The organism is Pseudomonas sp. S2_E02 (assembly GCF_054668355.1).
Genome location: NZ_CP162761.1, coordinates 1,086,051 through 1,201,393 on the forward strand (window position 1 = coordinate 1,086,051; position 115,343 = coordinate 1,201,393).

The 115,343-nt window shown below is 58.4% G+C and carries 101 protein-coding genes and 1 pseudogene (2 of these 102 cut by a window edge); 44 read left to right on the forward strand and 58 right to left on the reverse strand.

The features are described 5' to 3' along the window. A protein-coding gene (sfnG, locus tag AB4O01_RS04820; protein WP_460090832.1) for a dimethylsulfone monooxygenase SfnG crosses the window boundary here: on the forward strand, nt 1–44 show its end. The gene continues 1,039 nt to the left of window position 1, outside the view; the window shows 44 of its 1,083 coding nt (coding positions 1,040–1,083); its start codon lies beyond the left edge, outside the window; its stop codon occupies nt 42–44. Between the two features lie 120 nt (nt 45–164). Here sfnG and AB4O01_RS04825 read toward each other — a convergent pair whose 3' ends face one another. Then, on the reverse strand, nt 165–644 hold the full coding sequence (locus tag AB4O01_RS04825) for a nuclear transport factor 2 family protein (RefSeq protein WP_038361256.1): 480 nt from the start codon (nt 642–644) through the stop codon (nt 165–167). A 54-nt stretch (nt 645–698) separates the two neighbouring features. Beyond that, nucleotides 699–1,262, reverse strand: a complete 564-nt coding sequence (locus AB4O01_RS04830) for a TetR/AcrR family transcriptional regulator (protein ID WP_320336818.1) — start codon at nt 1,260–1,262, stop codon at nt 699–701. A 216-nt stretch (nt 1,263–1,478) separates the two neighbouring features. Between AB4O01_RS04830 and pssA the strand changes: the two genes are divergently transcribed. Continuing rightward, complete coding sequence (pssA, locus tag AB4O01_RS04835) at nt 1,479–2,822, forward strand: CDP-diacylglycerol--serine O-phosphatidyltransferase (protein ID WP_257355079.1); 1,344 nt, start codon at nt 1,479–1,481, stop codon at nt 2,820–2,822. Between the two features lie 123 nt (nt 2,823–2,945). On the opposite strand, the gene efeO (AB4O01_RS04840) is transcribed toward pssA, so the two are convergent. Genes efeO (AB4O01_RS04840) through efeU form a run of 4 tightly spaced genes read right to left on the reverse strand, consistent with a single transcriptional unit; the run spans nt 2,946 to nt 7,169 of the window. Beyond that, entirely contained in the window at nt 2,946–3,770 is an 825-nt protein-coding gene (gene efeO / locus AB4O01_RS04840) for an iron uptake system protein EfeO (protein ID WP_460090834.1), read from the reverse strand. Between the two features lie 28 nt (nt 3,771–3,798). Then, nucleotides 3,799–5,097 (reverse strand): iron uptake transporter deferrochelatase/peroxidase subunit, encoded by a 1,299-nt coding sequence (gene efeB / locus AB4O01_RS04845; protein WP_460090835.1) that lies wholly within the window; start codon nt 5,095–5,097, stop codon nt 3,799–3,801. Between the two features lie 18 nt (nt 5,098–5,115). After that, nucleotides 5,116–6,315, reverse strand: a complete 1,200-nt coding sequence (gene efeO / locus AB4O01_RS04850) for an iron uptake system protein EfeO (RefSeq protein WP_460090836.1) — start codon at nt 6,313–6,315, stop codon at nt 5,116–5,118. 8 nt (nt 6,316–6,323) lie between these two features. Next, complete coding sequence (gene efeU / locus AB4O01_RS04855) at nt 6,324–7,169, reverse strand: iron uptake transporter permease EfeU (protein WP_460090838.1); 846 nt, start codon at nt 7,167–7,169, stop codon at nt 6,324–6,326. A 291-nt stretch (nt 7,170–7,460) separates the two neighbouring features. Here efeU and AB4O01_RS04860 point away from each other — a divergent pair, with 291 nt between their 5' ends. The 6 genes from AB4O01_RS04860 (at nt 7,461) to AB4O01_RS04885 (ending at nt 14,453) form a co-directional block, all read left to right on the forward strand. Beyond that, nucleotides 7,461–8,477, forward strand: a complete 1,017-nt coding sequence (locus tag AB4O01_RS04860) for an AraC family transcriptional regulator (RefSeq protein ID WP_427120116.1) — start codon at nt 7,461–7,463, stop codon at nt 8,475–8,477. Nucleotides 8,478–8,743: 266 nt separating this feature from the next. Beyond that, the gene (locus tag AB4O01_RS04865; RefSeq protein WP_460090840.1) at nt 8,744–10,408 is read left to right on the forward strand and encodes an AMP-binding protein; all 1,665 of its coding nucleotides are present in this window, start codon (nt 8,744–8,746) and stop codon (nt 10,406–10,408) included. Between the two features lie 16 nt (nt 10,409–10,424). Further along, nucleotides 10,425–11,186 (forward strand): SDR family NAD(P)-dependent oxidoreductase, encoded by a 762-nt coding sequence (locus tag AB4O01_RS04870; protein WP_460090842.1) that lies wholly within the window; start codon nt 10,425–10,427, stop codon nt 11,184–11,186. A 12-nt stretch (nt 11,187–11,198) separates the two neighbouring features. Next, a complete protein-coding gene (locus AB4O01_RS04875) occupies nt 11,199–12,392 on the forward strand; it encodes an acetyl-CoA C-acyltransferase (protein ID WP_460090844.1) in 1,194 nt (397 codons plus the stop codon). A gap of 143 nt (nt 12,393–12,535) precedes the next feature. Continuing rightward, nucleotides 12,536–13,663, forward strand: coding sequence for an acyl-CoA dehydrogenase (locus AB4O01_RS04880; RefSeq protein ID WP_460090845.1), 1,128 nt, complete (start codon nt 12,536–12,538; stop codon nt 13,661–13,663). Nucleotides 13,664–13,679: 16 nt separating this feature from the next. Then, the gene (locus AB4O01_RS04885; protein ID WP_460090846.1) at nt 13,680–14,453 is read left to right on the forward strand and encodes an enoyl-CoA hydratase; all 774 of its coding nucleotides are present in this window, start codon (nt 13,680–13,682) and stop codon (nt 14,451–14,453) included. Nucleotides 14,454–14,834: 381 nt separating this feature from the next. On the opposite strand, the gene AB4O01_RS04890 is transcribed toward AB4O01_RS04885, so the two are convergent. From AB4O01_RS04890 to arnB, 14 genes are all read right to left on the reverse strand, one after another. Next, a complete protein-coding gene (locus AB4O01_RS04890) occupies nt 14,835–15,986 on the reverse strand; it encodes an acyl-CoA dehydrogenase family protein (RefSeq protein WP_093432721.1) in 1,152 nt (383 codons plus the stop codon). Between the two features lie 3 nt (nt 15,987–15,989). After that, complete coding sequence (locus AB4O01_RS04895; protein ID WP_460090849.1) at nt 15,990–17,096, reverse strand: enoyl-CoA hydratase/isomerase family protein; 1,107 nt, start codon at nt 17,094–17,096, stop codon at nt 15,990–15,992. 180 nt (nt 17,097–17,276) lie between these two features. Beyond that, on the reverse strand, nt 17,277–17,963 hold the full coding sequence (locus AB4O01_RS04900; protein WP_460090850.1) for an HPP family protein: 687 nt from the start codon (nt 17,961–17,963) through the stop codon (nt 17,277–17,279). Nucleotides 17,964–18,119: 156 nt separating this feature from the next. Continuing rightward, on the reverse strand, nt 18,120–19,298 hold the full coding sequence (locus tag AB4O01_RS04905; RefSeq protein ID WP_093432712.1) for an MFS transporter: 1,179 nt from the start codon (nt 19,296–19,298) through the stop codon (nt 18,120–18,122). A gap of 197 nt (nt 19,299–19,495) precedes the next feature. Next, nucleotides 19,496–20,014: a GNAT family N-acetyltransferase gene (locus tag AB4O01_RS04910; protein WP_460090851.1), complete on the reverse strand. Its 519-nt coding sequence runs from the start codon at nt 20,012–20,014 to the stop codon at nt 19,496–19,498. A 36-nt stretch (nt 20,015–20,050) separates the two neighbouring features. Then, nucleotides 20,051–21,670, reverse strand: a complete 1,620-nt coding sequence (locus AB4O01_RS04915) for an ArnT family glycosyltransferase (RefSeq protein WP_460090852.1) — start codon at nt 21,668–21,670, stop codon at nt 20,051–20,053. Continuing rightward, complete coding sequence (locus AB4O01_RS04920) at nt 21,643–23,022, reverse strand: UDP-glucose dehydrogenase family protein (RefSeq protein ID WP_034153972.1); 1,380 nt, start codon at nt 23,020–23,022, stop codon at nt 21,643–21,645. The genes AB4O01_RS04915 and AB4O01_RS04920 overlap by 28 nt, the downstream gene beginning before the upstream one ends. Further along, nucleotides 23,019–23,423 carry a 4-amino-4-deoxy-L-arabinose-phosphoundecaprenol flippase subunit ArnF gene (arnF, locus tag AB4O01_RS04925; protein ID WP_016986767.1) on the reverse strand — a complete coding sequence of 135 codons (405 nt, stop codon included), beginning with the start codon at nt 23,421–23,423 and terminating at the stop codon, nt 23,019–23,021. The genes AB4O01_RS04920 and arnF overlap by 4 nt, the downstream gene beginning before the upstream one ends. Next, nucleotides 23,420–23,764: a 4-amino-4-deoxy-L-arabinose-phosphoundecaprenol flippase subunit ArnE gene (gene arnE / locus AB4O01_RS04930; RefSeq protein ID WP_460090855.1), complete on the reverse strand. Its 345-nt coding sequence runs from the start codon at nt 23,762–23,764 to the stop codon at nt 23,420–23,422. The genes arnF and arnE overlap by 4 nt, the downstream gene beginning before the upstream one ends. Further along, nucleotides 23,761–25,413, reverse strand: coding sequence for a lipid IV(A) 4-amino-4-deoxy-L-arabinosyltransferase (arnT, locus tag AB4O01_RS04935; RefSeq protein WP_257355100.1), 1,653 nt, complete (start codon nt 25,411–25,413; stop codon nt 23,761–23,763). The genes arnE and arnT (AB4O01_RS04935) overlap by 4 nt, the downstream gene beginning before the upstream one ends. Continuing rightward, nucleotides 25,410–26,294, reverse strand: a complete 885-nt coding sequence (gene arnD / locus AB4O01_RS04940) for a 4-deoxy-4-formamido-L-arabinose-phosphoundecaprenol deformylase (protein WP_099759110.1) — start codon at nt 26,292–26,294, stop codon at nt 25,410–25,412. The genes arnT (AB4O01_RS04935) and arnD overlap by 4 nt, the downstream gene beginning before the upstream one ends. Next, nucleotides 26,294–28,285: a bifunctional UDP-4-amino-4-deoxy-L-arabinose formyltransferase/UDP-glucuronic acid oxidase ArnA gene (gene arnA / locus AB4O01_RS04945; RefSeq protein ID WP_414925983.1), complete on the reverse strand. Its 1,992-nt coding sequence runs from the start codon at nt 28,283–28,285 to the stop codon at nt 26,294–26,296. The genes arnD and arnA overlap by 1 nt, the downstream gene beginning before the upstream one ends. Further along, a complete protein-coding gene (gene arnC / locus AB4O01_RS04950) occupies nt 28,282–29,307 on the reverse strand; it encodes an undecaprenyl-phosphate 4-deoxy-4-formamido-L-arabinose transferase (RefSeq protein ID WP_099759112.1) in 1,026 nt (341 codons plus the stop codon). Before arnC ends, arnA begins: the two co-directional genes overlap by 4 nt. Beyond that, the gene (gene arnB, locus AB4O01_RS04955) at nt 29,304–30,452 is read right to left on the reverse strand and encodes a UDP-4-amino-4-deoxy-L-arabinose aminotransferase (protein ID WP_320336807.1); all 1,149 of its coding nucleotides are present in this window, start codon (nt 30,450–30,452) and stop codon (nt 29,304–29,306) included. Before arnB ends, arnC begins: the two co-directional genes overlap by 4 nt. Nucleotides 30,453–30,885: 433 nt before the next feature. Here arnB and AB4O01_RS04960 point away from each other — a divergent pair, with 433 nt between their 5' ends. Beyond that, entirely contained in the window at nt 30,886–31,776 is an 891-nt protein-coding gene (locus AB4O01_RS04960) for a site-specific integrase (RefSeq protein WP_049802099.1), read from the forward strand. On the opposite strand, the gene AB4O01_RS04965 is transcribed toward AB4O01_RS04960, so the two are convergent. The 6 genes from AB4O01_RS04965 to pmrG form a co-directional block, all read right to left on the reverse strand. Further along, on the reverse strand, nt 31,777–32,835 hold the full coding sequence (locus AB4O01_RS04965; protein WP_093432691.1) for an ABC transporter ATP-binding protein: 1,059 nt from the start codon (nt 32,833–32,835) through the stop codon (nt 31,777–31,779). Then, nucleotides 32,832–34,430 (reverse strand): ABC transporter permease, encoded by a 1,599-nt coding sequence (locus AB4O01_RS04970; RefSeq protein WP_407047299.1) that lies wholly within the window; start codon nt 34,428–34,430, stop codon nt 32,832–32,834. Before AB4O01_RS04970 ends, AB4O01_RS04965 begins: the two co-directional genes overlap by 4 nt. Further along, nucleotides 34,431–35,444, reverse strand: coding sequence for an iron ABC transporter substrate-binding protein (locus tag AB4O01_RS04975; RefSeq protein ID WP_460090856.1), 1,014 nt, complete (start codon nt 35,442–35,444; stop codon nt 34,431–34,433). A 210-nt stretch (nt 35,445–35,654) separates the two neighbouring features. Beyond that, on the reverse strand, nt 35,655–37,172 hold the full coding sequence (locus AB4O01_RS04980) for an ArnT family glycosyltransferase (RefSeq protein WP_460090858.1): 1,518 nt from the start codon (nt 37,170–37,172) through the stop codon (nt 35,655–35,657). Continuing rightward, a complete protein-coding gene (gene arnT, locus AB4O01_RS04985) occupies nt 37,169–38,884 on the reverse strand; it encodes a lipid IV(A) 4-amino-4-deoxy-L-arabinosyltransferase (RefSeq protein ID WP_460090859.1) in 1,716 nt (571 codons plus the stop codon). The genes AB4O01_RS04980 and arnT (AB4O01_RS04985) overlap by 4 nt, the downstream gene beginning before the upstream one ends. Before the next feature lie 63 nt (nt 38,885–38,947). Then, nucleotides 38,948–39,538, reverse strand: coding sequence for a lipopolysaccharide core heptose(II)-phosphate phosphatase PmrG (gene pmrG, locus AB4O01_RS04990; protein WP_460090860.1), 591 nt, complete (start codon nt 39,536–39,538; stop codon nt 38,948–38,950). 402 nt (nt 39,539–39,940) lie between these two features. Here pmrG and AB4O01_RS04995 point away from each other — a divergent pair, with 402 nt between their 5' ends. After that, nucleotides 39,941–41,245 (forward strand): sensor histidine kinase, encoded by a 1,305-nt coding sequence (locus AB4O01_RS04995; RefSeq protein WP_460090861.1) that lies wholly within the window; start codon nt 39,941–39,943, stop codon nt 41,243–41,245. Here the strand turns inward: AB4O01_RS04995 and AB4O01_RS05000 are convergent. The 5 genes from AB4O01_RS05000 to AB4O01_RS05020 form a co-directional block, all read right to left on the reverse strand. After that, entirely contained in the window at nt 41,203–41,754 is a 552-nt protein-coding gene (locus AB4O01_RS05000) for a PqiC family protein (protein ID WP_460090863.1), read from the reverse strand. The two genes, AB4O01_RS04995 and AB4O01_RS05000, sit on opposite strands and share 43 nt — an antisense overlap. Before the next feature lie 17 nt (nt 41,755–41,771). Further along, nucleotides 41,772–43,427, reverse strand: a complete 1,656-nt coding sequence (locus tag AB4O01_RS05005; protein WP_460090864.1) for a PqiB family protein — start codon at nt 43,425–43,427, stop codon at nt 41,772–41,774. Between the two features lie 256 nt (nt 43,428–43,683). Beyond that, nucleotides 43,684–44,985, reverse strand: coding sequence for an NAD(P)/FAD-dependent oxidoreductase (locus AB4O01_RS05010; RefSeq protein WP_460090865.1), 1,302 nt, complete (start codon nt 44,983–44,985; stop codon nt 43,684–43,686). Continuing rightward, on the reverse strand, nt 44,982–46,070 hold the full coding sequence (locus tag AB4O01_RS05015) for a polyamine ABC transporter substrate-binding protein (RefSeq protein ID WP_093432666.1): 1,089 nt from the start codon (nt 46,068–46,070) through the stop codon (nt 44,982–44,984). The genes AB4O01_RS05010 and AB4O01_RS05015 overlap by 4 nt, the downstream gene beginning before the upstream one ends. 157 nt (nt 46,071–46,227) lie before the next feature. Further along, entirely contained in the window at nt 46,228–47,586 is a 1,359-nt protein-coding gene (locus AB4O01_RS05020) for a glutamine synthetase family protein (RefSeq protein ID WP_460090867.1), read from the reverse strand. A gap of 162 nt (nt 47,587–47,748) precedes the next feature. Here AB4O01_RS05020 and AB4O01_RS05025 point away from each other — a divergent pair, with 162 nt between their 5' ends. The 4 genes from AB4O01_RS05025 (at nt 47,749) to AB4O01_RS05040 (ending at nt 52,660) form a co-directional block, all read left to right on the forward strand. Continuing rightward, nucleotides 47,749–48,648 (forward strand): helix-turn-helix domain-containing protein, encoded by a 900-nt coding sequence (locus AB4O01_RS05025; RefSeq protein ID WP_116256184.1) that lies wholly within the window; start codon nt 47,749–47,751, stop codon nt 48,646–48,648. A gap of 90 nt (nt 48,649–48,738) precedes the next feature. Beyond that, nucleotides 48,739–49,248: a sigma-70 family RNA polymerase sigma factor gene (locus AB4O01_RS05030; protein ID WP_460090868.1), complete on the forward strand. Its 510-nt coding sequence runs from the start codon at nt 48,739–48,741 to the stop codon at nt 49,246–49,248. Next, the gene (locus AB4O01_RS05035; RefSeq protein WP_460090869.1) at nt 49,245–50,306 is read left to right on the forward strand and encodes a FecR domain-containing protein; all 1,062 of its coding nucleotides are present in this window, start codon (nt 49,245–49,247) and stop codon (nt 50,304–50,306) included. The genes AB4O01_RS05030 and AB4O01_RS05035 overlap by 4 nt, the downstream gene beginning before the upstream one ends. Next, nucleotides 50,261–52,660 (forward strand): TonB-dependent siderophore receptor, encoded by a 2,400-nt coding sequence (locus AB4O01_RS05040; RefSeq protein ID WP_460090870.1) that lies wholly within the window; start codon nt 50,261–50,263, stop codon nt 52,658–52,660. The genes AB4O01_RS05035 and AB4O01_RS05040 overlap by 46 nt, the downstream gene beginning before the upstream one ends. Before the next feature lie 47 nt (nt 52,661–52,707). Here the strand turns inward: AB4O01_RS05040 and AB4O01_RS05045 are convergent, their stop codons facing one another. The 6 genes and pseudogenes from AB4O01_RS05045 to AB4O01_RS05070 all read right to left on the reverse strand — a co-directional run bounded on the left by AB4O01_RS05045 (nt 52,708) and on the right by AB4O01_RS05070 (nt 59,546). Further along, a complete protein-coding gene (locus tag AB4O01_RS05045) occupies nt 52,708–53,700 on the reverse strand; it encodes a LacI family DNA-binding transcriptional regulator (RefSeq protein ID WP_460090871.1) in 993 nt (330 codons plus the stop codon). A gap of 75 nt (nt 53,701–53,775) precedes the next feature. Beyond that, a complete protein-coding gene (locus tag AB4O01_RS05050) occupies nt 53,776–55,245 on the reverse strand; it encodes a glycoside hydrolase family 32 protein (RefSeq protein ID WP_460090873.1) in 1,470 nt (489 codons plus the stop codon). A 29-nt stretch (nt 55,246–55,274) separates the two neighbouring features. Then, nucleotides 55,275–56,420, reverse strand: coding sequence for an ABC transporter ATP-binding protein (locus AB4O01_RS05055; RefSeq protein WP_460090875.1), 1,146 nt, complete (start codon nt 56,418–56,420; stop codon nt 55,275–55,277). Nucleotides 56,421–56,447: 27 nt separating this feature from the next. Next, nucleotides 56,448–57,290, reverse strand: coding sequence for a carbohydrate ABC transporter permease (locus tag AB4O01_RS05060; RefSeq protein WP_007910217.1), 843 nt, complete (start codon nt 57,288–57,290; stop codon nt 56,448–56,450). Further along, nucleotides 57,287–58,249, reverse strand: a complete 963-nt coding sequence (locus tag AB4O01_RS05065) for a carbohydrate ABC transporter permease (RefSeq protein ID WP_093432644.1) — start codon at nt 58,247–58,249, stop codon at nt 57,287–57,289. The genes AB4O01_RS05060 and AB4O01_RS05065 overlap by 4 nt, the downstream gene beginning before the upstream one ends. A gap of 21 nt (nt 58,250–58,270) precedes the next feature. Next, nucleotides 58,271–59,546: pseudogene (locus tag AB4O01_RS05070) on the reverse strand (ABC transporter substrate-binding protein). Between the two features lie 168 nt (nt 59,547–59,714). Here AB4O01_RS05070 and AB4O01_RS05075 point away from each other — a divergent pair. The 5 genes from AB4O01_RS05075 to AB4O01_RS05095 all read left to right on the forward strand — a co-directional run bounded on the left by AB4O01_RS05075 (nt 59,715) and on the right by AB4O01_RS05095 (nt 64,555). Next, the gene (locus AB4O01_RS05075) at nt 59,715–61,280 is read left to right on the forward strand and encodes a carbohydrate porin (RefSeq protein WP_460090876.1); all 1,566 of its coding nucleotides are present in this window, start codon (nt 59,715–59,717) and stop codon (nt 61,278–61,280) included. Between the two features lie 93 nt (nt 61,281–61,373). Beyond that, nucleotides 61,374–62,123 (forward strand): hydroxypyruvate isomerase family protein, encoded by a 750-nt coding sequence (locus tag AB4O01_RS05080; RefSeq protein WP_093433556.1) that lies wholly within the window; start codon nt 61,374–61,376, stop codon nt 62,121–62,123. 128 nt (nt 62,124–62,251) lie between these two features. After that, a complete protein-coding gene (locus tag AB4O01_RS05085) occupies nt 62,252–62,656 on the forward strand; it encodes an acyl-CoA thioesterase (protein ID WP_460092210.1) in 405 nt (134 codons plus the stop codon). Nucleotides 62,657–62,753: 97 nt separating this feature from the next. Beyond that, nucleotides 62,754–63,287 carry a DinB family protein gene (locus AB4O01_RS05090; RefSeq protein ID WP_427120137.1) on the forward strand — a complete coding sequence of 178 codons (534 nt, stop codon included), beginning with the start codon at nt 62,754–62,756 and terminating at the stop codon, nt 63,285–63,287. 332 nt (nt 63,288–63,619) lie between these two features. Further along, nucleotides 63,620–64,555 carry a LysR family transcriptional regulator gene (locus AB4O01_RS05095; protein ID WP_460090877.1) on the forward strand — a complete coding sequence of 312 codons (936 nt, stop codon included), beginning with the start codon at nt 63,620–63,622 and terminating at the stop codon, nt 64,553–64,555. Here the strand turns inward: AB4O01_RS05095 and AB4O01_RS05100 are convergent. The 4 genes from AB4O01_RS05100 to AB4O01_RS05115 form a co-directional block, all read right to left on the reverse strand. Then, entirely contained in the window at nt 64,540–64,986 is a 447-nt protein-coding gene (locus AB4O01_RS05100; protein WP_460090879.1) for a GlcG/HbpS family heme-binding protein, read from the reverse strand. The two genes, AB4O01_RS05095 and AB4O01_RS05100, sit on opposite strands and share 16 nt — an antisense overlap. Nucleotides 64,987–64,997: 11 nt before the next feature. Further along, nucleotides 64,998–66,347: a metal-dependent hydrolase family protein gene (locus tag AB4O01_RS05105; protein ID WP_320414477.1), complete on the reverse strand. Its 1,350-nt coding sequence runs from the start codon at nt 66,345–66,347 to the stop codon at nt 64,998–65,000. Nucleotides 66,348–66,535: 188 nt separating this feature from the next. Further along, complete coding sequence (locus AB4O01_RS05110) at nt 66,536–67,693, reverse strand: alpha/beta hydrolase family protein (protein ID WP_460090881.1); 1,158 nt, start codon at nt 67,691–67,693, stop codon at nt 66,536–66,538. 59 nt (nt 67,694–67,752) lie between these two features. After that, entirely contained in the window at nt 67,753–68,715 is a 963-nt protein-coding gene (locus AB4O01_RS05115; RefSeq protein ID WP_460090882.1) for a LysR family transcriptional regulator, read from the reverse strand. A 257-nt stretch (nt 68,716–68,972) separates the two neighbouring features. Between AB4O01_RS05115 and AB4O01_RS05120 the strand changes: the two genes are divergently transcribed. The 12 genes from AB4O01_RS05120 (at nt 68,973) to AB4O01_RS05175 (ending at nt 82,956) form a co-directional block, all read left to right on the forward strand. After that, nucleotides 68,973–69,914, forward strand: a complete 942-nt coding sequence (locus AB4O01_RS05120) for a VOC family protein (protein WP_460090883.1) — start codon at nt 68,973–68,975, stop codon at nt 69,912–69,914. Between the two features lie 14 nt (nt 69,915–69,928). Further along, nucleotides 69,929–70,291, forward strand: coding sequence for a Rieske (2Fe-2S) protein (locus tag AB4O01_RS05125; RefSeq protein ID WP_460090884.1), 363 nt, complete (start codon nt 69,929–69,931; stop codon nt 70,289–70,291). 134 nt (nt 70,292–70,425) lie between these two features. Then, nucleotides 70,426–71,562: an FAD-dependent oxidoreductase gene (locus tag AB4O01_RS05130; protein WP_116256170.1), complete on the forward strand. Its 1,137-nt coding sequence runs from the start codon at nt 70,426–70,428 to the stop codon at nt 71,560–71,562. A gap of 57 nt (nt 71,563–71,619) precedes the next feature. Continuing rightward, nucleotides 71,620–73,317 (forward strand): DUF1302 domain-containing protein, encoded by a 1,698-nt coding sequence (locus tag AB4O01_RS05135; RefSeq protein WP_116256169.1) that lies wholly within the window; start codon nt 71,620–71,622, stop codon nt 73,315–73,317. Between the two features lie 12 nt (nt 73,318–73,329). After that, nucleotides 73,330–74,718 carry a DUF1329 domain-containing protein gene (locus AB4O01_RS05140; RefSeq protein WP_460090885.1) on the forward strand — a complete coding sequence of 463 codons (1,389 nt, stop codon included), beginning with the start codon at nt 73,330–73,332 and terminating at the stop codon, nt 74,716–74,718. Between the two features lie 60 nt (nt 74,719–74,778). Then, entirely contained in the window at nt 74,779–75,882 is a 1,104-nt protein-coding gene (locus tag AB4O01_RS05145) for a WD40/YVTN/BNR-like repeat-containing protein (protein ID WP_460090886.1), read from the forward strand. Nucleotides 75,883–75,886: 4 nt separating this feature from the next. After that, a complete protein-coding gene (locus AB4O01_RS05150; protein WP_460090888.1) occupies nt 75,887–78,361 on the forward strand; it encodes an efflux RND transporter permease subunit in 2,475 nt (824 codons plus the stop codon). Beyond that, nucleotides 78,351–79,598, forward strand: coding sequence for an MFS transporter (locus AB4O01_RS05155; RefSeq protein WP_460090889.1), 1,248 nt, complete (start codon nt 78,351–78,353; stop codon nt 79,596–79,598). Before AB4O01_RS05150 ends, AB4O01_RS05155 begins: the two co-directional genes overlap by 11 nt. A gap of 13 nt (nt 79,599–79,611) precedes the next feature. After that, nucleotides 79,612–80,193: a cupin domain-containing protein gene (locus tag AB4O01_RS05160; protein ID WP_460090890.1), complete on the forward strand. Its 582-nt coding sequence runs from the start codon at nt 79,612–79,614 to the stop codon at nt 80,191–80,193. Next, on the forward strand, nt 80,190–81,173 hold the full coding sequence (locus AB4O01_RS05165; protein WP_460090891.1) for a fumarylacetoacetate hydrolase family protein: 984 nt from the start codon (nt 80,190–80,192) through the stop codon (nt 81,171–81,173). Before AB4O01_RS05160 ends, AB4O01_RS05165 begins: the two co-directional genes overlap by 4 nt. Nucleotides 81,174–81,182: 9 nt before the next feature. Beyond that, nucleotides 81,183–82,184: an NAD-dependent epimerase/dehydratase family protein gene (locus AB4O01_RS05170; RefSeq protein ID WP_460090892.1), complete on the forward strand. Its 1,002-nt coding sequence runs from the start codon at nt 81,183–81,185 to the stop codon at nt 82,182–82,184. Then, nucleotides 82,162–82,956: a cyclase family protein gene (locus AB4O01_RS05175; RefSeq protein WP_460090893.1), complete on the forward strand. Its 795-nt coding sequence runs from the start codon at nt 82,162–82,164 to the stop codon at nt 82,954–82,956. The genes AB4O01_RS05170 and AB4O01_RS05175 overlap by 23 nt, the downstream gene beginning before the upstream one ends. Nucleotides 82,957–83,051: 95 nt before the next feature. Here the strand turns inward: AB4O01_RS05175 and AB4O01_RS05180 are convergent, their stop codons facing one another. Beyond that, a complete protein-coding gene (locus AB4O01_RS05180; protein ID WP_460090894.1) occupies nt 83,052–84,125 on the reverse strand; it encodes a Rieske 2Fe-2S domain-containing protein in 1,074 nt (357 codons plus the stop codon). A 36-nt stretch (nt 84,126–84,161) separates the two neighbouring features. Next, nucleotides 84,162–85,115, reverse strand: coding sequence for a PDR/VanB family oxidoreductase (locus tag AB4O01_RS05185; RefSeq protein ID WP_460090895.1), 954 nt, complete (start codon nt 85,113–85,115; stop codon nt 84,162–84,164). A 284-nt stretch (nt 85,116–85,399) separates the two neighbouring features. On the opposite strand from AB4O01_RS05185, the gene AB4O01_RS05190 reads away from it, so the two are divergent. The 3 genes from AB4O01_RS05190 to AB4O01_RS05200 all read left to right on the forward strand — a co-directional run bounded on the left by AB4O01_RS05190 (nt 85,400) and on the right by AB4O01_RS05200 (nt 88,035). Continuing rightward, on the forward strand, nt 85,400–85,870 hold the full coding sequence (locus AB4O01_RS05190) for a MarR family winged helix-turn-helix transcriptional regulator (RefSeq protein WP_007910265.1): 471 nt from the start codon (nt 85,400–85,402) through the stop codon (nt 85,868–85,870). Between the two features lie 122 nt (nt 85,871–85,992). Then, nucleotides 85,993–86,508 (forward strand): cupin domain-containing protein, encoded by a 516-nt coding sequence (locus AB4O01_RS05195; protein WP_093432626.1) that lies wholly within the window; start codon nt 85,993–85,995, stop codon nt 86,506–86,508. Nucleotides 86,509–86,907: 399 nt separating this feature from the next. Beyond that, complete coding sequence (locus tag AB4O01_RS05200) at nt 86,908–88,035, forward strand: hypothetical protein (RefSeq protein WP_150792738.1); 1,128 nt, start codon at nt 86,908–86,910, stop codon at nt 88,033–88,035. 458 nt (nt 88,036–88,493) lie between these two features. Here the strand turns inward: AB4O01_RS05200 and AB4O01_RS05205 are convergent, their stop codons facing one another. Further along, entirely contained in the window at nt 88,494–89,489 is a 996-nt protein-coding gene (locus AB4O01_RS05205; RefSeq protein ID WP_460092211.1) for a UvrD-helicase domain-containing protein, read from the reverse strand. Between the two features lie 125 nt (nt 89,490–89,614). Here AB4O01_RS05205 and AB4O01_RS05210 point away from each other — a divergent pair, with 125 nt between their 5' ends. Genes AB4O01_RS05210 through AB4O01_RS05220 form a run of 3 tightly spaced genes read left to right on the forward strand, consistent with a single transcriptional unit; the run spans nt 89,615 to nt 91,321 of the window. Further along, on the forward strand, nt 89,615–89,836 hold the full coding sequence (locus AB4O01_RS05210; RefSeq protein ID WP_460090896.1) for a hypothetical protein: 222 nt from the start codon (nt 89,615–89,617) through the stop codon (nt 89,834–89,836). Continuing rightward, a complete protein-coding gene (locus tag AB4O01_RS05215) occupies nt 89,833–90,612 on the forward strand; it encodes an amino acid ABC transporter ATP-binding protein (protein WP_460090897.1) in 780 nt (259 codons plus the stop codon). Before AB4O01_RS05210 ends, AB4O01_RS05215 begins: the two co-directional genes overlap by 4 nt. Before the next feature lie 10 nt (nt 90,613–90,622). Further along, nucleotides 90,623–91,321 (forward strand): RraA family protein, encoded by a 699-nt coding sequence (locus AB4O01_RS05220; RefSeq protein ID WP_460090899.1) that lies wholly within the window; start codon nt 90,623–90,625, stop codon nt 91,319–91,321. Nucleotides 91,322–91,686: 365 nt separating this feature from the next. Here AB4O01_RS05220 and AB4O01_RS05225 read toward each other — a convergent pair whose 3' ends face one another. From AB4O01_RS05225 to AB4O01_RS05235, 3 genes are all read right to left on the reverse strand, one after another. Next, nucleotides 91,687–93,633: a methyl-accepting chemotaxis protein gene (locus AB4O01_RS05225; protein WP_460090901.1), complete on the reverse strand. Its 1,947-nt coding sequence runs from the start codon at nt 93,631–93,633 to the stop codon at nt 91,687–91,689. Nucleotides 93,634–93,841: 208 nt separating this feature from the next. Then, the gene (locus AB4O01_RS05230) at nt 93,842–95,077 is read right to left on the reverse strand and encodes an NAD(P)/FAD-dependent oxidoreductase (RefSeq protein WP_460090902.1); all 1,236 of its coding nucleotides are present in this window, start codon (nt 95,075–95,077) and stop codon (nt 93,842–93,844) included. A gap of 12 nt (nt 95,078–95,089) precedes the next feature. Beyond that, complete coding sequence (locus AB4O01_RS05235; RefSeq protein ID WP_137201191.1) at nt 95,090–95,437, reverse strand: RidA family protein; 348 nt, start codon at nt 95,435–95,437, stop codon at nt 95,090–95,092. A 740-nt stretch (nt 95,438–96,177) separates the two neighbouring features. Here AB4O01_RS05235 and hisC point away from each other — a divergent pair. The 3 genes from hisC to AB4O01_RS05250 all read left to right on the forward strand — a co-directional run bounded on the left by hisC (nt 96,178) and on the right by AB4O01_RS05250 (nt 98,817). Beyond that, nucleotides 96,178–97,314: a histidinol-phosphate transaminase gene (gene hisC / locus AB4O01_RS05240; protein WP_137201190.1), complete on the forward strand. Its 1,137-nt coding sequence runs from the start codon at nt 96,178–96,180 to the stop codon at nt 97,312–97,314. Then, the gene (gene hutC / locus AB4O01_RS05245; protein WP_191951332.1) at nt 97,314–98,051 is read left to right on the forward strand and encodes a histidine utilization repressor; all 738 of its coding nucleotides are present in this window, start codon (nt 97,314–97,316) and stop codon (nt 98,049–98,051) included. The genes hisC and hutC (AB4O01_RS05245) overlap by 1 nt, the downstream gene beginning before the upstream one ends. A 532-nt stretch (nt 98,052–98,583) precedes the next feature. Further along, complete coding sequence (locus AB4O01_RS05250) at nt 98,584–98,817, forward strand: hypothetical protein (protein ID WP_244653397.1); 234 nt, start codon at nt 98,584–98,586, stop codon at nt 98,815–98,817. Nucleotides 98,818–99,259: 442 nt separating this feature from the next. Here AB4O01_RS05250 and hutH read toward each other — a convergent pair whose 3' ends face one another. The 10 genes from hutH to AB4O01_RS05300 form a co-directional block, all read right to left on the reverse strand. Beyond that, nucleotides 99,260–100,792 (reverse strand): histidine ammonia-lyase, encoded by a 1,533-nt coding sequence (hutH, locus tag AB4O01_RS05255; protein ID WP_192097912.1) that lies wholly within the window; start codon nt 100,790–100,792, stop codon nt 99,260–99,262. Next, on the reverse strand, nt 100,789–102,480 hold the full coding sequence (gene hutU, locus AB4O01_RS05260; RefSeq protein ID WP_191950679.1) for a urocanate hydratase: 1,692 nt from the start codon (nt 102,478–102,480) through the stop codon (nt 100,789–100,791). The genes hutH and hutU overlap by 4 nt, the downstream gene beginning before the upstream one ends. Before the next feature lie 303 nt (nt 102,481–102,783). Next, nucleotides 102,784–103,452 carry a histidine utilization repressor gene (gene hutC / locus AB4O01_RS05265; RefSeq protein ID WP_194733394.1) on the reverse strand — a complete coding sequence of 223 codons (669 nt, stop codon included), beginning with the start codon at nt 103,450–103,452 and terminating at the stop codon, nt 102,784–102,786. Nucleotides 103,453–103,654: 202 nt separating this feature from the next. Next, nucleotides 103,655–104,419 carry an ABC transporter ATP-binding protein gene (locus tag AB4O01_RS05270; protein ID WP_460090903.1) on the reverse strand — a complete coding sequence of 255 codons (765 nt, stop codon included), beginning with the start codon at nt 104,417–104,419 and terminating at the stop codon, nt 103,655–103,657. Between the two features lie 16 nt (nt 104,420–104,435). After that, entirely contained in the window at nt 104,436–105,146 is a 711-nt protein-coding gene (locus AB4O01_RS05275; RefSeq protein ID WP_460090904.1) for an ABC transporter permease, read from the reverse strand. Continuing rightward, complete coding sequence (locus AB4O01_RS05280) at nt 105,143–105,871, reverse strand: ABC transporter permease (protein WP_460090905.1); 729 nt, start codon at nt 105,869–105,871, stop codon at nt 105,143–105,145. Before AB4O01_RS05280 ends, AB4O01_RS05275 begins: the two co-directional genes overlap by 4 nt. Nucleotides 105,872–105,926: 55 nt before the next feature. Next, nucleotides 105,927–106,709, reverse strand: a complete 783-nt coding sequence (locus tag AB4O01_RS05285; RefSeq protein ID WP_460090906.1) for a transporter substrate-binding domain-containing protein — start codon at nt 106,707–106,709, stop codon at nt 105,927–105,929. Nucleotides 106,710–107,256: 547 nt separating this feature from the next. Beyond that, a complete protein-coding gene (locus tag AB4O01_RS05290; RefSeq protein ID WP_460090907.1) occupies nt 107,257–108,189 on the reverse strand; it encodes an AEC family transporter in 933 nt (310 codons plus the stop codon). Next, a complete protein-coding gene (locus AB4O01_RS05295; protein ID WP_137201184.1) occupies nt 108,186–109,352 on the reverse strand; it encodes a pyridoxal phosphate-dependent aminotransferase in 1,167 nt (388 codons plus the stop codon). Before AB4O01_RS05295 ends, AB4O01_RS05290 begins: the two co-directional genes overlap by 4 nt. A 94-nt stretch (nt 109,353–109,446) precedes the next feature. Continuing rightward, a complete protein-coding gene (locus AB4O01_RS05300) occupies nt 109,447–110,331 on the reverse strand; it encodes a LysR family transcriptional regulator (protein WP_122461172.1) in 885 nt (294 codons plus the stop codon). Nucleotides 110,332–110,507: 176 nt separating this feature from the next. Between AB4O01_RS05300 and AB4O01_RS05305 the strand changes: the two genes are divergently transcribed. From AB4O01_RS05305 to AB4O01_RS05320, 4 genes are all read left to right on the forward strand, one after another. Then, nucleotides 110,508–110,897, forward strand: coding sequence for a DUF2946 domain-containing protein (locus AB4O01_RS05305; protein ID WP_122461174.1), 390 nt, complete (start codon nt 110,508–110,510; stop codon nt 110,895–110,897). A gap of 109 nt (nt 110,898–111,006) precedes the next feature. Beyond that, nucleotides 111,007–113,088: a TonB-dependent receptor gene (locus tag AB4O01_RS05310; RefSeq protein WP_122461176.1), complete on the forward strand. Its 2,082-nt coding sequence runs from the start codon at nt 111,007–111,009 to the stop codon at nt 113,086–113,088. 665 nt (nt 113,089–113,753) lie between these two features. Beyond that, nucleotides 113,754–114,311 carry an AraC family transcriptional regulator gene (locus AB4O01_RS05315; RefSeq protein ID WP_460090908.1) on the forward strand — a complete coding sequence of 186 codons (558 nt, stop codon included), beginning with the start codon at nt 113,754–113,756 and terminating at the stop codon, nt 114,309–114,311. A 140-nt stretch (nt 114,312–114,451) separates the two neighbouring features. Continuing rightward, entirely contained in the window at nt 114,452–114,691 is a 240-nt protein-coding gene (locus AB4O01_RS05320) for a helix-turn-helix domain-containing protein (protein WP_460092213.1), read from the forward strand. A 49-nt stretch (nt 114,692–114,740) separates the two neighbouring features. On the opposite strand, the gene AB4O01_RS05325 is transcribed toward AB4O01_RS05320, so the two are convergent. Further along, nucleotides 114,741–115,343 carry the 3' portion of a GlxA family transcriptional regulator gene (locus AB4O01_RS05325; RefSeq protein ID WP_012723713.1) on the reverse strand. It continues 426 nt past the right edge of the window, so the window shows 603 of its 1,029 coding nt (coding positions 427–1,029); its start codon lies off the right edge, out of view — the gene reads right to left on this strand; it ends in the stop codon at nt 114,741–114,743.

Consider the following 115,343-nt stretch of genomic DNA (forward strand, 5'->3'; position numbering starts at 1 on the left):
TGGTGCGCGAACTGGAGGCAGAAAAGACTGCCGCTGTTGCCTGAACCCTATGCAAAACCTGTGGGAGCGAGCTTGCTCGCGAAGGCGTCCTTTCAGTAAATACTGTGATTACTGATAAACCGCATTCGCGAGCAAGCTCGCTCCCACATTGGATCTTTGTGAATCTACAGACCGAGGTCAGACAGGCTCGGATGATCATCCGGGCGGCGGCCCAGCGGCCAGTGGAACTTGCGTTCGCTTTCCTTGATCGGCATGTCGTTGATGCACGCGTAACGCTGGAACATCAGGCCTTGCTCGTCGAACTCCCAGTTTTCGTTGCCGTAGGAGCGGAACCAGTTGCCCGAATCATCGTGCCATTCATAGGCGTAACGCACGGCGATGCGGGTGTCGGAGTAGGCCCACAGTTCCTTGATCAAACGGTAATCCAGTTCCTTCGCCCATTTACGGGTCAGGAAGGCCTTGGCTTCTTCGCGATTGTTGGCGAATTCGGCGCGGTTGCGCCATTTGGTGTCGAGGGTGTAAGCCAGCGATACCCGTTCCGGGTCGCGGGAGTTCCAGCCATCCTCGGCCAGGCGAACTTTCTCGATGGCCGATTCACGGTTGAAGGGCGGCAATGGCGGACGTACCTGGGCTGCAGTAGACATATCAGTCTCCCGATCTAATTAATAATTGAACAACAAGTCCGGCTTATTAAGGCGTTACAGGTCCAATAACTTTCGCGCCATGCATTGCGCATTATCGGCGGCACTGTGATCACCCATCACAAGCGCTACGGTAATGGCACCGTCAATCAGGATCAGCAGCTGTTTGGCCAGCAGTTGCGGATCCTCGGCGCCATGTTCGGTACACAGCTCGCACACGTAGTCGAGCAGCTTCTGTTTGTGTTCTTTCGCCACCAGCCGCACCGGGTCTTGCGGGTCACCGGTTTCGCCGCTGGTGTTGATGAACGCGCAGCCGCGAAAGCCTTCGGAGGCAAACCAGCTCTTGAGCACGGTAAACAGGTTGAGCAGGCGATCGGCCGGGGTTTCGGCCTGATTGACAGCGCTTCTGTACCAGTGCATCCAGCGCACGTCGCGACGTTGCAGGGCGGCGACGGTCAGCGCGTCCTTGTCGGCAAAGTAACGGTAGATGCTTTTTCTGGAGACGCCGGCGGTTTTCACCAGAAGATCCATGCTGGTGGCAGCGATGCCACTTTTGTAGATCAACTTTTCGGTGACATCCAGAATGATGTCGCGTGTGTCATTGCTAGTGATTTCGTTCATGCAGTGAACAGTAGAACGATTGTTCTCCTTGGTCAAGCGGGTATTTTTGTCGACTGTGAAATCGTCTTCGCGAGCAGGCGCGCTCCCACAGGGGAATGCGTTTCAAAGGTGGGAGCGAGCCTGCTCGCGAAGAGGCCATTACAGACACTAACAAGACCCGAAGGATGCGATGGTGTAAGCTCTCGGGTTCTTCGGATTCGACCCATTGCGAGCCCTATGCCGTTGCTTTTCAAACGTTCCTTGCTGCCCAAATTGCGCAGCTTTCCGCTGACCGCCGAGGCCGTGACCATTCTGTCCGGCGCCGCCGAGTTTCGTCGTTGCCTGCTGGAGAAAATCGCCACGGCGACCCAGCGCATCTACATCGTTGCGCTGTATCTGCAGCAAGACGAAGCCGGTCAGGAAATCCTCGATGCCTTGCACGCCGCCAAGCTCAAGCGCCCCGAGCTGGAAATCGCCGTGGTCGTCGATTGGCTGCGCGCCCAGCGCGGGCTGATCGGTGCCGGCAAGCAGCCGGGCAATTCGGCGTGGTATCAGGAAATGACCCGCACGCACCAGAGCGAAGTGCCGGTGTACGGCGTGCCGGTGCAGACCCGCGAGTTGTTCGGTGTGCTGCATTTGAAGGGCTTTGTGATCGACGACTGCGTGGTCTACAGCGGTGCGAGCCTGAATAACGTTTATCTGCACAAGTTCGACAAGTACCGTTTCGACCGTTATCACGTGCTGCACAGCGCTGAGCTGGCCGACTCGATGCATCACCTGGTCAAACATGGCCTGATCGAATCGAAAGCCGTGCATCGCCTCGATCTGCCGAACCTGCCGACCACACGCAGCCTGCGCAACGACATCGGCGATCTGCGCAGCCGTCTCAAATACGCGACGTACGACACCGCCAATGGCAGCACCGCCAGAGACGGCCTGTCGGTCAGCCCGCTGCTCGGCGTCGGCAAGAACAACCCGTTGAACCGGGCGATTCTCGAACTGATCGCCAGCGCGCAAAAACAGCTGACCATCTGCACGCCGTACTTCAACCTGCCGCTCGGTGTGATTCGTGAGATCAACCGAGCGCTGGCCCGTGGCGTGAAGATCGATATCGTGGTCGGCGACAAGACGGCCAACGACTTTTATATCCCGCCGAGCGAGCCGTTCAAGGTGATCGCGGCATTGCCGTATCTGTACGAAATCAGCCTGCGCCGCTTTGCCAAGCGCCATCAGCGCAACATCGACAGCGGGCAGTTGAACCTGCACCTGTGGCGTGACGGCGACAACACCTATCACCTCAAGGGCATGTGGATTGATCAGCGTTATACGTTGCTGACCGGCAACAACCTCAATCCACGAGCATTTCGCCTGGATCTGGAAAACGCCTTGTTGATCGATGATCCGAAAGGGGAATGGCTGGAGCCGCGGGCGAAAGAGCTTGAAGAGATTTTCCGCCATACCACACGGATCGACAGCTTTCAGAGCCTGGAGACGCTGCCCGAATACCCGGCCGCGGTGGCCAAGTTTCTCAAGCGCGTGAGTCGGGTGCGGATTGAGCGGTTGCTCTACCGGATTTTGTAAGGCTTTAAATTTGTAGCGGTCATACAACCGCTATCGCGAGCAGGCTCACGCCTACATTTGGAATGCGTTCCCCTTGTAGGAGTGAGCCTGCTCGCGATAGGGCCTTAACAGACGCTAAAAAACTTAGTTCAGCCCCAACTTGCCACGCAACGTGGACAGATCTTCCGCCAGTGTATTCACCGGCCCAACCAGCGCTTTACGGTCGTTATCCTTCACCTTGTCATACGTCTCGAAACCACCGTCCTGGGTCTTGTACTTGGCCAGAATCTTGTCGACCGTGGCAAAGTTCTTGTCGACCTTCGCAGCAAAAGCCTTGTCCTGTTGCTCGATCTGCGGACGGAACAGATCAACGATTTTCTTCGCGCCGTCGATGTTGCCCTGGAAGTCATACAGGTCGGTGTGGCTGTAGCGATCTTCTTCGCCGGAGATCTTGGTCGCGGCGACTTCTTCCAGCAGCGCGGCGGCACCGCCGACGACTTTTTCCGGCGGGAAAGTCAGGCCGGCGACGCGGGTCTGCAGATCTTTTACGTCGCTGTTGAGCTTGTCCGCCAACTCGTTAAGGCCCTGGGTGCTTTTTTCCGAGAACAGCGAGTACTCGATGCGGTGGAAGCCGGTGAAGTCGTCAGCCCCTACGCCTTTCTCGTGGTCGTCGACACGGGAGTCGATGGACGCATCGAGGTCACTGAACAGCTCGGCAATCGGCTCGATCGACTCGTAGTAAACGCGGGTCGGTGCGTAGAGCTTTTGCGCGGTGGCCAAATCGCCTTTCTTCACGGCATCGGTGAATTGTTGGGTGTGGCTGCCCAGCTCATCCAGTTGCTCGGTGACGTAAATCTTGTAGTCCGAAACCGGCCCCACCAGATCCAGCGGTGCAGTGGCGGCGAATGCCGACAGCGGGGTGTTGAGCAAACCAAGGGTCAGCAATAACGCGAGTGGCGTCTTTTTCATCGGGGGCGGCTCCAGTGTCGAGATTGTTTTATGCGGCTGTTTTCGGTTGTGTGGCGTTGAGCAGCGAGCGACCGATAAAGTCCTTGTCGCCCGTGACACCCGGCAGGGTAAAGAAATAGCCGCCGCCGACCGGTTTGAGGTATTCCTCCAGCGGCTCGCCGTTGAGACGGGTCTGCACGGTGATAAAGCCTTTTTCCAGATCGGCCTGGTAGCAGATGAACAGCAGGCCCATGTCGAGCTGGCCGTTCTTGTTCACGCCATTCGAATAGTTGAACGGCCGGCGCAGGATCAGATTGGCCTGGCTCGCGGCGGTGCGCGGGTTGGCCAGGCGAATGTGCGCGTCGAGCTTGGTCAGCTTGCCGGCCGGGTCTTTGCTGTAATCCGGGACTTCAGTCTCATGCTGCGCACCCATCGGCGCGCCGGTGGTTTTGACCCGGCCGATGATGCTTTCCTGTTCCTGCAATGGCGTACGGTCCCAGCGTTCGACAAAGTTGCGGATGATCCGCACCGCTTGATAGCTGCCGTGAGCGGCCCAGGCCGGTTCGTCACTGCCCGGTTGCACCCAGACCAGGCGATCCATGGCTTTAGCGTCGTTGGAATCGGGGTTGGCCGAGCCATCGCGGAACCCCAGGAAGTTACGCGCCGATTGCGCCGGCACACCAGGTTTTGCCGGGGCTTGCGGCGGTACGCTGCCTTCCTGCTTCCAGCGCACCAGCAGCAGGTCGGGAAGGTTTTTGACGATATCGCGCAGGGCGTGAATGTTGGTGTCGGCGGTGTTCGAGCAGAACTGCAGGCTCAGGTCGCCGTGGCAGCAATCGGCGTCCAGCGCATCGTTGGGAAACCCGACCATGCGCATCAGGCGTTTGGGCTTGGCCTCGGCCAGACCGAAGCGCTCGTCGAACAGCGACTCGCCGACCGAAACGGTGATGGTCAGGTTGTCCGGGGTTACATTCGGGCCAAGGATGCCGGAGTCCGGCGGCGGCAGTTTCGGATCGATCTGCGCCACCGCGCCGCCCTTCATCAGGAACGCGATGCGCTCGTTGAGGGTGCGGAACAGCCGCTCCAGATCTTCACGATCACTGGCCAACACGTCGAACGAGACGAGCATGCCCGACGCCGGGCGCGGGGTGACGATGCCGGTCTGGTGGATGCCGTGGAAATCGTGACGGTCTTCGGTCTTGTCACTGCTCGGTGCTTCGGTGACTTGTGCCGGCGCGGCGGCCATGGCCGGACAGCTCAGGGCCGAGCCGGCGAGGGCGACACCGGCGGCGCCCATGCCCATCAGGACACGGCGACGTTGCAGGTTGAGTGGTTCGCTATCTTTCATCGTCAAATCGTCTTCTGCTTACAGGCCGGAGAGGCCGAGGGCGGGATCGATGCCATCCAGAGCGTCGGCCAGAGCCTGGGCCTTGTCGGCAATCTGCTTGCGTTGTTCGCCGCTGATGGCGTCGTAACTGGCGTAGCCGTCCTTGATCTTGTAGGTATCGAGTTCGCTGTCGAAGTCCGCCAGTGCCTGGTCGATGTTCGGCAACAGCTCGGCCGCCGACTTGGTCAGCATTGGCCGCAGCAGATCGACGACTTTGTGCGCGGTTTGCACGTTGGCAGCGAAACCGTTGAGGTCGCTGTGGCTGTAGCGTTCTTCTTCACCGCTGGCAGCACGGACGTCGGCCAAGGTGTTGAGGTTGCGCACGATGATGCTGACCAGTTGCTCCGGTGGCAGGCTTTGCGCGAGCAATTGCTGTTTGAGCGTGGTGACATCGCTGAGCAGGCGCTGGGCAACGGGCGTCAGTTGGTCGAGATTGTGTTGCTGGAACAGTGCGTATTCGATGCGGTGGAAACCGACGAAGGCCGGATCCTGTTCGCGCTTTTCGAAGTAGTCGGCGCGGGCGTTGATGCTGTTGTCCAGTTCCGCCAGGCGTTGCGCGGCAGGGGCCAGACGTTGATAAGCCGCGCGCGCCGGTAAGTACAGCGCTTGAGCCTGACTCAAGTCGCCGCTTTCAATCGCTTGATCGAGCGCGGTCACGGCTTTGATCAATGCGTTGCTCTGGCTGGCCAGGTACACGCGAAATTCCGACAGCGGCCCGACGAAGGCGACCATCGACGGCTTGGCTTTGGCCGCAGCCTCAGAGGCGGCAGTTGGCGTCACGTGCAGGGTGCCGCGCGGGTTGCTCAGCAGGCCGCAGGTGATCGCGTAATCGCCCGGTTGCAGGTTGGCGTTGATCACTTGGCTGAGGCCCGGCGCAATGTTTTCCCGCTCCTCGACAACGAGCACGCCGTCGAGGATTTCCCATTCCACCGCGCGGTCGGAGCGGTTGACGATGCGGAAACTGGCGCGACCGGCCGGCACCGTCAGCGCGTTGGGTTCACAACTGCCGGGATGAATGTTCACCACCACTTCATCGTGGTTGTGCTGACGCTTGGCCGCAGCCATTTTCGAGGCGTAATAAAACAGACCACCGGCGGCGATCATCACCACCACCGAGCCGGCCACCGCCCAACGCAAGGCGCGAGGAGGGGAGGCCTGAGGAGTATTAGGCTTTGACATGAATGCCCTTATTGGCTGGAAACGGAAGACGATTGTGCGGAGGGCGTCGGCGCGGGAGCCGGGTAAAAGAACATCATCAGCGCCACCAGCAGATAAAGCAGATACGCACCGAGGGTGCTGACGGTCGGCGCATCCTGATAACCGAACATGCCGGCCAGCACCGACCCCAACGGGCCATCCATCGGCAGCGTCGCGCTGAAGTCGAACAGCACGGTTTGCAGGTGATTCCACAACCCGGCTTCATGCAACGCCTGCACCGAGTTGGCGAGAATCCCGGCGGCCACCACCAGAATGAACAGGCCGGTCCACTTGAAGAACGCCGAAAGATTGAGGCGCATGCTGCCGCTGTAGATCAGGAAACCGACGATGATCGCCAGAATCAGCCCGAGCAGGGCACCGATCGGCGCGCCGGGGCCTTCGCTCTGCTGGAACACGGCGAGCAGGAAGAACACCGTTTCCAGGCCTTCGCGAGCGACCGCGAAAAAGACCATGGCGATCAGTGCGATCACCTGATGTTTAGAGGAAGTCAGCGCGTGATCCAGCGAGGCTTGCAGCGAATGCTTGATCGAGCGCGCGACCTTGCGCATCCAGAACACCATGGAGCTGAGAATGCCTACGGCCACCAGCCCGACCACGCCTTCGAACAGCTCCTGCTGCTTTTGCGGGAATTCAGCGCTGACCAGTTCCAGACCACCGCCGACCAGCAGGGCGAGGGCAGCGGCGAGAAATACGCCGATCCACACGGCAGGCAGCCATTGACCACGGCCAGTCTGTTGCAGGTAGCTGGCGATAATGCCAACGATCAGCGCGGCTTCAATGCCTTCGCGCAGCATGATCAGGAAGGGAACGAGCATTCGGTGTCCAGTAAGTCATTCGAAGAGGTTACAAGTTGTAACATAATGACAAGCATTCTCACATGACAATGATTGGCATAAACCTGAACACAAGCTGAACAACCTGTTTTTTGCCCCGGCACAAAACCCTGTGGGAGCGAGCCTGCTCGCGAACGCGGCGGCTCAGAAAAATCAATGTTGACTGACACGACGCTATCGCGAGCGGGCTCACTCCTACAGGGGATTCGTGTTGAATTCGTGTCCTGCGGTAAGATGCCCACCACTCAAAAACAACAAGGTTTACCGCGCTCCATGTCGGAAAAAGACACCATCGCCGTGCAACTGGTGCGTGAAGCGCTGCTGCAAAGTTGTGCCCCGGGCGCAGCCACCGAAGAGGTGTTGAACAAGGTCGGGATTGCTCCGCTGCTGCTGCAATCCGAACACGGCCGGGTGCCGGCCTCGCAGTACGCGAAACTCTGGCGCTTGTTGGCCCGACGCGGGGATGACGAGTTCTTTGGCATGGACCCGCGCAAGCTCAAGTCTGGCAGCCTCGAATTCCTCTGTCGCAGCGCGATGGCGCAACCGACGCTGGCAGCGGGTTTGAACACGGGGCTGAGCTTTCTGTCGCTGATGCTGGAGCGCATGCCAGCGCAATTGGTGCATCAGCAAAGTCTGGCGGAGATCGTCCTGCTGGAGGATGACCACGAGCCACGCCGCGCTTTCACCTATTTCACCTACTGGATGATCGTCCACGGTGTGGCCTGCTGGCTGGCGGGGCGGCGGATTCCGATTCTGGCGATCGAACTGCGCTGTGCGGCGCCGGCGTTCACCGATGACTATCGAGTGATGTTCTCGGAAAACCTGCGTTTCGAGCGTCCACGCACGCGGATGATCTTCTCTGCCGATTGCCTCGATCTACCGATCAAGCGCACCGCCGAAGAACTGAAACGCTTTCTCGCCCACGCCCCGGCCAACATTCTGGTCAAGTATCGCGACCCGGAAAGCCTTGCCAGTCGGATCAAGCACGATCTGCGGGAGTTGCCGGCCGAGCAGTGGCCGGAAACCGAGGCCTTGGCCCAACAGTTGTGCATGTCGGCTTCGACGTTGCGCCGGCGCTTGGCGGAAGAAGGGCAGACCTACCAAGGGCTCAAGGACAGCGTGCGCAAAGAACTGGCGATTATCTGGCTGGCGGAGCCTTCGATCAGTTTTGTCGAGATTGCCAGCCGCTTGGGATTTGCCGATGCGAGTTCGTTCTACAAGGCGTTTCGCAAATGGTCGGGGTCGAATCCGGGCCACTATCGCCAACTGATCCTGAATGAGGTTGTCTGACCCAACACATTCCGCCGCTTGATCGTTCCCACGCTCCGCGTGGGAATGCCTCAAGGGACGCGCCGCGTTCCAGCTCTGGCGCGGACGCAGAGCGTCCGAGGCTGCATTCCCACGCAGAGCGTGGGAACGATCAGTGTGGTAGCGGTCTTGGCCAAACCAGTCAGCCACATTGATGGCTTTGACCATTGCCGCCGCCGCCCTACAGCGCGACTATCCCCCTGTTGTTTACGCTTCCCAGCCTAATAAAAAACAGAGGGATTCTGGCAATGCGCGATTACTTGTCTGCCACTGAACAGTTCAACTATCAGCACACCGTGGATGCCGCGCTCAGCGGTACGCTTGCGGCGCTCAACGCCTGCGTCGAATGTTGCGACCGTCATGCCTTGCCCGGGCGCATTGCGCTGTTCTGGGAAGGCCGCGACGGCGCCAGTGCGACGTACACCTTCAGCGACCTGCAGGACAAAGCCGCGCGTTTCGCCAACTTCCTCCTCGCTCAGGGCGTGCAGAAGGGCGACAAGGTCGCCGGCCTGCTGCCGCGCAACATCGAATTGCTCATCACCGTGCTCGCCACCTGGCGCATCGGCGCGGTGTATCAACCGCTGTTCACCGCGTTCGGCCCCAAAGCCCTCGAACATCGCCTGAACAGCTCCGGCGCCAAAGTCGTGGTCACCGATGCGGTCAACCGGCCGAAACTCGCCGAAGTCGCTGACTGCCCGACCCTCGTGACCGTAGGCGGCGCCAAAGGCCAGGGCATCGTCCGTGGCGACTTCAGCTTCTGGGCCGAGTTGGCCAATTATTCCAATGTCTGCGAACCGGTCCTGTTGACCGGCGAAGACCCGTTCCTGCTGATGTTCACCTCCGGCACCACCGGCCCTTCGAAAGCGCTGTCGGTACCGCTCAAAGCCATCGTCGCGTTCCAGAGTTACACCCGCGATGCGGTAGACCTGCGTCCCGAAGACGCCTTCTGGAACGTCGCCGATCCGGGTTGGGCCTACGGCATCTATTTCGGCGTCACCGGGCCATTGTCGATGGGCCATCCGATCACTTTCTACGATGGGCCGTTCACCCTCGAAAGCACTTGCCGGGTGATCAACAAGTACGGCATCACCAACCTCACCGGTTCGCCCACCGCTTATCGCTTGCTGATCGCCGGTGGCGACGAATTCGCCAAGTCGATCAAGGGCAAGTTGCGCATCGTCAGCAGCGCCGGTGAGCCGCTGAACCCGGAAGTCATCCGCTGGTTCGCCGACAACCTCGGCGTGGTCATCCACGACCATTACGGCCAGACCGAACTGGGCATGGTCCTGTGCAACCACCACGGCCTTGATCACGCGGTGCACGTTGGTGCCGCCGGTTTCGCCTCACCGGGTCATCGCATCGTGGTGCTCGACGATCAGTACAACGAACTTGGTGTCGGCCAGCCGGGCATTCTCGCCATCGACCGACCGCAATCGCCGATGTGCTGGTTCGGCGGTTACGAAGGCGCGCCGACCAAGGCTTTCGTCGGCGATTACTACCTCAGCGGCGACACCGTGGAATGGAACCCGGACGGCAGCATCAGTTTTGTCGGCCGCAGCGATGACGTAATCACCACATCGGGCTACCGCGTAGGCCCGTTCGATGTCGAAAGTGCGCTGATTGAGCACCCGGCGGTGGTCGAAGCGGCCGTCGTCGGCAAGCCGGACCCGGAGCGCACCGAACTGGTCAAAGCCTTCGTCGTGCTGAGTGCGCAATACCGCGCCGCGCCGGAGCTGGCCGAAGAATTGCGCCAACACGTACGCAAACGTCTGGCCGCACACTCATACCCGCGTGAAATCGAATTTGTCAGCGAATTGCCCAAGACCCCAAGTGGCAAATTGCAGCGCTTTATCTTGCGCAACCAGGAAATCGCCAAGGCTCAAGAGGCTGCGGCGCATAACGTTTCAGCTTGAATCAGGAAGTCCAGTCATGCAGATCGAAAACAAGGTTTTTATCGTCACCGGCGGCGCGTCCGGCCTGGGTGCCGCCACCGCTGAATTGCTGATCAGTACCGGCGCCAAAGTGATGCTGGTGGACATGAATGCCGAAGCTGTCGCCGCACAGGCGCAGCGTTTGGGCGCGCAAAGCGTCGTTGCCGATATCAGCAACGAAGCCGCCGCTGAAGCTGCCGTGCAGGCTACCGTCAAAGCCTTTGGCAGCCTCAACGGTCTGGTCAACTGCGCCGGTATCGTCCGTGGCGAGAAGATCCTCGGCAAGAACGGCCCACATGCACTGAGCAGTTTCGCCCAAGTGATCAACGTCAACCTGATCGGCAGCTTCAATATGTTGCGCCTGGCCGCTGCGGCCATCGCCGAAGCCGAGGCCAATGCCGACGGCGAACGCGGCGTGATCATCAACACCGCCTCGGTCGCAGCGTTCGACGGCCAGATCGGCCAAGCGGCGTATTCCGCTTCGAAAGGCGCGATCGCCAGCCTGACCCTGCCGGCCGCCCGTGAGCTGGCGCGCTTCGGCATCCGCGTGATGACCATCGCCCCGGGCATTTTCGAAACGCCGATGATGGCCGGCATGACCCCGGAAGTCCGCGATTCGCTGGCCGCCGGCGTACCGTTCCCGCCGCGTCTGGGCAAGCCTGCCGAGTACGCCGCGCTGGTTCGGCATATCATCGAAAACAGCATGCTCAACGGCGAGGTGATCCGTCTCGACGGTGCCTTGCGCATGGCCGCCAAGTAAGGAGGATTTGTCATGACTATTTCCAACGATCCGATTGTCATCGTCAGCGCCGTGCGCACGCCGATGGGCGGCTTTCAGGGCGAACTGAAAAGCCTCACCGCGCCGCAACTCGGTGCTGCTGCGATCAAGGCTGCGGTTGAACGTGCCGGTGTTGCCAGCGACGCGGTCGATGAAGTGCTGTTCGGTTGCGTACTGCCTGCGGGCCTCGGTCAGGCGCCTGCACGTCAAGCGGCACTGGGCGCCGGGCTGGATAAATCGACCCGCTGCACCACGGTCAACAAGATGTGCGGTTCGGGCATGGAAACCACCATTCTCGCCCATGACATGCTTATAGCTGGCAGCGCTGATGTGGTGATCGCCGGTGGCATGGAAAGCATGTCCAACTCGCCGTATCTGCTGGATCGTGCTCGCGCCGGTTATCGCATGGGCCATGGCCGCGTGCTCGACTCGATGTTCCTCGACGGTCTCGAAGACGCCTACGACAAGGGGCGCCTGATGGGCTCCTTCGCCGAGGATTGCGCCGAGACCAACCACTTCAGTCGTGAAGCGCAGGACGCCTTTGCTATCGCCTCGACCACCCGCGCGCAGCACGCGATCAAGGACGGCAGCTTCAAGGATGAAATCGTTCCGCTGACCGTGACCGTCGGCAAAGAACAGGTGCTGATCAGCCACGACGAGCAGCCACCGAAAGCCAAACTGGACAAGATTGCCTCGCTGAAACCGGCGTTCCGCGAAGGCGGCACGGTGACGGCGGCGAACTCCAGTTCGATCTCTGACGGCGCGGCGGCACTGGTGCTGATGCGTCAGTCGCAGGCGCAGAACCTCGGCCTGAAACCGTTGGCGGTGATCCATGGCCACGCTGCGTTCGCCGACACCCCGGGTCTGTTCCCGGTGGCGCCGATTGGGGCGATCAAGAAGCTGATCAAGAAAACCGGTTGGTCGCTGGGTGATGTCGATCTGTTCGAAGTCAACGAAGCGTTTGCCGTGGTTGGCATGGCGGCGATGACGCACCTGGAAATCCCCCATGACAAGTTGAATGTGCATGGTGGCGCCTGTGCGCTGGGTCATCCGATCGGTGCTTCGGGTGCGCGGATTCTGGTGACGTTGCTCTCGGCGCTACGCCAGAGAAAGCAGAAACGCGGCATCGCGGCGATCTGCATCGGCGGCGGCGAAGCCACGGCCATGGCTGTGGAATGCGTGTATTGATCGCTAAAATAGCCCATGTGGGAGCGAGCTTGCTCGCGAAGGCGTCCTGTCAGCCAGCATTGGAGTTGAATGACACACCGCATTCGCGAGCAAGCTCGCTCCCACAGGGGTTCTGTGTGGTAACCAGGATTTAAGGATTCACCATGATTCCCAACGAAGACCAAACCCAGATCCGTGATATGGCCCGGCAATTTGCCGAGGAACGCTTGAAGCCGTTCGCCGCCGAGTGGGATCGCGAGCACCGTTTCCCCAAGGAAGCCATCGGCCAGATGGCCGAACTGGGCTTCTTCGGCATGCTCGTGCCGGAGCAGTGGGGCGGTTGCGACACCGGTTACCTGGCGTACGCCATGGCTCTGGAAGAAATCGCCGCCGGCGACGGCGCCTGTTCGACGATCATGAGCGTGCACAACTCGGTCGGCTGCGTGCCGATCCTCAAGTTCGGCAATGACGATCAGCGTGAACGCTTCCTCAAACCGTTGGCCAGCGGCGCCATGCTCGGTGCCTTTGCATTGACCGAACCACAGGCCGGTTCCGACGCCAGCAGCCTGAAAACCCGTGCACGGCTGGACGGCGATCACTACGTGCTGAACGGTTGCAAACAGTTCATCACCTCCGGGCAAAACGCCGGGATCGTGATTGTGTTTGCGGTGACCGATCCGAGTGCCGGCAAACGCGGTATCAGCGCGTTTATCGTGCCGACCGATTCACCGGGCTATAAAGTCGCTCGCGTCGAAGACAAGCTCGGCCAACACGCCTCCGATACCTGCCAGATCCTCTTTGAAGATGTGAAAGTGCCGGTGGCCAACCGCCTGGGTGAAGAGGGCGAGGGCTACAAGATTGCTCTGGCCAACCTTGAAGGCGGTCGCGTCGGCATCGCTTCGCAAGCGGTGGGCATGGCCCGCGCGGCGTTTGAAGCGGCGCGTGATTACGCCCGTGAACGCGACACCTTCGGCAAGCCGATCATCGAACATCAGGCCGTAGCTTTCCGCCTCGCCGACATGGCCACGCAGATCGCCGTCGCCCGGCAGATGGTGCATTACGCGGCGGCCCTGCGTGACAGTGGGCAACCGGCACTGGTCGAGGCGTCGATGGCCAAACTGTTCGCCTCGGAGATGGCCGAGAAGGTCTGCTCAATGGCGTTGCAAACACTCGGCGGTTACGGTTACCTCAACGACTTCCCGCTGGAGCGCATCTACCGCGACGTCCGCGTGTGCCAGATCTACGAAGGCACCAGCGATATTCAGCGCATGGTTATTTCGCGCAATCTTTAAGAAGGAATTTTGATTCATGACGTACGAAACCATTCTGCTGGAAACCCATGGCCGCGTTGGCCTGATCACCCTCAACCGTCCGCAGGCGTTGAATGCGCTGAATGCGCAACTGGTCAGCGAAGTGAACCAGGCCCTGGATGCGCTGGAAGCCGATTCGAACATTGGCTGCATCGTTCTCACCGGTTCGAAAAAGGCCTTTGCCGCCGGTGCCGACATCAAGGAAATGGCCGAGCTGACCTACCCGCAGATCTACATGGACGATCTGTTCAGCGACAGCGATCGCGTGGCCAACCGGCGCAAGCCGATCATTGCCGCCGTCAACGGCTTCGCCCTTGGCGGTGGTTGTGAACTGGCGTTGATGTGCGACTTCATTCTGGCCGGTGACAACGCCAGATTCGGTCAGCCGGAAATCAACCTCGGCGTGTTGCCCGGCATGGGTGGCACCCAGCGCCTGACCCGCGCCGTCGGCAAGGCGAAAGCCATGGAAATGTGCCTGAGCGGACGCATGATCGATGCGGTGGAGGCCGAGCGTTGCGGCATCGTTGCGCGGATCGTGCCGAGCGATGAGTTGTTGGATGAAGCGTTGAAGGTTGCTGCGGTGATTGCCAGCAAGTCGTTGCCGATTGCGATGATGGTCAAGGAAAGTGTCAACCGAGCCTTTGAGGTCAATCTGACTGAGGGCGTGCGCTTTGAGCGCCGGGTGTTCCATGCCGCGTTCGCGACGCAGGATCAGAAGGAAGGGATGGCGGCGTTTATTGCCAAGCGTGAGGCTGAGTTCAAAGGCAAGTAATGCGTCTAAAGCGAAAAGCCCCTCACCCTAACCCTCTCCCGGAGGGAGAGGGGACTGATTGGGGGATATTTCAGATTTACGCCGACCTGGAAGAGCTTTAGCGAATCCTTAATCGACTCAATCTTCCAGGTCGATGCATGACGCCAGACACCTCGGTCAGCTCTCTCTGCCTCTGGGAGAGGAGACTGATTGGGGGATGTTTGGGAGGTACGCCGACCTGAAAGAACTTACTGAATCCCTGATCGACCTGGTTTATCCAATCGATAATCGACTCGGTATTTCAGGTCGATGCATAGCGCCAGACACCTCGGTCGGCTCCCTCTCCCTCTGGGCGGTCCGACGTTTCGGGAGGGCTGGGGTGAGGGAAAGGGGCCAACACCGTTACAACTGATAGTTCTTCAGCTCCCGCGCAATCACCATCCGCTGAATCTCGCTCGACCCTTCATAGATCTGGGTAATCCGCGCATCGCGGTAATACTTCTCGACCGGATAATCCTCCAGATACCCATACCCGCCATGAATCTGAATCGCTGACGAACAGACCTTCTCGGCCATTTCCGACGCAAACAGTTTGGCCTGTGACGCCTGCGACAAACACGGTTTGCCCGCCGTGCGCAGTCGCGCCGCATGCAGGATCATCAGGCGTGCCGCGTTGATTTGCATGTGCATGTCGGCCAACAGATTGGCGATGCTCTGGTGCTCGTTGATCGGTTTGCCGAACTGGATGCGATCGCGCGAATACACCAGCGCCGCTTCAAACGCAGCACGGGCGATGCCCAATGCTTGCGCAGCGATGCCGATGCGACCACCTTCAAGGTTGGACAGGGCGATCGCCAGACCTTTACCGCGTTCACCGAGCAGATTGGCCTCGGGAATGCTGCAGTTGTTCAACGTCACCGCGCAGGTGTCGGAGGCGCGAATGCCCATTTTGTGCTCGGTGCGATCAACGATAAACCCCGCTGTATCGGTCGGCACCAGAAACGCCGAAATACCTTTCTTGCCCAGATCCGGATCGGTCACGGCAAAGACGATTGCCAGTTTCGCCCGTTTGCCGTTACTGACAAATTGCTTGGCGCCGTTGATCACCCACTGGCCGTCACGCAGCTCGGCGCGGGTGCGCAGGTTGTGCGCCTCGGAACCGGCCTGCGGTTCGGTCAGGCAGAAGCAGCCGATGGTTTGCCCGCTGGCCAGATCCGCCAGCCACGTTTGCTTCTGTGCTTCGCTGCCGTAATTGAGCACCGGACCGCAGCCCACCGAGTTATGGATACTCATGAAGGCGCCGGTTGCGCCGTCACCGGCAGAGATCTCTTCCACGGCCAAGGCATAGGCGACGTAATCGACGTAGGTGCCACCCCATTCTTCGGGCACCACCATGCCGAGCAAACCGAGTTCACCCATCTTCGCGACGAGCGCGTCATCGATCCAGCCAGCCTTTTCCCACGCCTGCGCATGGGGCGCGATTTCGCCACGGGCAAAGTCCCGGGCCATGTCGCGGATCATCACTTGTTCTTCAGTCAGTTCGAGATCGTGCATGGCTCAGCTCCCGCTCTCAGCAAACCCGTGGAAGAAACTCGCGACATGCTCTGCGTCCAGCGCAGCGAGGGTCGGCGGGTTCCAGCGAGGTGTCTTGTCTTTATCGATCAGCAGGGCGCGGACGCCTTCGATCAGGTCGCCGCGGGCGAACCACTGGCGATCCAGATGCAGCTCCAGCGCGAAGCACTGTTCCAGGCTCAAGTGCCGGCCGCGACGCAGCATCTCCAGGGTCACCGCCATGGCCAACGGCGAGCGGGTTTCCAGCAGGTCAGCCGTTGTGGTCGCCCATTCGTGGCTGTTGGCAACCGTCACTGCGCGTAACTGCTCGATCATGCTCGGTACGTCCGGCAGGGCGAAAAAATGGTCGATGGCCGGGCGCAAAGCCTCAAGTGGCGCATCGGGCAAGGTTTGCACCGCGTGCTTGGCGAGCAGGTTTTGCAGGGCCTTGAGCGGTGTGTCCTGCCATTCCATCTGATCGAGTCTTTCGTCGAGCAGCGCCAGTTTGCTGCTGTCCAGATACCAGTCGGCCAAGCCGCAATACAGCGCGTCGGCGGCACGGATCTGCACGCCGCTGACCCCCAGATAGATGCCCAGCTCACCGGGAATGCGCGGCAGGAAATAACTGCCACCGACATCGGGGAAATAACCGATGGCCACTTCTGGCATGGCCAGACGGCTCTTCTCGGTGACCACACGCAGATCGGCGCCTTGCACCAGGCCCATGCCGCCGCCGAGAACGAAACCGTCCATCAGCGCCAATACCGGTTTGCGGTAGTGATGAATCGTCAGGTCGAGGGCGTATTCCTCGACGAAGAAATCTTCGTGCAGCGTGTCGCCGCTTTTGAAACTGTCGTAAAGGGACCGAATGTCGCCACCGGCACAGAAGGCTTTTTCACCGGCACCGCGCAGGACCACGGCGTGAACATCGGCGTCAGTCGCCCAGGCGTCGAGCTGCTGTTGCAGCAAGCGCACCATGTCGAGGGTAATGGCATTGAGACCGGCGGGGCGGTTGAGGGTCAGGTGACCGATATGATTGCGAACCTCGGCCAGCACTTCGTTTTGCGTGGCATCCATGGACGGGGTCCGCGGGGATGAAGCCTGAGCTGTCATCAGTAACTCCCTGCTTTTATTGTCTTTATTCGAGAAGCTCGCGCGCGAGCGTTAGCCGATCGTAACAGTGCAAATTTGCCCTGTACAACCGGGATATTCGCAGGGGGAGTTTGCGTTTTTACATCACCCGAATCGCCGCGTTCCTGTGTAGGAGCAGCCTGCGGCAGCGCCTACCCGGGGTCAGCGGAATGTTTCGGTAATGCTGCGCCGTTTGGCGTGCAGTTCGCTGGCGTGGATCAGTTGTTCGAGGTCTTCGGGGGTGACGTCGATAAACGCTTCCATCTCGGCCAAGGCAAGTTTCAGGTCTTCGGCGGTGATCGCCTGACTGTCGACCGGCCCATGCACCGGAGCCGGTTCTGCCGGGCGTTTCGGGTAACGGATCCGTGTCAGGTTGTTATAGGCAAGCGCGCTGAGCAGCATGCACGCCGCGCCGAGCATCACCGGCTCCATGGCTTTCCAGTCCATGGCGATGGTCGCCGGATCGGCCAGCACCAGCGTCAGGGCCAACGCGCCAGCGGGCGGATGCAGGCAACGCAGCCAGCACATCAGGATCAGCGCCACACCCGCCGCCAGACAGGCGCTGCCAAGGGTTCGGCCAAGCACATGCGCCACCAGCAACGCGACCACGCCAGCACATAAATAGCCACCGACAATCGACCACGGCTGGGCGAGGGCGCCGGAGGACACGGCGAACAGCAACACCGCCGATGCGCCCAGCGGGCCGATCAGGTGATAGGCGACCTCATGGCCGAATACCTGCGCGCACAACCACACACTGAACAACGTGCCCAACGCCATGCCGATGGCGGCGCGGCTCCATTCGGTGGGACGGGTGTTGATGGCGGCGGGCAACCAGCGAGCGAGCATGTGAATCCGATCCTTGCAGCAAATTCGAGGCAAAAAAAGGACTTGTCCGGCATATCCGGAAAGCCCTCGAAGTGTTCCAACATTGGGGGAGGAACGCGCACAGTGTGCCGGGCAAACTCGATGCTGACAAATTCATATTAATGCAGATTTAGTGCATTAATTTTGAATTGAAGCGGCGCGACGGCCACTGACGAAACACAAATAGCCGCCCACAGCCGCCAGTGCGCTCAAGGCATAGAACATGCTCGGTGCCGGTGTGTGCATCAGCAGAAACCCGCACATGACCGGACTGAACGCACCGCCAAGCGCGGCCAGGTTCTGCGCGCCGTAATAGCTACCGCGCAATTCTTCCGGGGCGAGGGTGTCGACAAACAGAAAGTCGGCCGGGTAAATGATCATCTCGCCCAAGGTGAAGATGAACATCGCCACGCACCAGCCGACCAGGCTGTCAGCCAGACTGAAGCCGATCAGCCCGACGATGAACAACGCGGTGCCGCCGGCAATCCAGTGGCGCAGGTGCTCGCGGGTGAGTAATCGGCCGATCTGGTACTGCAACACAATCACTGTGATCGCGTTGCAGGCAAGGAGGGCGGCCATGGTATCCAGCGTCTGTTGCTGGGTGTGGGTGACCAGCAGGTATTGCGACAGGTACAGGGTGAAACGCCCGTGCACCAGCGTGCTGAGCAGGCAGCCCAGGGTAAACAGGATCATCGTGCGGTCGTTCTTCAGGATGATCAGGGTTTTCAGAAAGCTGGGGGGCGCAGCGATTGCCGAGACCGGGTTCACTTCACGCGTGGCACCGAGCAGCAGAAAGATGCTCCCGATGGCAATCGCGCCCGCGACGATAAACGGCGCTGACGGCTGAACGCCGGCAATCACCACGCCGATCATCGGGCCGACGGCGTAACCGATGTTGGTCAGCGTGTAGTTCAGGGAAAACGCCTTGACTCGCTGGCCCACTGGCAGGTTTTCACTGAGGATGGCTTTGGAGCAGATCAGGAACAGCGCCGACGCGGTTTCGCTGATGATCAGCACCAGGGTGACCAGGTACAGATTCTGCGCGAAGGTCAGCAGGATCAGACCGATACCGCTGGAAAGCATGGTCAGGATCAGCAACTGGCGCTTGTCCAGCCGATCAATGATGTAGCCGCCATAGAGCGACAACAACGTGGCGCTGAACACCGCGATCCCCAGCAGCAGGCCGACGTCTTGCGGATTGAGGTCGAGCTTGTTGCTGAGGAACAGCGTCAGTAGCGGGCTGATCAGAGCGCGGCTGATGACGACGGTCAGCGAACTGATCATCAACCGGCGGATGAGGCGCGAGTAGGTAGCCACGAAGGGTCAATGTCCTTATTTCAAATGCCTGGCGGGCGTACGTCATCCTTACCGGCCAGTCACCACAGGTCAAGCTGCCATAACACCATCCCTGTGGGAGCGAGCCTGCTCGCGAATGCGTCGGGTCAGATACATCAATGTTGACTGACACTCCGCCTTCGCGAGCAGGCTCGCTCCCACAAGGACCTTCATTGCTTTCAAATCAGGGGCAGGCGCATCGCGCAGCGGCGCTCTGCGGGAAAGCCGAAGAGGACTTCGGCTTGCAGCGCATCGCGCAAATGGCGGTCGGTGTGTGCAGGCGTCAACTCGACAAATCCCATCCGTTGATAAAACGGTGCATTCCACGGCAGATCGCGGAAGGTGGTCAGCGTCACTGAGTTCAACTGCATCACGCGCGCTTGTTCAATGACTGCCGCAACCAGTGCGCGACCCATGCCTTGTCCTTGAAAAGCCTGACTGACGGATAGCTCCTCAATGTGCATGTGCTGATCAATGTCTACAGCACGAACAAATCCAGTCAGTTGCCCATCGCTATTTTCAGCAACCCACACGTACGCCTGTTCGATGGCCTGCAGATGTTGGCCAGCATCGGGCACCTCGGCATTAGCCAGCCACGCCAACGGCGGTTCAAGACGAAACAATTGCGCGGCCGAACGCTCGATCGCGGGGAGGGCAACCGCGTCAGCAGGGCTGGCGCGGCGTACGTCGAAGGTCATATTGAGGCGAATCCTACCGATCAAGAGGTCGACAGGTTACGGTTTCAGCCACAGCAATACATAGTCGTTTTTATCAAAACGCCCGTTCAACACCGGCTGCGCGCTTTCCAGCGGCGTGCCCTTGAGAGATGGCAGATCACTGCGATCCATCATCAGCCACGCCGGACCTTTGAGCGCCTCCAGTTGCTGGATCGAGTCGCTGAACTGCGGTTGCAGATCCTGCTCGATATTGACCATGAACTTGATCGCTTTCGCATCCTTGCCCATGCCGTGCAGCACCAGCGGCGCCGGGTTTTGTTGAACCTGGGCAAACACCGCGTGACTGAATGCCTGGGTGTCGTACAAACGCCGCTCCACCGGCTCGAACACTGCCGCGTACACCGTCCACAACGCCAACACCGCGGACAACGCCAATACCTCGACACGCCAACGTGGGAGCAACAATCGCGACAACGCCAAGAGTTGCAGCAGGCCCAGCGCGATCAACACCCAAGACACGTCACTCAATTGCTCGGGAAAGCGCCGTTGAGCGACCAGCAAAACCACCAGCAGCAAGCCCGGCGTGACCAGCCACAAGCCCATGATCAAGCCGCGCAAATAGCGGAACACTCGCCCATGCGCAACCTGAAACGGATACGCCGCAATGATCGCCGCCATCGGCAGCATCGGCAGCAGATACCGCGCTTTCTTCGCTTGAGGAATCGACAGGCCGACCATCACAATCAGTCCCGCCGCCGCGCAGTACTGCACCAGACGCAGCGCCGGGCCACGTTGCTGCGGCTTGCTCAGCCAGGCCGCCACCAGTACCAGCAATGCCAGCGGATAGGCCAGCGCGTAGTTGCCGAACGAACTGGTGAAGTAATACAGCGAACCGCTGACGCCTTCGCTGCCGTCCATGCGCCCCATGAACTGCATGCGGATCACGTCCTGCAAGAAGACCGGGCCACCGCTGAGTTTCGCCAGCCACAACAGCAGGCCGACACAGGCTGCGAGCAGCAGCGAAGCCAGTACGCCGAACACCAGCAGTCGCGACCACTCACGGTTGAGCAGGTAATAGCTGCACAGCATGCCGGTCGGCACCACCAGCCCAATCGGCCCGCGAATGCCGAAGCCGAGCAGCAGCAACGCGAAGATCAACGGCCAGTGACGCCTGCCGGCAAAATGCTCATGGGCATAACCCAGATAGAACACCGCGAAGGCCACCGCCGCGAGCATCAAGTCCTGCGACACCGCGCGCACTTCAGTGACGAAACCGCTGGTGAGCATCAGCAACGCAATACTGATCAACGCCCAACACCGCGAGTACGGCGCCAGCAGTCGATACATCAGCGTCACGATCAGCGCACCGGCGACGGCACTTGGCGCCCACGCCGTAAACGCGTTCACAGTGCCGAACGGCAGCGACAGCAGCCAGATGAACAGCGTCGAAACCGCTGAATAATCCGCATACGGTTGACCATAGGTGGTCGGAAACACCGTCGGCCCATGGCGCAGCATTTCTTGCGCGAACAACACGAACCGCGAATCGAAACCGATCGGGGCCTGCCCGTAGACCCCGGCCATGAACACTAAAAACGCCAGCAGCCCTGCGATCAGGGACTGCCGGCGAATCTCAGGCGATAAGCTGATCAAGCGACGTCGGACGCGTGTGGCCATTGTTGCAGCGGGATCGGCAACTTACGCGATTCGCCACGGCCCATCGGGAAGTAATGGAAACCGTTACGTGCCAGACGCTCGGCGTCGTAGAGGTTACGGCCGTCGAAGATCACCGGACTGTTGAGGCGCTGTTTGATCAGATCGAAATCCGGCGCCTTGAACTGCTGCCATTCGGTGCAGATGATCAGTGCGTCGGCGCCGGGCAGTACCGATTCCGGCGTGCCCATTAGCATCAGCTTCGACTCGTCCGGATAAAGGTTCTGGGTTTCCTGCATGGCTTCCGGGTCGAAGGCGCGCACGCTGGCACCGGCGGCCCACAGTTCTTCGAGCAGGACACGGCTTGGCGCATCGCGCATGTCATCGGTGTTGGGTTTGAACGCCAGGCCCCACAGGGCGAAAGTCTTGCCGCGCAGGTCACCCTTGTAGAACGCGTTGATGCGCTCGAACAACTTGTGTTTCTGCCGCTGGTTGATCGCCTCGACCGCTTGCAGCAAATCGCTGGAGCAGTGCGCTTCTTCGGCGCTGTGGATCAACGCGCGCATGTCTTTGGGGAAGCACGAGCCGCCATAACCGCAGCCCGGATAGATAAAGTGGTAACCGATGCGCGTGTCGGCGCCGATGCCCTGGCGCACCGATTCAATGTCGGCGCCCAGGTGCTCGGCGAGTTCGGCGATCTGGTTGATGAAACTGATCTTGGTCGCCAGCATGCAGTTGGCGGCGTATTTGGTCAGCTCGGCGCTGCGCAGGTCCATGAACATGATGCGGTCATGGTTGCGGTTGAATGGCGAGTACAGATCGCGCATCACATCGCGCACTTCATCGCCTTCGCAGCCGATGACGATACGGTCCGGGCGGCGGCAGTCAGCAACGGCCGAGCCTTCCTTGAGGAATTCCGGGTTGGAAACGATATCGAATTGCAGCAGGCGGCCGGTTTTGATCAAGGCTTTTTCGATGTGCTTGCGCAAGGTGTCGCCGGTGCCCACCGGTACCGTGGATTTTTCCACCAGAATCAGCGGCTGCTCACGATGGCGGGCAATCGCGTCACCCACCGACAGCACGTAGCGCAGATCCGCCGAGCCATCCTCACGCGACGGCGTACCCACGGCGATAAACGCGACTCGACCGTGCTGCACGGCAAGTTGCTCATCAGTGGTGAATTGCAGGCGTTTCGAGTCGAGACCTTCGCGCACCAGGCTGGCCAGCCCAGGCTCAAAAATGCTGACATGACCCTGGCGCAACAGGTCGACCTTCTTCTGGTCGACGTCCATGCACACGACATCATGGCCGACCTCGGCCAACACAGCCGCTTGCACCAGACCGACGTAACCGCTGCCAAATACTGTGATTTTCATGGAGCACTCCTGAATTCGGGCGCACGAGCCGGACGAGTGTTGATGGTGATGACCCCGAGCATGACCAGCGCCACGCCGAGTGATTTAGTGAAACTGAAGGATTCGTTGAACAGCGGCAGACTGGCCGCCAGCAGATACACCAGCGCATAGCTGATGCTCAGCAGCGAGTAAGCCCGGCCCAGCGGCAGATCGCGCAGGGCGGCGAGCCAGCAAAGCATCGATAGGGCGTAGGCAAAAACCGCCGCAATGACCACGGCCAGCGCTCGCCAATCGAGGCTGTCGATGTGCAGCCATTGTTCCGGCACGGGCAGGCGGGTCATGCTCCAGCGCATGCCCAGTTGCGCAGCGCTGACGAGGAACACGCTGCCCAGCGCGAAGGTGATGCCGCGACGTTGATTCATGACTGTTGCCCCAGCAAAACCACGCCGCCGATCACCAACGCCACGCCAAGCCAATGCTGGCGGTCGATGGGTTCACGGAAGACGAAGCGCGCAATCAGGGTGATCAGCACGAAGTTGAGGCTGAGCATCGGGTAGGCGATGCCGACTTCCAGACGCTGCAACACCAGCAACCAGACCAACAGACCTGAGCCGAGGGCGAGCAGGGCCAACCACAACCACGGCGTACGCAGCTTTTCGGCCCAGCCCGACTCGACGCCGCGCCAGCTCTCCACGGCGTACTTCTGCGCCACCTGGCCGAGGCAGGTCAGCAGGCACGCGGCCAACAGCAGCAACAGGCTCATGACGCTTCCTTGGGCAGGATCATGATCACCAGGTTGCCCTGTTCGTAACGGAGGCCGTCCTTGGGCAACTTGTCGATTTCGTCCAGTTCGTCCTGCCCCTTGACGCGCATCACCACGCCGACCGAACCGCTGCGGCGCGCCTCACGCATCCACTGTTGCACGTCTTTGGTGTCAACCCGCTGTTGAATGCCGTCAGGATAGGCAAGGCCATATTTCAGTTCGCCTATCGTGTTGTACAACGCCACTTGCGGCGTTTTCAGGCGCCAGGCCAGCGCCGAAGCAGCCCCCAGATCGTTGCTCAGCAAGTGGGTGGTCTGCGCCAGTTCCGTGACGTGATGCTTGATGAACTGATCCGGCATCTTGTTGGCGACCACCGATTTCGGCAGCGCCGCCGGCAACACCGCAATCAGCAACAGGCTGCCGAGTGCCGGTGCTGCCCAGCATTGCAGCGGCAGAAAGGCTTGCAGCAGGTTGGCGATGATCCAGCCGATCAGTGCGATAAACACCAGCACCATGCTGTGCAGTTCGTGGTCGTAAACCGGTTTGGTCAGTTGCAGATAAACCAGCGCGATCAGCAACACAATGCCCAGCGCCAGATTGAGCAGGCCATTGATGCTCAGCGCACGTCCTTGCTCCAGGCGCAAACGGTCGGCGAGCGCATTGCCCAGCAACAACGCTATCGGCAGCAGGCACGGCAGGATGTAGGTCGGCAGTTTGCCGTTGGCCAGGCTGAAAAACCCCAGCGGCATCGCCAGCCAGAGCAGCACAAAGACCACTTTCGGCTGAGCACGGCTTTGCCAGGCTTGTTTGAACGCGGTCGGCAGCAGCCCCACCCACGGCAGACTGAACGCCACCAGCAGTGGCAGGTAGAACCACCAGGGCGCATCGTGTTGCGCATCGTCACCGGCAAAGCGGCGGATGTGCTCGTGCCAGAAGAAGAACCGCCAGTAGTCCGGCTCCTGCGCATGCACTGCGAGCACCCACGGCAGGCTGACGAGGATCGCCACGGCAATCGCCACCGGGCCGAACATCAGCAGTTCACGCCAGCGTTTTTGCCAGAGCATCCACGGCAGGGCGATCAGCACCGGCAGCAGCCAGGCGAGAAAGCCTTTGGTCATGAAACCCATGCCACAGGCCAGCCCCATTACCGCCCAGGCTGCCATGCGCTTGCCGCCGGTTTGACTGTCGAGGGCAAACCACAGCGCCACCAGACTCAGATTGACCCAGAAGGTGAATTGCGGATCGAGGTTGGCGTAACCGGCCTGACCGGCGACGATAGTGAAACTCATGTAGAGCAGGGCGCAGACGAAGCTTTTGCGCGGCTCGTTCCACAAGCGCCGAGCGACCAGATAGCACAGCAGCACGCTCAACCCGGTGCTGAGCGCCGACGCAAAGCGCACGCCGAACAGGTTCTGCCCGAACAACTCCTGACCCAGCGCGATCATCCAGTAACCGGCAATCGGCTTCTCGAAATAACGCAGGCTCATGAAGTGCGGCGACACCCAGTTGCCACTGAGCAGCATGTCCTGGCTGATCTGTGCGTAACGGGTCTCATCAGGAATCCACAAACCGTGCGTGCCTAGCGGCAGCAGATAGGCCAGCAAGCAAATACCCAGCAACAGCAGTGGCAGCGTCCAGCGTTTAATCATGCGCCTTGCACTCCCAGCCAGCCTTCACGGCCGTCGAGGGCGCCGCGTTGCACGCGACCCACGGGCAAGGTGTTGAAGAACTCGGGCAGCAAGTCGCCCAGTGGTTTGAAGTCGATGTTGCGTTGGCGCGCATCGGCCAACAATTGACGAAAATCCTCAGCCATCAGAATCCCTTCTACTTCGGCGTGAATGGTGTAGACGTTGAGTTGTTGCGGGCGAAAGTGATCAAGGATGAAACCGTTGAAATCCCGCGCCGCGACGATCGGGCCGACGACTTCGTCGAAGGTCGGCAGGTCCACCGGAATCTGCGGGGTGCCCGGCGTACCGTCCGCCAGCAAAGGGCGAAACAGGTGTTGCCCACGACAATCGCTGTTGTAGCGAAAGCCGAAGGCTTGCTTGGCCTCGATCACGCGTTCGTCCGCACGCCAACCGGCGGCGGCCGAGCACTCGACTTTCTCGCCGAGAATGTCGCTCAAAGTGTCGACGCCCTGACGGATCTGCTCGATCAGTTGCGCATTGCTCCAGCGCCCGGCATTGGCCTGCCAGCCGTGGTGATCCCACGCATGCAGGCCCACTTCATGACCGGCGTCGCGGGCCTGACGCATCAGGTGCCCGAGATCGCGGCCGATCGGCTTGCCCGGCCACGCGGTGCCGGCGAGCAGAATGTCCCAGCCGTACAGGCCGGCAGCATTGGAGCGGAGCATTTTCCAGAGAAACTGCGGGCGGATCAGGCGCCACAGATGCCGGCCCATGTTGTCCGGGCCGACACTGAAGAAGAACGTTGCCTTGATCTGCGCCTCGTCGAGCATTTCCAGCAGCCGCGGCACACCTTCACGGGTGCCGCGGTAGGTGTCGACGTCGATACGAAGTCCTGCCTGCATTACTTCTTGTCCGCGATTTCGAGCATGGCCTCGCGCAAGAAGAAATCGAGCGTATTGCCGATGGTCTCGCGCATTTCCACGGTCGGTGTCCAGTCGAGCAGACGCTTGGCGTTGGCAATGCTGGGTTTACGGTGCTCAACATCCTGGTAACCGGCACCGTAGAACGCCTTGCTTTCCACGTCGCGGAAACCGGCGAACGGCGGGAAGTTGTCACGCAGCGGGTGCGCTTCGAACTGACGCAGTAGCTCTTCGCCTAACTGACGGATGCTGGCTTCGTTGTCCGGGTTGCCGATGTTGATGATCTGGCCGTTGCAGACGTCGTTGTCGTTATCGATGATCCGCGCGAGTGCCTCGACGCCGTCAGCGATGTCGGTGAAGCAGCGTTTCTGCTCGCCACCGTCGAACAGGCGAATCGGCGTGCCTTCGACCAGGTTGAGGATCAACTGGGTGATGGCGCGGGAGCTGCCGATGCGGGCCGAATCCAGACGGTCAAGGCGCGGGCCCATCCAGTTGAACGGGCGGAACAGGGTGAAATTCAAGCCCTTGGCGCCGTAGGCCCAGATCACCCGGTCCAGCAGTTGCTTGGACACGGAGTAGATCCAGCGCTGCTTGTTGATCGGGCCGACCACCAGGTTGGAAGTGTCTTCATCGAAGTGTTTGTCCTGGCACATGCCATAGACTTCCGAGGTCGACGGGAAGATCACGCGCTTGTTGTACTTGACGCAGTAGCGCACCAGTTTCAGGTTTTCTTCGAAGTCGAGTTCGAACACACGCAGCGGGTTGCGGGTGTATTCGATCGGCGTGGCGATGGCCACCAGCGGCAGGACCACGTCGCACTTCTTGATGTGGTACTCGATCCACTCGGAGTGAATGCTGATGTCGCCTTCGACGTAGTGGAAGTGCGGATGGCTGCGCAGACGGTCGATGGCGTCGGAACCGATATCCAGACCATAGACTTCATAGCGGTCATCGCGCAGCAGGCGCTCGGACAAGTGATTGCCGATAAAACCGTTGACGCCGAGGATCAGCACGCGCGTGCGACGTGGCGCACGGCCGGATTCGGCACCGCGCAACAGCGAGCCGTCGACCAGGCCGAGTTCGTTGGCCAGTTGTGGGCCACTGAGGAACAGGCCGTTGTCGTTGCGCTGGCCGGAGAGGATCACCAGCGAGTCTTCGCCACAGGCAATGCGCAGCGGGTCGACACTGATCACCCGGCCCGGCGCCTGACCGTCGTTGCCTTTGACGACTTCGGCGCTCCAGACGATGAGTTTGTGTTCGCCGACCGCGCAGAACGCGCCCGGATACGGTTGGGTCACCGCCCGCACCAGGTTGAACAGTTGCTCGGCCGGTTTCGCCCAGACCAGTTTGCCGTCCGCAGCGGTGCGACGCCCGAATACGCTGGCTTTCGATTCGTCCTGCGGGGTTTCGCTGATCTTGCCTTGCAGCATGGCTGGCAGGGTGTCACGCAACAGATCGCTGGCCGCAGCGCGCAATTTGCCGTGCAGGCTCAACGCGGTATCGCTGCGTTCGATGGCGACACGTTGCTGAGCAACGATGGCGCCGGCATCGGCACGCTTGACCATGCGGTGCAAAGTGACGCCGGTTTCGCTTTCACCGTTGACCAGTACCCAGTTGGCTGGGGCGCGGCCACGGTAGCTTGGCAGCAGCGAACCGTGCAGGTTGAACGCACCTTTTTTGGCCACGGCCAGCAACGACTCGCTCAGCAGGTTGCGGTAGTAGAACGAGAAGATGTACTCAGGGGCGAGCTTGGCAATCCGCTCGATCCACAACGGGTGGTTGACGTCTTCCGGCGCATGCACCGGGATGCCTTTGTTGGCGCACAGTTGCGCAACCGATCCGTAGAACGCGTTCTCTTTCGGGTCATCGGCGTGAGTGAACACCGCCGCGATGTCGTAGCCGCTGTCGAGCAGGGCTTGAATGCCGGCACAGCCAATATCGTGGTAAGCGAAGACAACAGTTTTTGCACTCATGAGAGAACCTGACCGGTAGTAGAAGTAGTAGTGGAGAGACCATCAACGGTGACTGCAGGCGCCGGCTCGGCGGCGTGGCTGCGCAAGACTTTTTCAATGAAGAAACGCGGGCGGGCGCGCACGTCGCTGTACATGCGTCCCAGGTATTCGCCGAGCAGGCCCATGCCGATGAACTGGCCACCGGTGAACACGAAGAGCACGGCGAACAGCACGAACATGCCGTCACCGGCCCAGCCGGAACCGAAGGCCAGACGCATGACGATCAACGCAAAAGCAAACAGCAATCCAAGCCCGGCCATGGTGAAACCGACGATGCTCAGCAGGCGCAACGGCGTGGTGGTCATGCAGGTGACCAGGTCGAACATCAGGTTGATCAGACGCATCGGGCTGTACTTCGAATCGCCGTGCTCACGTTCGGCGTGGGCCACGACGATTTCGGTGGTGTGGCGGGCGAAGCTGTTGGCCAGAATCGGGATGAAGGTGCTGCGTTCACGGCAGGCGAGCATTGCGTCGATGATCGTCCGGCGGTAAGCGCGGAGCATGCAGCCGTAGTCGCTCATGGCGACGCCGGTGGAGCGTTGCACGGCGAGGTTGATCAGCTTCGACGGATAGCGGCGCAGGGCCGAATCCTGGCGGTTGCCGCGCACGGTGCCGACCACGTCGTAACCCTTTTCCGCTTCGGCGACCAAGCGCGGGATTTCTTCCGGCGGGTTCTGCAGGTCGGCGTCGAGGGTGATCACGACATCACCTTTGCATTGTTCGAAACCGGCCATGATTGCTGCGTGCTGGCCGTAGTTACGGTTGAGGATGACCGCCACGAACGGGCTGTCTTCACGGGTCGCGGCTTCTTCCAGAAGGTTGGCGGACTCGTCACGGCTGCCGTCGTCGACGAGGACGATTTCAAAGTCGTGACGCAGCATCTGGCAGGCGGCTTCAGTACGGCGCAGCAGTTCCGGCAGGCTGTCCTGTTCGTTGTAGACCGGGATAACGATCGACACACAGCGGATCGGATAAGGTTTCACGGGCGTTTGTCCATAAGAGTGGCGATGGCACCGACCACGCGATCAAGGTCTTGATCGCTCATGTCGGGAAACAACGGAATCGAGCACAGCCGCGCCGAGTTCCATTCGGTGTTGGGCAGATACAGATCGGGGTCACGCTGGCGATACCAGGTGTGCAGGTGAGTGGCGATGAAATGGATACCGGTACCGATGCCCTGGTCCTGCAAGCCTTTCATGAAGGCTTCGCGGTCCATGCCGCAGCGCTCGCTGTCGATGCGCAGGATGAACAGGTGCCAGGCGTGGGTTTGTGCGTAGGCGGGCAAAGCCAGTGGTTGCACCGGCAGGCCTTCGAGTTTTTGCCGGTAGGCGGCGGCCAGTTCAGTGCGGCGCGCGTTGATCGCGTCGAGACGCTCCAGTTGCACCAGGGCAATCGCCGCATTGATGTCGGCGAGGTTGTATTTGAAACCCGGCTCCATCACTTGCGCCTGCGGCTTGCGGCCACCGGTCAGGCGATCGTAGGCGTCGACACCCAGACCATGGAACTTGAGCATGCGCACACGGCTGGCCAGGGCTTCGTTGTCGGTGACGAACATCGCGCCTTCGGCACAGGTCATGTTCTTGATCGCGTGGAAGGAGAAAATCGCCGTGCCTTGCGAGCCGACGTGGCGCCCCTTGTAACGGGTGCCGGCAGCGTGGGCGGCGTCTTCGATAACGGCGATGCCGTGTTTGTCGGCCAGCGCATACAGCGGATCAAGATCAAATGCGGCGCCGGCGTAATGCACCGGAATGATTGCTTTGGTGCGTGGGGTGATGGCGGCTTCGATGCGTGCGGCATCGGTCATCAAGGTGTCGCGATCAACGTCGACGAACACCGGCGTGGCGCCGAGCAGGGAAATCATGTTGGCGGTCGAGACCCAGGTCTGCGACGGGGTGATGACTTCGTCACCCGGGCCAATGCCCAGCGCCAGCAAGGTAATGTGCATGCCGCCGGTGGCGGACGAAAGTGCCACCGCGTGGCGACAGCCAACGTATTGCGCGAATTGTTCTTCGAGTGCCTGATTTTTCGGTCCGGTGGTGATCCAGCCGGAACGCAATACTTGCTCAACGGCTGCAATTTCTTCATCGCCGATACTCGGGCGAGAGAAGGGGAGAAACGCCTGACTCATGAACACCTCATCACAAACAATCAGAAGAAAACCAATTCACCGGGTAGGATCCAATCTCAGCGTAGACGCAAAAATTACCTTTGCATCAATAAGTTGCTGAAAAGACTTACCGTCGGGGTTCGGTTGACTTTTGTGGCTTCGCGCGGCAGTTTGAACGGCGCCGACACGGGATCTGTTGGAATTAAGGTTATGCCCGTTTTTGTGAAAGGAACATGAAAAACCGGTCGGCGAATCGTTTATCTGAACCCCATACAGCCACTGTTCAGACTTCTGCCGCTTATCGTCATTTTTAGTAGAAAAGTCCTACAGAAGTGTTCCCCTTACACTGGGAATGTTGCAGTTATTAGTTGGTGTGTTGAATTGTTTTTACTCAAGGCCTTTACGTTTGACTGACTTGTCCGTTGTACCGCTGCAAACCCGCCAAACCAATCCGATGACCCTGTATCTGGCGCGCCTGGCCCCCTCCAGCCAGCTGACCATGCGCTATGTTTTGCAGGATGCGGCCGACCGCCTCGGCTTTGAAGACATGAATGTCGAGGATATTCCCTGGCACGCATTACAACCTGAAGATGTTGTTGCGCTGGTCGCCGCTTTGCGCGAAGACAACTATGCGCCCAACACTTCTTCGCTTTATGTGAATGCCGTGCGCGGTGTGATGAATGAAGCCTGGCGCATGAGCCTGATCTCTCAGGATCATTTGTTGAAAATGCGTTCGGTCAAAGCCATTGCCGGCACGCGCTTGTCCCAGGGGCGCAACTTGAAGCGCACCTTGATCCACGAATTGATGGAAGTCTGCGCCGCCGATCCGCGTCCGCAAGGGCTGCGCGACGCAGCGGTGATTGCGTTGTTGTACGGCACCGGCATGCGCAAATCGGAGTCGGTGGACCTGGACTTGAATCAGGTCGACTTCACTGAGCGCAGCCTGACCGTCACCGGCAAAGGCAACAAACAACTGATCAAGTACGCGCCGGCCTGGGCATTCGCCAAACTTGATGCGTGGCTGGAACTGCGGCGCTCGCAGCTCAAGGAAGGCGAGCGCGACGATGCCTTTCTGTTCAACCGCATCCGTCGCGGCAGCCACATCACCCGCGAGCGTATCACCAAACACGCGATCTACTACATCGCCCGTCAGCGTGGCACGCAGGTCGGGGTGAAGATCATGCCGCACGACTTCCGTCGCTCGTTTATCACGCGGGTCATCGAGGAACATGATCTGTCGATCGCGCAGAAACTCGCGCACCACAGCAACATCCAGACCACCGCCAACTACGATGTGCGTGATGACAACGAGCGGCGGCGTGCGGTGGATCGCTTCGATCTGTAATCAGGACGCGGCGAACAGATGCGCCGCACCGAGCACCGATAACTGCACGTCGCTGCCAGCAGGCGGCGCGTGCATGCCGGAGCTGCGCACCAGCAGCGACCGCCCGGGATCCTGAGTGATCGGCGAGCGCAGTTCGACGGTGAGGGTGCAGGTGTTGCCGGCAAAATCGCGCTCAGTGACCACGGCGGGGCAGCCTTGTGTGCCGACTACGGCGCCAGACAACTGCAACTGCTCGGGCCTGAGCATGATCTGCGCGTCGCCAATGAAACCGTTGCTGTTCACCGGCACCTGACCGAGATCGCAGTGGGCCAGACCGGATTCGATCCGTGCCGGCATCACTACGGCTTCGCCGAGAAAATGTGCGGTCTGCTCGTCGCGGGGAAAGCGGTAAAGGTCCATCGGATGCCCGGACTGCACCAGCCGCCCGCCGCGCATCACTGCCAACTGATCGGCAAAGGACAGCGCTTCGCCCTGATCGTGGGTCACCAGAATCGTGGTGACGCCGGCGTCCTCAAGCAAACGCGCGACCATTTTGCGCATGGCGCTGCGCAGGCCGGTGTCGAGGGCGGAAAACGGTTCATCCAGCAGCATCAGCCGTGGCTGCTGCGCGAGGGCCCGAGCGAGGGACACCCGTTGCTGCTGGCCGCCCGACAGTTCATGGGGCCAACGCTCGGCCATGTTGGCGTCCAGCGCGACGCTGTCCATCAGCTCCTTGATCCGCTCGTGTCTGGCTGCGCCGGTCAGTGCCAGGCCGAACCCGATATTGGCGGCGACGGTCATGTGCGGAAACAACGCGCCGTCCTGCGGAACATAGCCGATCTGCCGTTGGTAGGCGGGCACCGCATGGGTGCTGTCGACCAGCACCTGACCGTTGAGGGTCAGGCTGCCGGCGTCGGGGAATTCAAACCCGGCAATTATCCGCAGCAGCGTGGTTTTGCCGGAGCCGGACGGGCCGACAATCACCGTGCGGCTGCCGGTCGGCACTGACAGGCAAATGTCATCCAGCGCTTTCTGGGCGCCAAAGGACTTGTTCAGGGAGATCAGTTCGAGTGCGTTCATCGGCCAGCGGTGCGCCTGGATTGGTGATAGAGGAGGGCCGTCAGCGGCAGCGAAAGCAGCACCATCAACAGTGCGTAAGGCGCGGCGGCGGCGTAATCGATTTCGCTGGTCATCGCCCAGAAGCCGGTGGCCAGCGTACGGGTGCCGTTGGGGGCGAGCAGCAAGGTCGCGGTCAGTTCATTGGTGATCGCCAGAAACACCAGCGCGGCTCCGGCGGCAGCGCCCGGTGCCGCGAGGCGCAAGGTGATCAGCCACAAGGCGCGCAGGGGCGATCGGCCGAGGCTTTGCGCAATGTTCTCCAGTTCTACTGGCGCCTGGGCAAAACCGGCACGCAGGCTGACCAGTGCGCGTGGCAGGAACATCAGCAGATAGGCGAGCAGCACGGTGATGGTGGTCTGGTAGATCGGCCGGGCGAAATGGATGGTCACGGTGACCAGTGCCAGCGCCACGACAATCCCCGGCAGGGAACTGGTGATGTAGTTGCAGCCTTCGAGCAGACGCTGCAATTTGCCCGGCGCGCGGATCGACAGCCAGGCAATCGGAATCGCCGCCAGACTGGTCAACAGCGCACCGGCGACGCCAAACGACAGGGTTTGCAGCAGCGCAGGCAACAGTTCGTCGCCGCCCCACACGTCCCAGCCACCGGCGATCAACCAGCGACTCAATGTCAGCAGCGGCACGCCGAGGGCGAGCAGGCAGGTCAGCACTTGCAGACCGAGCCCGAGGATCACGCTGCCACGACCGAGCCGAACCGTGCGTTGTTCGCGGGCACTGCCGGAACCCACGCGCGCATAGCGCGCCTTGCCCCGGGCGGCGGATTCGGCGGTGAGCATCGCCAGACAGCACAACGCCAGAACGCCCGCCAGCATGTTCGCTGCCGGGCCGTTGAAGGTCGATTTGAACTGATCGAAAATCGCCGTGGTGAACGTGTCGAAACGAATCATCGCGTACAGGCCATATTCGGCCAGCAAATGCAGCCCGACCAGCAACGCACCGCCACAGATCGCCAGGCGCAACTGCGGCAACACCACCCGGAAAAACACCGCCCAGGGCTTGAGACCGAGGGATTCGGCGACGTCTTCGATCGCCGGATCAAGTCGGCGCAAGGTTGCGGCAATCGGCAAGTAGAGAAACGGAAAATAGGCGATCACCGACACCAGCACGCCGGCCGATAAACCGTGAATCGATGGAATCAGGCTGACCCACGCATAGCTATGCACGAACGCCGGTATCGCCAGTGGCGCCACGGCCAGCAATGACCATAGGCGTCGACCGGGCAGATCGGTGCGTTCGGTCAGCCATGCCAGTGCAGTGCCGAGCAGAATGCACAGCGGCAAGGTGATCAACACCAGCAACACGGTGTTGATCAGCAGTTCCGCCACCCGTGGACGAAACACCAAGGCTTCGATGGTTGCCCAACCGGTGGCCCACGACACGCCGAGGACAAACGCGATCGGCAGCAGCGACAGTAATGAAACACCGATCGCCAGCGCAACCACCCACGAGCCCCCGCGACCGGTGAGGGCGCGGGGTTTAAGTCTAAGGCTCGCGGAGGCGGTCACTGCAACCTGCGCGGGTAGGGTTTCGGGGAGCACTTACAGGATTCCCGCCTGGGTCATCAGCTCGACGGCTTTCTTGCTGTCGAGTTTCGACGCGTCGACTGTAGGCGCGTCGAGATCCTTCAACGGCGTCAGTTTCGGGTTGGACGGCGCGTCTTTGCCGACCGCGTACTCAAACGAGGTGCCGCTGTGGAGAATCTCCTGGCCTTCTTTGCCGGTGATGTATTTGACGAACTTCTGCGCCTCTTCCTGATGTTTGCTGGAGGCCAGTACGCCCGCGCCGGAAGTGCTGACAAACGCGCCCGGATCCTGGTGCTTGAAGTAGTAGAGCTTGGTGTTCTGGCTGTTTTCGCGGGTCTTGGACTGATCGACGAAGCTGTAATAGTGGTAGATCACGCCGCTGTCGATCTGCCCGGCGTTCACCGCTTTGAGCACGGCGCTGTTGCCGCGGTACACGCTAGCGTTGGCTTTCATGCCTTTGAGCCAGTCGAGGGTAGCCGTTTCGCCTTTCTGTTCCAGCACGGCCGCGACGATGGCCTGGAAGTCCGCACCAGCGGGTGAAGCAGCCCAGCGGCCTTTCCACTCCGGTTTAGCCAGGTCGAGCAGGGATTTCGGCAGGTCTTTTTCCGCGAGTTTCGCCGGGTTGTAGACGAACACCGTCGAACGCGCGGCGATGCCGATCCATTGGCCATGAGCCGGGCGGTACGCCGCGTCCACTTGTTGCTGCGTGGCGGGTGCAATCGGGGCGAGCAGTTTGGCGTTATCGACCAACACCATCGCCGGTGAGTTTTCGGTGAGGAACACGTCTGCCGGCGAGGCCGCGCCTTCCTGCACGATCTGGTTGCCCATTTCGGTGTCATCGCCATTGCGAATCGTCACCGGAATCCCGGTCTCTTCAGTAAAACCGGCGACCCAGGCTTTGGTCAGGCTTTCATGCTGGGCGTTGTAGACCAGCAGGCCAACGCTGTCAGCGGCAAACGCCTGACCGGCACTGAGCAGGGCGCTGACCAGCAATGCGCGTTTCAGAAAGGACGGGACCTTTGGATTCATAACGGTAACGCTCCAGATTTTTTAGACGTTATGGGCAGGCATTCGCGGGCAGACTGCAATGCGAATGATTTGCAGATATTCAGCCGCAGGCAATGTAGAGAGGCAAATGAGAAAAAAACGTCAAACAAACCGTTAATACATGTCATTGCCATTCAGATTAGCAGCGACTCGGTGACGCACGGTTGCCGTGCGTCATTCCGCGTCAGCTATTCAGGAGGGATTGGGGATGTAGGCGACGCTCTGGTCGGTGCGGCCATGGAACACCTGTTCGCCGCGGGTTGGCGTGGTGCTGATGGCCCGGTGATCGGCGCTCAGGTAGTCGAGTGGCAGCGGATCACCACTGCGGTATTGGGCAACAATGATGGTGTGTTGCGCGTCCCAGTGCTGACCGCTGCTGCGCTCCAGCCAGGCTAATAACGCCGCGCTGTTGCCGGTACGCGGAAAGTCCGCAGTTTCCGGCACGTAGTAGAAGGGCGCACCGCCGGTTTGCAGGTACATCGGGACTTTGTTGTCGACCTCGATCATGACCATACGCCACTGACTCAACGGTGCCTGCTGGCTGGCCTGTTCGCGTACCGTTTCACCGAAGCGGATCACGCCGCCTCCGCTGTTGGTCCACGGATACAACACACCGAGCACGCCGACCATGACCGCCGTGGCGATCGCAAAGCCGACGTGCAAGCCACGCCCTTGAAGGTTGCGCGCGGCCATCCGGCGGGTAATCCACCACGCACCGAGCAGTTGCGCGAACGGCACCAGAGGCAACACGTAATAGCTGCGTCGGCTGCCGCTGGCGGTGAAAAACAGCAGCAACAGGCCGAGACCCTGAATCAGCCAGCGGGTGTCCGGCTCAATGTTTCGCCAGTTTCGCAGCGCCACCCACAGGGCGATGATCCAGCACGGCGCCCACGGCAGGGTGTAGACCGGCAAGTACAACAAATAGGTGTAGATCGGGCCGATGTTGTCGAACGGCTGGAAAAACCGCACGACGTTTTCCCGCAACACCAGTTCCAGACCGCTTTGCCGGTAGTCGGGGGATCCATAAATATGCGAGAGCAGGAACGGCAACCCATAGAACGCCCCGGCGATCAGCAGCGCGGCGCACAGGCGCCGATTGAGATGGCGTTTCCAGCGTCCGTCTTGCAGCAGATGCGGCAACAGCAGCAGCCCCGGCAGGATGAAACCGATCAGGCCCTTGAACAGTGATGTCAGCGCCAACAGGCAAAAAAACACCCCATAGCGCCAGAGCCGGGTGTCATCCGGCCCACGCCAATACCACCACACCGCCGCGAGAACACCGCAGACTGTGAGGATGTCGGCCGTCGCGACCCGCGCCCAGAAGACGAAATAGAATGTGGTCGCCAACATCCATCCGGCAATCAGCCCGGTGCCTTTGCGAAACAATTGCTCGCCCAAGAGGTACACCAGCCATACGCTGATCCACGCCGAAATAACCGACGACAAGCGCAATGACCACGGCCCCAGGCCTCCGGTCAGCCAGGACGTCGCGGTGATCAGCCAGTACGACAGCAATGGTTTGTCGTAGTACGGATCGCCCTTGAGATACGGGTCGAAGTAATCACCACTTTGCAGCATCTGCAACGCGATATTGGCCCAGCGGGTTTCCGCGCCCCAGAGTTCGCGGCTGCCCAGCCCAAGCAGCAACATCAGCGCAGTCGCTGCGAGAAGAATCCATAACGCCCTGCGTTCTTTGGCCGTTGCGGTCATGGCTGGCGCTTGGCGAAAATGTAGATCTGCAGATTGCCGCGCTGGTAATGCTTGCCGTCAGCCGGCAACAGCTCGATTTCCTGCGCTTCCTGGGTGCTGTTGACGCGCATCACCACCGCCACCGAGCCTTTTTTGCGCGCTTCGGTCATCCATTGGCCGACATCATCCAGACCGACCTTGCGGGCAGCCATGGCCGGATCGTCGAGGCCGTATTTCAGTTCACCGACGGTATTGAACAGATCCACTTGCGGCCGCTTCAGACGCCAGGCCAAGGCCGACGCGGCGCCAAGGTCATTACTCAACAGCGAGGACGCTTCGCTCAAGGCCTGTTGATGCTCGGCAATAAACTGGTCGGGCATCTTGCTGTCGACGATTTGCGCCGGCATTGCGGCGGGCAGCAAGGCGATCAGCAGACCGATGCCGAGCGCCGGCATGGCCCACATCGTCAGCGGCCGCATGACTTGCAGGGCATTGGCGATGATCCAGCCGATCAGCACGATATACACCAGCGACAGGCTGAACATGTCGGTGTTTTCGTAGAGTTCCTTGCTCGCTTGCAGGTAGATCAGCGCAATCAGGGCAACGCTGCCCATTACGGTATTGATCACGCCGTTCAGGCGCAGAACCTGCGTGTTGCGCTGCTCCAGCCAGTTGACCACGGTGTAGCCCATCAGCAGGGCCAGAGGAAACAGGCACGGCATGATGTAGGTCGGCAGCTTGCCGCTGCTCAGACTGAAAAAGATCAGCGGCAGCACAAACCACAGCGCCAGAAACGCGGTTTTTGCCTCGCGTTTTTCACGCCAGGTACGAATCAGCGTCGACGGCAACAACAGCGCCCATGGCAACGTCGAAGCAAACAGCAACGGCAGATAGAACCACCACGGCCGTGCATGCTGGGCATCATCGCCAGCGGCGAAACGGCGGATGTGTTCATGCCAGAAGAAAAACCGCCAGAAGTCCGGCTCGCGCACGTGTACCGCCAGTGCCCACGGCACGCTGACCAATGCGGCCACCAGTATCGCCACCGGGCCGTAGCGCAGCAGTTCGCTGAAACGGCGTTGCCAGATCATGTAGGGCAGGGCGATCAGCACCGGCAGCAGCAGGGCCAGAAAGCCTTTGGTCATCAGGCCCATTCCACAAGCGGCGCCGAGCAATGCCCAACTGCCGAGACGGGCCTTGGGGGTGGTGCTGTCGATGGCAAACCACACCGCCACCAGACTGAGGTTGACCCACAAGGTGAACTGCGGATCAAGGTTGGCGTAGCCTGCCTGACCGGCGATCAGGCCAAAACTCATGTACAGCAAGGCACATGCCGCGCTGATCCGCGGGTTGTTCCAGAGCCTGCGTGCCAACAGATAGGCGAGCCAGACGCTGACGCCCGTACTCACCGCCGAAGCGATGCGCACACCGAACAGGTTGTCGCCGAAAATCGCCTGGCCGATGGCGATCATCCAGTATCCGGCAATCGGTTTCTCGAAATAGCGAATGCCCATGAAATGCGGCGCGACCCAGTTGCCGCTCAGCAGCATTTCCTGGCTGATCTGGCCGTAACGGGTTTCGTCGGGAATCCACAAACCGTGGCTCATCAGCGGCAACAGATAAAACAGCACAAACGCCAGGATCAACCCAGGGATCGCCCAGCGTTCGATCAGCGAGGGAGGTTGCATCAAATGACGGGCAGCGTGGCGCAACGGAGGGGTATCGGACGTCATGACTGAGCCTTGGGGCGAATAAATAGTATCTGGCTTAAAACACTAGAAGCCGTGGCGGTTTTTTCATTGTTTATGTGTAACGTCTAATATCTGCCAGAACGGTGTATTGATAATGCCCAGCACTGTAAGTTGTTTCCGATCATCAATTCGTACAAGTAAGGTACTTCCATACTCGGCGGCAATCGCGTGAGGAAAACCGGTCTGTTTTTCAAAATCACTGATACAGCCGCTGTGCGTGACCAGTACAAGATTCTGCTGCGCCACTTTGCGCGCGACGATGTCATCGCGAAGTGTCGGGCCACAGGTGGCCAGCCAGTCTTCGGCGCTGGCGTCGTGGCCGAACATGTAGTGCGCGGTTTGCGCCGTGCGGGTCAGCGGGCTGCTCAACACCACGGCCTGCTGCATGCCCAGTCTGACGAAGCCTTGGCCGACCGCTTGCGCCGCACGGCTGCCCACTTCGGTGATGCCGTCCGCCGGGCCCAGGCAGGTATTGCTCGAACGATCGCAGCGTTCGGTGTGTCGCACCAGCGCAACGACTTCACCGGCCCGCCAGGCTTTTATCCATTCAGCGGTGGTGCTGTGCCCGGCATGATCGAGGTCGGTCGGTGAGCGTGGCCACCAGACAAACCCGCTGACCAGAATGGCCACAAGCACGACGCAGACCAGTGCAACCCATAGCCGAAAGCGCGGCGTACGCCGGTACCGAAATAAATGTTTCAACTGAAATAATTGCGCCACAATGTTGCCTCTTTAAACGCCAGATAGTTCATTCAGTGCAACGCAAGGCTTGGGCAGCGAGCAACTTTACGACTGTTTACTTGAATGCTGGCTGAACACTACGTTCAAGGTCGTCGGGGCGCGGTGAAGAACATGTGAAAAAATTGCCAGAAGTTACTTCGGACAAACTAAAGCGCCTATTTGATAAACAAACTCAATTGTTGTTTTTGTTTATCGAGGGGCCTTAACAAGTCTCCATCGTTGCGGTGAAGCTCAGGCTGTCACGCAACGGCATAGCGCCGGGCTAGCCGGATAAACACTCAGGAGTCGTTCGAACGCATGGATCTCAAGCAAAGCCTGACAAAACGGATCGTGATCGTGTTCGCCCTGATGAGTGCTCTTGTGGCCGGTGTGTTTGCGTTGGGGATCGTCGCCAGCGTGCACGTGGTCGAGCGCAAGTTGACCACCACCACGCTAAGCGGAGGTCTACGCCGTTTATTGGCAATGGATGACATCAGTCACTGGAGCCACGCCCCGGAAAAGGGCGAATTGTTTTTTTTCGAGGGTGGCCAGGGGCCGTTGGCACTGACCCGGCAACTGGCGGCGCTGCCCTTGGGCTTTCAGGAAATCACTTTTCACGGTGACGCTTTCTACGCCATGGTCGAAGCCGTTGGCGGGCGCAAATACGTGTTGCTGCGGGATCAGGAAAGCCTCGAACAACGTGAGCATCTGCTGTTTATTGTGGTGATTGTCGGGTTCATCCTCAGCGTGATTCTGGCGATTATTCTGGGCCGCTTGCTGGCGCGACGGGTCATGGCGCCGGTGATTCGTCTGGCCCGCCAGGTGCGCCACCGCGATCAGCTCATCGAGGTGGCGCCGCCGTTGCATCCCGATTACGCCGCTGATGAGGTCGGCGAGCTGGCGCTGTCGTTCGATCAGACGTTGGGACGTCTGCGCGCCACCTTGAGCCGGGAAAAACTGTTCACCAGCGATGTCAGCCATGAACTGCGCACGCCGTTGATGGTGCTGAGCACGTCCTGTGAGTTGCTGCTGGCGAATCCGTCGCTTGATGCCCGCTCGACGGCGCAAGTCAGCCGGATTGCCCGGGCCAGCCACGAGATGCGCCAATTGGTCGAAACCTTTCTGATGCTGGCGCGCAAACCCGAAGAAGTCCGCGTGCAGTCCACCTGCACACTGAAGGAGATTGCCGATGCGCAGACAGAGGTGTGGGGCCGCTTGATCCGCGAAAAAGGCCTGGAGTTTGTCTACGATCCGCAGCACGCCGGCGCCGGACGCTTCAACTTGACCTTTCTGCAATCAGTGATGGGCAACCTGTTGCGCAACGCCTGGCATTACACCGACCACGGTTTTGTGCGACTGACCTTGCAGGAAAACAGCTTCGTGGTGGAAGACAGCGGCATCGGTATCCCGGAAGAACAGCGCCATGCGATGTTCCAGCCCTTCGTGCGCGGTGACGAACAGCGCGGCGAAGGGCTCGGCTTGGGGCTTTCACTGGTGCAGCGGATCTGCAGCCAGCAACAATGGCAGGTGAAACTCACCACCCGTGAGCCGAATGGCTGTCGCTTTACTGTGACGCTGATTCAGGACGCGGGCGGGCAGCCGCGCGGATTGCCGGCAGCCTGACTGATCGCCGCAGCCAGGCGTTTGACGTTGTTCTGCTGGGCCGTCACCAGCTCATCGATGCTCGGGCCTGAAGGTGTTTGCAAGGTCGAGCGGCAGGTCAGCAGTCCACTGTCGGTCGCCCCTGATGGACGCAGACGCCATTTGGCGTCGATCAAGGCGTACTGCCCCGGGATCGAATCGAAGCGCTGCACTTCGATGCGTACCGAGGCAGCGCCCTGGCCGCCGGTATTGCTCAATTGATCGCTCAGCGCACCGCGCAGCTCATCGGCAAGTGTCGCGCCCCACCAATCGGTTTCCAGAATCGCCAGGCCGCTGTTGCCTTGGCGGATAACGATTTGCGCGCGGTCGACCTGTGGCGGAACGCTGAGGGCTTCGATCGGAATCTGCGTGCCGCCGCCCTTGTTACTCAGTTGCACCGGGGTCAGGGTGTGAAAGCTGATCGGGTCGCTGCGGCAGGCGCCCAACAGCAACACGGCAGCGAGCACGGTGATCTTCAGCGGTAAAGCCATTGTGGTAGCTCCTGTGCTCAATTGCGTGGTGGCCCTTTCAGATCCAGCGGCGCGGCGTTATCGGGACGACCGCGAATCAGCGATTCCGGATGTCGGCCCAGGTAATCCGACAGCTCACGCAGCGAGCGCGACATGCGCCCGAGTTCGTCGAGGGTTTCCGTGAGTTTCTCGCGTTGTGGCGAATCTTCGGCCAGGGTCGAGCTAGCGGACTGCAAGGTCTTGCTGACGTCGGCAAGGGTGCTCTGCACGCCCGGCAGGGTCTTGGCGTTGAACTGGCTCAGGCCTTTGCGCAGCTCGACCAGATTGCTGTCGAGGTTACCGGCAATCCGTTCAACCGGCAGTTTGTTGAGCTTGTCGACCATCGCTTCGAGTTTTTCCTGCAACTGTTCGAGGCTGCCCGGAACGGTCGGTAGAACGACCGGACGAGCGCTTGGATCGAACGCGACTTTCTCCGCTTTCGGAAAGAAGTCCAGTGCCACGTACAACTGGCCGGTCAGCAGGTTGCCACTGCGGGCCTGGGCACGCAGGCCATTATCGACGAAAGTGCCCAGCAGGCGGATGCCAGCGGCTTCGTCGTTAGGGTCGTGCTTGAATTCGGTGAGCATCTTTTTGTAGGCCTGACCGAGACGCTGCGGGTAAATGACGATGCCGACATTAAGCGGGAAGGTGCGTTTTTTTGCGTCGAAATCGAGGTTGATGCCCACGACCCGGCCGATTTCCATACCGAGGAACTCGACCGGCGCATCGACCTTGAGTCCGCGCAGCGACTGGTCGAATCGCAGCACCATGTATTGCGCCTTGCCGTTCGGCGGCGCGAGGGCACTCTGCTGGTCGGCGAACAGTTCGAAATCCTTGTCGTCAGCGGCGGCCACATCGTTGGGACTGTAATCCGGAGCGCGGAACGCAATACCGCCCACCAGCATCGTCGACAGCGATTCGGTCTTCACGGCAAAGCCGTTGGCACCGACATTGATGTCGATGCCGCTGGCATTCCAGAAGCGGGTATTTTCAGTGACGAACGCGTCGTTCGGCGCGTGAATGAACACCTCGATGTCCACCCCTTTGCCTTCGGGATTGAGGGCGTAGGTGACGACCTGACCGACCGGAATCTTGCGGTAATAAACCGGAGAACCGATGTCCAGCGAACCGAGGTCCGGTGCATGCAGCATGAAGCGCTTGCCGGGTTCGCCGTAGGTGATCGGCGGCGGGTTTTCCAGACCTTTGAAGTGTTTGGCGCGGTTGTCGGCCTGACCGATGTCGGCACCGATGTAGTCACCGGAAAGCAGGGTGTCGATACCCGAAACGCCACCGGCGCCAATGCGCGGGCGAACCACCCAGAACTGTGAGTCTTCGCGCGTGAAGGTTTCCGCCTGTTTGGACAGTTTGATGGTGGCGTCGACACTTTTCTGGTCGTTACTCAACTCGACGTCTGTCACCTGACCGATGACCACGTTGCGGTATTTGACCTCGGTCTTGTTGGCCGTCAGGCCGCTGCCGGTCTTGAAGTTGACGATGATCGTCGGCCCTTCCTGCATCACGTTGTGCACCACCAGCGAGATGCCCACGAGAACCGCCACTATCGGCACGATCCAGACGAGTGAAATGCTGAAACGGCGGGTTTTGACTAGGGCTTGGCCTGGTGCTCGCGGCTCGTCGGTGGCTGACGACTTCATCCATGTCCTCCTCGATTGATTGGGCACTGAGCGTCAGGAACGCCAAAGCACCTCATCAATATAGAAGTGCTTGGCGATAGAGCAAATGTGTATAGCTCACCTGCCGCGACCTGATCGTTCCCACGCTCTGCGTGGGAATGCAGCCCGTGACGCTCCGCGTCACTGGACGCAGAGCGTCCCTTGAGGCATTCCCACGCAGAGCGTGGGAACGATCAAAGCCGGGAACGATTAGATCGTGTCAGCGCGGTTTGTGCTGTCAGCCGAGCATTTCCCGCAGGCGATACCAGAACATCCCCAGTGCCAGCAGCGGCGAGCGCAGGGCCGGGCCGCCGGGGAAGGTCATGTGCGGCACGCCGCTGAACACGTCCATGCCTTGGCTGTGACCGGCATGAATTGCCTCGCCGAGCAGTTTCGCGCACCAGTGCGTGACGTTCAGGCCATGGCCGGAATAACCCTGCGCATAGAACACGTTCGGGTGCTGCTTGAGCCGGCCGACCTGCGGAAAGCGGTTGGCGGTGATGCCAATCTTCCCACCCCACTGGTAATCGATGCGCACGTCGGCCAGTTGCGGGAAGACCTTGAGCATCTTCGGGCGCATGTAAGCGGCGATGTCCGCCGGATCGCGCCCGGAATAGTGGCAGGCACCGCCGAACAGCAGGCGCCGGTCCGCCGAGAGCCGGTAGTAATCGAGGCCGACTTTCTGGTCGCACACCGCCAGATTGTGCGGGATCAGTTGCGCGGCGCGTTCTTCGGACAATGGCTCAGTGGCGATGATGTAACTGCCGGCGGGCAGGACTTTGCCACTGAGTTGTTGTTCGAGGTCGTCCAGATGCGCGTTGCAGCCGAGCACCAGACTGCCGGCACGCACTGAGCCCTTGGCGCAACGCACCTGCACGGTCGGGCCGTGGATGATTTCCAGCACTTCACTCTGCTCGAAAATTCGCACGCCGAGTGACGCCGCCAGTCGCGCTTCGCCCTGCACCAGATCCAGCGGGTGCAGGTGCCCGGAACCCATGTCGACCAGTCCGCCGGCATAGATGTCGGAATTCACCACTTGCTGGCGGATCTGCTCCGGGCCGATCAGACGGGTTTCGTGGGCATAACCGAGTTCGGCGAGGTCGACCAGCTCATCCTTGAAGGCCGCGAACTGCGCCGGGGTATTGGCCAGATCGCAGAAGCCCCAGCGCAGATCACATTCGATGCCGTTGTCGCCGATGCGCTGACGCACCAGTTCCACCGAATCGATGCCGGCGCGCTGCAAATAACGCACGCCTTCCTGGCCGACATATTTGGCGAAGCCTTCAACTTCATGACCGATCCCGCGAATCAACTGACCGCCGTTGCGCCCGCTGGCGCCCCAGCCGATGCGCCGGGCTTCGATCAACACCACCGACAATCCGCGCTGAGCCAGTTCTATGGCGGTGTTGACCCCGGTGAACCCGCCGCCGATCACGCAGACATCGGCTGTCAGGTCAGCGTCCAATACCGGATAAGGTGTGGTCGCCCGCGCCGAAGCAGCGTAGTAGGAGCGAGCGTGTTCTTGGGTGTACTGATTCATTTGTTCGACTTCACTTTGCTCCAGGACCGAGTCATCAGACGCATGATCGCTTGAGGCGGGGTGGTAGAGATGTAGAGCTTGTCGAGGACTTCTTGAGGCGGATACACCTCAGGATTGTTGACCAGCGCCTGATCCATATATTGCTTGGCGGCCGGGTTCGGGTTGGCGTAACCCACCGAAGCGCTGACTTTGGCGATCACTTGCGGATCGAGCAGGTAATTGATGAAGGCGTGGGCTTCTTTGGTGTTGCTCGCATCGGCGGGGATGGCCAACAGATCAAACCAGAGGTTGGCGCCTTCCTTCGGAATGGCGTAAGCGATGTTCACGCCGTTCTTGGCTTCCTTGGCGCGGTTGGCGGCCTGGAATACGTCGCCGGAGTAACCGAAGGCCACGCAGATGTCACCGTTGGCCAGATCCGACACGTATTTCGAGGAATGGAAATAGGTGATGTACGGACGGATGCTGAGCAGTTTCGCTTCAGCCTTTTTATAGTCTTCCGGGTTTTCGCTGCGCGGGTCCAGGCCCATGTAATTGAGCATCGCCGGGAAGACTTCGTCGGCGGAGTCCATCATCGACACGCCGCACTGGGTGAGTTTTTTCAGGTTCTCGGGTTCGAACAGCACGGCCCAGGAATCGATGTGGTCGATGCCCAGCACTTGCTTGACCTTGTCGACGTTGTAGCCGATGCCATTGGTGCCCCACAGGTACGGCACCGAATGCTGGTTGCCCGGGTCGTTTTTCTCCAACAGCTCGAGCAGTTTCGGGTCGAGGTTTTTCCAGTTCGGCAGTTGCGAACGGTCGAGTTTGAGGAACGCGCCAGCCTTCACCTGACGCGCGAGGAAGTGGTTGGACGGCACTACTACGTCATAGCCGGTGCGACCGGCGAGCAGTTTGCCTTCGAGGGTTTCGTTGGAGTCGAAAACGTCGTAGATCACCTTGATCCCGGATTTGCTCTGGAAGTCGGCGAGGGTGGTTTCGCCGATGTAATCGGTCCAGTTGTAGACGCTGACCGTCGGCTGGGCGTGAGCTACAGCGCTAAACAGCACGCTCAGGGCAACCGGGAGTACGGATTTCAACAGACGCATTTCGACACCTCTTCTTATAATGATCGTTCCCACGCTCTGCGTGGGAATGCCTCAACGGACGCTCCGCGTTCGGCTTTGGATGGGACGCGGAGCGTCCCGGGCTGCATTCCCACGCAGAGCGTGGGAACGATCGACACAGGGGATCTTTTGGCTTTGCTCAGACGCTCAGCATCAGAAACTCACGCTCCCACGAACTGATCACGCGCTTGAAGTTTTCATGCTCGGCACGTTTCACCGCGACGTAGCCACGGACAAACTTGTCGCCCAGGTACTGCGCAACGATCTCGCACTCTTCCATTTGCGTCAGCGCTTCCTCGATGGTGATCGGCAGGCGCAGGTTGCGGCGCTCGTAAGCACGGCCATGGACCGCAGCGCTCGGTTCGATGCCTTCAACCATGCCGATGTAACCGCAGAGCAAACTCGCGGCAATCGCCAGGTACGGGTTGGCATCGGCGCCCGGCAGACGGTTTTCCACGCGCATGGCTTCCGGGCTAGACGTTGGCACACGCAGGCCGACGGTGCGGTTTTCTTCGCCCCATTCGACGTTGACCGGCGCCGAGGTGTCCGGCAGGAAGCGGCGGAACGAGTTGACGTTCGGCGCGAACATCGGCAGCACTTTCGGGATGTATTTCTGCAAACCGCCGATGTAGTGCAGAAACAGTTCGCTCATCTGCCCGTCAGCGTTAGCAAAGATCGGTTTGCCCGTGGCAATGTCCACCACGCTCTGGTGAATGTGCATGGCGCTGCCAGGCTCGTCGCCGATCGGCTTGGCCATGAACGTCGCCGCAACGTTGTGCTTGAGCGCTGCCTCACGCATGGTGCGCTTGAACACGGTGATCTGGTCGGCCAGATCCAGTGCGTCGCCATGACGGAAGTTGATTTCCATCTGCGCCGGGCCGTCTTCGTGGATCAGCGTGTCGAGGTCCAGGCCTTGCAGTTCGCACCAGTCGTAGACGTCTTCGAATAAGGGATCGAATTCGTTGGCGGCGTCGATGGAGAACGACTGACGACCGCTTTCAGCACGGCCCGAGCGGCCGAGCGGTGCCTTCAGCGGCAAGTCCGGGTCTTCGCAGCGTTGGGTCAGGTAGAACTCCATTTCCGGCGCCACAATCGGCTTCCAGCCTTTGTCGGTGTACAGCTGCAAGACTTTCTTCAACACGTTGCGCGGCGACAGTTCGATCGGGTTGCCGAACTTGTCGAAGGTGTCGTGGATGACGATGGCGGTCGGCTCGATCGCCCATGGAATCACGTAGACCGCGTCAGCCACTGGCTTGCAGACCATGTCGATATCGGCAGGATCGAGCAGGTCGTAGTAGATGTCGTCGTCGACAAAATCCCCGGTTACCGTTTGCAGCAGCACACTTTCCGGCAGGCGCATGCCTCGCTCATGCAGGAACTTGTTGGTCGGTGCGATCTTGCCGCGGGCAATGCCGGTCAGGTCGCTGACCACACATTCAACTTCGGTAATCTTGTGATCTTTCAGCCATGTGAACAGCTGATCGAAAGGGGCATTCATAAAGACCTCGTTATTGGTTTTATAGACGCCGGGGAGGGCGGGTTTCATCTTCCGCCCCTTCCCCTGTGGCGCGTTGACGACTATCTTGGGCGAGCCTTGCAGTTCCATCTATCCACTTTAAGCAGCACCAAAGCGCACCAAAAGAGTGCGCAAGGTCACCCCATGACAACGTGCAATTCGCTCCAGGTTCAAGCGTTCAACACCGCCGATGTGGCCGAGCAAGTCCGCGCCACACCGGGCTGGGTCCAGCATTACCAACAAATGTCGCCGGGCCATTTCGCCGGGCAGATCCGCTATCTGGATCTGCAGGGTGTCGAGGTCTACGAAGAGCAGATGAACACCCGCGTCGAGCAGAACTTCAGCGCGCCATCGGGTGCTTTGGCGTTCTGTTTCGATCGCAGCGACAACGCGCTGTATCTGCTCAATGAAGAGAGCCGCAACATCTGGATCACCCCGGAGAACTACCAGGAAATCGCCGTGGTGTTCGGTCCGGAGTTTGTCCGTCAGCACGGTCTGAATGTGGCGAAACTCGAAGGGTTGTTCATGACGCAACTCAATTGCGGACAGAACGCTTTGTTCAGTCGCTGGTTAAGCTCAACTCTCACGAAGTTGTCGCAACCTATTGATCTGCTTGATAAAGAGTCGCTGACGCAGCAGCTACTTGAAGACTGCCTGTTCATCCTCGACAACGCTCACACCAGCCTCGATCGCGGCGGATTACAGCGGCGTAGCGAAGAGCGGATGATCATGAAACGGGTGGGGGAGTGGGCGGCGGATTCGCCGGAAGACACCGTCAATCTGCTTGAGCTGTCACACGTGGCAGGCGTGCCGTTGCGCCAATTGCAGCAGGCATTCAAGGCCTACACCGGGATGACCCCGAGTCACTGGCTGCGCCTGCGCCGGTTGAACAGCGCACACCGTGAATTGCTCAAGCGCCGGCCGACGGAGACCACCGTGGCCGAGGTCGCGATGCACTGGTCGTTCTGGCATTTGGGAAGGTTTTCCAGCAGTTACCGGGCGTTGTTCAAGGAGTTGCCGAGCGAGACCTTGAAGCGCTCATGAATGCCGTCGCGGTTAAAAAGGCTTTGTCTCGGCGCTGAAGTTAAATAGAATCACTCTCATTTGAAACTGACTTCGCGCAGGACTCTTGAGATGACTGAAGCAGCGACGCCATCGCCGCAGCACCTGCACGAACTGTATCGCGATCACCGAGGCTGGCTGGAAACCTGGCTGCGCCGGCGCATGGGCAATGCCTGGGATGCGGCGGACCTGAGCCAGGACACGTTCTTGCGCGTGCTGTGCAGCGCTCAGCCGATTGCCGACATGCGTGAACCGCGCGCGTATTTGCTGACCGTGGGCAAACGCCTGCTGAGCAATTTCTACACCCGCCGCAGCCTGGAAAAGGCCTATCTCGAAGCCCTCGCGCAGTTGCGCGAAGAATGCGTGCCGTCGCCCGAACAACGTTGGCTGCTGCTGGAAACCCTGCAAGCGCTGGATGAACTGCTCGATGGTTTGCCCCGGGCTGTGCGCCGGGCGTTTTTGTGGAGTCAGCTTGAAGGCCTCGGTTACCGCGAAATCGCCGAGCGCTTGCAGGTCTCAGAACGCACAATAAAACGTTATATGGCGCAGGCTTACGAGCATTGTTTGATGTTGGATCTATGATGCGTGTCGCGCCCGGCAACGAAGCGCGTGAAGTCGCCCGTGCCGCCGCACAGTGGTTGGCATTGCTCGAATCCGGCGAGGCCAGTGAAGCCGATCACGTGCGACTGAAGCACTGGCGCGACAGCGATAGCCGCCATGAAAACGCCTGGCAGAAGCTTCAATCGTTGCGTCAGCGCTTTTCCAGTCTGCCAGCAGAATTGGCCATGGCCACACTCGATCGCCCGGATCTGGCGCGGCGGGCAGCATTGAAAAGGGCGCTGGGGCTGGCGGCTTTGGTGCCTGCGGCGTGGCTGATCAGTCGCCAGTTGCCGCTCGACGTCTGGCGCGCGGATTTGCAGACTTCCACCGGAGAGCACAAGCGAACACGGCTGGCCGACGGCAGCACCTTGCAACTGAACACCGCCAGTGCGGTGAACGTCGATCTGGCCAGCCGTCAATTGACGTTGGTGCGCGGCGAAATGGCGCTCAACGTTCCGGGTAGCACGGCGTTGACGGTCAACGCGCCGTACGGTCGGATCGTTGTCAGCCGCAGCGAAATCTGCGTGCGCCTCAACGAGCGTGACTGCAACGTGTCGGTGGTCAGCGGCTCGGTGCAATTGCAGCCGTTGCGCGGGCCGGCACTTTGGTTGAGCGCCGGGCAACAGGTCAATCTGCACGCTTCCGGCGCCGGGCCGGTCGCGCTGTTCGACGCCAAAATGCCGGGCTGGCGTGACGGTGTGTTGATGGCGCAAAACCAGCCGTTGGGGGATTTTCTTCGCGAGTTGAGCCGTTATCGCTCGGGGCTTCTGCGCTGGGAGCCGGGACTTGAACGTCTGCGTGTCACCGGCAGTTTCCGTCTCGACGACACCGATAAAGTGCTGGCGCTGCTGGCGGCGAGCCTGCCGTTGGAGGTGCATTCGCGCACGCGTTTCTGGGTAACGCTGACGCCGCGAAAAAATTCGTCTGAAGCCTGTCCCTTTTTTTCGCCTCGCTGGTCATTCCAGGCAAGTGAACAAATCGAGAGCGTCTTCCAATGCCCGCAGTATTTCCAAGTCGTTTGCGTCCGTTGTTGCAGTTGAGCCTTTTGCTGAGCCTGAGTGCCAGCCCCGTGTTGATCCAGACCAGTTGGGCCGAAGACGCCCGGCGCAGTTATCAGGTACCGGCCGGCAGCCTGAGTGCCGCGCTGACTCGGTTTGCCGGGTTGGCCGGGGTCAATCTGTCGGTGGATCCGGCGCTGGTCAGCGGGCGCAACAGCAATGGTTTGTCCGGCGAGTTTGGCGTGGAGGAGGGGTTCACCCGGTTGTTGCTCGGCTCTGGTTTGCAACTGCAACCGCTGGGTGAGCACGCTTACACCTTGGTGCCCGCAGCGGAGGCCGGAAGCCTGCAACTGGCGCCGACGTCGATTCTCGGCGCCACCGGTTCCAGCGATGCCGATGTGTTTGCCGGCGGCCAAGTCGCGCGGCGTGGCTCGCAGGGTTTGCTGGGGTCGAAAGACTTCATGGAAACCCCGTTCAGCATGACCACCTACACCAGCGAGACGGTGAAAAACCAACAGGCCCGCACGCTGGGCGATCTGATCGCCAGCGACCCGTCGGTGCGCGCGACCAACCCGGCCGGTGGCCGTTACGAGCAATTCACTATCCGTGGTTTCAGTCTGTTCAACAGCGACGTGGCCTATAACGGCCTCTACGGTGTTTTGCCGACTTACACGATCGACATGGAAATGGCCGATCGCGTCGACATTCTCAAAGGCCCGAGCCAACTCATCAACGGCATCTCGCCACGGGGTAGCGTGGGCGGGGGCATCAACGTGGTGCCCAAGCGTGCCACCGACGAACCGATCACCTCGCTGACGGCCAACTATGCGTCGAACAATCAGGTTGGCGGCGCGGTGGATGTCGGCCGGCGGTTCGGTGAGGACAATCAGTTCGGCTTGCGTTTCAACGGCGTCAAGCAGTCCGGTGATACCGAGTGGGATCATCAAAGTGTCGACCGCGACATGGCCGTGCTCGGCCTGGATTTTCGCGGTGAGCGCTTGCGATTTTCGACCGATATCGGCCACACCGAACGCGATACCGACGCGCCGCAGGAGCGCGTGCAGGTCGCGGCCAATGCCAAGGTTCCGAGCGCGAACAAGGTGCATCGCAACTACGCGCAACCGTGGACTCAGGCGAAAACCGAGGACACCTTCGGCACGCTCAACGCTGAGTTTGATGTCAGTGATTCGGTGATGGTCTACGGCGGTGTCGGTGCTCGCAAAAGCAATCATGACTTCCTTCGGCATGCGGTTTCCGTGACCAACGATGCCGGTGATTTCAGCGTTCAACCGCGTGATTTCACCCGCGACGAGAATGTCCGTACCGCAACGGCCGGCGTGCGCAACTGGTTCCATACCGGGCCGGTGAGCCATGAAGTCAATCTGGCGGCCAGCTACTTTTATATGGATTTCGAGAACGGCGGCGCGCGTTACGCGGCCGGTCGCAGCAACCTGTACGACCCGGTGCAAACCGCGAAACCCGGCACGCCGACGCGCTATGACGCCAAGGTCTACACGGAAAACCGCTTCAGCGGCGTGGCGTTATCCGACACCTTGGGCTTTTTCGATGATCGATTGCTGCTGACCCTCGGCGCCCGCTGGCAACGAGTGAAAGTCGATGACTGGAGCGATGACGTCAAAGGCGACACGGCTTACGACGAGGAAAAGGTTTCGCCCTCGGGCGGCATTCTGTTCAAGGCGACTGACAAGCTGTCGCTCTACGCCAACTACATGGAAGGCCTGAGCCAGGGCAAGATCGCGCCGTCAACGTCAGTGAACGAAGACGAAATCTTCCCGCCGTTTATCAGCCGTCAGGTCGAGATCGGTGCCAAGTACGACGCCGGTTCGTATGCTTTAACGGCAGCAGTATTCAGGATCAAGCAACCCGCCTATGAAACCAACGCCACGACCCGGGTCTTCGGCCCGAACGGCAAACGACAGAACAACGGCGTGGAGCTGAGCATGTTTGGCGAACCGCTCAAAGGCCTTCGGTTGCTCGGCGGCGTGATGTACATCGACAGCGAGCTGACCCACACCACCAACGGCACGTTCGACGGCAATCGCGCGCCGGCCACGCCGAAATACAACGTCAATCTCGGCGCCGAGTGGGACGTGCCGACGGTGCAGGGCCTGACGTTGAGCGGGCGCGGCATTTATTCCAGCTCGCAGTATCTGGATCAGTCGAACAACAAGGAAATCGACTCCTGGGAGCGCTTTGACGTGGGTACGCGGTACGCCTTCAAGGTCGATGAGAAAACCATCACCCTGCGCGCCAACGTCGAGAACGTGCTGGATAAACGCTACTGGAGTTCAGCAGGCGCTTCGGATGACAGTGAACCGGGGTTGACGTTGTCGACACCGAGAACTTATCTGCTTTCAGCGACGGTGGATTTCTGATTCCACTCGGTAAATCAAAAGCGTGCTCTCAGCGAGCTGACCCACTCTTACAGTGATGTCCTGACCACCAATGGACAGTCAACTCGCTGGGTTCCCGAAAGCTCCAGGGTCTCGATCAGATGCCGTGCAGCCTGGCGCCCAATGTCGTAGTACGGCAGTTGCACGGTGGTCAGCGGCGGGATGAACAACTCGGCAATGCCGATCATGTTGTCGTAGCCGAGGACGGCGACATCGTCGGGAATTTTCAGGCCACTCCCCAACAACAACTGATAGGCACAAAAGGCAATGCGGTCGTTGCCACAGATCAAAATATCGAATTGGGGGCGACCATCAATGACATGCCGGTCGAGGATAGCGGCTGTTTCACCATAGGCATCATGATCGGAAAGGTCGTATTGCAGGAGCGTGTCCGGCGCCAGTCCGAATGCCTGACAGGCACGCTGCAGGCCTTTTTGTCGCAGCCCCCATGCCAGACTCTGTTTCGGCAGATTGATACACAAAGGACGCTTGTAGCCGAGGCTCAACGCGTGGTGTACGGCGCGATACTGGCCCATTTCGTCGTCGGGTACATAGCTGACGAGGCTGCTGTCATCTGCCAGACAATTGGCGAGCACCAGAGGTTTGCTCTTCAAGCGCTCGGGAATGCTGACCTGGCGAAACCCCATGGCGCTGAAGATCAAGCCGTCCGGACGGTGCGACAGCATCAGATCGATGTTCTGGTCGGTGGGCGGGTTGCTTAGCAGGTTGAGGATAAAGACATTCCAACCGGCCTGTTGCGCGGTCTGCTCAATGGACAGCAGCAGCTCGACCGCGAAGGGCGTGGTCGCAGTGTCCAGCGCGAACACACCGATGGTTCGCGACTGGAGGTTGTCACCGCGCATCTTGCGCGCTGACAGGCTGGGTACGAATTGCAGTTCATCAATGGCTCGACGCACCCGTAGAAGGGTTTCGGGGCTCAGTTTTTCCGGACTATTGAGCGCTCGAGACACCGTCATCAGGGACACGCCGGCCAGCTGTGCAACGTCTTTCACTGAAGTCATGCGAAGTGCGGCCGGTCAGGTTGACGCAGAATCATGACACAGGGCCCGGGCTTCTCGCGACCCGAATGACGCCGCTCATGACCATCCCGAACCCAGAGGCCATGCCCTGGCAATCGAGACGCGCCCGCCACTCCCGCTGGCCACAAGCTTCACGCCCAGACTGTCGGAACGCGGATAGAGGCGACTGCTGAGGCTGAAGCGGCCGTTTTCGTCGAATACCTCGATGGATGAGCGATCAAGAAACACGCGCAGTTCCAAGCGCTCTTGTGTCGGGTCTATCGCCACGCTGCGCTGGCCTGTGACTTGCGCACCCGAGCGGCTGCGATCAAGCACCAGGCGCTGCAGTGACGGATCATAGTAGAGAAGGGTTTCTTCGCGGCCATCGTCGCTGCAACGGAGGGCGACTCCCAAGTGGCCGTCAGTGCAGCCGAGCAGATCCAGATGCACATGGATTTCCAGCATGTCGCCGTTTACCTCCGGCACCCAGCGGGCTCCCGATGCTTCCCACCAAGGCGTACCCGGCAATGGCGCCATTCGCAGCGCGCTGAGCTCGCGTGCCGGATACACGCGAAGGCGATCGGCGCACAGTTCCAGTTCGCGGGGCAATCCGAGCATGCCGCACCAGTGATGGGCCTGGCTCGGCATCGGGCTTTCCCACATGTCCAGCCATGCCCATACGAGGCGCCGACCATCGGCGGCCAACAGCGTTTGCGCTGCATAGAAATCGTGGCCGTTATCCAGCTCGATAAAAGGCCCGCCGGTGAAGTGCCACTGGTTGTCGAGCTGGCCCACTCGATAACCGCTCTGGTATTTGTTGAGCCGGTCATAACCGTCGGCTTGCATGCCTTGCGGAGAGTACAGCAGCACATCGCGTCCATTCAGGCGAAACAGGTCCGGGCATTCCCACATATAGCCATCGCCCTCGCTACCGCCGGACACATAGTCGAGGAATTCCCAGACGTGCAGATCCGTGGAGCGGTACAGCGGCAGTAGCGGTCTGTCGCCCAGACGTGCGCCGGCAATCAGGTACCAATAGCCATCTTGCTGCCAGACCTTGGGGTCGCGGAAATGCATGATGGCGTCTTGCGGCGCGCTGTTGATCACTGCGCCGTGTTTGACGAAGCGGATGCCGTCGTTGCTGGTTGCCAGGCACTGAACCTGTCGGATCAAGCGCTCGTCACCCACTTCGCCCAGCCATGTGTGCCCGGTGTAGATCAGGGCCAGGGTATCGCCACAGACCACGGCGCTACCGGAAAAACAGCCGTCGCGGTCGCACTCATCGCCGGGTGCCAGCGCAATGGGCAGGTGCTGCCAATGAACCAGATCGGCACTCTTGGCATGGCCCCAATACATCGGCCCCCATTTCGCGTCGAAGGGATGATGCTGATAGAACACGTGATACTCGCCACGGAAGTACACGACCCCGTTGGGGTCGTTCATCCAGCCTGCCGGCGGGGCAATATGGTAACCGGGTCGATAATCCTCAATGACGCGGGACTGGTTGTCAGCCAGTGCGCGCTGCGCAAGGTCAAGGGTCGAAGACATGGGGTCGCTCGGGGTATTCAAAGACAAGGTCATAGGGCGTGTGCTCGGATTGAGCGTAGAGAGAGGTCATCCGATACGGATTCAATTGCGTGCGGGTGGCGCTTCAATGCCGTGCCGTCGGCATCGAACAGGTGGATCTTGTCGATGTCCAGTTGCAGTTCAACCCGATCGCCTGCCTGCCATCCGGCGTTGACTTCACAACGACAGATCAATGGCTCGTCCTGCCCGGTATCCAGGTGCACATAGGTTTCACTGCCCAGGTATTCGACCCCGGTCACGACGATGCCAGCGCTTCCCGGCGCCGCTTTGAGTGACAGGTGTTCCGGGCGAACGCCCAGGCTCAGCGAGGCATCTGCCGCCAGGTTCGAGCTGTCGAAGGGCAGGGTGGTCATCCCCAAAACCGGAGTATCAACCAGGCTGGTTTCGCCCGGCGCACGCAGGCGGGTCGGCAGGAAATTCATTCTCGGCGAACCGAGAAAACCGGCGACAAAGCGGCTGGCCGGGCGCTCGTAGAGTTCGCGCGGTGAGCCGACCTGCTCGACGTGACCGCCATTGAGCACAACAATTTTGTCGGCCAGGGTCATCGCTTCGACCTGATCGTGGGTGACGTAGATCATGGTTGAGCACAGTCGCGCATGCAGCCGCGCAATTTCGTTGCGCATCTGCACCCGCAAAGACGCATCCAGGTTGGACAGCGGCTCATCGAACAACAAAATGTCCGGTTCCCGCGCCATGGCTCTGCCCATGGCTACACGCTGACGCTGCCCTCCAGACAGCTCTTTTGGCTTGCGTTGCAGCAGTTTGTCCAATTGCAGGATTTGCGCAGTTTTCAGTACCCGCTCGCGCAAGCTGCTCTTTTCAGTTTTGGCCAGTTTGAGACCAAAACTGATGTTGTCGTAGACGCTCATGTGTGGGTACAGCGCATAGGACTGAAACACCATGCCGACGCCACGTTCGCGCGGTTCGAGGTCGTTGACCCGGCGCCCGTCGATCAGCAGGTCGCCGGCGCAGATCGAATCCAGTCCGGCGATCAGCCGCAGCAGCGTCGACTTTCCGCAGCCCGAAGGACCGACGAACACCACGAATTCACCCGCAGCGATCTCCAGGTTGATGTCGCGAAGAATCCGCGCGCCGCCCAATTGTTTGTTGACGTTGTCCAGTTTCAATTTCATCACGATGCGGTTCCTTGTCTTTATTGGGCATCAACCCTTTAACGCGCCGGCAGTGAGGCCGGAAACGATTCGGCGCTGGAAGATCAGCACCAGAATCACCAGTGGGACGGTGACCAACACCGAGGCGGCCATCAACAAGCCCCAAGGCAACTCATGGGGGCTGCCGCCGGAAATCAAGGCGATGGCCACCGGCACCGTGCGTTGGCTGTCGGTGAGGGTGAACGTCAGGGCAAACAGAAACTCGTTCCACGCGGCGATGAAGGCCAACAAGCCAGTGGTGACCAGGGCGGGCCAGAGCAGCGGCAACAGCACGCGGGTCAGCGTCACCCACGGGGACGCACCATCCATGATTGCCGCTTCCTCCAGTTCATGGGGCAGTTGGCCCATAAAGGTGGTCAGTACCCAGACGGTGAAGGGCAGGGTGAAAATCGTGTAACTCAGGATCAACGCCCACGACGTGTTGTACAGGCCCAAGGCGCGGATCACTTCGAACAGTCCCGACAGCACCGCGACCTGGGGAAACATCGACACGCCAAGCACCATCATCAACACCGTGCCACGCCCACGGAATTTCACCCGGCCCAAGGCATAAGCAGCGGTCAGGCTGAGGAACAGCGCCAGGGTGACCACGCACAGCGCAACCACCAGTGAATTACCGATTGCTCGCAGGAACGAGGCCTGGTGGAGGACCGCCGCGTAATTGGAGAAGTCAGGATTTTCGATCCAGTAGCTCACCTCAAACAAGGCGCTGGAGGGCTTCAGCGAGGTCACGATGGCGTAGTAGAACGGGAAAACCGCATACAGCAGCAACACCCCGATCAGGCACCAGAATCCGAGGCGCAACAGCGCTTTTTTCAGCAGGCGCGGGCTCATGCGCGGACCTCCAGTTGACGGCGTCCGAGGTAGAGGTAAAGCATGGCGATCACCGCGACCACGAGAAACAACAGCGTCGACGCCGCGCTGCCGTAACCGACGTCCTGAAACTCCACCAGGTGCTGGCGGGCATACACTGACATGCTCATGGTGCTCGACGAATTCGAGGTCAGCACATAGATGACGTCGAATACCCGCAGCGAATCAAGGATGCGGAAGATCGCCGCCACCAGCAGTGCAGGCATCAACAGTGGCAGGGTGACGCGCCAGAACACTTTCAGCGGATGAATGCCATCGACCCTGGCCGCTTCGTAGCAATCGCTCGGCAACATCTGCAAGGCCGCCAGCATCAGCAGCGTGACGAAAGGCACGGTCTTCCAGACATCAACGATGATCACCGCCCACATCGACAGGTCGGCATCTGCCGTCCAGGCCAGGGGAGCATCAATCAGGCCGAGACTGAGCATCAGGTGATTGATGATGCCGAACTGGTCGTTGAGCATCCATGACCAGATCTTCGCCGAGACAATCGTTGGAATCGCCCACGGAATCAGAATCAACGCCCGCACCAGAGAACGGCCGGTGAACTTGATGTTCAGCAGCAACGCCACCAACAACCCCAGCACGACCTCCAGTCCCACCGAGACCACCGTGAAATACAACGTGTTGCGCACCGCATTCCACCACTGTGGATCGACGAGGATGCCCGACCAGCCGGAATCGCTGAACAACAGATAATTGCTCAAGCCTATGAAGGTTGCGCCACCGGTGTCTGCCAGGCTGGCGTCGGTCAGGCTGAACCAGAATGTGCGCAGCAGCGGCCACGCGGCCACCAGGGCCAGGCAGACCAGCATTGGCGTCAGAAACAGCCAGGCAGCGCGCACCCGGCGCCGTTGTACAGGCGTTTCCCTCGTGAGCAGAAGCTCGTCAAAGGGGGCATGGGTCGTAGAGACAGACATGGTGATTTCCTTCCTTGTGGCTTACCAGTTCCGGCGTTTGATACGCGTGAGTTCACTTTCCAGTTCGGCCAGTGCCTGATCCACGGGCAACTCGCCCGCCAGCACGCCATGCACCCGATCGAAGAAGGCATTGGAAACCCGTGGATAACGATCGGCGGTGATGGCGGCGGGGCGCATGACCCCAGCGTTGAGAATGCTGTGCAGCTGAGCGTAATAAGGCATGGCCGCGAGCAACTCGGGATCTTGATACAGCGACTCGATCACCGGGTTATAGCCGCCTGTCAGGGCGCGATGTTTTTGCTCTTGGGCACTGGTCAGGTAGCTCACCAGTTCTGCGGCAAGTTTGGGATGAGCGCTGTAACGCGATACCGCCAGGCCCCAGCCACCAAGGGTGGAGGCATGCTCGCCGGTTTCGCCGCCGCGGGGCAGGGGGAGCGACGCCGACCTTGTCTTTTACGGCACTGTCCTGGCTTTGCACCAGGGCCCAGACATAAGGCCAGTTACGCATGAATAGCGCATTGCCCGACTGGAATACGCCACGTCCTTCTTCCTCGGTGTAATTGAGCACGCCACGCGGAGAGATGTCTCCGACCCAGCTTTTCGCCATGGTCAACGCCGCTCTCGAGGCCTGACTGTTGACCACGATGTCGCCGCGTTGATTGATCAGGCCGCCTTGCGGCTGGCTGCTGATCCACTCCAGCGCATTGCACGTCAGCCCCTCGTAGGCACGTCCCTGAAAGATATAACCCCAGGTATTGGCGTTCCCGGCGTTGCGTTCAGCCTGTTGCACATCCCTGGCGGTAGCGGTCATTTCCTCCCACGTTTGAGGAACCTGTTTGTTGTATTTCTCAAGCAAGTCCTTGCGGTAATACAGCAGCCCCGAGTCGGTAAACCACGGCATCGTCACCAGCCGGCCGTTGACCGTGGCGTTATCGACCTGGGCCTGGAAGTAGCCTTGGGTCGCGTTCGCGGGAAGCACCTCCCGCAGATCCAGCAGGTGTTTGGCCAGCATCCCCGGCCACACCATGTCGATTTGAATGATGTCGATGTCGGTGGACTGCGCACTGAGGATCTGCTGGTAGAACGACAACCTCTCGGTTGCCGAGTTAGGCGTGGAGACCACCTCGACGTTGTTGCCGGTCTGTTTCGACCATGTCTCGACGGCCTCTTTGCACAGTTGCAACTCCGCACCCACGGCACCGCAAGAGATCGTCAGATCGGTTGCGTTCGACACGGATGGCAGTGCGGCAGACAGGGTGATCAATGCAACGGGCAGGAGCGATTTCAGGTGTTTCATCGAGCGTCCTTTATTTTTGTTTTTAGAAAAGTTAACGTTAACATCGCCAAATGTAGCAGCGTATTTGCGATGAGGCATCCTTTTTTTCGTCGATTGCGACAACTCGCAACGCACGTAAAAAACGGCCGTTTGCGTCAACCAACAATAAAAACAAAACAGGGATTTCATATGCACAAAGCAACAGGCTGGCTACTGGCAGGTGTGCTCGGCACATCCGCAGCGACCGCTCAGGCCGCGACACTGGAAGAGCGCATGGCCGCACTTGAGGCGCGTGCCAGCGCAGCGGAAAAGCGTGCAGCCACGGCCGAACAGCAGACCCAGGCACTTGCCCGGGAATTGCAGCAGGTCAAACGCGCGGCGCCGCCCTTGCAACCCGTCGCCTCTAACGCAACAGCCATTTCGGCACCTGCTCTGGACACCCGACTGGCAAAACTCGAAGCCCGTCAGCAAAGCCTGGAAAAGGAGGGCAGTACTGGGAACCTCACCGATGGGTTCAGCTTCAACGGCTATGCGCGTTCCGGATTGTTGGTCGACGAGGGGCTGGGTGGCGGGCGTGGCGGCCCTTATACAACGCCGGCCGGTTCGGTGGGCGGGGCAGTCGGGCGACTCGGTAACGAGGACGACACCTACATGCGTATCGACCTGTCGAAAGAGGTCTATGCGCAAAACGGTACCCGTTCCAAATTCACCGTCTCCATCGCTGACGGTGTGGAAAGCTCCAATGACTGGACGGCCGACGAAAGCAAACTCAACGTACGCCAGGTGTTCGCCACGCTCGACCATGTCGCTGCATTCAAAGGCAATTCAGTCTTCGAGAACGCTACGCTATGGGCGGGCAAGCGCTTCGATAGAGATAATTTCGATATCCACTGGCTGGACTCCGATGTCGTTTACCTCGCCGGCACCGGCGGTGGAATTTACGATGTGCAGATGAACAAGCATTGGCGCTCGAACTACTCGTTGATTGGGCGTAGCTACGGAGATTTCAGTCAGGGCGGTATTAATGCCGACGTGGAAAGCTACGTCCTGACCTCCAACCAGTTCTTCGAGGATGGCCAGTGGCAGTGGATGTACAACGCCATCGGCGCCAAGAAAAACGATTTCGGCACCCACACCAACAAGGCCGGTTTGACGCCTGCGGATAGCGGTTTGCACAGCATGCTGGCCAATCACCAGAAAACCTTTTTCGGCAGGGAAGGCTTCTTCAAAACGGCGCTGCTCTATGGGCAAGGCCTGGGGGCAGAGGTCAAGAACGTTGGCTCGGACGGTGAACTGATCGACGACGCCCGCGCGCTGCGTCTGGCGCTTTACGGTGAGACGCCGCTGACCTCTGACTGGCGCATCGGGCCCAGCTTGCTGGCCGAACAGAGCAAGGATAGATACGTTAAAGGTGACGACTACCGCTGGCTGACCCTCAACGTGCGATTGGCCAACAAAATCAACAGCAACTTCGAAATGGCCTACGAAATGAGCTGGCAAACCATGAACCTCGACCCCAAGGGCTATCTACAACGTAATGCGGTCGATGGTAACTTCTGGAAGTTCACGGTCGCCCCGACATTCAAACTCGACGTCGGCGATCTACTCACGCGTCCGGAGTTGCGAGTGTTCGCCAGCTACATGAACTGGTCTTCGGATCTGGACCGGTTCAGTACTAACGACTCTTTTGGCATGTCCGACTTCCAGGCGGGAGGGGTGTGGCAATACGGTATCCAGATGGAAACCTGGTTTTAATCGTTGAACGCACTTGCGATAGTGCAGTGCTGGAGCGGCAAAGGATGCTCCAGGCTAATGATGTCGTTTCTTCCCAGGATGGATGATTACCCAATGCTCAAGTTCAATGCTCATCTCGGTTTCCAATTCAATGAATTGCCTTTTCTGCAGCGCATCGAAGCCGCCGCAGCCGCCGGTTTCCGGGCAGTTGAGTTCCCGTCACCGTATGAATTCGACGCCAGTCTGCTTGCCGACCATCTAGCCCAATACAGTTTGCCGTTGATTCAGTTCGCCGCCCCGGCTGGCGTGACCAAAGGCATCGCCGCGTTACAGGGCAGGGGAGAGGAATTTCGTGACGGGTTGCTCCAGGCCGCCCGCTACGCAAAGACCTTGGCGTGTGCGGATGTCCACATCATGTCGGGCGTTACCACGCAGAATGACGCTGAGCGAACCTACGCGGGCAACCTGGAATATGCGGTGAAGTACTTGGAAGATCAGGGGCTGCGGCCACTTATCGAAGTGATCAGCGCGGAGGCGATGCCGGGTTATTACATGTCTGACTTCAGCAAGGCGCAACAGGTACTCGAGACCTTCCCGAGTGTCGGGCTGATTCTTGATCTTTACCATGCGCAGCTTTTGACTGGAGACGCAGCGGATGTGCTGGCGCGGTTTTATGACAGAACCGTGCATGTGCAAATTGCCGATTGCCCGGGTCGTCACGAGCCGGGAACGGGGAATATCGACTTTGCTGCCTTGTTCGCGGCGCTGGAGCAGCGTGGCTACGCCGGATGGATCGGGTGTGAATACCGTCCTTCTGGCTCTACCGTTGCGAGTCTTGACTGGATCAAGCAGCTGAGTGCTTAGGTTCCAGACAAAAATCTTTGAGTCGCTGATATGGGGACAATCGCCGCCATCAAAGGCAAAAGCCCTTGATGGCCGAGCGAGAAGAACCCATCGATATCGGCCTGACGCTGGCGGGTAGGGGGGATTTAATGCTTGATGCGGTTTTTGTAAGTCGAACTATTTTGTTCGGAGATTGTGATCCGGCAGGGGTGGTTTACACCCCGCGATTCTCATATTTTGCTGTAGAGGCCATTGGTGTAGCACTCGACAGATGGGTAGGGGGGCCGGGGCTTAGAGCGGTGATGAGTTTTAATATATTGCCGCCGGTGCGTGCGATGTCGATCGAGTTGCTGGCTCCGCTGACGTGGGATGACGAAATGACTATTAAAGTTGGCGTGGCCAGGTTAGGCGAGCACTCTTTTACTTTTTTGGTTGAGGGGTTTATAGGCGAAGGCGTGCTGGCATTTACCGCGAATGTCACACACGTTTGTGTATCACCGGAAAGTAAAGAAGTTGTACCCATTCCAGCTCCGTTGCGAGCGCTTCTTTCATAGACGATCAGACAGTTCCTCACAACAAAGCGCAACACTGGGCTGGGATGCAAGATAAGCGTGGATCGATTGCAAGCGATTCATTGAAAGGACGAGGACGATGAACCGAACCAGTCATATTTGCCTGATGGCCAACTATAACGAATGGATGAACGCAAAGATTTATGAGGCAGCCAGAAGCCTGTCAGATGAAGAGCTCTCAGTGGATAGGAAAGCATTCTTTGGTTCAATTCTCGGGACGTTGAACCACGTGGTGGCCGGCGACACTGTCTGGCTAAATCGATTCGCCAAGCACCCTGCTAACTACTTGGCACTGGCACCGATTCAGCAGCTTCCTGCCCCCAAAAGCCTCGACCAGTTGCTTTTCTCGAATATCCGAGATCTTTCGGCACATCGAGTGTGGCTTGATCAGCAAATTGTAAAGTGGTCTGACTCCATTGCAGAGCCGGACATGGATGCCCCCCTCAATTACACAAGCATCAAAGGAATACCCGCTGACAGGAGCTTTTATGGCTTGGTCATGCATTTTTTCAACCATCAGACGCACCACCGCGGACAAGTGACAACGTTGCTTTCACAAGCGGGTGTCGACATAGGTGATACGGATCTGGTCGCCCTCATTCCGCTTACATAAAGGGGCAAGGCATCGTGCTCTACAATCGCTCATCCCAAGCAGTGTTTGATGTAGCGTTCGGTCAGTTCGACCTTCTTCTAAAGGGTGAATCAGTACCTATCGCAACAACGTTTGGTGGCTTCCTCCGGTGGTGTCATGACTAAGATCAGGACGACTAAAGCAGTGGGGGGAGCGGAAATGGTTTTCCGGCGCTTGGTATCTCCGTAAACGATACCTCCCAACCAAACACGCGATTGGCGCATGGGTACACAGCTCGCTAAGGTCATGGTTCGTTTTTGATCCTGCCTGTAAACAGTGGCAAAAACGTCACCATCACCTTCAGCGGAACCCACATGCGATATCGACGCCTCGACCTTAATCTCTTGGTTGCGCTCGACGCTTTGTTGAGCGAATGCAGCGTCAGCAGGGCCGCCGAGCGTCTGTGCCTGGGGCAGTCAGCGACCAGTTCGGCATTGGGCCGCCTGCGTGAACATTTCAACGACCCGTTACTGGTGCAAGTGGGGCGCCGCCTGGAACCCACGGCGCTGGGTCTGGAGTTGCTGCCAAAAGTGCGTGCAGCGTTGGCGCTGACCCGGGAGATCGTCGCCGCACCGCTGAACTTTGACCCGGCGAACTGCGACCGGCACATTACCCTCGTAGCCTCCGATTACGTCGCCGACGTGCTGCTTCCGGCGGTCAGCCATGCTTTGGCGCGTATCGCTCCGGGTATTCGCTTGAGCCTGCGCGACATGCCTGTGCCGCGTGACGGCGATGTCGTCAGCGAAGCGCTGGATTATCGGCGTAGTGATTGCGTGATCGTGCCGCAACGACGGCTGAATCCGGCCTATCCCCATGTGCCGCTCATGACTGACCAGCTCTGTTGTATCGTCTGCGCCCAACAGCCACAGTTTGCCGAGCAACTGAGCCTGGCCGATTTTTGCGGCGCGGCGCACGTGGTGCGCGAGTTTGCCAACGGGCAAAACCTGGCAATGGATGCCGTGCACCTGCATGAACTCGGCATTGAGCGGCGAGTGGCGGTGACCGTGGAAAGCTTTGTGCTGATGCCGCAATTCATTGTCGGTACCGCACGCATTGCCACGGTGTTTCAGCGACAGGCGCAACGCTTCGCCCATTGTTATCCGTTGCGCATTCACCCGGCACCGCTGGCGTTTCCCGAGGCCGTGCAAGTCTTGCAATGGCATCCCTATCAAGAACATGACCCGGCCATGCAATGGTTTCGCGGCCTGCTCATGGAACAGGCCGCATTACTCGATCAGCCCCCTGGTTGATCACCGCTGTCGGCGACCAATCCGGCCTTGGCGATGGCCAGCAATGCGCAGCGTTCGTCATTGTCCGAGGTATCGCCACTGATGCCGATGGCCCCGAGAATCATGCCCTCGGCATTTCGAATCAGCACGCCGCCCGCTACCGGAATCACCTCGCCGCCGGTCAAACTGTTGATAGCGTCGAAAAACACCGGCGTGGCTTGCGCGCGCCGCGCGAGTTCACGTCCGCCTAACCCCATGCCCAGGCAACCGCGTGCCTTGCCGGTGGCGATTTGCGGGCGCAGGAAGGTGGCGTGTTCGTCGCGCAAAACCGCCAAGGGATGGGCGGCGGCATCCAGTACCGCGACGCCCAGCGGTTTGATCCCGGTTTCCCTAGCGATGCGGATGGCATCGCTGGCGATGTTCGTCGCAGTCAGTAGATCAAGTCGTTGCATGGCCTCTGTCCTCATACGGCCCACTTGCCCAGTTGGGCCACACGGTCGCGGGTGTAAAGATCCGTCCATTTCAGCGAGTTGAAGTCGGACACCTGCTTGGGGTTGTAGGGGCTGCGATCCATGCGTACCGGTTGACCGGCCTTGTACACCGCTTTGAGGCGCGAACGATCCTGGAGGATGCGGATGTCATCCAGTGGTGAGCCATCAAGCACGAGGAAGTCTGCCTGCTTGCCCACCTGCAGCGAGCCGAGGGTTTCACCGCGCGGCATACAGCGCGCGCCGACAGCGGTTGCGGCGTATAAAGCTTCGGCTGGTGTGAAGCCGAGGCGGGTCACCAGTAGCTCCAGCTCACGGGCATGCCATTCGCCATAGGGCGTCACCGCAAAACCGCTGTCACTGCCGCAAGCGAACGGAACGCCGGCCGCTTTGGCGCGTTTCAGCACCGCCGAACCGACCTCCAGTGTGCGCGCACAATAACCGGCATAGCCGGTGCTGATAGCCGGATCATGGGGCTGGCAGAAATCCACGGTGTTCTGCGGGAACGTCATGGTCGGGGCCAGGATGCTGCCGGCCTCGAGCAACGCTTCTATGCACGCGTCGTCCATGTAAAAGGCATGAAAGACCAGATCAACCCCCGCGCGCGCCGCATACATCACAGCTTCGCGACCGTAGGCATGGGTGGCGACTTTGCAGCCCAGCCGGTGCGCTTCCTCGACCATTTCGAAGGTTTCGTCGGCAGTGAAGGCCGCGATGATTTCGCCATTGGGACGACGGTGCGTGCCGTCCATGGCGATCTTGATCAGGTCGACGCCGTCCTTGGCCTGTTTGCGGATCTCCGCGAGGGCGTCGCTACGGCTGGTGACCAATTGGGCTGTGAAGTATTCAGGAGCGCCGACCCGACTCGGGAACCAGTCATTGAGACTCTGGCGATTGGTGATGACGCGGCTGCTGGCTGCGATCCTCGGGCCTTCAAATAAACCGGCGGTGACGGCATTGCGCACGGCGATGCTGAGTTGGCCGCTGTCACCGGGGCAGACCATGCTGGTGACGCCGGCGGCCAGCACGTGTTGCGCGAAGAACATCCCGCGTAACGCGCGAAATTCGTCGCTGGTCCATAAATCTATGTCTTCTTCGCTTTGAGCGTTGCCGAAAGCCAGATGAGTGTGCACATCCACCAGCCCCGGCATGACGAAATTATCCCCTGCATCCACCTGCGTATCGCCTGGATTGGGAGCCGGTGCCAACGCGGTGGGACCGACGTAACTGAGCAGGCCGTTTTCGACGATCAATGTCTGTTGTTGGCGGGTTTGCAGTCCGGTGCCGTCGAACAGGGTCTGGCATTTCAGGTGCAGGGCAGTCATGGCGTCTTCGCTGTGTGATTGTTCTGCAAAGAGAGGCTAGAGAGCAGGCGAGGGCGCGACCAGCAGATTGCATCGATGGCTGAGTATTGACGGCGTCAATAGGTGCGCCAGCGCTAAATCCGTTAATGCAAAACGCCGGAGAATCGAGAGATTGTCCGGCGTTTTTCATGGCGTGTTTTTTCAGTGGATCAAGCGGTACGGCCGCCCAAGGTTTCAGCAATCCAGTCGGCAATGTAATGCCCGGCATTGATGCTGTTGTCGAAGCTCGAATGCTGCACACCACCTTCACGTTCGGTGAAAATTTTCAGTTCGCATTTTGGACTGTTGACCAGTTGTTCGTAGGTGCGATGCGCCCACTTCAACGGAATCTGCGAATCCTGCTCACCATGGGTCACGAGGAACGGCACCTTGATCCGGTCGAGCACGCCATCGAGGTGGACGTTTTCGGCGATGGTCATGAACTCTTCGACGTCCTTGGCGCCCCACACCCAGCAGACGTGTGCCCAGTAGTGCGGCACCGGGAAGCTGCCTTCCTTTTCCAGTCGACGCTTTTGCACATCACGCCAGTCATGGTTGGCGCCCCAGACGACGCCGCAGGCGAAGCGTGGTTCGAAGGCAACCGCGCGCGGGCAGTAATAACCGCCCAACGAGACGCCTTCCAGACCGATACGTTTGGCATCGATGTCGCTTCGGGTTTCCAGCCAATCCACCACACGACTGGCCCAGTGTTCACTGTCGAATCGTGCGGTCAGGCCATGCAGGCGCAGCGCTTCGCCGGTGCCGGGCTGGTCGATGATCAGCGAAGAGATGCCGCGTTTCGCCAGCCAGGCTGGCAGGCCCACGCGGTATTTCATTTCCTTGGTCGAGTCCAGGCCGTTGACCTGCACCAGTATCGGCGCCGGACCCTCGACGCCTTCGGCGCGCACCAGCAAGCCGGAAAGATGTTTGCCCTCGTAAGGAATTTCCACCCGTTCACAGTTTTCACGCGACAGTTCGACGCCGCGCTTGAAGGTCTGGAGAAAACGCTGATACAGCTCGGTACGGCCCGGCGCGCCGTGGGCTTGCAGGCGCTCGCAGGTTAAATAGTAGGTGGCGGCGCGGTTGTATTTTTCGCCTGCCGAGAGCATCCGGGCATTGCCTTCGTCTTCCTCGGCCAGACCGCAGAGCTTGTCGGCCATTTTCGCCCAGGTTTCGCGAAAGGCGCGGGTACCGGCTGCGTCTGGCTGTTTCGCAGCCTCTTGCAGTGGGGCGCACATCTCTTCGATTTCACCCATGCGGGCGCCCATTTCAATGGCCAGGTCGACAGAGAGATTCCAAACGTAGTTGGTCGGGAAATAGCGAAACATGATTATTGTTGTCCTTATGGTTGCCTTGGCATTCCCAAGGCACGTTAAGGATCACCCGACTAATTGGCCAATCGTGACGGCGGATACGAGGTATCGCGAGATACGATGGGCACGTGTTGCAGATGCTGGATGGATTCGCTGATGCGTTCGCGCAGCCAGCGGTGCATCGGGTCGCCGTCAACGCTGCGGTGCCACAACATGTACTCGCGCATGACCGGGATTTTCACCGGCGGCGGCAGGATGCGCAGTGGCAGATAGTGCGCGTAGAGGTTCGCCAGACGCTGGTGCATCGTGGCGATGCGCTGCGTGCCGACAATCAATTGCGGCAGGGTATTGAAGTCGCTGGTGATCACTTCAATGCGCCGATTGAAGCCGTATTGATTCATGAACCATTCTTCGATGCTCATGTGCCGGGTACGGCCAAATCCCACCGAGACATGGCCCATCTCCATGTACTGCTCAAGGGTCAGGGTGTCGCCGACTTGCGTATTGCCTTGCCACACCACGCACACGTGTTCTTCCTCGAACAGCAGGCGCGAAGGGTGGCCTTCAATGATGTATCGCTCGGGAACAATCATCAGGTCGACCTCGCCACGTACCAGCAACTCGCCGGAATTGTCGCTGGGGCCAAGCATTTCAAAGGTGATGTTGGGCGCTTGCTGATGAATGTTCTGGATCACCTGGGCGAACAGCACGCTGATCAGATAGTCCGAGGTCACCAAGCGAAAATGGCGCTTGCTGGTGGCCGGCTCGAACACCGGTTTGGCGGTAATCGAGGACTGGATCGTCAGCAGGACTTCACGCACCGGTTTGGCCAGCTCCGTGGCATAGGGCGTGGGCTGCATCTTGCGCCCCACCTGAACCAGCAGCTCATCCTCAAAGTAGGTACGCAACCGCGCAAGCACGCCGCTGGTGGCGGATTGGGTCATGTGCAGGCGTTCGGCAGCGCGGGTGATGTTCTGCTCTTCGAGCAACACATCGAGCGCGACCAGCAGGTTCAGATCCAGATGGTTGAAACGCATGGGCAGGTCCGTTCTTGTATTTATTTTCGCAATACATTCGGACGAATCCATTGGCGCGTCAACCTTCGTCGCAGGTATCGCGTTTGCCGATAGGTCGCATCCCGACTCGCGATTAGTCAGCGCTCAGCCCGTACGCCAATCTTCGCCGCAGTCGGCCCTGCTGCCGACACCACCACCGGTTTCCAGTCAGGCCTGGCACGCTGTAAGGCGTCCATGGCGACCGTCACCGGATCATAATTTCAATGGAGTGGTAAGCCATGAACATCATTGGCCTTGATGCCCTGATTTTTGGCGTCGATGACATTCAAGCCTGCACCGATTGCCTGCGCGACTACGGCCTTGCGCCGGTCGGCGTTGACAGCGAAGGCGGGCGTTTCGAAGCGCTGGACGGCACCGCCGTGATTATCCGTCGAGCCGACGATCCTGATTTGCCGGCGGCAATCGGCCCGGCGCCGTCCATTCGCGAGACGGTCTACGGGGTCGGCGCGATCAGCGATCTGGATGCCATCGAAGATGAGCTGGCCCGAGATCGCATCGTCCGTCGTGATCAGCACGACGTGCTGCACAGCGTTGACGACATGGGTTTCGCGATCGCTTTTCAGGTCAGCGTACGCAGGCCTTACAGCGCACCGGATGACCTGACCAATGCCGCCGGTCATGCGCCAAAGCGGCCACTTAACCAGCCGGGCATTACCCTCGATATGGGCGCTGCTCCGCGCACTTTGTCCCACGTGGTGTATTTCGTCCCTGATGCGGCAAAGGCTGAAGCCTTTTACGCCGAGCGTCTGGGTTTTCGCACCACCGACACTTTCATTGGCGCCGGGCCGTTCATGCGCCCGGCAGGCTCCGATGATCACCATTGCCTGTTCATGATCCAGACCCCGCCGCACATGAAGGGCTGCGAACACTTCACCTTCCACATGGGCAGTGGCACCGAAGTGCTGCTGGCCGGGACGCGTTTCGAGCAAAAAGGCTGGACCAGTTTCTGGGGGCCGGGCCGTCACCTGTTTGGCTCCAACTGGTTCTGGTACTTCAACAGTCCGCTGGGCTGCCACATCGAATATGACGCCGACATGGACAAGCACGATGACGCCTGGGAGGCCCGTCGCGCACCGCTGTCGGCGGATAACTCGCAGCTGTTCCTGTTCAGCGCCAAAGAAAAATGGGCCCCCGGTGGCCCGCCGCCGAAACTCGGTTGAGGCCGGCGCAGATCATGAGCGCTATTGCGCAGCCACTGTGTCGACTGGACGAACTGGAGGAGGGCCGGGCGCGCGGATTCGATCCGTTGGCGCAGGGCCGCGACAGCGTGTTTGCCCTGCGTCATGACAATCAGGTGCGGGTCTATCGCAACCGTTGTCCGCATCTGGACGTGCGCCTGGAGTATCGCAAGGACCGTTTCCTGTCCGCCGATAGCCAGCTGATCGTCTGCTACGCCCACGGTGCGCAATTTCTGCCGGCGACGGGCGAGTGCATCTACGGCCCGTGCCTGGGCCAGACGCTGGAGGCGCTGCCGACCTACGAGAAGGACGGCTGGCTGCTGGTGAAAATGCCTGAGGGGTTGCCGCTGCCGGGATAGATCGAGGTATCGCGTACGGCGATACATCGCATCCCTACTCGCGATTAGTCAAATCCCTGCTTTGCCGGGAAGCTTCATCCAACGATGCCGTGCCCGACGCAGCATCGATCACAAGAATAAAAAGAGAGAACACCATGAGTGCAGTGAACAACGTTCTGATCGTGGGCGGTGGTATCGGCGGCTTGTGTGCGGCCATCGCCTTGCGGCGTAAAGGTATCGAGGTCGATCTGATCGAGCTCAAGTCCGAATGGACAGTCTATGGTGTCGGGATTATTCAGCAGAGCAACGTCGTCCGCGAAATGGCCAAGCTGGGCGTTCTCGACGGCTATCTCGATGCCGCTTATGCCTTCGAAGACGTCGCCATCTACGGCCCCGGCGGACAGCAACTGGCGCGCATTCCGGGTCAGCGACTGGCCGGCCCGCAGTATCCCGCCAACGTCGGCATTTCTCGCCTGGCGCTGCATAAAGTCCTCAGCGAAACCGCCTTGCAACTCGGCGCCAACGTGCGTTTGGGCCTGAGTGTGGAAGCGCTGGATGACAACGGCACAGAGGTCGACGTGTTGTTTACCGACGGCAATCGCGGCCACTACGACCTGGTGGTCGGTGCCGACGGACTGTTCTCGAAAGTGCGCAGCTTGGTCTTTGGCGATGCCTACACCCCGCGTTTCACAGGTCAGTCGGTGTGGCGCTACAACTTTCCCCGCGCGCCACAAATCGATCATCTGGCCAACTATCAAAGCGCTGACGGCAACGCCGGGCTGGTGCCGCTGGCCGGCGACTTGATGTACCTGTTTCTGACATCCCACGAGCCGTCCAATCCGTGGATGGATCCTGCCGATCTGGCTGCGCAGATGCGCCAGCGCCTGCAAGGTTTTACCGGTCTGATCGGCGAACTGCGCGAGCAAATCACCGACAACAGCCAGGTCGTCTACAAGCCGATGGAAGTGGTGTTCGTTGATGAGCCATGGCATCGCGGCCGCGTCCTGCTGATTGGCGATGCGGCCCACGCCACCACGCCGCACCTCGGTCAAGGCGCCGGCATGGCCATCGAAGACGCGATTGTGCTCAGCGAAGAACTCACTCGCGAGCAGTCCGCCGCCACCAGCGTCGAGCAGCAGTTGCAGCGCTTTATGGCGCGGCGCTTCGAGCGTTGCAAATACATCAGCGAAAGCTCGGTGCTGGCCGGCGACAAGGAGATGCAGCACGACCGCGCCTTCGATCGCATTGGCCTGGTCAAACAAATGCTCGCGCGTACAGCCGAGCCAATTTAAGCCCCACCTGCGACTCATCCACAGCAGTTACCACTATAAAAACAAGAGGTTAACGCGATGGTTAGTTCTACGACTGCGGCGCTCGCGCGTCGCCCGGTCTGCTCGTCTGCACCCTTTGGTTTGAGCGTTGCTGCGCTGCTGGTGCTGTGCAGCCAGGCCGCTCACGCTTTCGACATCGATACCGGCAACCCGGATTTCAAGCTGCGCTGGGACAACACGATCAAGTACAGCGCTGCCTGGCGCACGCAGAATCCGAGCAGCAAGTTGACCGATGGGCAGGTGGCGCTCAATCAGGACGATGGCGATCGTGCGTTCAAAAAAGGCCTGATCTCCAATCGCACCGATATCCTCTCGGAGCTGGATCTGTCCTTTCAGGATTTCGGCGCACGTTTGAGCGGTGCAGCGTGGTACGACAGCGAGTACCAGGGCAACAACGACAATAACGATCCGTCCCGCGCCAACGCACGGTCGGTCGGCTACGACGAGTTCACTGATGACACCCGTCATTTGCACGGTGGTGACGGCGAAATCCTCGACGCGTTCGTCTACTGGAACGGTGAACTGGCCGACCGCGCAACATCGGTGCGCGCCGGCCGTCATGGCCTGATCTGGGGCGAGAGCCTGTTCTTCGGCGCCAACGGTATTGCCGGTGGCATGGCCCCGGTTGACGTGGTCAAGGCCCAGTCGGTGCCGAATACGCAGTTCAAGGAAATCACCCGTCCGGTCAATCAACTGTCTGGCACCTTCCAACTGACTGACGACGTATCGCTCGGGGCGTTCTACCAACTGGAATGGGAAGAAACACGCTTGCCCGGCGCAGGCAGTTACTTCTCTACCAGCGACACCATCGGTGAAGGCAATGAACGGCTGATTGTCGGCGCGCCATTTCCGGCGTTTCTGGGTGGCAACGCCAGCAGTCCGGCGGCGTTTTTCCATGGCAAAGACAAAGATGCCAGAGATTCGGGGCAGGGTGGCCTGCAACTGAAATACAGCGCCGAGACCGTGGAGTACGGTCTCTATGCCATTCAGTACCACGACAAGACTCCCAAGCTGTACCTAAGACCTTCCACTGGCGCACCGAACTTCAGCACGGGCCAAATCGGCGATTACTACTGGGTTTACCCGGAAGACATCCGCGCGCTGGGCGCCAGTTTCTCCACCACAGTCGATGCCTACAGCTTTGCCGGTGAAGCCTCGATGCGCTGGAACATGCCGCTGGTGTCCAACGGCGTCACGGTGCTACCGGGGGTTGCTGCCGACAACGATGACGATGCGCTTTATGCCGTCGGGCGCACCGCGCACATCAACCTCAACGTGATCGCATCGTTCGGGCCGAACTTCATCGCCAAGGAGTCCGGATTCGTCGGTGAGGTCGCCTGGAACCGTCTGCTCAGCGTCACGAAAAACCGTGCCGCACTAGACCCTAACGCCACCGATGACGGTCTCGGCTTCAAGATGGTTTACACCCCGACTTATCGGCAGTTTTTCCCCGGCGTGGATATCAGCATTCCCGTTGGCCTGAGCTATTTCCCGCTGGGCAAATCGGCGGTTGTCAGTTCGTTCGGCGCGGATAACGGCGGTGACATGAATATCGGTATTACCGCGACCTACCTCGACCGTGTGACCGCCGGCCTGACGTACACGCATTACTACGGCCCCGAGAACACCAACCTCAACGCGGCCAGCCAATTCAATTTCCAGCAATCGCTGAAAGATCGGGATTACCTGGCTTTCTCCGTCAAGACCACGTTTTAAGAGGACTTGCGCATGACCTATAACAACAAAAATGCCGCGTTCACACTCAAAGCCTTGAGCTTCGCGTTGCTCGCAAGCCTGGCGGTATTGAGTCAGGGTGCCGCGGCAGCCACGGCTGACGAAGCGGCGAAATTGAACAAGTCGCTGACGCCTTTCGGTGCCGAGCGCGCCGGCAATGCCGACGGCTCGATTCCAGCCTGGGATGGCGGCTACACCAAGGTCGATCCGGCCTTCAAGGAGGGCGGCAAACGCAGCGATCCGTTTGCGGCCGACAAGCCGCTGTTCAGCATCACCTCGAAGAACCTGGCGCAATACGCCGGCAAGCTCAGCGATGGCACCAAGGAGATGTTCAAGCGTTTTCCTGACACCTATCGCATTGACGTCTATCCGACCCGTCGCTCGGCCGCTGCGCCGCAATGGGTGTATGACAACACCCTGAAAAACGCGACCCGCGCCAAGCTGGTCGAGAGCAGCGCTGGACCTGTGCCCGAAGGTGCGTTTGGCGGTATTCCATTCCCGATTCCGCATAACGGCGCGGAAGCCATGTGGAACCACATCCTCAACTGGCGCGGCACGTCACTGGCCATGCACTTTCGCCATTACCTGATGACTGCAGACGGCAAACAGGTGATGACCACCGACGGCCAGGCGATTCAGGACATGCCGTATTACTACCAGGACGGCACACCGGAAAGCTTCGCCGGTGATTACTGGCTGTTCCGCCTGCTTAACGTCGGCCCACCGTTGCGTGCCGGTGAGCAAATCATGGGCCGCACCAATATCAACGGCGACAAGTCCCAGGCTCACGTCTATCTGACCGGCCAGCGCCGCGTGCGCAAGTTGCCGAATGCCTGCTGCGACACACCGACGCCGGCCACCGCCGGGGTGATGTCGTTCGATGAGTTGAGCGTGTTTCAGGGACGCATTGATCGCTTCGACTGGAAACTGGTCGGCAAGCAGGAAATGTATATCCCTTACAACACCAACAAAGTCCTGACCGCCGGCAAACCAGAAGACCTGTTTCTGGCTCACCACATGAACCCTGATTACGTGCGCTGGGAGCTGCATCGCGTATGGGTGGTGGACGCCGAACTCGCGCCGGGCAAGCGTCACCAATTGCCGAAGGGCCGTTACTACCTCGACGAAGATACTTGGCAGGCCATGCTCGGCGATCGCTGGGACGCCAACGGCCAACTCGCCAAAACTTTGTGGTCGCTCCCGGCCGTGCTGCCGGATCTGCCAGCGCAGGCACAGCTGTCGTCGGGGTTCTACGACCTGACCTCCGGCGCCTGGTTTATCCAGAACGTCTACACCGGTCTGCCTGAGCAATACGGCGTGGTCGATCGCTACAAGGCGTCGGAATTCTCGCCGGCGGCGATGGCGGGTGCCGGGGTTCGTTGAATCGGGCCGGATCGCGACACGGTGTGGCGATCGGGTTTCACAGCTGGTTTCGAGGTCGGTATGAACAGAATCTGTCAGGTGCTCGGGCGGTTGTTAGCGTTACTGGCGCTGCCTTGCGTATTACCCGTGAGCCAGGCTCAGGCTGCTGTTGTCGGTGATGTATTGCACACCCCGGCGATGCGCGCGCCGCAGGCCCGGCAAGCCGTCTTGCTTGATCTGGCGCGGGTAGGTGCGCGGTTGGTGGCGGTCGGCGAACGCGGCATCGTCTTGCTCTCCGATGACAACGGCATCAATTGGCGGCAGGCGCAGGTGCCGGTATCCGTCAGCCTAACGGCGGTGCAATTTGTCGATGCCAACACCGGCTGGGCGGTCGGCCATGCCGGTGCGGTGCTGGTCTCCCATGACGGCGGTGAAAACTGGGCTTTGCAGCTGGACGGCAACCGCGCTGCGCAACTGGAATTGCACGCCGCACGCGAGCAATTGCCGACAGCCACTGACCCCGACGCAGCGGCGGCGCGCGTGCAAACCGCCGAACGGTTGGTCAGCGAAGGCGCGGACAAACCGTTTCTCAGCCTCAAGTTCACCGATGCGCGTCACGGCCTGATCGTCGGCGCCTACGGCCTCGCGTTTGCTACCGAGGATGGCGGCGTGAGCTGGCACTCGCTGATGGGCCAGATCGACAATCCGATGGGCGCGCACCTGTATGCCATCGCGCAACAAGGCGAGCGTTGGTTCATCGCTGGCGAGCAAGGCTACGTGGCCCGTTCCGAGGACGGCGGACAATCCTTCGTCGCGCTCGACAGCCCTTACAGCGGCAGTTTCTTCGCCCTGCAACTGCGCGATGACGGCGCGCTGCTGGCGGCAGGATTGAAAGGCAACGCGTTCATTTCCACCGACGGCGGCAACAGCTTCGTGCCCGCGCCCGTACCGATGCCGGTGTCCTTCAGTGATGCGATCCGCAGCGCTGACGGACAGTTGTTGTTGGTCAATCAGGCGGGCGCAATGTTTCGCACCTCGGATGATGCACCCACCCTAGAGCCTTTCGGCAAACCGCTGGGCAAACCGATTGCCAGCGTCGTCGAGGCCGCTGATGGCAGCCTGGTGCTGGCCGGTTTCACCGGGGTGACGCGCTTGGCGTCGCCCACTGCTACAGCTTCGGAGTGAGGTTATGAAACCATTCGACAACGCCACGGCCAGCCTGGCGAGTTTCGACCCGCGCTCCGGCTCGGTCGTGGAACGCACTTTGTTCAATCATCGGTTGTGGGTGTTGCTGGTGTGCCTGGTGACCACGCTCTTCTTGGGCTATCAGGCCACGCGCGTCGAGCTGAACGCCAGTTTCGAAAAGATGATTCCCACGCAACAACCTTACATCGCCAATTATCTGCAACATCAACAGCAGCTCAGCGGTCTGGGCAACTCCTTGCGCATCGTCGTCGCCAATCGCCAGGGCGATATCTACGACGCTGATTATCTGAAAACCTTGCAGGCGCTGAGCGACAAGCTTTACCTGCTGCCCGGCGTCGACCGTGCCTACATGAAGTCGCTGTGGACGCCGGCAACGCGTTGGGTCGCGGTGACTGAAGACGGACTGGATGGCGGCCCGGTGATTCCGGACGATTACGCCGGCACACCGGCCAGTCTCGAGGCCTTGCGCCGCAACGTGCAGCGCTCCAACGAGCTTGGCCAACTGGTAGCGTTCGATCAAACCTCGAGCATCATTTACGTGCCGTTGCTGGCAACGACTGCCGACGGCCAGGCGCTGAATTACTCGGTGCTGTCGGAGCAACTGGAAGCGTTGCGCAGCGAGTACCAGAACGACAGGATCGACATTCACATCACCGGTTTCGCGAAAAAGGTCGGCGACCTGATTGCCGGGCTCAAGCAGATCCTGCTGTTCTTCGCCGTAGCGATTCTGATCACCACCGCCGTGCTGTTCTGGTACACGCGCTGCCTGCGCAGCACGGTGCTGGTGGTGTTCTGTTCGCTGGTGGCGGTGGTCTGGCAACTGGGCCTGTTGCCGTTGCTCGACTATCAGTTGGACCCGTATTCGGTGCTGGTGCCGTTTCTGGTGTTTGCCATCGGCATGAGCCATGGCGCGCAGAAAATGAACGGCATCATGCAGGACATCGGTCGCGGCATGCACCGGGTCGTTGCCGCACGCTTCACTTTTCGACGGCTGTTTCTGGCCGGACTGACGGCATTGCTCTGCGACGCAGTGGGTTTTGCCGTGCTGATGTTGATCAAGATCCAGGTGATTCAGGATCTGGCCGTGATCGCCAGTATCGGTGTGGCGGTGCTGATTTTCACCAACCTGATTTTGCTGCCGGTGTTGCTGTCCTATGTCGGCGTAACGCCGCGTGCGGCGCAACTTAGCCTGAAGAGCGAGCAGAACGATCAGGCCGGCGCGCGGCGTCATGGCTTCTGGCGTTTTCTCGATCTGTTTACCCGACGTCGCTGGGCCAGCCTGTGCATTGCCATCAGCCTGGCGTTGGCGGCATTGGGTTTTGTGGTCAGTCTGCAATTGAAGATCGGTGATCTGGATGCCGGCGCACCGGAGCTGCGTGCTGACTCACGCTACAACCAGGACGATGCGTTTCTGACCCGGCATTACGGCGCCAGCAGTGATTTGTTCGCAGTGATGGTGAAGACCCCGGCCGGGCAATGTGCGCGTTACGACATCCTCGCCAAGGTCGATGCGCTGGACTGGCAGCTGCGTGCGCTGCCGGGGGTGGATTCGACCAACTCGCTGGCCTTGCTCAACCGGCGCATGCTGGTTGGCCTCAGCGAAGGCAGCGCCAAGTGGTACGAGCTGCAGAACAATCAGGCGATGCTCAACATGATCACCGCCAGTGCGCCACGCGGCTTGTACAACGAGGATTGCAGCCTGCTCACGCTGTACGCCTACCTCACCGACCACAAGGCTGAAACGCTGACGCGGCTGGTCGAGCACGTCGAGCAATTCGCCGCCGCCAATAACAACGATGATGTGCAGTTTCTGCTGGCAGCGGGCAATGCCGGCATCGAAGCGGCGACCAATATCGTGGTCAAGCAGGCCAATCGCGAGATGCTGTTCTGGGTCTACGGGGCGGTGATCGTCCTGTGCCTGATCACCTTTCGCTCGTGGCGCGCCACGCTGTGCGCGGTGATTCCACTGATGGTCACCTCGATCCTCTGCGAAGCGTTGATGGTCTGGCTGAACATCGGCGTGAAGGTCGCGACGTTGCCGGTGATCGCGTTGGGTGTCGGCATTGGCGTCGACTATGCGTTGTACGTGATGAGCATCCTGCTCGGTCATCTGCGCCAGGGCGCGAGTCTGTCAGAAGCCTATTACCGCGCACTGGTGTCCACCGGCAAAGTGGTGATGCTCACCGGCATCACGCTCGCCATTGGCGTGGCCACGTGGATCTTCTCGCCGATCAAATTCCAGGCTGACATGGGCGTGCTGCTGGCGTTCATGTTCGTCTGGAACATGGTCGGCGCGCTGCTGCTGTTGCCAGCGCTGGCGTACTTTCTGCTGCCTGCACGGCGCACGAACACCGACGCAGAAACGCCGGAGGAGGCCATCAATCTGGCCCTGCCGTCGCGAGCCGTGGCGGTAGATGTTGTTCAATCGCGTCATCGGGAGACCTGTCATGGCCGTTGAGTCTTCATTGGAAAACAGCGGCCGTCGCGCCGGTTTGACGCAATCGTTGCTGTTGCTGCTCGGCAGCTGTCTGCCAGTGCTTGGCGCGGTATTGCTCGCACCGGTATTGCCGCGCATGCAGGCACATTTTGCCGAGGTCGCAGGCAGCACTGTGCTGGTGCCGATCGTGCTGACCCTGCCGGCATTGATGATTGCGCTACTGGCGCCGTTTGCCGGGGTCATCGCCGATCGGCTCGGGCGCAAACCGCTGTTGTTGGCGAGCATGGCGTTGTACGTGCTTTGCGGTGTGCTGCCGCTGTGGCTGGATTCGCTGGCGGCGATTGTCGCCAGCCGCGCCGGGATCGGTCTGGCGGAGGCGGGGATCATGACCTGCTGCACCACGCTGATGGGCGACTACTACAGTGGCGCCCGACGCGAGCGCTTGTTCGCCTTGCAAATGGTCGCGACGTCGCTGTCCGCTGCGGTGTTTATCGCCTTGGGTGGTTTCCTCGGACAGGACGACTGGCGCACGCCGTTTGCGCTGTACGCAGTCGGGCTGATCTTCCTGCCGCTGATGGCGTGGAAACTCTGGGAGCCACAACCCCGCGTGCAACCGGCGACAACGCTGCCGGTGCCAGTCCCGCGCACATTTCCATGGCGGGCACTCACGCCCATGTATGCATTGTCTCTGCTCGCGGGCCTGAGCCTGTTCATCGTGCCGGTGCAGGCCGGTTACTTGCTCAACTTGTTGCACGTGGATGCGCCGCAGCAGATCGGCATGACCATGGGCGCCAATCAACTTGGCGTGCTCGTCGGGGCCTTGAGTTTTCGCCTGTTGAGCGGTTTGCGTAGCCAGCATGTGTTGCTGATTGCCTATGGCCTGGCCGGCATTGGCGGGCTGTTGATGGCCGCTGCCGGCAGCCACGCGCACGTGGTGGTCGCGGTCTTGGTCAACGGTCTGGGCATCGGCCTGATGTTGCCGACGTTGATCACCTGGATCATGGCGCAAGTCGGCTTTGCTCAGCGTGGGCGAGCGGCGGGGTGCTTCACCGCCGCGATTTTTGCCGGCGAGTTCATCAGCCCCCTGGTGGTACTCGCCTTCACTTCCGGGACTTCCACGGCGTTGCCTCAAGCATTAGCCATGATCGGTTGGTTGCAACTGGTCGTGGCGCTGTTTTGTCTTTCCGTGCCGAGGCTCGGTGGACTGTTGACCCGCCCCCATGTCGGCGGTCACGACTCCATCGGCAACGGCCATTGAACGAGGATATTCCATGCAAGCGCTTCCCCCTTTCAAACGCGTGGTCACCGGGCATGATGCCCAGGGCCGCGCCGTCGTCGCCAGTCTCGGAGCAACGGCCAACGTCTTCGCACTGCGAGCGGTGCCAGGCACGGTGTTTCATGAAATATGGAACAGCAGCGGCAGTCCGGCACTGCTCGACAATGCCGATGATCCAACCAGCAAACCTTTACAGCTGAGCCCCGACCCGCAGGGCAGTGTGATTCGTGTCGTCGACATTCCGCCAGACAGCGTGCAAAACCAGGTCAGCGCTGCCGATGCAGCGGCCGCATTCGCCGAGATTGGCCAGGCGCATGCCGGCACCGGCCAAGCGAACTCGCGGCACAAACTGATGCACCGCACCGAAACCCTCGATTACGGCATCGTCACCGAAGGCGAAGTCTGGCTGGTGCTCGACGATACAGAAGTCCACCTCAATCGCGGCGATGTGGTGGTTCAGCGCGGCACGAATCACGCGTGGAGCAACCGTACCGAGGCCATGGCGCGCATGGTGTTTATTCTGCTGGACGGGCGTTTCGCCGCTGAATTGCAAGACTGCCCCGGAGAAAATTCATGAAGCTCGCAACCTCGAAAAACGGCAGCCGTGACGGCCAATTGGTGGTGGTTTCGCGCGACATGGCCCGGGCGCTGGACGCCCGTTCGGTAGCGCCGACCTTGCAGCAAGCCATCGAAAACTGGGCTGAAGCCGAGCCGCGTTTGCAAGCCCTGGCGCGTGAGCTTGAAAACCACGATTGCCGCGAGGCCTTTGCCTTCGACCCGGCGCAGGCGATGGCGCCGTTGCCGCGTGCTTATCAATGGTGCGACGGTTCGGCGTTTCTCAGTCACGGCGCACTGATGCAGAAAGCGTTCAACCTAGATCCGATCGAAGGCGCTGACCGCACGCCGTTGATGTACCAGGGCGCCGGTGATGACTTCCTCGGCGCACACGATGACATCGAACTGCCGAGCGAAAGCCAGGGCATCGATTTCGAAGGCGAGTTTGTCGTGCTGGTCGATGATGTGCCGATGGGCTGTTCGGCGGAAAACGCGTTGCAGCACATCAAGCTGATCCTGCAGATCAACGATGTCAGCCTGCGTGCGCTGGCACCGCGTGAAATGCGCACCGGTTTTGGATTTCTGCAAGCCAAGCCGTCCTCCAGTTTTGCCCCGCTGGCGATTACCCCGGATGAACTCGGCGAAGCCTGGCGAGACGGTCGCGTCAATTTGCCCCTTCAAGTGCAGTGGAACGGCGAGTGGTTTGGCCAGCCGCACGGCGCGCAAATGAACTTTCATTTTGGCGAGTTGATCGCCCACGCAGCCTTAACCCGACGCTTGCGCGCCGGCACGCTGGTCGGTTCCGGCACGGTGTCGAACGCCGAGCGCAACGTCGGCTCGGCGTGCATCGCCGAACGCCGGGCCATCGAGATGATCGAGCAAGGCGCGCCGGTGACAGGCTTTATGCGTTTCGGTGATCGCGTGCGCATGGACGTCACCGGCAGCGATGGTCAGTCACTGTTTGGTGCGATCGATCAACGCGTCGTCAAGGCCAACGGCTGAGGAACACCCATGCGTGTACTGATTACCGGAGCCAATGGCTTTGTCGGCCGCGAACTGCTGCGTTGTCTGCTCGCACGCGGCAGTTTGCGCGGGCAAGTCATTCGTTCGTTGCTGGTGCTGGACACCGATGTCCAAGGCCTGCCAGACGACCCGCGCCTGCGTCGGCACAGCGGCAGCGTGACGGATGCGGCGTTGATGCGTCGGGTCTTGGCCGACGGCATCGATGTGGTGTTTCACCTGGTCAGCGTCCCCGGGGGAGCAGCGGAGGCGCATTACGAATCGGGTTATCAGGTCAACCTGCTGGCCAGCCTCGAACTGCTCGATCAACTGCGCAACAAGGCGCGACCTCCGGTGCTGGTGTATGCCAGCAGCGTTGCGGTGTATGGCGCTGATCTGCCGGCGAAGATGAACGAACAGGCTGAACTGCACCCACAATTGTCGTACGGCACACACAAGATGATGGTCGAGCGCGCGCTGATCGATCTGGGTCGGCGCGGTGAAGTCGACAGCCGCGCGGTGCGCCTGCCGGGCATTGTCGCTCGCCCGCGCGAACCCAACGGCTTGCGCTCGGCTTTCATGAGCGACTTGATGCGTGCCTTTGCCGAGGGCGCTGAGTATTGCTGCCCGGTATCACCGCAAGCAACAGCGTGGTGGATGTCGGCGCGCTGTTGCGTGAACAACCTGATCCACGCCGCCGAACTGGATGACGCCACCGCGCAACAGCGGGTCTGGCAACTGCCGGTGCTGCACTTGTCCATCGCCCAGGTCAGTGATGCACTGGCGGCAACTTACGGCGAGCAACGCCGTGCGCTGATCAGTTTCGCCGCTGACCTTGAGCTCGAAACCCTGTTCGGGCGCATGCCGCCCTTGAAAACCCCGCAGGCCCGCGCTGCCGGTTTCTGCCATGACGGCAACGTCGCCACACTTATTCGCAACGCCCTCAACCCAGCCCCATATCGGCCTCTGCCGTTGAACGGAGACACGCCTCATGTCACAGCCCATCCCGCGTAAACGTCGTTTGGTCGACCTTTCGGTGACCCTCGATAACAACCCCTACACAGACCCGCCACCGCTGTTGCCGAAAATCGATTACATGGACCACCAGCAAGGCTGGCCGGAGATGGCGGCGATGTTTCCGGGTTTGCAGCTTGAGCAGATGCCCGGCCATGAATCGTGGGCCGCCGAGCGCTTACAGATCACCACTCACAGCGGCACCCACATGGATGCGCCGTGGCATTACGCCTCGACCACCGATGGCGGCGAGCCGGCATTTGGCATTGATGAGTTGCCGCTGGACTGGTGTTTGCAGCCGGGGGTCAAACTGGATTTTCGCCATCTGCCCGACGGTCACGTGGTCACGGCAGAAGAGGTCGAAGCGGAGTTGGCGCGTATCGAGCACACGCTGCAACCGCTGGATATCGTGCTGATCAACACACGCGCCGGTGCACTGTTCGGTCAGCCCGGGTATCTCGACGCCGGCATTGGTATGGGACGCGAAGCGACGATGTATCTGCTGGAACGCGGCGTACGCGTGGTCGGCACCGATGCCTGGAGCTGGGACGCGCCGTTCAAGTACACCCGTGAACGTTTTGCCTCCAGCGGCGATGCCTCGATCATCTGGGAAGGGCATAAGGCCGGGCGCGATATCGGCTACGGGCAAATGGAAAAACTGGCCAACCTTGAGTCCCTGCCTACGAGTGGTTTCACGGTGTCGTGCTTTCCCTACAAGATCCGGCATGCGTCGGCAGGTTTTGTGCGCGCAGTGGCTATTTTCGAAGAGTGATCGGGCTGTTTGAGGCATTCTTTCAACGACAGTAAGAGAACGGCAGGCTTTGAACACAGTGGACGGCGTTTGCCGCCGCCACTGTTCTGAAGCAATCAACCCGTTGGATTGCGCAGTCGCTCGATGATTCTGCGGGCACGATTGGCCCCGACGTCGACGTGAATATCAATCATCGGGCGCGTACCGAACCGGCACATGTTCTGGTACTGCGCTTCGATCACCACTTTGTCTTCGTCGAACGTCAATCGCGTCTGATGCAGAACTTTGGCTGTGACGGCCTCGGGATCATGTTCAGGGTTGGTGGCCATGGTCCAGAAGTAATGGCTTGTGGTGTCTGTTTCCGGCGTTACGCCGTGAAAGCCGCGCATATGAAAACCGCCCCGATCCAGGTTGTGCAGATCGTCCGTGCCCGCATCTATCGCGCCGGTCCAGATGCGCAGGTGATTGAAGTGAAATTCGATCTCCTGCCAGCGGTCGATGTTGCCTTTGAACGGGTAGGCCGCGGTGTAGGTCGGCGGCGGAACGGAGTCGGGCATGTGGCGAACCACGCGAACCATTGAGTCATCACCATCGACGTTCATCTTCGCGTTCATGTGGATGCTGGCGTTGCCGCCAATGGTGTGCAGATGGACATAGCCCAGGTGACTAAGATCCATGAGGTTGTCGTGGATGAGTTGATAAGGCGCGTCGTAGTGATAGACATCACCGTCGAACAGGTATTTACCGCTGCTGTGCACGTCGTAGACCGGCGGCGCGAATGTCGGCTGCGGATGCTCAGCGCTGCCGAACCAGATCCAGATGATCTGGTCCTGTTCCTGGACGGGGTAGGAAGGGACTTTGGCTTTGCTCGGGATCTTGTCCTGTCCGGGTATTTCGATACATTTACCGCCTTCATTAAATAGCAGGCCGTGGTAACCGCAGCGTAAACCGCGTTCCTCCACTGTGCCGCCAGACAAGGGCAATGCACGATGGCAGCAGCGGTCCTCCAGCGCGGCGACTTGGTTATCCGCCGTGCGAAAAAGCACCACTGGTTTATTCAGCAACGTGCGGCCAAGGGGTTGGTTTGTGAGTTCTCGGCTCAAGGCTGCGACGTACCATTGATCGAGCGGGAAACTAGGCACGGTGGCCGGGGCGATTTCGTGTGCAAGGGGTTGGGCAGCGGTAGTCATGATGTTCTCCGGCGAGCGGTCGGTGCTCGGTTCAGGTCAAAGATCCAATACCAGGCGGGGCGATTTGGCACGTGAGCAGCATGGGGTGAAACGGTCATTGGCAGCGTGTTCTGCAGCCGTCATGAACTGATCACGATGATCGGCAATGCCTTCGAGCAAGCCCGTGACACAGGTGCCGCAGACGCCTTGCTCGCACGATGATTCGATGGCAATCCCGGCCTCATCCAGGACTTCGAATACAGTGCGATCGGCCGGGATGTAAAAAATCTGCCCGCTGCTAGCTAGCTGAACTTCGAAAGGCGAATCAGCGCTTGCATCGACAGGTGCGGCGGCGAAGAACTCTCTGTGCACGCGATCTTCGGGCCAGCCAGCGGTCTGCGCGGTGTCGAGGATGAAATTCATGAAACCGGCGGGGCCGCACACGTAAAGGTGAGTCGTGGTACCTGGCGCGGCGAGGAGGGCGGTTGCATCGAGTTTCTGTTCGGGTGATCCGCTGTCGTCATGCAAATGCACGTGGCTGGCGAACGGCGCTTGTCGCAGGTATTGGATAAACGCGGCACGCTCGCTGGATCGAAAGCTGTAATGCAGCTCGAAATCCGCGCCTTGATGATGAAGTTCATGGGCCATCGCCAGCATCGGTGTGATGCCAATGCCGCCGCCGAACAGCAAGTGACGCTTCGCTGAATCGGCGAGTGGGAAGAGGTTGCGCGGTTCGCTGATGCTGAGTGTCTGTCCCTGACTGATGCTGTCGTGCATCGCGTTGGAACCACCGCGGGAGGCGGGATCCTTCAGCACACTGATCACGTAGCGATGACGTTCTTTTGAGTCATTGCATAGCGAGTATTGCCGGGTGAGGCCGCCGGCAATGTGGATGTCGATATGAGCACCTGCGTTGAACGGTGGTAATGGCCGACCGTCTGCTGCGCACAGCTCAAAACTGCAAATACCCTCAGCCTCGACGACTTTGCGGGTGACGTTGACTTGAAGCATGACTTCTCCCTCCACATTTAAGTGGCTGCTGAAAAACGAAAGGGGGTTTGCGGGTGACGAATCAGCCGGGCAAGAAGAAGTAGAAAGGGTGGGTAATCATGGGCGCCAAGGAAGGGCACGGCTGGCGAGAGTTCATAAGCAAGACCTGTTAATTATTTTTTTGAGGTTGTGCTACGGCGTATCATGCGGCGCATCGTCCGCAATGACAGGCTGAGTGAATCCTCAGATAATTTAGTTGCGGTGTCAACCATATTGCAAGATCTTCGATCTACGGTGTTTTCTCGATGCCTACCGATACACAACTGAACCTGTCGCGTTATGTACCTGGCTTGGTGACGTTCCTGGCGAACAAACTCGCCACCGGGGCTTCCCAGTGCTACCGCAAACACTTCGGAATCGGCGTGGTTGAATGGCGGATGCTTTCAATGCTCGCCGTTGAATCCGACATCACCGCCAATCGAATCTGCCAGGCGATCGGTCTCGACAAGAGCGCTGTCAGTCGTTCATTGCAGACGCTGGAAGCAGCGGGGCGGATCACTAGTCAGTTGGATCCCAAGGATGCACGGCGTTACACCGTGCGATTGACGGCCAGCGGCAAAGAACTGCATGACCGCGTGCTCAAAGTTGCACTTGAGCGAGAGTCGCGTCTGCTCAGCGGACTGACCCCGGCTGAGGTCGACACGTTGATTGACTTGCTTGGGCGCCTGCATCTGCAAGTGCCCAATGTGAACAGTTATGACCCGAGTGAGGAGTGAATCAGCGAAAGATCGAGATTTGTCTGAAAAATTCGTCATTCGTCTTCGATATGCGCTTAACTACACTAAATGGTCGTTTAGTTGAGCTATAAAAAACCACCATAAAATCAAGGGGGCGGGCGATGATTCAACGTAAAGCAAGCACACAAGACGTGATCAATGCGCTGAATCTCGAGCCTCATCTCGAAGGCGGCTATTTTCGTAGAACCTATCAGTCAGACCATCGCGATTGGCTCGAAACCGCTGGCGGCCCACGTTACCTGATGACGTCGATCTACTATCTGCTGACCGAGCAATCACCGGTGGGCCAGTTTCATTTCAATCAGTCTGACATCCTGCATTATTTCCACTTGGGCGACGCACTCGAATACAGCCTGATCCATGCGGACGGTTCATTGCAGACAGTCATCATGGGCAACGATGTTCTCGCAGGACAGCGTTTGCAATTGCACGTACCGGGCGGCATCTGGAAAGCATCACGATTGCTGGACGGGACAAACGGATTTGGATTGATCAGTGAAGCGGTTTCGCCAGGATTTGATTTTGCCGACATGGAGATGGGGAATCGCCAGAAGCTCACGACAGCGTTTCCACAGCATCGAGCATTGATTGAAAAGCTGACGCGGGATGAGGATTGAGCGATGCAGATTCAAATGATTAATCAGGTTGGAGGGAAAGCCGGTTTGGAGCATTGCAGGAGAATGAAATCTCGCGGGCAACGTGGCTAATCTCGAAACATCTTGTTACGTGTAATGTATATTATGTTAAATCATATCCATTACAACGCCGCCGATTGATGTCTGTTTCCAGTTACCTACGAACGAAATTTCACAAAACCCCGAAACGTTCGAAATCATAGGTTTGACTCCACTTCTTAATCAGCTGGCCGAGATTGAGTTTCACAAAACTACGATCACTGACTCCTCCCAGAAGATTCCGCCTACAGCCACCATCTGATCTGAGCATGGGCTATAACTACATGAATGTCGTGACCGAACATCAGACCGTTGCGGATTATAGCCCGCGGGGAAAAATTCATGGCTGTGCCGTTTCGCCCATTTCCTATCTTCCCGCCTTACGATCGTTGGCACCCTAACGCCTCGGAAGAGTTTCCAGAGAATCATAGCGTTCGCCGTAGGCTGGAAGCCCTTGGAGTCGATTGCCTTCCATTTACGAGCGTTTGGTATTGCACAAGCTTCTTGGAAACGGCGGCTCACAGTTGGTCGTCCGGTCAGGCCGAATCTCGATATGGTCTTACGAGCAGAGTTTGTGAAAAAATGCTTAATTGGTCTTTCCTGAACGGCATGTGTCTACTGGACTGGGATCACGACAATTTCAGCAAATTCTTAATTTTTTTAAAGCAACCTCCTAATGCTTGGTGTTCTGAATCACCCCATACCAGATATATGTCGACACCTATTACCTCATACCGGGATTGGGAGCTGAATGATAAATGGCGACCGTTTTATCGGTTTATTGACAATGCTCAGGTCGGCATCCAAGGCCGGAGGGATATGCAGCGATCAGCGCAAATTGCCCGTGAATTTTTTGCCTTTTACATTTCTAAAACAGGAATCGCAAAACCAAACTGCGCGGCCCTTGTGCCGGCTGATTTTATTAATGAGGCGCCTCTTAACCGACCTTCAAAAATCCATAACCCATCTGAATTGAATTGGGCGTTCACCCAGGTTATGAAGAGCCCCACGCAGGTTCTTAGGTCAGAACAAGTTTTACTCTATATGGCAATTGCGCGATTTACAGTTATTCATGTTGGGCAGGTGCGATATTTAAATCAATTTTTCAAAGGATTAAATGGCAACTGGATGTTTCATAATGGCCAGTTAGGAGCTGCCACGATAGAGCTTTCTCCGGAATTCTCAGATTATCTTGAACGTTATTTCATTTATTATGGCATCAGCCTGAACGGCAATATCCCGGCAGTCCCCCTGTTTCCCACGAATGATGGGATGTTTGGCTATTCTCTAGATGCTATTCGGCGACATATGAATGATGTGGCAGGTATGTTGGCGGAAAAAGCCAGCAAAGACGACGACCCTCAAATTAGGTTGCTAGAAATGAGTCTAAAGCGCATTAGCTTTGCATCCATTCGACGGTCATCTGAGTATGACTCTATATTTCGGCGGCGTAATAGCCGCCGTAGCTGACTGCTCGATATCAAATTTTACTCGATCGTGCCACGAGCTAGCAGCACGATTGAATCATCACAATTCGACAAATTTAATTTTTTTGAGCTTTCTCGAAATGGTTTTTTGTATAGTTAGTAAAATAATGTGGACTCCTACCTGACGGCGACGCAGCCAATCAAAACTTTAGTCGGTTAGGCCTGACTTTTCCAATAATTGTGATGAGTAGTAAAGTCGTTTAATTAAATTAGCCTATGCCTAACTAAAAATCAGGCGATCGCTAACTTTTCTAATATTCGCCCTAACTGTAGTCCCTAAGCGTTGCTCTCCGAGCTTGTAGGTCGCGAATCAAGTCGCCCGCAATACGTCGGTCTTGACTTTGAAGGCCCCCCTCTCACGCCCTCGCGCTCCGCTGTGCTGTTCATAAGCATAGAGCTCTCGACGAATGCAGCGATCGATAGCAGCCCCCCTATTTTCAACTACGGTACCCACACTGGCAACTTGGAGTTTCCAGGTTTGTCGATGATGATCGCTAAGCTTTGCTTGGCTCGCGTAGCTGCAACATAAAAGGCAGCCGCCGGCGTTGATTCCAAGAAAATCTGCTTCTGAATGAAAGCCTTGATCGGCGCCGTTGGCATGATCAGCACACGCTCGAATGTGGCGCCTTTTGATACCTTAAAATTCATGAAGTCCCAAGCGAACTCCTTACCAGAAGCTATGGTGCTGCGGAGGCACTGAGGTCGGTATTGCTCGACGTATTGGTCGACATGTTTTGAGTGCACCAGGTAAACGCCATCATGTTCAGACACCACGTGGTTCTCAGACGTGGTTCCTGGGAAACCCCATGACTCATCAAAAATGGTATCAGAGAACGCCGCAATCTCGATTCTGCAGCGGTATGTCGTGGTCGCATAGTCAATGCTAAGCAGCCCTTCTTTTTCGCGTGCAAGGAACCATTCAAGTGCACCTGCATACCCAAATTGTTTATTTTTCTGTCCCCGAGGGTTTGTGGAGAGCACCGCTTGGCGCACGTCACCAACCATGCGGACGTCGATCCGGGACTCAAGTAATTCATGGACGATTTCCCAATCGTAGCCACTGAGATCCTGTACCTCGTCGATCAGAATTTCGTCGTAGAGACACTCCAGTCTGCGTATCAACGTTGGGGTGGCTGCCATAAGCTCCCGCGAGAGGCGGCCGAGTTCGCTTGCGTAGATTTGGTTGCTACCATCCATAAACCTTTGCCTGTCCTTCGCAAACATACTGGGACGTCCCTCGAAGTTGAAGCCCCCTACCCGCTCGCCTGGAAATTTGAACGGCAGGAATGGCTTTGCAAAATGGCGAAGCAAGAATGTGTACCAGCCAAATACTTCGATGTTGTGGCGATCGCCAGCTTGGGAACCGAGGCGATGGATCAGTTCCTGCTGATTGGTCTGGGTGAACGTGACAACGAGCACCCGCCGTTCGCTAGGCATGTCTTTGCAGTGATCGACCAGTCCTTGAGTCTTTCTGCCACCAGCGACAGCCAAGGTCAGAATGCTAGTTACGCCGGGTAACCCTACCCGGCGCCCTCACAGCAGCGGCGCCCTCCTTGATAAACATGATCATTAACGTCTGCAAGGAAACTGCGCTGCTGTCGATCATCACTGTGGCCGACCTGACTTTCGAAGTTCAGAAAATGGCGATAGAAACGTTTGCCTCGTTCGAGTCGATTCTGACGCTGGCGATAGGCTACTGGGTACTGATCGAAATTTTTTCCCGCTTGGGTCAACGTGCCGAATGCCATATCAATCGGCACCTGAATATGAAGAGAAGCGCATGAGTGAGTTTCTGGTAAGCATCGCCAATGTTCACAAAAGCTACGGCGATTTTGAAGTGCTGAAGAACGTCAGCCTGGGCGTCCAGCGCTCCGAAGTCATTTGTCTGATCGGCCCAAGTGGTTCGGGAAAAAGCACTCTCCTGCGCTGCATCAATTTTCTCGAAACTTATGACAAAGGATCAATCACCATTGGTGGCAAAATCATCGGCTACCAAGAGGCTGGTGGTAAACGCAAACTCATGCCCGCCCGCGAGCTTCGGGAGATGCGCCGCAGCATCGGCATGGTGTTCCAGCAGTTCAACCTTTGGCCGCACATGACCACATTGGAAAATGTTGCCGAACCGTTGCTGCGCGTTCAAAAGATGAATGCAATCGACGCGAAGGCTAAGGCACTGCGAATGCTTGAACGTGTAGGCCTGGCGCAAAAAGCCGAAAACTATCCAGCGGCTTTGTCTGGCGGCCAGCAGCAGCGTGTTGCCATTGCGCGAGCTTTGTCCATGGATCCGGCCTTGATGCTGTTTGACGAGCCCACCTCGGCACTAGATCCGGAGCTGGTGGGTGAAGTTCTGCAAGTGATGCGTGACCTCGCCAACGAAGGCATGACGATGGTGGTGGTCACACATGAGATGGGCTTCGCCGGCAAAGCCGCCGACAAAGTCGCGTTCTTGGACGGAGGGTGCATCGTTCAGTTCGGTACGCCACAACAGGTGCTAAAGGAAAGCGAAGAGCCGCGTTTACAACAATTTCTGCGGAGTTATCACGCGCGTAATGATTTTTGAAGAGCACCCCATGTCAGCCAGCTTGGCGGAGAAAGTCATGATCGGTTTCAGAATCAAAGCAAGTGGCGAAAAAATTTTGCCGCAATGGGTGGAAGCTTTCCGAGATCTGCCCGTCGCAAATATCAGCGACTGCATGGCGCGTATGACGGCAGGTGGCGCCGATCTTCGGGCTTTTTATAAAGGGCCACGCATGGTCGGCCCGGCCCTGACCGTCAAGACACGGCCGGGGGACAACCTGGTGGTACACAAGGCATTGGACGTGGCGGAACCAGGCGACATCTTGGTAGTAGACGCCGGTGGAGACCTGACCAACGCTTTGGTCGGCGAACTGATGATCGCCCATGCAACACACCGCAAACTCGGTGGGCTAGTGATCTCAGGTGCTATCCGTGACAGCGCAGAATTGCTGGCTGGCAGTTTTCCAGTCTTCGCCTTGGGAGTGACCCATAGAGGGCCATTCAGGGATGGGCCTGGAGAAGTCAATGTACCCATCGCCCTTCACGGAATGGTCATTTCCCCAGGTGATTTGGTATGTGGTGATGCCGACGGAGTGGTCAGCGTAGCGCGTCACGAGGTCGAGGAAGTCCATGCGCTGGCGCTGAAAAGAAATAACGATGAAGTGAAGTTGACGGCGCAGATCAACGCGGGCACGTCAGACCGGAGGTGGGTAGACGAACTACTGATTCGCAACGGCTGTTCGATTGAGTAGCTAATTGGTTTACGTTCAGGGCGCTTAGATCGAGGTTTAGGTTGAACCGCCTCGGATTTTCATACGCCCTAAATATTCGTTGCGGAGCGCTGTTCAAACCTTGGAGCGACTTCTCTATCTTGAACCTATCCAGACGTTTTAATCTTTAAAGCAACTCGAAGTAAGTGGATACATCGTTACGAGCATCCTGCCACATGGTGATTTTCTGATCTGACTCGCTTAGTACACTAGAAAATACTCTGGAGCTGATCAACCGCCACTAACACACGACACTCAAGGCCCTGATCAATCATGCAGCGGAGAATCGTCACCTGAGCATCTCCGCTTACATGACTTATCGTGGCCGCGTCAAAAATCAACACAAGCTAGAACTTGAAGCGCCCCACCAGCCCTTTCAGTTGACCAGAAATATCCGTCAGGCGAGCCGAACCGGTGTGCGCCGACTGCGCAAACCTTTCAACCAACTGGGCATCGGCATGGATTTGTGAAATGTGTCGGTTGATATCTTCGGCAACCTGATGCTGCTCCTCTGCCGCAGTGGCGATCTGAGCGTTCTGATCGCGAATCGAGTCCACCGAGTCGCGGATCTTGTCAAAACTGTCGCGCGCCTGCTGGATACATTCAACGCTGGTTTGCGAAACCTCCAGGCTCCGTTGCATATGCTGGGTGACCTCCTTAGTTCGCCGCGCGAAGTTGCCGAGCAAGATGTCGATCTCGCCGGTTGAGTCTGCAGTACGTCGTGCCAAGGCACGTACTTCGTCGGCCACCACCGCAAATCCACGGCCTTGGTCACCAGCGCGTGCGGCTTCAATCGCGGCATTAAGCGCCAACAGATTGGTCTGCTCCGCGATCGAGCGAATGGTATCGAGGATGGTGTTGATGTTCTTACTGTCCTGGTCGAGCATCTGCATGGTAACTGCCGACTGCTGCAGGTCGTCACTCAATTTAAGAACGCTGCCCGTGGCCTCACCAATCTGCCGTTGCCCGTCGTGCACCTCCCGATAACCGACGTCCGCGCTGGAAGCGGCATGACTGCAAGAGCGGGCCACTTCGTTAGAGGTAGCGACCATCTCGTTGAAAGCTGTGCTCACCAACTCAACTGCTTCGCGCTGGCGCACTGCGGCGCTGTTCATGTTACTGGCCACTTGACTGGTGTCCGCAGCGACCTCTTGCAAATCGGAGGAAGCGCTGCCAATGCGCCGCATCAGTTGCGCGATCATGCCAAGGAACTGGTTGAACCAACCAGCCAAAGTGGCGGTTTCGTCCTTGCCCCGCACTTCCAGTTCGCGGGTCAGGTCGCCCTCCCCTTCGGCGATTTCCTGCAGGCCATCGGCAACGCCGCGAATCGGTCTAACGATCACACCGGCGAAGCTCGCGCCGACGATGGCAAAGATGATTGCCAACACGGCGGCGATCAGTGCGATCAACCCTGTCAGATTGGTGGCCTGAGCCATGACTTCGTCGCGTTTGATCAGCCCGATGAAGCGCCAGCCCAGGCTTTCAGAACTGACCACATTGACCATGTAGGGCACGCCATCGATCTCAACCTGGGTCACGCCATCGCCACTCTTTGCCAGCTCGGTATAGCCGGGGCCCAGATCGGCTAGGGGCTTGAAACTATTTTTGGCATTCGCCGGATCGACCAGAACGTTGCCGTTGGCTTCGACCATCATCAGGTACCCGCTGTCGCCCAGCTTGATGGTTTTAACCAGTTCAGTCAGTTGCTTGAGCGAGACGTCCACGCCGACGACACCCACAGGGTTGCCGCTGGGGTCGGCGAAAGCGCGAACCGTGCTGACCAGCACCATGTCATCCGGTGCCCAATAGTAAGCGCTCGTGCGCACGGTTGAGCCTGGCGCGGCCGCCACGGCGGTCTTGTACCAAGGACGTACTCGGGGGTCGTAGCTGGCCATTTTCGGGTCGTCGGGCCAACCGGCAAAGCCGCCGTCTTTGAGCCCCAGGGAAATAGACGCAGTGGTCGGATGGGTCTCGGCAAATCTATCGAAAATAGCCTGGAGTCGCTGATCCGCTTCGGTCACAGGCGTTTGCTCAGCATTGGCCGCGGTATAGTTTTTCAATCCCTTGACGGTGGCGATTCGAGGATCCTTGGCCAGGTATTCGACGTTTTGGCGGATGCTTTCAAAGAACTGCTTCATACCGTTATCGATCTGGCGAATTTCACGACCGCTGCTATCCAGGAAATTGGCCTGTGCCGCGCTCCGCAAGTTCAATACGACAAGCACCGCAACCAGAATCACCGGAAGGCAGGCGATGGCGGCAAATACCCATGTCAGCTTCTGTTTGATGTTCATGACTTCTCCAGCGGGTATTTATGAGGAGTTAGGGCGAGCCGATGGAACGGATATACCGCCTGAAATCAGAACAGCGCCCACGACGACTGCCACGAAATCTGCAAGGCAGCGTCCGTAGATAAAAATCAGTGTTGTTTTCCTGTCAGGCAGGTTCTCGCCCGTTAGTCCGACGGAGATGGGCGAGAAAGTTCATGCACTGCTGCTCAGCTCAGAAACGTCCGGGAGCAAAGGGTGCCGGATCGACCACAGGCGCCTCGCCCATCATCACTTCTGCGAGCAGTCGACCGCTGACCGGGCCTAGCGTAAATCCTTGATGGGCGTGGCCGAAATTGAACCAGAGCCCTTTATGCAAGGGCGCCGCGCCGATCACCGGCTTCATGTCTACAGTGCAGGGTCTGGCGCCGCTCCAAGGCGTGCGCTCCACCTGGGGGCCTAAGGCTAATAACTGCCGTGCGGCCCGCTCGGCCTTGCCCAGTTGCACCGGTGTTGGAGGTGCACTCAAGCTGGCGAATTCCGCCCCCGTTGACAGGCGAATACCGCGCTTCATCGGCGCCAGCATGTAGCCTTGTTCGGTATCCAGCACCGGGCGGCTCAATGTCGCGCCATCGGCAAAGTGAGCGTGGTAACCACGCTTAACGAACAACGGAATGCGGTAGCCCAACTCGCCAAGCAGTTCGTGAGCCCAAGGGCCCAACGCCACGACCACCTGTGACGCGCCGACTGATCCAGAATCGGTGTCTACGCTCCAACCGGCTCCCGACTGACGCAACGATCGCGCATCGCCACGCAAAATATCCCCACCTTCACGAACGAACAGATCGGCATAACGCTGCACCAACTCACCCGGCTCAATGCACGTCCAGGGTTGCAGCCAATGAATGCCCCCCACCAATGCATCGCTCAACGCTGGTTCCGCCGTTCTGAGCGCGACACCGTCCAGATGCTCAGACAACACGCCGTGTGCACTCACGCGTACCGCGCGCTCCACCGCCTCATCGAATTGCTGTGGGCTACGAAAAGCCTGGATCCACCCTTTGCGCACGATCAGGTTTTGCGAACCGCTTTGATCAATCAACTCCGAATGCTCGCTGATCGAGTGCTCAATCAGCGTGCGAAAGGCATCTGCAATGGCCTGGTAATGCCTAGGCGCGGAGTTGGCCCAATACCTGACCAAGGCAGGCACGTATTCAGGCATCGCGCGCAAATGGTAATTGACGCCAATGTCACGCTTGGCTGCCACGTTTATCAGGCTGGCAAGATCCCTCGGGAACGCATAAGGCTCAATGGCCTCACGCTGAATGATGCCTGCGTTGCCGAACGACGTTTCACGCCCCGGCAAACCTTTGTCCACCAGCGTCACCGCGCAGCCACGGCGTTGCAAATGCAACGCCGTGCATACGCCGACAATGCCGGCACCCAGTACCACCACTTGTTTTTCGTTCACGCTGCCTCCGAATCAAGCACGCTGTTGCGCGATGACACTGATCTCGACCAATGCATCGACCACAAGGCCGGCGCAGACGGTCGCGCGCACTGGCAGGTTGGCCGTGAAGAATGATGCATAAGCCCGATTGAATTCGGCGAAATTACTCCGGTCGGTCAGGTACACGGTAACGCTGACAACATCGTCCAGCGACAGCGATTCGGCTTCCAGCGTCTGGGCAATACGCATCAAGGTCAAACGTGTTTGCGCTTCGATACCTTCAGGAAAGCTACCGTCCTCACCAAAAGGCAATTCGCCAGACAAAAAAACCAGGCCCTGGCTGTGGCGGACTTTGGAAAAGGGCAGATTACTAACGGTCATGGCAGTTCTCTCTTGGGTAATTCAAGGAGGCGCCCATCAACGAGCACCGGTTGTGAATCATCGATTCGACTTCAGCGGTTTTTACGGTAGGCCATTGAGTCATGCATACGCTTGAGCACGTGTTCCCCCTCGCGGACAACGGACAGATAGATCAGGAGCGAACAGCGGCTTGAGATCATGTCGACTCGTTGCTTAATAGGTTCAGGAGGGGTGAAACATATGTTTTAGCCTGAAACACCAATCATGTATATACAGGATTAAGCATTTATCATGCCGCTCGATCAAAAAATGCGCCATAAGCCTAAGGTAGAGCGACTTACCCTCCTCTCGCGATTAGAACGCTTTAGGTGCCCCGACACTAAAGGTTTCGTTTTTTCCCACCAGGCATCATGGGTAACACTCCAAGCGCAACCAGCGGTTACATAAGGCTAAAAAGTAGCGATCATCAGCCTGGTCAACTTCGCTAGAAACAAGCCTGAACTGCGGAATCAAAAGCAGCTCAGACATATTGGCCTGCATCTTGCCTTACCGGTATATACAGGCACATACAGATGTCTGCTGCGTGATCATCCTGCTCCCCAAGGATGTTACTCATGAATGTACTGATACCGCTCAGCCCCATTCAACGACCAGCCGTACGAGATCAGCCATAACGCCGAATAGCCGCGTCTGCAGCAACTCTTGCAGAACTGCCTAGATCGTAATGCCTACCAGCAAGACACTAATGAGGTTAACCCTGTATGAATGCCAATGACTTGAACCTGCTTGCCCGCGCAGAAGTGCGCGAATTGGCCAGTTACAACGCCGGCCTCGCCTCGGATGCTGTGCGCAAGCGTTTCGGCCTGACTCGCGTCGCCAAACTAGGCAGCAACGAAAACCCGATGGGCACAGCACCCGCCGTTAGCGCCGCAACGGCTCGAGCTTGCAGCGAAATTGCGCTATACCCCGATGCTGGCTGCCAGGCATTACGCTCTGCACTCTCGAAAAAGCTCGACGTACCCGAGAATCAATTGGTGTTCGGCAACGGCTCGGAAGATTTGCTGAGCGTCATCAGCCGCGTGTTTTTAGACCACGATGACGAAGTAGTTACCGTGGTGCCATCTTTCGGGTTGCACTTCATATACCCAATGGCAGCCGGTGCCCGGGTGGTAGGTGTTCCCATGACCGACAGAGGCACCTTCGATGTAGCGGCAATGATCGCTGCACTCACCCCCCACACCCATGTGCTGATGTTTTCATGCCCGTCAAATCCGGTCGGCTGCACCTTAAGCGCCGACGAGTTGCAGCAACTGCTCGACGCATTGCCCTCGAAGTGTCTGCTGGTGTTTGATGAGGCCTATTACGAATACGCGCAGTGGGAGGCCGAGTACCCAGATTGCCTCGGTTTGATTCAGGCCAGCGGCAAACCGTTTATCCTGCTGCGGACTTTCTCCAAGGCTTATTCCCTGGCAGGTTTGCGCATCGGCTACGGTATCGTCAGCGATCCACTGCTGGCAGATCTGATTAACCGCCTGCGCACCCCGTTCAACGTCAACAGCGTGGCACAAGCTGCAGCGATTGCGGCACTGGCAGATGATGGTCATCTAAACGCCTGCCTATCCCATGTCGCCAGCGAACGCCAGCGGCTGGAAGTAGCGCTGCACGAGCAAGGCATTACGACCGCACCGTCCTTGGCCAACTTCCTGTTTTTTAGCACGCCTTATCCGGCCGAAGTAATCAACCAAGCACTGCTGCGTGAAGGGGTTATCATAAAACCGTGGCGCGAAGTTGGATACACTGAGTACTTGCGCGTCTCTGTCGGAAGCTGTGAGGATAACGACCTTTTCCTCCAAGCACTGGCAAGCGTCCTTGCCGCACTTGAAACACGGACTGACTAATGATCAAAAATGCACCACAAGCGCTCTACCGGCGTGCAAAGGATTATGTGCAAGACCAACTTCGCGCGGGCGTTTGGAAACCTGGTGACCTGATTTCTTCAGAAAACCAACTGGTGCAAGAACTGGGCATTTCGCGCATGACCGTCAACCGGGCCTTACGCGAACTGACCGAAGAAGGTCATCTGGTCAGGATTTCAGGCGTTGGCACGTTCGTAGCCGAAAGCAAACCGCAATCAAACTTGCTGCGTATCACGAACATTGCCGACGAAATCCTCGCCAGAGGTCACAGTTACACCTGCCGTGTGCTGCACTTGGGGCGCGAATCGGCCTCAATGCCGGTGGCCTCCGCATTGGGCCTGACCACCGGTTCTTCAGTTTTTCATCTAGTCTGTGTTCACAGCGAAGAAGGCGTGCCCGTGCAACTCGAGGATCGTTACGTCAATCCCGAGCTGGTGCCAGAATTTCTGAAGCAAGACTTTGGTGAGCACCTGCAACCGGCAAAGTACCTGTTGCGGGTCATCAAGCCCGACGAGATGGAACACATCGTCGAAGCCTGTCATCCCAGCAACGAAGAAAGCAAGCACATGCAAATCGATGGTAATGAACCTTGCCTGGTGCTCATACGCCGAACCTGGAGTCAGAGCAAAATCGTCACCTATGTTCGCTTAGTACACCCGTCCTCACGCTATCGCCTAGGCAGTCGCCTGCCAGTAAATGGGGCGCATAGAGACAGTTGAGGCCTGAAGGCACTTGATGAATTGAACCATCATGATTTGGGATGAACACGTAATTTCCGCAGCTTCGTTTGAGCCGAGGATCAACGCCGAATCTCAGGAGTTACTCCCCTTGAAGTCAGGCTACCTGCTATTTTTTGCTTGTTCACCGGCTGCTTCATGCTGCGTCCGATCCGCGAGTACACGGGCATAACGGCGGGCGTGGAGAGTTTGCAATGGCTGCCCGCTGATACGCTGGCATGAGATCAGCGGTGCAGGACGCCCCAGCGCCACTTCGATGGATAGTCTGAGCAATCCTATACGCGCAACCCTTTCAGCGGCTTGACGCGAGTCCTGAAGTCGCCCTACCTAATCTGTATATCAAGCTCTGTGGTGCTGCTCGCAAATCTTCACTTAGAACAAGCACGCTTGCTGCGTTAATATTTTCGTGATCGTCTGCCTCAGATTCGCGTATTCGGAATCATTAATTTCATTGTCCCGGCTGGCGCCCCATTCTCGCAGCTATTCATGACAGGCCGCTTGGCGGGAGGCTGGGATGCGCATGCTTCTGGCGATCGCGCCGCTGCTGATGTGCATTGACTTGATTGGGCTCGCGCTGACACCAAGTTTCATCATCCTCGCTGCCCTAATAACCGTAAGCCGCATCGGCGAATATGTCTTCGCCCGCCCAAGTCGGGAGATGCTCTTCGCGCCACTCGACGACAAGAGTAAATACAAGGCCAAAAACGTCAACGATACCGTCGTTTATCGCGCAGGCGATGCCATTTAGCGGGGTCAAAAGTGCGCTTGATATGTTGGGCCAAGGTGGCGACTAGCTTGCGGTTGTCGGTACTGTGCGCGCACCGCTCCGGGGCTGTCTGGGATGGAGGCTTGGCAAGCAGGTAGATGAATCGAATGCTAACAGCTCCGATTGTGCTGCCGGACACTCCGACGCGAAGTTTGCCGGCGGAAAGGGCGGGCGTTTAGATATTCTGTAACATCGCTTCAGCGAAAATGCAGCGGTCATAGACATCGCCCTGAGACTCAAACTCTCAGGCGGTGGCTGTCGTGAATTTTCATGTACTACAAACGCGAAAAAGCTCCACAGCTACAACGACTGCCTGCCGCCAATAGCTGTAGAGCAAAAAACTGCATAAATACTGTAGCTAATGTGCGGGATTACTCGGCCAATTCAGCTCACCCGAGTCAGGGGCCATAGGCCCCTCCTCCGATTACAAGCTAGGTAGCAACTTCGGCAACACCAGTTCGCTCAAGAGACGGGAGGCCAACAGCTCGCTCGCCGCGTTGATATCCGGCGCGAAGAAGCGATCTTTCTCGTAGTAGGCCACTTTGCTGCGAAGACTGGTGCGAGCAAGCTCCAGCTTCGCCGAGGTCTTCAGACCTTCGCGCAAGTCTAGGCCCTGGCAGGCAGCTAGCCACTCTACGGCGAGCACGCCACGGGTGTTTTCAGCCATTTCCCACAACCGCTTGCCGGCTGCTGGAGCCATGGACACGTGGTCTTCCTGATTCGCGGAAGTCGGCAGGCTATCTACCGAATGCGGATGCGCCAGCGCCTTGTTCTCACTTGCCAGCGCCGCTGCGGTAACTTGGGAGATCATGAAACCGGAGTTCACGCCGCCATTAGCCACCAGGAACGGCGGCAGTTGAGACATATGCTTGTCCATCATCAGCGAAATGCGACGCTCGCTCAGGGAACCGATTTCAGCGATGGCCAATGCCATGTTGTCCGCAGCCATGGCCACAGGCTCGGCGTGGAAGTTACCACCGGAGATTACATCGCCTTCGGCAGCGAAGACTAACGGGTTGTCGGAGACGGCGTTAGCTTCGACGACTAACACTTCGGCGGCTTGACGGAACTGGGTCAGACACGCTCCCATGACTTGCGGCTGGCAACGCAGGGAGTACGGATCCTGAACCTTGCCGCAGTTCTGGTGCGAATCAGAAACTTCACTGCGTTCGCCCAGCAAGTCACGGTAAGCGCTAGCGGTGTCGATCTGGCTTTTTTGTCCACGAGCGGCATGGATGCGAGCGTCGAACGGCGAGCGCGAGCCCAAGACTGCTTCAACTGTCAAACCACCAATGACCAGTGCGCCAGCGAACAGATCTTCGCCCTCGAACAAACCACGCAATGCGTATGCGGTAGACACCTGTGTGCCATTGAGCAACGCCAGACCTTCTTTGGCAGCCAGTGTCAGTGGAGTCAGACCGGCGATTTTCAGGGCCTCGGTCGCCTCCAGCCATTCGCCTTTGTAACGAGCCTTGCCTTCGCCCAGCAGCACCAGCGACATGTGGGCCAAAGGCGCCAGGTCGCCGGATGCGCCGACCGAACCTTTCAACGGAATGTGCGGATAAACCTCGGCGTTGATCAATGCGATCAGCGCTTCGATAACGACGCGGCGAATGCCGGAGAAGCCACGGCTCAGACTGTTGACCTTGAGCACCATAACCAGTCGGACTAGCGCATCGCTGATCGGCTCGCCAACACCGGCAGCGTGGGACAGAACCAACGAGCGCTGGAGGTTCTCCAGGTCATGGGTGGCGATGCGGGTCGAGGCCAGCAGGCCGAAACCGGTATTGATACCGTAGGCGGTGCGGTTCTCGGCGAGGATCTGTTCCACGCAGGCAACGCTGGCTTCAATCTGGGCCGAAGCGCTGTTGTCGAGGGTAATTTTCACCGGGTGCTGGTAGACATCACGCAGTTGGGCAAGGCTCAGTTGGCCTGGGATGATATTGAGTGTGTTCATGCTTTGGCTCCTTTAACAGGGGTGATCATTGGCAGGTTCAAGCCTTGCTCTTTGGCGCAATCTATTGCGATCTGGTAACCCGCATCGGCGTGACGCATGACCCCGGTTGCCGGGTCGTTGTGCAGCACGCGTGCAATTCGCTCAGCCGCCTCGTCAGTACCGTCGCAGACAATCACCATGCCCGAGTGCTGGGAGAAGCCCATGCCGACGCCGCCGCCGTGGTGCAGGGAAACCCAGGTCGCGCCGCTCGCGGTGTTCAGCAGAGCGTTTAGCAGTGGCCAGTCGGACACGGCGTCGGAACCGTCCTGCATCGATTCGGTTTCGCGGTTTGGGCTGGCAACAGAGCCGGAATCCAGGTGGTCGCGACCGATGACGATTGGCGCCGACAATTCACCGCTACGCACCATTTCGTTAAATGCCAGGCCGAGCTTGGCACGCAGGCCCAGGCCAACCCAGCAGATACGTGCCGGCAGACCCTGGAAGCTGATGCGTTCGCGGGCCATGTCCAGCCAGTTGTGCAGGTGCGCGTCGTCCGGAATGAGTTCTTTGACCTTGGCGTCGGTTTTGTAGATGTCTTGCGGATCGCCCGACAGTGCAGCCCAACGGAATGGGCCGATGCCTCGGCAGAACAGCGGCCGGATGTAGGCCGGTACGAAACCCGGGAAGTCGAAGGCATTTTCCACGCCTTCTTCCTGCGCCATCTGACGGATGTTGTTGCCGTAGTCGAAGGTCGGAATGCCCATTTTCTGGAATTCGAGCATCGCTTTAACGTGCACGGCCATCGATTGCTTGGCGGCTTTCACCACGGCAGTAGGTTCCGTCTTGGCGCGAGCGCGGTAATCTTCCCAACTCCAGCCGGCTGGCAAATAACCGTTGAGCGGGTCGTGGGCGCTGGTCTGGTCGGTGACCATGTCCGGGCGCACGCCACGCTTGACCAGTTCCGGCAGAATCTCCGCCGCGTTGCCCAGCAGCGCGATGGAAATCGCCTTGCCTTCTTTAGTGTATTTGGCGATGCGGGCCAGAGCGTCGTCTAGGTCAGTGGCTTGCTCGTCGACATAGCGACTATTCAAACGGAAATCGATGCTGACTTGCTGGCATTCGATGTTCAGCGAGCAAGCGCCGGCCAGGGTCGCGGCTAACGGCTGGGCCCCACCCATACCGCCGAGGCCTGCGGTCAGCACCCAACGACCCTTGAGGTCATCGTTATAGTGCTGGCGACCGGCTTCGACGAAGGTTTCGTAGGTGCCCTGGACGATGCCCTGGCTGCCAATGTATATCCAGCTGCCGGCGGTCATCTGGCCGTACATGGCCAGGCCTTTGGCGTCGAGTTCGTTGAAGTGCTCCCAGTTCGCCCAGTGCGGCACCAGGTTGGAGTTGGCGATCAGTACGCGCGGAGCGTTGCTGTGGGTCTTGAACACGCCGACCGGCTTGCCGGATTGCACCAGCAGGGTCTCGTCGTCGTTCAGATTGGTCAGGCTCTCGACGATCTTGTCGTAGCACTCCCAGTTACGCGCCGCACGACCGATACCACCGTAAACCACCAGTTCTTTAGGGTTCTCGGCCACTTCCGGGTCGAGGTTGTTCATCAACATGCGCAGTGGAGCTTCAGTCAGCCAGCTTTTGGCCGTCAGCTTATTACCACGCGCGGCGCGGATTTCGACATTACGGAAATGGGATGGCTTGCTCACCGGTAATCCTCTTGAATGACTTTCTCAGCCTATTTATTGGTTTAGCACTACAGATCGCACATAAATATAATCATGTATATACAACCATGATCAAGCGAAATTTTGCTCACCTGTTATTTGTCTTTTGTGACTCGTTCATTCAGCGGAGCTGCGCCTATTGCAGATCAAGGGCAAGGCTACTTGAAGAGATGGTCATGACAGCGAAGTGATGGGATTCAGCAATTCGACAGCCCTGCGCTGTCGCAGGTTATTGCAGGCAACCGAGGCGGCCGGCCCCGTAAGCGCGACAGGCTCAGCCCCAAGTTATGCACCGAATCGCCCCTCCAGACGGTGCCGTGAACCTGGCAGAATCAGGCGCGTAGACGTGACAGACAGATAGCCAGACCAAGTCCGCCGACGAATCAACAAGCACGCATCATGAGGCGCGATCTGCAACAGCCTGCACTCCTCCTCGTCGGCCAGGATCGCCTCGACTACATGCTCACCTTCGGTCAGAGGAGCGACCTTGGAAAGATACGCATAAGGCGTCTGAGTCACGAAATTCTGCCGCAGATAATCCGGAGCCACTGCCGCGTTTACGTAGCGATCCTCCAATTGCACCGCCACATTATTCTCGTAGTGCGCGATCAGAGAATGAAACACCCGCTGCCCTTCGCGCATTTCCAGCGACAAGGCTTGTTCAGCGCTAACCCCCTCCTCACATAGGAGAATCACCGTGCAGTGGTGGCGATGGTCACGCTCGCTGATCTCATCAGCAATATTGTTGACGGCAAATAAAGCCGATTGACCTTTGCGCTCGGCTACGAACGTCCCCACCCCTTGCATGCGCACTAACACACCATTGGCGGTGAGCTCACTAAGAGCACGGCTTATAGTCATGCGACTCAATCCAAGCTCCTGAGCCAGCTCGCTTTCCGAAGGTATACGTTCGTGAGCCGACCATGTGCCACTCAAGATCAATTGGGTGATCATATGTTTGACTTGCGCATAGAGTGGCGCGGGCGAATCACTGGGCTGATCGACCCACGGAGAAAAATTCCGCGATTTATTCGACACGTGGCTCTCCTCGTCAACTGGACAGCGGCCCTATCCCACTTTAAACGCTCGACCGAGCGGGTAGAGAGCGCGCGAAGGAGCATCCGAGCGACCGAGCAGTCGCTCGAAAGCATTTCGGTTACTTCAGATTGCCACTGAGGAACTGCTGAAGGCGCTCGCTTTTGGGATTGCCCAGGACATCTTCAGGGAAACCCTGCTCTTCCACGAGCCCTTGATGGAGGAACAAGACCTGGCTCGACACCTTGCGCGCGAAGCTCATCTCATGGGTCACCATAATCATGGTTCGGCCTTCTTCGGCCAGACCTTGGATAACCTTAAGCACCTCGCCCACCAACTCCGGATCCAGCGCCGAAGTCGGCTCGTCAAACAACATAATCTCCGGCTCCATGGCCAGGGCTCGGGCAATAGCAACGCGCTGTTGCTGCCCTCCGGAGAGAAAGGCCGGGTATTGATCGGCGACACGCGGCGGCAAACCTACCTTGTCCAGATAACGTCGGGCTCGCTCCTCCGCATCCTTTTTACTAACACCCAGTACCCGGCGAGGGGCCATCGTAATGTTGTCGAGCACTGTCATGTGGCTCCACAGGTTGAAATGCTGAAACACCATCGCAAGCCTTGTGCGCAGACGCTGAAGTTCATCTGCGTCGGCCACATGCATGCCGTGGCGGTCATGCCTCATCCGGATCAGCTGGTTATCCAGGCCCATGGCGCCGTCGTTGGGAGTTTCCAAAAAGTTGATACAACGCAAGAAGGTGCTCTTGCCCGACCCACTGGCGCCGATCAGGCTGATCACATCGCCTGTCTTGGCATTAAGCGAAACACCCTTAAGTACTTCGTGATTGCCATAGCTTTTATGCAGGTTTTCAACGGTCAATTTGTACATGCTCTAACATCCTGAATTAATGAGCCGGGCCGAGGAAAGACAGCCAACGGCGTTCAGCCAGACGGAACAGGCCAACCAGAGAGAAAGTGACTGCGAGGTAAATCGCGGCGGCGATACCGAACGATTGGAATGTCAGGAACGTTGCTGAATTGGCATCCCGGGCAACCTTGAGAATGTCTGGCACAGTCGCGGTGAACGCGACCGTGGTCGAGTGCAGCATCAGTATTACTTCGTTGCTGTAGTTCGGCAGCGATCGGCGTAGCGCAGACGGCATGATGATGTAGGCATACAACTTCCAACCGCGCAGTCCGAATGCCTTAGCCGCTTCGACCTCACCATGATTCATGTTGCGGATCGCCCCGGCGAAGATTTCCGTGGTGTAGGCGCAAGTGCTCAAGGCGAAGGCAAGAATGGTGCAGTTGATTGCATCGCGGAAGAATGCGTCGAGCATGGGTTGCGAACGCACCGCTGCGAGGCTGTAGATACCGGTGTAACAGATCAGCAGCTGTATATACAGCGGCGTACCGCGAAACAAGTAAGTATAGAACTGCACAGGCCAGCGCACCCATACGTTGCTTGAGACCCTGGCAATCGACAGCGGAAGCGCCATCAAAAAGCCTATGAAAAGCGAAGCGCTGAGCAGCCACAGGGTCATCGCTAACCCGGTGATGTGATAACCATCGCTGTAGAGGAAAGGCTTCCAGTATTCCTGTAGAAGTTCAATCATCGCACGGCCTCCCGGGTGCCTGCGGCGTAGAGGATTTCCAGCCGGCGCAAAACGTAGTTCGATGCAGTGGTGATGACCAGATAGATCAAGGCCGCCAGCACCAGGAAGAAGAACAGTTGATAGGTGGTCTTGCCGGCGTCTTGAGCAACTTTCACCAGGTCAGCCAGACCAATGATCGAGACCAGCGCGGTGGCCTTGAGTATGACCATCCAGTTATTGCCGATACCCGGTAAGGCAAAACGCATCATCTGCGGGAACAGTACGAAGCGGAAACGCTGCGCTCGGGTAAGGCCGTAAGCAGTGGCCGCTTCCATCTGGCCGCGAGGTACGGCGAGGATGGCACCTCGAAAAGTCTCGGTGAAATACGCACCATAGATAAAGCCCAAGGTGATCACGCCGGCACTGAATGGATTGATCTCGATGTAATCCCACCCCAAGGCTGCGGTCAGCTTGGTGAGCCAGGTTTGCAGGCTGTAGAAGATCAGCAGCATCAGAACCAGATCCGGCACTCCACGAATCAGCGTGGTGTAGGCCTGCGCGGGGACGCGCAATATTGCCGACTTCGAAAGCTTGGCACTGGCACCGATCAGGCCCAAGACAACGCTTAGCAGCAGGCAAAGGAAGGATAACTTGACCGTCATCCAGGTGCCTTGCAGCAACAGTGGGCCAAAGCCCTTGAGGCTGAAGCCCGACAGCCCCAGCATCTGCAATAGGTTTTCTAACATGGGGAAACCCTTCGTAAATCAGGAAAACGCCCATTCGTGAATGGGCGCAGCGTCGTTATTTCCCGCTGTAAATGTTCTGATCACCAAAGTGTTTCTTTTGGATGGCCGCGTAGGTGCCGTCGTCGTGCAGCGCTTGTATGCCTTTATCCACTAGGGTTTTTAGCTCGCTATTGCCTTTGAGCAGACCTATCGCAGTTTTTGCTGGCAGCAGTTCGTGATGGACTGGCTTGCTCACCTCAAAGTCGGCGCCTTGCGGGGACTTCAGGAAACCCATTTCAGCTTGCAGCATGTTCTGAATCGAGGCATCGAGGCGTCCCGTGACTAGGTCAGCATAAACCTGATCCTGGTTGGCGTAGGCCTGGGTTTTTACCCCGGCCTTATTCAGCACGGCCTTGGCGTAGGCCTCCTCGGTGGTGCCTTGCTCATAACCTACGGTTTTGCCAGCCAGCGTCTTGACGTCTTCGCTCAGGCCCGAGCCCTTCTTGAAGACGAAGGACGTAGGCACCGAGAACAATTCGTTGGAGAAGTCGATGACTTTTTCCCGCGAAGAAGTCACGGTCATGGCAGATATCACGCCGTCGAATTTATTGGCCCTGAGGCCGGGAATCATGCCGTCGAAATCGCTTTCTACCCATTTGCACTTGACCTTCAGTTCAGCGCAAATCGCGTTACCCAGATCAATATCAAAGCCCACAAGGCTGCCGTCGGCTGCCTTGGATTCGAAGGGTGCATAGGATGGGTCGACTCCAAAGCGCAACTCTTTGTACTCCTTGGCCACGGCAGTACCAGCCGCCGCGCACAGAGCCAATACTGATAAGGTCAAAATAGATTTTTTCATTGTTTTTATTCCTAATAACCAACAGAAGCGCTTGGGCGCACGAGTACAGTTATGGAGCGCGTGTGGCGTTAAGCTGAACACACAGCCTCCAGGTTACGGACAAACGTGTCGAGACACATGGTCGACTCTAGCGCGCAAATACATACTTGTACAGACAGGCATAGCCAATCAATCGTCCTTTGATCTGATCGATTCCTTTCTGGGAATTTAGACGACGCTAAAATTGCCTGTAAATAGGGGTCTCGGTGTTTTTTTCTCTAGACCTAAGGAGGACAGTCAACCTCTTTAATCTCGATATGCGCCATGTGGCTGGTTCGGGAGATGGTGTAGGCGGTCGGATGTAGGAGGCGGATCAGCATCGACCTAACGCGGACATGATCCTGAAGCCTCCTCGGCGACCCGGATGACTCCAATCTCGAGATAGAATCTGAATTCGTACTACTGCCACAATCCCGGCGTAATAGAAGAAAAAAACGGATACGGCTCAAAAGTGGTGCGCGAAACATCCCGCATCAGGACGGCATCGTTGAACGCTTTTCGTAAATGCCTAAAAGGCAATCCATTGGGTCATTACCACTATGACAATGGGAAGAGCGACGCCTGCGAGAAGGGTTTGGCAAGCGATGATCCCAGCCATTAGTGGCGCATCTCCGCCCAACTGGCGAGCCATGATGTAGGAGGATGAAGCGGTCGGCAGCGCCTGGAACAGGAGTGCTGCAATGGCAGCTTTCCCTTCAAGCCTGAACAGATGGCAAGCTCCAAGCGTGACGAGCGGCATGACTAAGAACTTCACCAGAGACGAATAGCTGACCGGGCGTAGCCATTGCTTAATGCTCCCGAACTCAAGCGCGGCACCCACGCAGATTAAACCGAGCGGCAGTGACGCTTGACCCAAGGCTTTGAGCATCGGCTCGATACCAACTGGTAGCCCCCAGCCTAAGACCTGGATCAACCCGCCGGCGAAGCAAGCGAGTACAAGTGGGTTCAGTGCCAACTGCTTGAGCACTTTGCTAAATGTCATTCTGCCGCTAGATCCGAACCTTGCGAAAACAAGTACGCACAGGATGTTAACTGTAGGCACTATCGCAGCGTTCGCGACGGCTGCCAGCGCTACGCCTTGCACACCAAACAAACCCGCCGCGGCAGAAACGCCAACGTAATTGTTGAAGCGTATGCCACCCTGAAAAACTGACGTGAATGTCGCATTGTCCCGAGTGATCAACGCTCTTGCTCCCAATAGCATTAGCGACACGACTACAGTCGACAATATAAGCACCGAGACCATGCTTTGAATGGGCACTCCATCAAGCTTGGCGGTCGCCAGTCCGTGAAAGAAAAGTGAAGGAAGCAATACGTAATATGCCAAGCGCTCTGCCTGCGCCCAGAAGGTATCCGCTAGAAATTGACGATGCTTGAGCCATGCGCCCAGCGCGATCAAAAAAGCGATGGGTAACAAGGCAATCAACAAAGAAAGGGTCATGCGCCCGCCTTGATTTTTTGCACCAAACGTTCACAGCCCGCGGTCAGGATGGACTCATCGGTAGCAAAGGAAAGCCTGAGATGTCCTGGCATCCCAAAAGCGCTACCTGGAACAGTTGCTATGCCCGCCTCAAGGAGCTTGAGCGCGAAGGCCTGATCATCATTGATCGTTTTGATCCTAGGAATAAGATAAAACGCGCCTTCTGGACATGCGACATCAATAGCTTCGCAGGCCCGCAGGATTTGGAGCGCGGCATCACGTCGCTGTCGATAAATTGCATTTCGCTCGCCCACCAACGCTTGAGGCCCAGTCAATGCGGAAACCGCCGCCAACTGGCTCAGGGTGCTGGTCTGAGTACAGTTCTGTGATTGAACCGAGCTGATCGTCGTGATCAATGACGTTGGCCCACACCCCCACCCCACTCGCCAGCCGGTCATTGCGTAAACTTTAGATACGCCATCCACGATCAGGATACGGTCTCTCAAATCAGGCGCCACCGCCGCCAACGTTTGGTAGGGATCATCCGTGTAACGAATTTCTGAATAAATGTCATCTGATAGCACCATCACCCCTGGATATCGACGCAGCACTTCGGCGATGGCCAACAGTTGCTCACGTGAGTAGAGCGCTCCTGACGGGTTGCCCGGCGCATTCAAGACGATCCACTTGGGCGACGTTGCCCGGCTAAGCGCTGCATCCAAATGCTCTGCAGTGAGGCGAAAACCTTGTTCTCTTGTAGTCGAAACAATCAGCGGTCGCGCGCCGCACATCTTGATCATGGCGGGATAACTCGCCCAATAGGGCGCGGGCACGATCACCTCGTCGCCACTTTTGAGGGTCGCTTGAAAAGCGTTGTAGATGATTTGTTTGGCGCCACAGCCGACGGCCACTTGATCATCGGCGTAATCGAGGTTTCGAATTTCTTTCATGCGCATTCGGATCGCGCGACGAAGTGGTTCAATACCGTTAGACGGTGAGTAGGTCAGGCGACCGCTGAGCGCAGCGTGCGCAGCTTCAAGAACGTGTGGCGGCGCGTTGAAGTCTGGCTCGCCCAATGTCAGGTCGATGACATCCCTGCCCTGCGCTCGCATCAACGCCGCTCGCTTTGCCATGATCAGGATAGGAGACTGCAGGATATTGTCTGCGGTAGGTGGAGTGCTCATGTCGCCCTCAAGAATGCGTCTGGATGGGCACCACGATAAGAAGTCGGACTCTAAAATAAAAACGATTTAAAATTCAGCAAACAACAAGTATCACTCATGGGTCGGTGTGCGGAGAATAAGCTTTCACGGCGTTCGCCAGGGCTGAAGCCAATCGCCTAAGCGGACGCTCTTCGCGCTCCAGTAATACAACGCGCCTGGTTTTTTGAGGCGTGCCGAACGGCTCAAAGGCGAGTGTGGTCAGGCTTTCGACTTGTTGCTGAGCGAGAGGAATGATGGATACTCCAAGTCCGCTTGAAACCATCTGGATAATCGCATCTTGGCTATCAAGCTCCATGCTGGTCTGCACCCGCATCCGCATAGTGCGAAGCTCCCGCTCAATGGTTCGACCCGCCCAGGCACGACGATCAAAGCGAATAAACGGCTGACTTTTGAGAAGAAGCTGCAAGTCCTCATGCGCGAGTGACACAGGCGCGATGATCCAGAAACCTTCCTCGTAAAGCACCGTGCTCACCAGGCCATAAGGGTGTGGTTTCACCGGCTCTGTGGTGATCGCAACATCTAGTTCGCCCGCTTCTACGCGCGTGGCCAACTCAGCAGACATGCCCGACGCAACAGTGATGCGCAGGTGCGGATGCAGGGCGCGCAATGCAGACAGTGCGAGGGGCAAAACGCCTGCCAGTGCTGTTTGGATGGCGCCGATTCTAAGCCTGCCCCGTAACTCGCTGTCGCCGCCAAGCTCAGAGGAGATGCCGTCATACAAGGCTAGAATTTCTCTCGCGCGCTCCACGGCGATATGGCCCGCATCCGTCAGTACCGGCAACCGTCGTGAACGGTCAAACAGGAGCGCGTTGAAATCCTCCTCCAACGACCGAACATGAAGGCTGACCGCTGACTGGGTGAGATGAACGGCGTCCGCTGCTCTGACGAAAGAACCGTGTTGGGCAATAGCAAGCAGTGTTCGAAGTGCGCGTAGAGACATAGCCATCATCCAACAAGTTGATGAGCGAGCTTACCAGTTGGTGCAGGCGTCTTGTTTGGACGCAGAGATCTTCCCTGCGATCCAATATGACCTGTGGCGAAATAGCGCACCCAGGAAAAATTTACTTCACTCTTTAAAGCGGGCTAAATAGTTGCCCCTTCGCGGCGATTTCATTTATGAGCTCGTTGAAACGTATCCGTCCCTGGATTGCCTGTCTGGCTGTCCTGCTCAATCTGTTCGCTATGCCGATGAGTCGTGCGATACAGGCACCAGACGTGCGCCTGATGCTTTGGGGTGGTTTTTGTTCAGGTGGGAACTTGAGCGCCCTTCCTGCAGACCTCGGCAAAGTAATTGATGCCCTGCAGCTGCCGCAATCGAAACCTGTCATGCAGCACGGCGACTGCTGTTGTGGTCATGCGGGACTTGCAGCGTTACCGTCCAACTACTACCGGCACTACCTACCGCCGTACACCCCCAATACCGCCCTCGAAAATCCTGAGTTGCCCACGCTACATCCGAGAGTTCGTTGGCCAAGCCTAAGTCCACGCGCATCCCCTTTCGCCTGATCACAACACCGCTGACCTCATGCGGTGCTGCTCTCTTTAAATCCTTCTAGCGGCCTGCGATGGACGCTGAACGCCCTTAAAGTTTCTTGATCATCAGGAAGTGCGTGCTATGCCTGCTTCAACCACTTTGCGCCCTGCAAAGGCATTGTCTGTGTCCCGCCCCCTTTGGCCCCTGCTTTCAATAGGCGTGCTCGCGTTGAGCCCGCTGTCAGTGGCATTAGCTGAAGCCAGCAGAATCGAAAATTCAACCCTGACCCTAGGTGCGGTCAGCATTCAGGGCTCGGCAAGCGGCCCTTTGAGTACCAGCAACGTTCTCAGCTCGGTGGATATTCTCGGAGGAGACATCCTCGAAAAAATGCCAGTAAATTACAGCTGGGAACTGTTCAGTCGCGCACCGGGTGTCATGCTCACTGAATTCAACCAAGGCACGACCTCAGGGAAAATTTCCTTCCGTGGCTTTAACGGTGAAGGCGAAGTGAATGCCGTAAAGCTTTTGATCGACGGCATTCCGAGCAACAGCAACGACGGCAATATGCCGTTCATGGACATGATTTTCCCCATGGAGCTGGACAGCATTGAGGTGGTGCGTGGCACCAGCGATGCGCGTTATGGTCTGAACAACATTGCCGGCAACGTCAACATGCTCACCCGCACAGGTGGCGACTACAACAAGGCGCGGCTGCGTTATGGAAGCTTCAATACCCAAGAAGCACAGCTGGCCAAGGGAATTGAGAGCAGCAACTGGACTCAGAATTACTTTTTCGCCTATCAAAAATCTGATGGCTACCGGGATCATGCCGAAGCCGACAAGTTTTCAATGTCTGGCAAATGGTTCTACACGCCGGACGATGACAGCTACCGTATCGGCCTTATTGCTCGTCACTACGAAACTGAAGCTCAGGAGCCAGGTTATCTAAGAGAAGACGATGCACGTCATCACCCGGAAATGACCAACAGCTTCAACGCTACTGACAAGGGTACGCGTCGCATGAACCAAGTCAGTCTGCATTTTGATACAGACCTGGCTGATAACCTCGCTTGGTCAGCGAAGACCTACGTCAACACCTTCGATGACAGGCGTTGGACGCAATACTGGAGCACCAGCGCTCAACAGGAACGCGACGCTTACGAGACGCAATATGGCGCGCTAACCTCCGTGACCTGGCGACCGCAAGTCAGCTGGCTTTACGACTTCGCCTTGGAAGGAGGCGCAGACGTACAGCAGCAGCAAAATAAAAGTGAGCGCTATCGCACTAGAGACCGCACACGTCTAGCTACCACCCGCGACCAACAGTTCGACTTCGACACCTACGGCGCTTATGTCCAGGCAGAGATCAAACCTTTCGAGTCTCTGAAGATCGTACCCGCCTACAGGGTCGACAAGATCCAGGGCGACTTCACTAATGAAATGACCGGCACAGATTACGACATCAACGACTACGGGCTGATCAAGCAGCCGAAGATCAGCGTTGTCTATTCTCCCTGGGACGTTGCCAGCTTCTATGCGAACTGGGGACGTACCTTTCAAGTGGGCACCGGGGCGGCGGCTTACAAGATACCTCCCCGGGATACCGATCTGGCACCCTCGATCAACGAGGGCTGGGAAACCGGAATCAAGTTCACGCCGGATGACTGGGTAGACGGGCGCGTTGCTTATTGGCAGCAAGAGGCCTCGGGGGAAGTTAGTCGAAGGCTGAACGACCCAAGCGGCGAATCCGATAATGTTGGTGAAACACGGCGCTGGGGTTACGACTTGCAGATGAACCTGTATCCGAACGAACGCACCAATATCTGGATGGCCTACTCTTGGCAATATTCGAAAATACTCCAGCCGAGTGCCACGTTGCCTAACAGCAAAGGTCAGGAAATCGACCACATCCCGCATCACCTCTACAACGCGGGAATCAGCTACGACGCGACACCAGCATTACATCTGACGGCCTGGATGAACGGCCAGACCAATTACTACCTAGAACGGGAGAATAAAAAAGGGACGTATGGCGGTTACGTGCTGATGAACCTCGGCGCAACATACAAAGTGACACGATCAGTTAGTGTCGACTTACAGCTGAAAAACCTTACAAATCGTTATTATGAATATGCTTGGTATGACCCGGACGGTGCCCAGGCATCCCTACATTCCCCGGGTGATGGCCGTGCGCTTTACACCGGAGTGACTTTGGACTTCTGAGGAGGAATTCTGTTGAGGCCTATTAGGCCTCATCAGCTCCAAGGAATGCGCGTCTTCCTCACCGCAATCCGATTAACTAAGAGAAAGCTGGTTGGTAACTAATCGCCTGAGAAATCTATATGTATTAGGCTCATTCACTGTCGCATTCGAATACAATCTTACGCGATCTAGAAGCCAACAGCTTAATCAGTTCTTGCAGTTGACATGATCGAAAATGAGCATGCATAGATTGTTCGTCGCGCCAAAAAAATTCGATTATCCAACTATTCGATTCGGCGACCTTCCTCAACTCACATCCTGCAACACCTGAAGAACCAATCTCCAACAGCCCAAGAATATTACAAATCTTATCTGCAAATTCATCATCCATGTTCACTTCGAACCCCATAGCGCTCTTCATAAGCCCCGACATAAAACCAATCTCCAAATCGAAAAAATAATTAGGCCGTGCGAATTACCAATACATCGCACAAGGATGTTCAAGTTACTAAATTTATCCCTAGGTGAGATTGGGCTATGCTGCAGCGTTCTAGGTTAAAGTTACGATAGACGAAAATAAGTTAAAAACATGACAAAAAATTGATGATTTCTGCCAAAATCACCAGAACCCACAAGGTGCTCTCCCGGAAGGTGTAACACAAATGCTTGTAAGATCTGTTCAGTTCATGACTTATCCCGAAGTTAGCCTTCTCGACTTAGCAGGCCCTTTGGATGTTTTTATTGCGGCTAACCACTTTGCAGACCCGGATCATCCCCCCTACTCCTTATCGATCCTTTCTTTAAGTGGAACCACTGAGATTTTCTCTAATTTCTCATTAAACGCTGCGGTTTTGGGAGCGGAAACACCGGGAGCGCACACGCTGATCGTCCCAGGCGGGCCTGGCATCCACAAATTTTGTGATCATCCAAAGTTTTTTACACATTTTGTAAGACATGCTGAAAATGCAAAGCGTCTAGTTTCCGTTTGCACGGGGGTATTTGCGCTAGCGAGAGCTGGAAAACTAAACGGGCGACACGTTACTACTCATTGGTCTGCCTATGACAAATTGGAAACAGACTTTCCATTTGTAAACGTAAGGCGCGGCCCTATATTTATTAATGACGGGGACTTATGGACTTCAGCGGGTGTTACTTCCGGGATCGATTTGGCGTTATCAATGGTTGAAGCCGACTTGGGGCATTCTGCTGCACTCGAAGTAGCACGACATCTGGTTGTTTTTTAAAACGGCCAGGAGATCAAGATCAGTTCAGCTCATCTTTGACGTTACAGTCAAAAAGCAGTCAATTCTCAGATCTTCACGCTTGGCTAAATAGCAATCTTAATAGCGATTTATCGATATCTTCACTAGCAAATTTTATGAACATGAGTGAAAGAACTTTTGCACGTAAATATAGTGAAGTCACAGGTAGCACGCCGAGTAAAATGGTCGAGCAGATTCGCCTAGAAACGGCTTGCCACTTACTTGTGACGTCAAACTCGCCACTCAAAGCAATCGCCAATAAGTGTGGGCTAGGTGACGAGTCAACGTTTATTCGTAACTTTACAAAAAAATACTCCGTCACGCCCAAGGAATATCGAGAGCGGTTTAAGCCGCTTCTCTGAAAGGTTTTTCACATTAAGCGGCGGACTGAATACTATACTAACTTAGTATTTATATATTAAGCGTAATATCGAGCTTGATTCTTGGAAAAACATCTAGTTCGCTATTTTTTTCTTCCAATTTTTTTTCACGGAAAAACATTCGCCGATACTCAGAAGGCGACGTGCCGAGGTGCACAGCGAATTGCTGCCTCAACGATAAAGGCGTTCCAAATCCTGCCTCACCGGCTACACATTCGATAGGCAGGTCAGTCGTTTCTAACAGCTCCTGCGCTCTGACAACGCGTTGAGCATTCAACCACTTTGAGACGGTACTGCCAGTCGATTCCCTGAATCGACGAGTGAAGGTGCGCCTACTCATTTTCGCCATGTCCGCCATTACGTCGAGCGACAGATCACTGGCCAAATTCATACGAGCCCATACCAGCACATCAGACAAGTGAGTCTCGCTGGATAGCTGCGGCACAGGATGCTCAACGTATTGAGCTTGGCCGCCCTGCCTGTGCGGCGGTGTCACCAGCATTTTTGCGGTGCGATTCGCTACATCGGCGCCGAGCCGCTGCCGTACCAAGTGAAGGCAACAATCTATTGCCGCAACGGTTCCTGCAGAGGTAATGATGTTGCCATCACTTACATAGAGCACTTCAGGCCTGAA

Coding starts and splice junctions, on each gene's coding strand:
- AB4O01_RS05250 (WP_244653397.1), top strand. CDS start 98,584: ATGCGCATGCTTCTGGCGATCGCGCCGCTGCTGATGTGCATTGACTTG.
- AB4O01_RS05060 (WP_007910217.1), bottom strand. CDS start 57,290: ATGAGCCCGCGCCTGCTGAAAAAAGCGCTGTTGCGCCTCGGATTCTGG.
- AB4O01_RS05100 (WP_460090879.1), bottom strand. CDS start 64,986: ATGCAACGACTTGATCTACTGACTGCGACGAACATCGCCAGCGATGCC.
- AB4O01_RS04965 (WP_093432691.1), bottom strand. CDS start 32,835: ATGAACGCACTCGAACTGATCTCCCTGAACAAGTCCTTTGGCGCCCAG.
- AB4O01_RS05020 (WP_460090867.1), bottom strand. CDS start 47,586: ATGAATGCCCCTTTCGATCAGCTGTTCACATGGCTGAAAGATCACAAG.
- AB4O01_RS04995 (WP_460090861.1), top strand. CDS start 39,941: ATGGATCTCAAGCAAAGCCTGACAAAACGGATCGTGATCGTGTTCGCC.
- AB4O01_RS05320 (WP_460092213.1), top strand. CDS start 114,452: ATGAGTGAAAGAACTTTTGCACGTAAATATAGTGAAGTCACAGGTAGC.
- AB4O01_RS04910 (WP_460090851.1), bottom strand. CDS start 20,014: ATGACCTTCGACGTACGCCGCGCCAGCCCTGCTGACGCGGTTGCCCTC.
- AB4O01_RS04890 (WP_093432721.1), bottom strand. CDS start 15,986: ATGCACGATCTCGAACTGACTGAAGAACAAGTGATGATCCGCGACATG.
- hutH (WP_192097912.1), bottom strand. CDS start 100,792: ATGAACACACTCAATATCATCCCAGGCCAACTGAGCCTTGCCCAACTG.
- AB4O01_RS05170 (WP_460090892.1), top strand. CDS start 81,183: ATGCGTGTACTGATTACCGGAGCCAATGGCTTTGTCGGCCGCGAACTG.
- AB4O01_RS04920 (WP_034153972.1), bottom strand. CDS start 23,022: ATGAAAATCACAGTATTTGGCAGCGGTTACGTCGGTCTGGTGCAAGCG.
- efeO (WP_460090834.1), bottom strand. CDS start 3,770: ATGAAAAAGACGCCACTCGCGTTATTGCTGACCCTTGGTTTGCTCAAC.
- AB4O01_RS04860 (WP_427120116.1), top strand. CDS start 7,461: ATGTCGGAAAAAGACACCATCGCCGTGCAACTGGTGCGTGAAGCGCTG.
- AB4O01_RS04980 (WP_460090858.1), bottom strand. CDS start 37,172: ATGACCGCAACGGCCAAAGAACGCAGGGCGTTATGGATTCTTCTCGCA.
- AB4O01_RS05315 (WP_460090908.1), top strand. CDS start 113,754: ATGACTTATCCCGAAGTTAGCCTTCTCGACTTAGCAGGCCCTTTGGAT.
- AB4O01_RS05300 (WP_122461172.1), bottom strand. CDS start 110,331: ATGTCTCTACGCGCACTTCGAACACTGCTTGCTATTGCCCAACACGGT.
- AB4O01_RS05220 (WP_460090899.1), top strand. CDS start 90,623: ATGTCAGCCAGCTTGGCGGAGAAAGTCATGATCGGTTTCAGAATCAAA.
- arnB (WP_320336807.1), bottom strand. CDS start 30,452: ATGAGTCAGGCGTTTCTCCCCTTCTCTCGCCCGAGTATCGGCGATGAA.
- AB4O01_RS05130 (WP_116256170.1), top strand. CDS start 70,426: ATGAGTGCAGTGAACAACGTTCTGATCGTGGGCGGTGGTATCGGCGGC.
- AB4O01_RS05290 (WP_460090907.1), bottom strand. CDS start 108,189: ATGACCCTTTCTTTGTTGATTGCCTTGTTACCCATCGCTTTTTTGATC.
- AB4O01_RS04960 (WP_049802099.1), top strand. CDS start 30,886: ATGACCCTGTATCTGGCGCGCCTGGCCCCCTCCAGCCAGCTGACCATG.
- AB4O01_RS05125 (WP_460090884.1), top strand. CDS start 69,929: ATGAGCGCTATTGCGCAGCCACTGTGTCGACTGGACGAACTGGAGGAG.
- AB4O01_RS05195 (WP_093432626.1), top strand. CDS start 85,993: ATGATTCAACGTAAAGCAAGCACACAAGACGTGATCAATGCGCTGAAT.
- AB4O01_RS05135 (WP_116256169.1), top strand. CDS start 71,620: ATGGTTAGTTCTACGACTGCGGCGCTCGCGCGTCGCCCGGTCTGCTCG.
- AB4O01_RS05015 (WP_093432666.1), bottom strand. CDS start 46,070: ATGCGTCTGTTGAAATCCGTACTCCCGGTTGCCCTGAGCGTGCTGTTT.
- AB4O01_RS05215 (WP_460090897.1), top strand. CDS start 89,833: ATGAGTGAGTTTCTGGTAAGCATCGCCAATGTTCACAAAAGCTACGGC.
- AB4O01_RS05295 (WP_137201184.1), bottom strand. CDS start 109,352: ATGAGCACTCCACCTACCGCAGACAATATCCTGCAGTCTCCTATCCTG.
- AB4O01_RS05175 (WP_460090893.1), top strand. CDS start 82,162: ATGTCACAGCCCATCCCGCGTAAACGTCGTTTGGTCGACCTTTCGGTG.
- AB4O01_RS05180 (WP_460090894.1), bottom strand. CDS start 84,125: ATGACTACCGCTGCCCAACCCCTTGCACACGAAATCGCCCCGGCCACC.
- hisC (WP_137201190.1), top strand. CDS start 96,178: ATGAATGCCAATGACTTGAACCTGCTTGCCCGCGCAGAAGTGCGCGAA.
- arnT (WP_257355100.1), bottom strand. CDS start 25,413: ATGATTAAACGCTGGACGCTGCCACTGCTGTTGCTGGGTATTTGCTTG.
- AB4O01_RS05305 (WP_122461174.1), top strand. CDS start 110,508: ATGAGCTCGTTGAAACGTATCCGTCCCTGGATTGCCTGTCTGGCTGTC.
- AB4O01_RS05040 (WP_460090870.1), top strand. CDS start 50,261: ATGCCCGCAGTATTTCCAAGTCGTTTGCGTCCGTTGTTGCAGTTGAGC.
- AB4O01_RS05035 (WP_460090869.1), top strand. CDS start 49,245: ATGATGCGTGTCGCGCCCGGCAACGAAGCGCGTGAAGTCGCCCGTGCC.
- AB4O01_RS05150 (WP_460090888.1), top strand. CDS start 75,887: ATGAAACCATTCGACAACGCCACGGCCAGCCTGGCGAGTTTCGACCCG.
- efeB (WP_460090835.1), bottom strand. CDS start 5,097: ATGAAAGATAGCGAACCACTCAACCTGCAACGTCGCCGTGTCCTGATG.
- hutC (WP_191951332.1), top strand. CDS start 97,314: ATGATCAAAAATGCACCACAAGCGCTCTACCGGCGTGCAAAGGATTAT.
- AB4O01_RS05105 (WP_320414477.1), bottom strand. CDS start 66,347: ATGACTGCCCTGCACCTGAAATGCCAGACCCTGTTCGACGGCACCGGA.
- AB4O01_RS05085 (WP_460092210.1), top strand. CDS start 62,252: ATGCTTGATGCGGTTTTTGTAAGTCGAACTATTTTGTTCGGAGATTGT.
- pssA (WP_257355079.1), top strand. CDS start 1,479: ATGCCGTTGCTTTTCAAACGTTCCTTGCTGCCCAAATTGCGCAGCTTT.
- AB4O01_RS05200 (WP_150792738.1), top strand. CDS start 86,908: ATGGCTGTGCCGTTTCGCCCATTTCCTATCTTCCCGCCTTACGATCGT.
- AB4O01_RS05145 (WP_460090886.1), top strand. CDS start 74,779: ATGAACAGAATCTGTCAGGTGCTCGGGCGGTTGTTAGCGTTACTGGCG.
- AB4O01_RS04915 (WP_460090852.1), bottom strand. CDS start 21,670: ATGGCCACACGCGTCCGACGTCGCTTGATCAGCTTATCGCCTGAGATT.
- arnD (WP_099759110.1), bottom strand. CDS start 26,294: ATGCAGGCAGGACTTCGTATCGACGTCGACACCTACCGCGGCACCCGT.
- AB4O01_RS04975 (WP_460090856.1), bottom strand. CDS start 35,444: ATGAATCCAAAGGTCCCGTCCTTTCTGAAACGCGCATTGCTGGTCAGC.
- AB4O01_RS04885 (WP_460090846.1), top strand. CDS start 13,680: ATGACGTACGAAACCATTCTGCTGGAAACCCATGGCCGCGTTGGCCTG.
- AB4O01_RS05140 (WP_460090885.1), top strand. CDS start 73,330: ATGACCTATAACAACAAAAATGCCGCGTTCACACTCAAAGCCTTGAGC.
- AB4O01_RS05010 (WP_460090865.1), bottom strand. CDS start 44,985: ATGAATCAGTACACCCAAGAACACGCTCGCTCCTACTACGCTGCTTCG.
- efeU (WP_460090838.1), bottom strand. CDS start 7,169: ATGCTCGTTCCCTTCCTGATCATGCTGCGCGAAGGCATTGAAGCCGCG.
- AB4O01_RS05075 (WP_460090876.1), top strand. CDS start 59,715: ATGCACAAAGCAACAGGCTGGCTACTGGCAGGTGTGCTCGGCACATCC.
- AB4O01_RS05275 (WP_460090904.1), bottom strand. CDS start 105,146: ATGATTGAACTTCTACAGGAATACTGGAAGCCTTTCCTCTACAGCGAT.
- efeO (WP_460090836.1), bottom strand. CDS start 6,315: ATGTCAAAGCCTAATACTCCTCAGGCCTCCCCTCCTCGCGCCTTGCGT.
- AB4O01_RS05210 (WP_460090896.1), top strand. CDS start 89,615: ATGATCATTAACGTCTGCAAGGAAACTGCGCTGCTGTCGATCATCACT.
- AB4O01_RS04880 (WP_460090845.1), top strand. CDS start 12,536: ATGATTCCCAACGAAGACCAAACCCAGATCCGTGATATGGCCCGGCAA.
- AB4O01_RS04830 (WP_320336818.1), bottom strand. CDS start 1,262: ATGAACGAAATCACTAGCAATGACACACGCGACATCATTCTGGATGTC.
- AB4O01_RS05115 (WP_460090882.1), bottom strand. CDS start 68,715: ATGCGTTTCAACCATCTGGATCTGAACCTGCTGGTCGCGCTCGATGTG.
- AB4O01_RS05045 (WP_460090871.1), bottom strand. CDS start 53,700: ATGACTTCAGTGAAAGACGTTGCACAGCTGGCCGGCGTGTCCCTGATG.
- AB4O01_RS05225 (WP_460090901.1), bottom strand. CDS start 93,633: ATGAACATCAAACAGAAGCTGACATGGGTATTTGCCGCCATCGCCTGC.
- AB4O01_RS05285 (WP_460090906.1), bottom strand. CDS start 106,709: ATGAAAAAATCTATTTTGACCTTATCAGTATTGGCTCTGTGCGCGGCG.
- AB4O01_RS05080 (WP_093433556.1), top strand. CDS start 61,374: ATGCTCAAGTTCAATGCTCATCTCGGTTTCCAATTCAATGAATTGCCT.
- AB4O01_RS04875 (WP_460090844.1), top strand. CDS start 11,199: ATGACTATTTCCAACGATCCGATTGTCATCGTCAGCGCCGTGCGCACG.
- AB4O01_RS05155 (WP_460090889.1), top strand. CDS start 78,351: ATGGCCGTTGAGTCTTCATTGGAAAACAGCGGCCGTCGCGCCGGTTTG.
- AB4O01_RS04895 (WP_460090849.1), bottom strand. CDS start 17,096: ATGACAGCTCAGGCTTCATCCCCGCGGACCCCGTCCATGGATGCCACG.
- AB4O01_RS05165 (WP_460090891.1), top strand. CDS start 80,190: ATGAAGCTCGCAACCTCGAAAAACGGCAGCCGTGACGGCCAATTGGTG.
- arnT (WP_460090859.1), bottom strand. CDS start 38,884: ATGACGTCCGATACCCCTCCGTTGCGCCACGCTGCCCGTCATTTGATG.
- AB4O01_RS05185 (WP_460090895.1), bottom strand. CDS start 85,115: ATGCTTCAAGTCAACGTCACCCGCAAAGTCGTCGAGGCTGAGGGTATT.
- AB4O01_RS05025 (WP_116256184.1), top strand. CDS start 47,749: ATGACAACGTGCAATTCGCTCCAGGTTCAAGCGTTCAACACCGCCGAT.
- hutC (WP_194733394.1), bottom strand. CDS start 103,452: ATGATCACCCAATTGATCTTGAGTGGCACATGGTCGGCTCACGAACGT.
- AB4O01_RS05030 (WP_460090868.1), top strand. CDS start 48,739: ATGACTGAAGCAGCGACGCCATCGCCGCAGCACCTGCACGAACTGTAT.
- arnE (WP_460090855.1), bottom strand. CDS start 23,764: ATGAGCCTGTTGCTGCTGTTGGCCGCGTGCCTGCTGACCTGCCTCGGC.
- AB4O01_RS04825 (WP_038361256.1), bottom strand. CDS start 644: ATGTCTACTGCAGCCCAGGTACGTCCGCCATTGCCGCCCTTCAACCGT.
- AB4O01_RS04900 (WP_460090850.1), bottom strand. CDS start 17,963: ATGCTCGCTCGCTGGTTGCCCGCCGCCATCAACACCCGTCCCACCGAA.
- AB4O01_RS05205 (WP_460092211.1), bottom strand. CDS start 89,489: ATGCCTAGCGAACGGCGGGTGCTCGTTGTCACGTTCACCCAGACCAAT.
- AB4O01_RS04865 (WP_460090840.1), top strand. CDS start 8,744: ATGCGCGATTACTTGTCTGCCACTGAACAGTTCAACTATCAGCACACC.
- AB4O01_RS05120 (WP_460090883.1), top strand. CDS start 68,973: ATGAACATCATTGGCCTTGATGCCCTGATTTTTGGCGTCGATGACATT.
- AB4O01_RS05000 (WP_460090863.1), bottom strand. CDS start 41,754: ATGGCTTTACCGCTGAAGATCACCGTGCTCGCTGCCGTGTTGCTGTTG.
- arnA (WP_414925983.1), bottom strand. CDS start 28,285: ATGAGTGCAAAAACTGTTGTCTTCGCTTACCACGATATTGGCTGTGCC.
- AB4O01_RS05050 (WP_460090873.1), bottom strand. CDS start 55,245: ATGTCTTCGACCCTTGACCTTGCGCAGCGCGCACTGGCTGACAACCAG.
- AB4O01_RS05270 (WP_460090903.1), bottom strand. CDS start 104,419: ATGTACAAATTGACCGTTGAAAACCTGCATAAAAGCTATGGCAATCAC.
- AB4O01_RS05110 (WP_460090881.1), bottom strand. CDS start 67,693: ATGTTTCGCTATTTCCCGACCAACTACGTTTGGAATCTCTCTGTCGAC.
- AB4O01_RS05005 (WP_460090864.1), bottom strand. CDS start 43,427: ATGAAGTCGTCAGCCACCGACGAGCCGCGAGCACCAGGCCAAGCCCTA.
- AB4O01_RS05065 (WP_093432644.1), bottom strand. CDS start 58,249: ATGTCTGTCTCTACGACCCATGCCCCCTTTGACGAGCTTCTGCTCACG.
- AB4O01_RS05160 (WP_460090890.1), top strand. CDS start 79,612: ATGCAAGCGCTTCCCCCTTTCAAACGCGTGGTCACCGGGCATGATGCC.
- AB4O01_RS05235 (WP_137201191.1), bottom strand. CDS start 95,437: ATGACCGTTAGTAATCTGCCCTTTTCCAAAGTCCGCCACAGCCAGGGC.
- AB4O01_RS05310 (WP_122461176.1), top strand. CDS start 111,007: ATGCCTGCTTCAACCACTTTGCGCCCTGCAAAGGCATTGTCTGTGTCC.
- AB4O01_RS05090 (WP_427120137.1), top strand. CDS start 62,754: ATGAACCGAACCAGTCATATTTGCCTGATGGCCAACTATAACGAATGG.
- arnF (WP_016986767.1), bottom strand. CDS start 23,423: ATGAATCAACGTCGCGGCATCACCTTCGCGCTGGGCAGCGTGTTCCTC.
- AB4O01_RS05190 (WP_007910265.1), top strand. CDS start 85,400: ATGCCTACCGATACACAACTGAACCTGTCGCGTTATGTACCTGGCTTG.
- AB4O01_RS05095 (WP_460090877.1), top strand. CDS start 63,620: ATGCGATATCGACGCCTCGACCTTAATCTCTTGGTTGCGCTCGACGCT.
- AB4O01_RS05280 (WP_460090905.1), bottom strand. CDS start 105,871: ATGTTAGAAAACCTATTGCAGATGCTGGGGCTGTCGGGCTTCAGCCTC.
- AB4O01_RS04870 (WP_460090842.1), top strand. CDS start 10,425: ATGCAGATCGAAAACAAGGTTTTTATCGTCACCGGCGGCGCGTCCGGC.